The 115343-nt window shown below is 54.4% G+C and carries 102 protein-coding genes, 1 tRNA gene, 1 rRNA gene and 3 pseudogenes (1 of these 107 running past the window's edge); 49 read left to right on the plus strand and 58 right to left on the minus strand.

Annotated elements, in window-relative coordinates:
• The 3 genes from rrf to L2731_RS14655 all read left to right on the plus strand — a co-directional run.
• Window positions 1–113: ribosomal RNA gene (rrf, locus tag L2731_RS14645) — 5S ribosomal RNA — on the plus strand; the annotation flags it as partial.
• 23 nt (window positions 114–136) lie between these two features.
• A tRNA-Asp gene (locus tag L2731_RS14650) sits at window positions 137–213 on the plus strand.
• A gap of 262 nt (window positions 214–475) precedes the next feature.
• Window positions 476–2974 (plus strand): putative bifunctional diguanylate cyclase/phosphodiesterase, encoded by a 2499-nt coding sequence (locus tag L2731_RS14655; protein ID WP_249253916.1) that lies wholly within the window; start codon window positions 476–478, stop codon window positions 2972–2974.
• Here the strand turns inward: L2731_RS14655 and L2731_RS14660 are convergent.
• Window positions 2963–3952, minus strand: a complete 990-nt coding sequence (locus tag L2731_RS14660; protein ID WP_249253918.1) for an alpha/beta fold hydrolase — start codon at window positions 3950–3952, stop codon at window positions 2963–2965. The genes L2731_RS14655 and L2731_RS14660 overlap by 12 nt on opposite strands.
• A gap of 125 nt (window positions 3953–4077) precedes the next feature.
• Window positions 4078–5865, minus strand: coding sequence for a DUF885 domain-containing protein (locus L2731_RS14665; protein ID WP_249253920.1), 1788 nt, complete (start codon window positions 5863–5865; stop codon window positions 4078–4080).
• A 234-nt stretch (window positions 5866–6099) separates the two neighbouring features.
• Between L2731_RS14665 and add the strand changes: the two genes are divergently transcribed.
• Window positions 6100–7095, plus strand: coding sequence for an adenosine deaminase (gene add, locus L2731_RS14670; protein ID WP_249253922.1), 996 nt, complete (start codon window positions 6100–6102; stop codon window positions 7093–7095).
• A gap of 95 nt (window positions 7096–7190) precedes the next feature.
• On the opposite strand, the gene hemN is transcribed toward add, so the two are convergent.
• The 5 genes from hemN to L2731_RS14695 all read right to left on the minus strand — a co-directional run bounded on the left by hemN (window position 7191) and on the right by L2731_RS14695 (window position 11975).
• Complete coding sequence (hemN, locus tag L2731_RS14675; RefSeq protein WP_275659201.1) at window positions 7191–8567, minus strand: oxygen-independent coproporphyrinogen III oxidase; 1377 nt, start codon at window positions 8565–8567, stop codon at window positions 7191–7193.
• A 172-nt stretch (window positions 8568–8739) separates the two neighbouring features.
• Window positions 8740–9207, minus strand: coding sequence for a DUF2489 domain-containing protein (locus L2731_RS14680; RefSeq protein ID WP_249253924.1), 468 nt, complete (start codon window positions 9205–9207; stop codon window positions 8740–8742).
• A 124-nt stretch (window positions 9208–9331) separates the two neighbouring features.
• Window positions 9332–9865, minus strand: coding sequence for a Der GTPase-activating protein YihI (gene yihI / locus L2731_RS14685; protein ID WP_239853769.1), 534 nt, complete (start codon window positions 9863–9865; stop codon window positions 9332–9334).
• 47 nt (window positions 9866–9912) lie between these two features.
• A complete protein-coding gene (locus L2731_RS14690) occupies window positions 9913–10581 on the minus strand; it encodes a class I SAM-dependent methyltransferase (protein WP_041508741.1) in 669 nt (222 codons plus the stop codon).
• Window positions 10582–11354: 773 nt separating this feature from the next.
• Window positions 11355–11975 (minus strand): c-type cytochrome, encoded by a 621-nt coding sequence (locus L2731_RS14695; RefSeq protein ID WP_041508742.1) that lies wholly within the window; start codon window positions 11973–11975, stop codon window positions 11355–11357.
• Window positions 11976–12144: 169 nt separating this feature from the next.
• Here L2731_RS14695 and yihA point away from each other — a divergent pair, with 169 nt between their 5' ends.
• The gene (gene yihA / locus L2731_RS14700; protein ID WP_249253926.1) at window positions 12145–12801 is read left to right on the plus strand and encodes a ribosome biogenesis GTP-binding protein YihA/YsxC; all 657 of its coding nucleotides are present in this window, start codon (window positions 12145–12147) and stop codon (window positions 12799–12801) included.
• Between the two features lie 752 nt (window positions 12802–13553).
• Here the strand turns inward: yihA and polA are convergent.
• Window positions 13554–16304, minus strand: a complete 2751-nt coding sequence (gene polA, locus L2731_RS14705; protein WP_239853763.1) for a DNA polymerase I — start codon at window positions 16302–16304, stop codon at window positions 13554–13556.
• A gap of 388 nt (window positions 16305–16692) precedes the next feature.
• Between polA and elbB the strand changes: the two genes are divergently transcribed.
• Window positions 16693–17346, plus strand: a complete 654-nt coding sequence (gene elbB / locus L2731_RS14710) for an isoprenoid biosynthesis glyoxalase ElbB (RefSeq protein WP_239853761.1) — start codon at window positions 16693–16695, stop codon at window positions 17344–17346.
• Window positions 17347–17405: 59 nt separating this feature from the next.
• Here elbB and glpG read toward each other — a convergent pair whose 3' ends face one another.
• From glpG to L2731_RS14735, 5 genes are all read right to left on the minus strand, one after another.
• The gene (glpG, locus tag L2731_RS14715; RefSeq protein WP_239853759.1) at window positions 17406–18242 is read right to left on the minus strand and encodes a rhomboid family intramembrane serine protease GlpG; all 837 of its coding nucleotides are present in this window, start codon (window positions 18240–18242) and stop codon (window positions 17406–17408) included.
• 15 nt (window positions 18243–18257) lie between these two features.
• Complete coding sequence (gene glpE, locus L2731_RS14720; protein WP_239853757.1) at window positions 18258–18563, minus strand: thiosulfate sulfurtransferase GlpE; 306 nt, start codon at window positions 18561–18563, stop codon at window positions 18258–18260.
• 88 nt (window positions 18564–18651) lie between these two features.
• Entirely contained in the window at window positions 18652–19677 is a 1026-nt protein-coding gene (gene tdh, locus L2731_RS14725) for an L-threonine 3-dehydrogenase (RefSeq protein ID WP_249253928.1), read from the minus strand.
• A 10-nt stretch (window positions 19678–19687) separates the two neighbouring features.
• Window positions 19688–20881, minus strand: coding sequence for a glycine C-acetyltransferase (locus L2731_RS14730; RefSeq protein ID WP_239853752.1), 1194 nt, complete (start codon window positions 20879–20881; stop codon window positions 19688–19690).
• A 403-nt stretch (window positions 20882–21284) separates the two neighbouring features.
• Window positions 21285–21938 (minus strand): TetR/AcrR family transcriptional regulator, encoded by a 654-nt coding sequence (locus L2731_RS14735; protein WP_239853750.1) that lies wholly within the window; start codon window positions 21936–21938, stop codon window positions 21285–21287.
• A 286-nt stretch (window positions 21939–22224) separates the two neighbouring features.
• Between L2731_RS14735 and waaA the strand changes: the two genes are divergently transcribed.
• On the plus strand, window positions 22225–23490 hold the full coding sequence (gene waaA / locus L2731_RS14740; RefSeq protein ID WP_249253930.1) for a lipid IV(A) 3-deoxy-D-manno-octulosonic acid transferase: 1266 nt from the start codon (window positions 22225–22227) through the stop codon (window positions 23488–23490).
• Between the two features lie 20 nt (window positions 23491–23510).
• Here waaA and L2731_RS14745 read toward each other — a convergent pair whose 3' ends face one another.
• The 4 genes and pseudogenes from L2731_RS14745 to L2731_RS14760 all read right to left on the minus strand — a co-directional run.
• Window positions 23511–24236, minus strand: coding sequence for a 3-deoxy-D-manno-octulosonic acid kinase (locus tag L2731_RS14745; protein WP_249253932.1), 726 nt, complete (start codon window positions 24234–24236; stop codon window positions 23511–23513).
• 65 nt (window positions 24237–24301) lie between these two features.
• On the minus strand, window positions 24302–24568 hold the full coding sequence (locus L2731_RS14750; RefSeq protein ID WP_249253934.1) for a sugar nucleotide-binding protein: 267 nt from the start codon (window positions 24566–24568) through the stop codon (window positions 24302–24304).
• Window positions 24569–24581: 13 nt separating this feature from the next.
• A pseudogene (locus L2731_RS14755) lies at window positions 24582–24734 on the minus strand (dTDP-glucose 4,6-dehydratase); the annotation flags it as partial.
• Window positions 24735–24784: 50 nt separating this feature from the next.
• Window positions 24785–24895 (minus strand): annotated as a pseudogene (locus L2731_RS14760) (dTDP-4-dehydrorhamnose 3,5-epimerase family protein); the annotation flags it as partial.
• A 141-nt stretch (window positions 24896–25036) separates the two neighbouring features.
• Between L2731_RS14760 and L2731_RS14765 the strand changes: the two are divergent.
• The 3 genes from L2731_RS14765 to L2731_RS14775 all read left to right on the plus strand — a co-directional run bounded on the left by L2731_RS14765 (window position 25037) and on the right by L2731_RS14775 (window position 28410).
• Window positions 25037–26116, plus strand: coding sequence for a glycosyltransferase family 9 protein (locus tag L2731_RS14765; RefSeq protein WP_249253937.1), 1080 nt, complete (start codon window positions 25037–25039; stop codon window positions 26114–26116).
• A gap of 118 nt (window positions 26117–26234) precedes the next feature.
• Window positions 26235–27311, plus strand: a complete 1077-nt coding sequence (locus L2731_RS14770; protein ID WP_249253940.1) for a glycosyltransferase family 9 protein — start codon at window positions 26235–26237, stop codon at window positions 27309–27311.
• On the plus strand, window positions 27301–28410 hold the full coding sequence (locus L2731_RS14775) for a glycosyltransferase (protein WP_249253942.1): 1110 nt from the start codon (window positions 27301–27303) through the stop codon (window positions 28408–28410). The genes L2731_RS14770 and L2731_RS14775 overlap by 11 nt, the downstream gene beginning before the upstream one ends.
• Here the strand turns inward: L2731_RS14775 and L2731_RS14780 are convergent.
• From L2731_RS14780 to L2731_RS14790, 3 genes are all read right to left on the minus strand, one after another.
• Window positions 28407–29198 (minus strand): glycosyltransferase family 2 protein, encoded by a 792-nt coding sequence (locus L2731_RS14780; RefSeq protein WP_249253944.1) that lies wholly within the window; start codon window positions 29196–29198, stop codon window positions 28407–28409. The two genes, L2731_RS14775 and L2731_RS14780, sit on opposite strands and share 4 nt — an antisense overlap.
• Window positions 29199–29405: 207 nt before the next feature.
• Window positions 29406–30254: a glycosyltransferase gene (locus L2731_RS14785; RefSeq protein ID WP_249253946.1), complete on the minus strand. Its 849-nt coding sequence runs from the start codon at window positions 30252–30254 to the stop codon at window positions 29406–29408.
• 16 nt (window positions 30255–30270) lie between these two features.
• Complete coding sequence (locus L2731_RS14790) at window positions 30271–31398, minus strand: glycosyltransferase family 9 protein (protein ID WP_249253948.1); 1128 nt, start codon at window positions 31396–31398, stop codon at window positions 30271–30273.
• A 314-nt stretch (window positions 31399–31712) separates the two neighbouring features.
• Between L2731_RS14790 and L2731_RS14795 the strand changes: the two genes are divergently transcribed.
• Window positions 31713–32783, plus strand: coding sequence for a CDP-glycerol glycerophosphotransferase family protein (locus L2731_RS14795; protein ID WP_249253950.1), 1071 nt, complete (start codon window positions 31713–31715; stop codon window positions 32781–32783).
• Window positions 32780–33172, plus strand: a complete 393-nt coding sequence (locus L2731_RS14800; RefSeq protein ID WP_239853731.1) for an FAD synthase family protein — start codon at window positions 32780–32782, stop codon at window positions 33170–33172. Before L2731_RS14795 ends, L2731_RS14800 begins: the two co-directional genes overlap by 4 nt.
• A gap of 138 nt (window positions 33173–33310) precedes the next feature.
• Here the strand turns inward: L2731_RS14800 and L2731_RS14805 are convergent, their stop codons facing one another.
• Window positions 33311–34336, minus strand: coding sequence for a glycosyltransferase family 9 protein (locus L2731_RS14805; RefSeq protein WP_249253953.1), 1026 nt, complete (start codon window positions 34334–34336; stop codon window positions 33311–33313).
• Window positions 34337–34600: 264 nt separating this feature from the next.
• Between L2731_RS14805 and coaD the strand changes: the two genes are divergently transcribed.
• Together coaD and L2731_RS14815 are read left to right on the plus strand one after the other, a co-directional pair.
• Complete coding sequence (coaD, locus tag L2731_RS14810) at window positions 34601–35077, plus strand: pantetheine-phosphate adenylyltransferase (RefSeq protein WP_011867486.1); 477 nt, start codon at window positions 34601–34603, stop codon at window positions 35075–35077.
• 10 nt (window positions 35078–35087) lie between these two features.
• Window positions 35088–36593, plus strand: coding sequence for a capsule assembly Wzi family protein (locus tag L2731_RS14815; RefSeq protein WP_249253955.1), 1506 nt, complete (start codon window positions 35088–35090; stop codon window positions 36591–36593).
• A 124-nt stretch (window positions 36594–36717) separates the two neighbouring features.
• On the opposite strand, the gene mutM is transcribed toward L2731_RS14815, so the two are convergent.
• The 8 genes from mutM to L2731_RS14855 form a co-directional block, all read right to left on the minus strand.
• The gene (gene mutM / locus L2731_RS14820) at window positions 36718–37533 is read right to left on the minus strand and encodes a bifunctional DNA-formamidopyrimidine glycosylase/DNA-(apurinic or apyrimidinic site) lyase (RefSeq protein WP_249253957.1); all 816 of its coding nucleotides are present in this window, start codon (window positions 37531–37533) and stop codon (window positions 36718–36720) included.
• A gap of 23 nt (window positions 37534–37556) precedes the next feature.
• Window positions 37557–38009 (minus strand): hypothetical protein, encoded by a 453-nt coding sequence (locus L2731_RS14825; protein WP_239853718.1) that lies wholly within the window; start codon window positions 38007–38009, stop codon window positions 37557–37559.
• Between the two features lie 63 nt (window positions 38010–38072).
• A complete protein-coding gene (gene moaA / locus L2731_RS14830) occupies window positions 38073–39059 on the minus strand; it encodes a GTP 3',8-cyclase MoaA (protein WP_249253960.1) in 987 nt (328 codons plus the stop codon).
• A gap of 61 nt (window positions 39060–39120) precedes the next feature.
• Window positions 39121–40920, minus strand: a complete 1800-nt coding sequence (locus tag L2731_RS14835) for a bifunctional molybdopterin-guanine dinucleotide biosynthesis adaptor protein MobB/molybdopterin molybdotransferase MoeA (protein ID WP_249253962.1) — start codon at window positions 40918–40920, stop codon at window positions 39121–39123.
• Window positions 40921–40934: 14 nt separating this feature from the next.
• Window positions 40935–41525, minus strand: a complete 591-nt coding sequence (gene mobA / locus L2731_RS14840; RefSeq protein WP_249253964.1) for a molybdenum cofactor guanylyltransferase MobA — start codon at window positions 41523–41525, stop codon at window positions 40935–40937.
• Window positions 41509–42225 carry an ATP-binding cassette domain-containing protein gene (locus L2731_RS14845; RefSeq protein WP_239853714.1) on the minus strand — a complete coding sequence of 239 codons (717 nt, stop codon included), beginning with the start codon at window positions 42223–42225 and terminating at the stop codon, window positions 41509–41511. Before L2731_RS14845 ends, mobA begins: the two co-directional genes overlap by 17 nt.
• Window positions 42226–42227: 2 nt before the next feature.
• Window positions 42228–42935, minus strand: a complete 708-nt coding sequence (locus tag L2731_RS14850; RefSeq protein ID WP_011867478.1) for an ABC transporter permease — start codon at window positions 42933–42935, stop codon at window positions 42228–42230.
• Window positions 42932–43744, minus strand: a complete 813-nt coding sequence (locus L2731_RS14855; protein ID WP_249253966.1) for an ABC transporter substrate-binding protein — start codon at window positions 43742–43744, stop codon at window positions 42932–42934. The genes L2731_RS14850 and L2731_RS14855 overlap by 4 nt, the downstream gene beginning before the upstream one ends.
• 231 nt (window positions 43745–43975) lie before the next feature.
• Here L2731_RS14855 and L2731_RS14860 point away from each other — a divergent pair, with 231 nt between their 5' ends.
• Window positions 43976–45406 (plus strand): sigma-54-dependent transcriptional regulator, encoded by a 1431-nt coding sequence (locus L2731_RS14860; protein ID WP_239853707.1) that lies wholly within the window; start codon window positions 43976–43978, stop codon window positions 45404–45406.
• 2 nt (window positions 45407–45408) lie between these two features.
• A complete protein-coding gene (locus tag L2731_RS14865) occupies window positions 45409–47550 on the plus strand; it encodes a sensor histidine kinase (RefSeq protein ID WP_249253968.1) in 2142 nt (713 codons plus the stop codon).
• 274 nt (window positions 47551–47824) lie between these two features.
• Here L2731_RS14865 and L2731_RS14870 read toward each other — a convergent pair whose 3' ends face one another.
• Both L2731_RS14870 and L2731_RS14875 read right to left on the minus strand, forming a co-directional pair.
• The gene (locus tag L2731_RS14870) at window positions 47825–48286 is read right to left on the minus strand and encodes a GNAT family N-acetyltransferase (RefSeq protein WP_249253970.1); all 462 of its coding nucleotides are present in this window, start codon (window positions 48284–48286) and stop codon (window positions 47825–47827) included.
• A gap of 79 nt (window positions 48287–48365) precedes the next feature.
• Window positions 48366–49034, minus strand: a complete 669-nt coding sequence (locus L2731_RS14875) for a 7-cyano-7-deazaguanine/7-aminomethyl-7-deazaguanine transporter (protein WP_249253972.1) — start codon at window positions 49032–49034, stop codon at window positions 48366–48368.
• Window positions 49035–49270: 236 nt separating this feature from the next.
• Here L2731_RS14875 and L2731_RS14880 point away from each other — a divergent pair, with 236 nt between their 5' ends.
• A complete protein-coding gene (locus L2731_RS14880) occupies window positions 49271–50026 on the plus strand; it encodes a substrate-binding periplasmic protein (protein ID WP_249253974.1) in 756 nt (251 codons plus the stop codon).
• A gap of 47 nt (window positions 50027–50073) precedes the next feature.
• On the opposite strand, the gene L2731_RS14885 is transcribed toward L2731_RS14880, so the two are convergent.
• On the minus strand, window positions 50074–51432 hold the full coding sequence (locus L2731_RS14885) for an isochorismate synthase (RefSeq protein WP_249253976.1): 1359 nt from the start codon (window positions 51430–51432) through the stop codon (window positions 50074–50076).
• Between the two features lie 389 nt (window positions 51433–51821).
• Here L2731_RS14885 and L2731_RS14890 point away from each other — a divergent pair, with 389 nt between their 5' ends.
• From L2731_RS14890 to L2731_RS14930, 9 genes are all read left to right on the plus strand, one after another.
• Window positions 51822–53969, plus strand: coding sequence for a TonB-dependent receptor plug domain-containing protein (locus L2731_RS14890; protein ID WP_249253978.1), 2148 nt, complete (start codon window positions 51822–51824; stop codon window positions 53967–53969).
• 9 nt (window positions 53970–53978) lie between these two features.
• A complete protein-coding gene (locus tag L2731_RS14895) occupies window positions 53979–55343 on the plus strand; it encodes an ATP-binding cassette domain-containing protein (protein ID WP_249253980.1) in 1365 nt (454 codons plus the stop codon).
• On the plus strand, window positions 55333–56004 hold the full coding sequence (locus tag L2731_RS14900; protein WP_249253983.1) for an energy-coupling factor transporter transmembrane component T: 672 nt from the start codon (window positions 55333–55335) through the stop codon (window positions 56002–56004). The genes L2731_RS14895 and L2731_RS14900 overlap by 11 nt, the downstream gene beginning before the upstream one ends.
• A 14-nt stretch (window positions 56005–56018) precedes the next feature.
• Window positions 56019–56558, plus strand: coding sequence for a core component of ECF transporter (locus tag L2731_RS14905; protein ID WP_249254124.1), 540 nt, complete (start codon window positions 56019–56021; stop codon window positions 56556–56558).
• Between the two features lie 20 nt (window positions 56559–56578).
• Entirely contained in the window at window positions 56579–57316 is a 738-nt protein-coding gene (locus L2731_RS14910) for a DNA-binding protein (protein ID WP_249254126.1), read from the plus strand.
• A gap of 32 nt (window positions 57317–57348) precedes the next feature.
• A complete protein-coding gene (locus L2731_RS14915; RefSeq protein ID WP_249253986.1) occupies window positions 57349–57555 on the plus strand; it encodes a hypothetical protein in 207 nt (68 codons plus the stop codon).
• Between the two features lie 240 nt (window positions 57556–57795).
• Window positions 57796–58968 carry an HD-GYP domain-containing protein gene (locus tag L2731_RS14920; RefSeq protein ID WP_249253988.1) on the plus strand — a complete coding sequence of 391 codons (1173 nt, stop codon included), beginning with the start codon at window positions 57796–57798 and terminating at the stop codon, window positions 58966–58968.
• 129 nt (window positions 58969–59097) lie between these two features.
• Window positions 59098–59829, plus strand: coding sequence for a DJ-1/PfpI family protein (locus L2731_RS14925; RefSeq protein WP_249253990.1), 732 nt, complete (start codon window positions 59098–59100; stop codon window positions 59827–59829).
• A gap of 130 nt (window positions 59830–59959) precedes the next feature.
• Window positions 59960–60151, plus strand: coding sequence for a hypothetical protein (locus tag L2731_RS14930; protein ID WP_220072587.1), 192 nt, complete (start codon window positions 59960–59962; stop codon window positions 60149–60151).
• Here L2731_RS14930 and L2731_RS14935 read toward each other — a convergent pair.
• From L2731_RS14935 to rimK, 5 genes are all read right to left on the minus strand, one after another.
• A complete protein-coding gene (locus tag L2731_RS14935; RefSeq protein WP_415837038.1) occupies window positions 60092–61039 on the minus strand; it encodes a YeiH family protein in 948 nt (315 codons plus the stop codon). The genes L2731_RS14930 and L2731_RS14935 overlap by 60 nt on opposite strands.
• Before the next feature lie 172 nt (window positions 61040–61211).
• Window positions 61212–62582 carry a magnesium transporter gene (locus L2731_RS14940; protein ID WP_249253994.1) on the minus strand — a complete coding sequence of 457 codons (1371 nt, stop codon included), beginning with the start codon at window positions 62580–62582 and terminating at the stop codon, window positions 61212–61214.
• Between the two features lie 129 nt (window positions 62583–62711).
• Window positions 62712–63137, minus strand: coding sequence for an ATP-dependent zinc protease family protein (locus L2731_RS14945; RefSeq protein WP_249253997.1), 426 nt, complete (start codon window positions 63135–63137; stop codon window positions 62712–62714).
• Window positions 63138–63178: 41 nt separating this feature from the next.
• The gene (locus L2731_RS14950; protein WP_249253999.1) at window positions 63179–64201 is read right to left on the minus strand and encodes a succinylglutamate desuccinylase/aspartoacylase family protein; all 1023 of its coding nucleotides are present in this window, start codon (window positions 64199–64201) and stop codon (window positions 63179–63181) included.
• The gene (rimK, locus tag L2731_RS14955) at window positions 64202–65107 is read right to left on the minus strand and encodes a 30S ribosomal protein S6--L-glutamate ligase (RefSeq protein WP_239853660.1); all 906 of its coding nucleotides are present in this window, start codon (window positions 65105–65107) and stop codon (window positions 64202–64204) included. It lies immediately after the preceding gene.
• A 757-nt stretch (window positions 65108–65864) separates the two neighbouring features.
• Here rimK and L2731_RS14960 point away from each other — a divergent pair.
• Complete coding sequence (locus tag L2731_RS14960) at window positions 65865–66824, plus strand: DUF7822 domain-containing protein (protein WP_239879282.1); 960 nt, start codon at window positions 65865–65867, stop codon at window positions 66822–66824.
• Window positions 66825–66853: 29 nt separating this feature from the next.
• Here the strand turns inward: L2731_RS14960 and L2731_RS14965 are convergent.
• The 4 genes and pseudogenes from L2731_RS14965 to L2731_RS14980 all read right to left on the minus strand — a co-directional run.
• Window positions 66854–67201 (minus strand): annotated as a pseudogene (locus L2731_RS14965) (transposase); the annotation flags it as partial.
• 214 nt (window positions 67202–67415) lie between these two features.
• Window positions 67416–68771 carry a glutathione-disulfide reductase gene (gene gorA, locus L2731_RS14970; RefSeq protein WP_239853658.1) on the minus strand — a complete coding sequence of 452 codons (1356 nt, stop codon included), beginning with the start codon at window positions 68769–68771 and terminating at the stop codon, window positions 67416–67418.
• 131 nt (window positions 68772–68902) lie between these two features.
• Window positions 68903–69466 carry a hypothetical protein gene (locus tag L2731_RS14975; RefSeq protein WP_249254002.1) on the minus strand — a complete coding sequence of 188 codons (564 nt, stop codon included), beginning with the start codon at window positions 69464–69466 and terminating at the stop codon, window positions 68903–68905.
• A gap of 160 nt (window positions 69467–69626) precedes the next feature.
• Entirely contained in the window at window positions 69627–70403 is a 777-nt protein-coding gene (locus L2731_RS14980; RefSeq protein WP_249254004.1) for a YjbH domain-containing protein, read from the minus strand.
• A gap of 331 nt (window positions 70404–70734) precedes the next feature.
• On the opposite strand from L2731_RS14980, the gene prlC reads away from it, so the two are divergent.
• On the plus strand, window positions 70735–72774 hold the full coding sequence (gene prlC, locus L2731_RS14985; protein ID WP_249254006.1) for an oligopeptidase A: 2040 nt from the start codon (window positions 70735–70737) through the stop codon (window positions 72772–72774).
• A 105-nt stretch (window positions 72775–72879) separates the two neighbouring features.
• On the opposite strand, the gene L2731_RS14990 is transcribed toward prlC, so the two are convergent.
• Window positions 72880–73383, minus strand: a complete 504-nt coding sequence (locus L2731_RS14990; protein ID WP_249254008.1) for a lactoylglutathione lyase family protein — start codon at window positions 73381–73383, stop codon at window positions 72880–72882.
• A 92-nt stretch (window positions 73384–73475) separates the two neighbouring features.
• Here L2731_RS14990 and L2731_RS14995 point away from each other — a divergent pair, with 92 nt between their 5' ends.
• Entirely contained in the window at window positions 73476–74348 is an 873-nt protein-coding gene (locus tag L2731_RS14995) for a LysR family transcriptional regulator (RefSeq protein WP_249254128.1), read from the plus strand.
• Between the two features lie 68 nt (window positions 74349–74416).
• Here the strand turns inward: L2731_RS14995 and L2731_RS15000 are convergent, their stop codons facing one another.
• Window positions 74417–76030 (minus strand): AbgT family transporter, encoded by a 1614-nt coding sequence (locus L2731_RS15000; RefSeq protein ID WP_249254010.1) that lies wholly within the window; start codon window positions 76028–76030, stop codon window positions 74417–74419.
• 883 nt (window positions 76031–76913) lie between these two features.
• On the opposite strand from L2731_RS15000, the gene L2731_RS15005 reads away from it, so the two are divergent.
• From L2731_RS15005 to L2731_RS15020, 4 genes are read left to right on the plus strand one after another with little or no spacing between them, the layout of a single operon-like run.
• Window positions 76914–77483 (plus strand): LemA family protein, encoded by a 570-nt coding sequence (locus L2731_RS15005; protein ID WP_041508793.1) that lies wholly within the window; start codon window positions 76914–76916, stop codon window positions 77481–77483.
• A gap of 16 nt (window positions 77484–77499) precedes the next feature.
• Window positions 77500–78510 carry a DUF3137 domain-containing protein gene (locus L2731_RS15010; RefSeq protein WP_041508794.1) on the plus strand — a complete coding sequence of 337 codons (1011 nt, stop codon included), beginning with the start codon at window positions 77500–77502 and terminating at the stop codon, window positions 78508–78510.
• On the plus strand, window positions 78510–79238 hold the full coding sequence (locus L2731_RS15015; protein ID WP_249254012.1) for a lytic transglycosylase domain-containing protein: 729 nt from the start codon (window positions 78510–78512) through the stop codon (window positions 79236–79238). Before L2731_RS15010 ends, L2731_RS15015 begins: the two co-directional genes overlap by 1 nt.
• 5 nt (window positions 79239–79243) lie before the next feature.
• Window positions 79244–79606 carry a nuclear transport factor 2 family protein gene (locus L2731_RS15020; RefSeq protein WP_160796868.1) on the plus strand — a complete coding sequence of 121 codons (363 nt, stop codon included), beginning with the start codon at window positions 79244–79246 and terminating at the stop codon, window positions 79604–79606.
• 24 nt (window positions 79607–79630) lie between these two features.
• Here L2731_RS15020 and L2731_RS15025 read toward each other — a convergent pair whose 3' ends face one another.
• Complete coding sequence (locus L2731_RS15025; RefSeq protein ID WP_249254014.1) at window positions 79631–80470, minus strand: 23S rRNA (adenine(2030)-N(6))-methyltransferase RlmJ; 840 nt, start codon at window positions 80468–80470, stop codon at window positions 79631–79633.
• 162 nt (window positions 80471–80632) lie between these two features.
• Here L2731_RS15025 and L2731_RS15030 point away from each other — a divergent pair, with 162 nt between their 5' ends.
• The 8 genes from L2731_RS15030 (at window position 80633) to L2731_RS15070 (ending at window position 88415) form a co-directional block, all read left to right on the plus strand.
• On the plus strand, window positions 80633–81412 hold the full coding sequence (locus L2731_RS15030) for a class I SAM-dependent methyltransferase (RefSeq protein ID WP_415837039.1): 780 nt from the start codon (window positions 80633–80635) through the stop codon (window positions 81410–81412).
• Window positions 81413–81463: 51 nt separating this feature from the next.
• Window positions 81464–81850: a hypothetical protein gene (locus L2731_RS15035; protein WP_249254016.1), complete on the plus strand. Its 387-nt coding sequence runs from the start codon at window positions 81464–81466 to the stop codon at window positions 81848–81850.
• Between the two features lie 646 nt (window positions 81851–82496).
• Window positions 82497–82991: a hypothetical protein gene (locus tag L2731_RS15045; protein WP_249254019.1), complete on the plus strand. Its 495-nt coding sequence runs from the start codon at window positions 82497–82499 to the stop codon at window positions 82989–82991.
• 777 nt (window positions 82992–83768) lie between these two features.
• Entirely contained in the window at window positions 83769–84953 is a 1185-nt protein-coding gene (locus tag L2731_RS15050; RefSeq protein ID WP_249254021.1) for a helix-turn-helix domain-containing protein, read from the plus strand.
• Between the two features lie 98 nt (window positions 84954–85051).
• Window positions 85052–86746, plus strand: a complete 1695-nt coding sequence (locus L2731_RS15055) for a M28 family peptidase (RefSeq protein WP_249254023.1) — start codon at window positions 85052–85054, stop codon at window positions 86744–86746.
• 271 nt (window positions 86747–87017) lie between these two features.
• Window positions 87018–87233 carry a DUF7661 family protein gene (locus tag L2731_RS15060; RefSeq protein WP_249254025.1) on the plus strand — a complete coding sequence of 72 codons (216 nt, stop codon included), beginning with the start codon at window positions 87018–87020 and terminating at the stop codon, window positions 87231–87233.
• A gap of 32 nt (window positions 87234–87265) precedes the next feature.
• A complete protein-coding gene (locus tag L2731_RS15065; protein ID WP_249254027.1) occupies window positions 87266–87811 on the plus strand; it encodes a DUF2937 family protein in 546 nt (181 codons plus the stop codon).
• 130 nt (window positions 87812–87941) lie between these two features.
• A complete protein-coding gene (locus tag L2731_RS15070; protein WP_249254029.1) occupies window positions 87942–88415 on the plus strand; it encodes a peroxiredoxin in 474 nt (157 codons plus the stop codon).
• Between the two features lie 75 nt (window positions 88416–88490).
• Here L2731_RS15070 and L2731_RS15075 read toward each other — a convergent pair whose 3' ends face one another.
• The 4 genes from L2731_RS15075 to ompR all read right to left on the minus strand — a co-directional run bounded on the left by L2731_RS15075 (window position 88491) and on the right by ompR (window position 93598).
• Complete coding sequence (locus L2731_RS15075; protein WP_249254031.1) at window positions 88491–89336, minus strand: hypothetical protein; 846 nt, start codon at window positions 89334–89336, stop codon at window positions 88491–88493.
• A gap of 104 nt (window positions 89337–89440) precedes the next feature.
• The gene (locus L2731_RS15080; RefSeq protein ID WP_249254033.1) at window positions 89441–91402 is read right to left on the minus strand and encodes a methyl-accepting chemotaxis protein; all 1962 of its coding nucleotides are present in this window, start codon (window positions 91400–91402) and stop codon (window positions 89441–89443) included.
• 132 nt (window positions 91403–91534) lie between these two features.
• On the minus strand, window positions 91535–92845 hold the full coding sequence (gene envZ, locus L2731_RS15085) for a two-component system sensor histidine kinase EnvZ (RefSeq protein ID WP_239853609.1): 1311 nt from the start codon (window positions 92843–92845) through the stop codon (window positions 91535–91537).
• Between the two features lie 27 nt (window positions 92846–92872).
• Entirely contained in the window at window positions 92873–93598 is a 726-nt protein-coding gene (ompR, locus tag L2731_RS15090; protein ID WP_011867431.1) for an osmolarity response regulator transcription factor OmpR, read from the minus strand.
• Between the two features lie 405 nt (window positions 93599–94003).
• On the opposite strand from ompR, the gene greB reads away from it, so the two are divergent.
• The 4 genes from greB (at window position 94004) to L2731_RS15110 (ending at window position 101279) form a co-directional block, all read left to right on the plus strand.
• Window positions 94004–94486, plus strand: a complete 483-nt coding sequence (gene greB, locus L2731_RS15095; protein WP_220072568.1) for a transcription elongation factor GreB — start codon at window positions 94004–94006, stop codon at window positions 94484–94486.
• A 233-nt stretch (window positions 94487–94719) separates the two neighbouring features.
• Window positions 94720–96513: a thiamine pyrophosphate-binding protein gene (locus L2731_RS15100; protein WP_249254035.1), complete on the plus strand. Its 1794-nt coding sequence runs from the start codon at window positions 94720–94722 to the stop codon at window positions 96511–96513.
• Between the two features lie 126 nt (window positions 96514–96639).
• Window positions 96640–99000 carry a Tex family protein gene (locus L2731_RS15105; RefSeq protein ID WP_249254037.1) on the plus strand — a complete coding sequence of 787 codons (2361 nt, stop codon included), beginning with the start codon at window positions 96640–96642 and terminating at the stop codon, window positions 98998–99000.
• 290 nt (window positions 99001–99290) lie between these two features.
• On the plus strand, window positions 99291–101279 hold the full coding sequence (locus tag L2731_RS15110) for an LTA synthase family protein (protein ID WP_249254039.1): 1989 nt from the start codon (window positions 99291–99293) through the stop codon (window positions 101277–101279).
• On the opposite strand, the gene L2731_RS15115 is transcribed toward L2731_RS15110, so the two are convergent.
• Window positions 101272–101766 carry a hypothetical protein gene (locus tag L2731_RS15115; protein WP_249254041.1) on the minus strand — a complete coding sequence of 165 codons (495 nt, stop codon included), beginning with the start codon at window positions 101764–101766 and terminating at the stop codon, window positions 101272–101274. The two genes, L2731_RS15110 and L2731_RS15115, sit on opposite strands and share 8 nt — an antisense overlap.
• Window positions 101767–101824: 58 nt before the next feature.
• Entirely contained in the window at window positions 101825–102604 is a 780-nt protein-coding gene (gene bioH / locus L2731_RS15120) for a pimeloyl-ACP methyl ester esterase BioH (RefSeq protein ID WP_346429481.1), read from the minus strand.
• A 33-nt stretch (window positions 102605–102637) separates the two neighbouring features.
• Between bioH and L2731_RS15125 the strand changes: the two genes are divergently transcribed.
• On the plus strand, window positions 102638–103399 hold the full coding sequence (locus L2731_RS15125) for a ComF family protein (RefSeq protein ID WP_249254043.1): 762 nt from the start codon (window positions 102638–102640) through the stop codon (window positions 103397–103399).
• On the opposite strand, the gene L2731_RS15130 is transcribed toward L2731_RS15125, so the two are convergent.
• The 8 genes from L2731_RS15130 to hslR form a co-directional block, all read right to left on the minus strand.
• A complete protein-coding gene (locus tag L2731_RS15130) occupies window positions 103393–103875 on the minus strand; it encodes an MgtC/SapB family protein (protein WP_239882479.1) in 483 nt (160 codons plus the stop codon). The two genes, L2731_RS15125 and L2731_RS15130, sit on opposite strands and share 7 nt — an antisense overlap.
• Window positions 103876–104009: 134 nt before the next feature.
• Entirely contained in the window at window positions 104010–104198 is a 189-nt protein-coding gene (locus L2731_RS15135) for a helix-turn-helix transcriptional regulator (RefSeq protein ID WP_249254045.1), read from the minus strand.
• Window positions 104195–104620 (minus strand): hypothetical protein, encoded by a 426-nt coding sequence (locus L2731_RS15140; RefSeq protein WP_249254047.1) that lies wholly within the window; start codon window positions 104618–104620, stop codon window positions 104195–104197. Before L2731_RS15140 ends, L2731_RS15135 begins: the two co-directional genes overlap by 4 nt.
• Window positions 104621–104818: 198 nt before the next feature.
• Complete coding sequence (locus L2731_RS15145; protein WP_345773716.1) at window positions 104819–106045, minus strand: dicarboxylate/amino acid:cation symporter; 1227 nt, start codon at window positions 106043–106045, stop codon at window positions 104819–104821.
• 410 nt (window positions 106046–106455) lie between these two features.
• Window positions 106456–108258, minus strand: a complete 1803-nt coding sequence (locus tag L2731_RS15150) for a hypothetical protein (RefSeq protein ID WP_249254050.1) — start codon at window positions 108256–108258, stop codon at window positions 106456–106458.
• 371 nt (window positions 108259–108629) lie between these two features.
• Window positions 108630–110171, minus strand: a complete 1542-nt coding sequence (locus L2731_RS15155; RefSeq protein WP_249254052.1) for a phosphoenolpyruvate carboxykinase — start codon at window positions 110169–110171, stop codon at window positions 108630–108632.
• Between the two features lie 190 nt (window positions 110172–110361).
• Window positions 110362–111222 (minus strand): Hsp33 family molecular chaperone HslO, encoded by an 861-nt coding sequence (gene hslO, locus L2731_RS15160; protein ID WP_249254054.1) that lies wholly within the window; start codon window positions 111220–111222, stop codon window positions 110362–110364.
• A 13-nt stretch (window positions 111223–111235) separates the two neighbouring features.
• Window positions 111236–111628: a ribosome-associated heat shock protein Hsp15 gene (hslR, locus tag L2731_RS15165; RefSeq protein WP_011867415.1), complete on the minus strand. Its 393-nt coding sequence runs from the start codon at window positions 111626–111628 to the stop codon at window positions 111236–111238.
• 262 nt (window positions 111629–111890) lie between these two features.
• Between hslR and gspC the strand changes: the two genes are divergently transcribed.
• The 3 genes in view from gspC to gspE are tightly spaced (at most 22 nt apart) and all read left to right on the plus strand, a layout consistent with a single transcriptional unit that may run on beyond the window.
• Entirely contained in the window at window positions 111891–112808 is a 918-nt protein-coding gene (gene gspC / locus L2731_RS15170; protein WP_041508812.1) for a type II secretion system protein GspC, read from the plus strand.
• A gap of 22 nt (window positions 112809–112830) precedes the next feature.
• Window positions 112831–114945, plus strand: a complete 2115-nt coding sequence (gene gspD / locus L2731_RS15175) for a type II secretion system secretin GspD (RefSeq protein ID WP_249254056.1) — start codon at window positions 112831–112833, stop codon at window positions 114943–114945.
• Window positions 114938–115343: the start of a type II secretion system ATPase GspE gene (gspE, locus tag L2731_RS15180; RefSeq protein WP_239853579.1), read on the plus strand. 1163 nt of this gene lie beyond the right edge of the window; only the first 406 of its 1569 coding nucleotides appear in the window; its start codon is at window positions 114938–114940; its stop codon lies off the right edge, out of view. The genes gspD and gspE overlap by 8 nt, the downstream gene beginning before the upstream one ends.

A 115343-nucleotide genomic window follows, 5' to 3' on the forward strand; every position in this document is an offset into this window, starting at 1 on the left:
GGAAACCATAGCATTGTGGCCCCACCTGATCCCATCCCGAACTCAGAAGTGAAACGCAATCGCGCCGATGGTAGTGTGGGGTCTCCCCATGTGAGAGTAGGTCATTTCCAGGCGCCTAATTTGGGCCTAGCCCAAAGGAGCGGTAGTTCAGTTGGTTAGAATACCGGCCTGTCACGCCGGGGGTCGCGGGTTCGAGTCCCGTCCGCTCCGCCAACATTAAGACGAAAGCCCTAGCAGCAATGCTAGGGCTTTTTTCGTTTTGGCCGTTCTCAATTTGGATGTAGGCATTCGAGATACTCCCTCCTCAGCATGGCCCTGCACTCGTCGTCCTAGCTAATCTCTATATGCTTATAGCTAAATGCAATAATGTTTAGCCACTAAGTAACTTAAATGTGGCATAATCGGCACAAACACACGCAGTAGATCCTGTATTGATAAGATGTGTTACGTCTGACGACCCTTTTCTTTAGGTGTAGTGACTTTGCTGAAATTTGTCTCGCGTCCCTCGCTCATGCTCTTCGCACCTCTGGTGTGTGTCTTGTTGTTCGCGTTTTTCATAACCAGTAGTTATTTTGTCGAGCGACAGCAGCGTCGAGACCATGTATCCACCTCCCAGGTCGAGTCTCTGTCTCAAGAGCTGATGCGGATGAATCATCTGGTGGCGATGGCCGCTAAGGCGCAAGACTTCACCCGGGTAGAAGAGGAGCTTGCCTTGCTTGGCAGCGACATTCGGCTATCTGTGTATACGCTTATCGATGGCAAAGGAGACATACGCTTTGCTAATCATGGTGTATGGCGTGACAGCTCGGCACAGTTGGTGATCGATGGTTATGATAGTCAGGAGCATCGAGACAGGGTCGCCGAGGGTAAGTCTAGGATTTACTTCAATGACAAGCGTCAGTCGATACAGGCCTACTATCCCATTACACCTCTACTCTCATCCCTGTCGGTGGAACGTCCCGAGCTTATTTATCTCGAATATGACATGGCGCCCATGCTGGCCGCCAGCGATGAAACCGTATTTGTCGGCCTGATGAGAACGGGGGCAATCGCCCTGGCGACCACCTTTGTCTTGCTCGGCCTGTTTTACTACTTTGTTTTGTCGCCGATTCGTCATCTGAGCCGCCAGGCGGCGGCTTTGGGTCAGTCAGAGCCTGAGCCGAGGAATAAGAAGATTGAGTCCCCCTTCATCGAGCTGCATAGCTTAGAGCAGAATCTCCAGCGCTTTAAGGATAGATTCCAACAAGGGGCGAAACAGCTTAAGGATAGCGAGCAGAGATGGCTGTTTGCCGTAGAGGTCTCTCGCTATGGCATCTGGGACTGGAACCTGGAGGATGACAGTGTATTTCTCTCGGATCGTTGGAAAGATATGTTGGGCTATGGGCCCGAAGACTTGATGCCCGAGTTAGAAACCTGGGAGAGCCGGTTACATCCTGAGGACAAGGAAGGAATACTCAAGAGCCTCAACGCCTACCTCAATGGCGAAACCGAGGAGTTTGAGAGCGTTCATCGACTCCGTCATCAGCAGGGCCATTATATCTGGGTGCTGGATCGCGGCATGACAGTTGCGTGGAATGAGAAGGGTAAGCCGCTACGCATGATAGGCACACTATCCGATGTGACCGAGGATATTCGCAATCAGAAGGCGGCGATGCATCAGGCCAAGCATGACCCGCTCACGGATCTGGCTAATCGTCGCGCTTTGATGGATGGACTCTATCAGCAGCAGGATGAGTCGGGAAGCTGTGCCGCCTTGTTTATGCTGGATCTGGATAACTTCAAGGTGGTTAACGATGCTCTGGGGCATCATGGTGGTGACAGGCTGCTGATTCAGATAGCGGCTAGGCTATCTAGTTATTTCTCTTCTAATTCACTTATCGCACGTGTGGCGGCCGACGAGTTTGTGATTTTGGTGAAGAAGCTGCCTGAAGATCTTCTCAGTGCTCGACGTCGTGCTCAGGCGTTGGCAAGCCAGATGCGTCAGCTCATCGCTCGCAGCTTTCATATCAGCGGTCATACTTTTAATCTCTCCGCGAGCGTCGGAATTGCCATCATAGATCCGAGTGAGGCCACCCCACCGGAACAGCAACTAAAACGGGTTAACATGGCCTTGGCTCAGGCGAAGGAGAGTGGCCGCGATGCCTGTGTGGTCTACAGCAGTGAGATGGATAAGCGTGCGGCGCAAAATCTGATGATCCGAACCGAGCTGGTGCATGCCGCCTCTCGCCATCAGTTGTCTCTCTTCTACCAGCCCCTGTTAAATGCCAAGGGCGAGATCGCCTCGGTCGAGGCCTTGCTGCGTTGGCATCATCCACAGCATGGGGCGATCTCTCCGGCTGACTTTATTCCGGTTGCCGAGGGTAGCGCCCTGATTATCGAGTTGGGTGAGTGGGTGTTGCTGGAGGCTTGTCGCTTTATTCGTGAGTTGAAGGCACAGAATATCTGCCCGCCCATGGTGTCAATCAACGTCAGCGCCCGTCAGTTCCATCAGGATGAGTTTGCGCCTAAGTTATTGGCCACGCTGCAGGAGCAAGGGATCAGTCCTGCCCATATTGAACTGGAACTGACCGAGCATGTGTTATTGACCGATCTTCAACAGGTGCGTCAAACCATGACTCTACTAAGGGAGGCAGGGATCAGTATCGCGGTGGATGATTTCGGTACCGGTTATAGCTCGCTGAGCTATCTGCAGGAGCTGCCGCTAAATCGCCTTAAATTAGATGCCAGCTTTATCAGAGACATGGGCAATGGTGAGGCGTCCGCCTCGATCGTTAAGGCCATGATCGATATGTCTCATAGCCTGAATCTGGAGTTTGTTGCCGAGGGAGTCGAGATCCAGTCTCAGTTCGAGCAGCTTAAGGTCTATCGCTGTGACCTATATCAAGGCTATCTTTTCCACCGGCCTATGCCGGGAGAAGAGCTGAGCCGCCTGCTGGTTAGGCTGGATGAATCACCCGTGATATCAAGCGTGTAGGCTGAGAAAGTCTGCCAGTTGATTCAGCGCCTGGTTTCGGGCGCTATCCCTTTCCATAAAGATCTCATGACGGGCATGGGTGACCTTGAAGAGGTGGCAATGCTCCCCCTTGGCGGCATCTTGGGCGCGATTATCGACGATGGAGTCTTCTTCCGCCTGCAAGATCAATATCGGCGTCTGTGCGTGTTTTGCGGCCTGGACGGCTTGCTCACAGGCATCGAGAGACTCGGTTAACCAGCGATTGGTTGGCGAGCCTAGCTTCAGCTGCGGGTAGGTCTCATATAGCTTACGATAGTCTTGATAGCGAGTAGCGCTATGGGTAAGGTCGTTCTCCTCAAAGGGGGCGGCAATATAATCTTTTCCACCTAAGACATAGTTGGGCTTATTGCTCGAGCCATTGTCCAGGTGTCCTGCCAACCAACGCACGAAGGGCTTAGGCATAGGCAGGCAGATGCCGTACATGGGAGCCGAGAGTACGGCCGCATCGAATACTTCTGGCGCCTGTTGCAGATACAGTGTGGCTATGGTCCCGCCCATGGAATGCGCCACTAGATATAGTCGGTCATGTTGCTTGGGGGTGACAATCGTATCGATGAAGTGACTAAAGTCACTCACATAGTCGGCAAACTTCTCTACGTGCCCCTGATGCGGATTATCGGTCAGCCTAGTTGAAAGTCCCTGGCCTCTGTGGTCCAAGGCATAGACGCTATATCCTAACTGATAGAGGTCGAAGATCAGTTCTTGGTATTTTAGATAGGCCTCGACGCGACCACTGCTGATCACGATCGCCCGGGTCGAGTTTGGGTGTGTGGCCATACAGTAGGCCAGCTTGAGCCCATCGCTACTTGTCAGATAGCCTTGCTCCACGCCCTGCCAGAAAGTATCTAGCTGCTGTCGATTGTCTTCTAATTCGCTGGAAAAAACCGGCAGTGTTGTGGCGATGGTGCCACTGTTTGTAGGGACTGGGGCTGCGGACATGGGCAATCTGAATTAGGAACAAGATGCCTGAGTGTAGCACGATATGTTATCGCGATTAATGGCTTAAGAGGGGCTAAGTGTCTCTGGCGCCACTATCGTGTGACTAGGACGCCAGAGGAGGAGCACTACTTAGCGGCAGCCTGTGCGGCGATGAAGTCGTCTATCTGCTGTTCGAGTAGCGCCATGGGCACTGAGCCATTGGCTAAGACGGCGTCGTGGAAGGCACGGATATCGAACTTCTCACCCAGTGCTTGCTCTGCTTTGGCGCGCAAACGCTTGATGGTGAGTTCGCCTATCTTGTAAGACAGGGCTTGACCCGGCCAGGAGATATATCTGTCTATCTCAGTGGTGACATTGTGTAGCGACAGTGCTGTGTTACTGGCCATATAGTCGATGGCCTGCTGCCTAGTCCAACCCTTGGCGTGCATGCCGGTGTCGACCACCAGACGGGCGGCGCGCCACATCTCATAGGTCAGGCGGCCGAAGTTGCTGTAGGGATCTTGATAGAAACCACCTTCCAGCCCGAGATATTCTGAGTAGAGTCCCCAGCCTTCTCCGAATGCCGAGATGTAGCTGTAACGACGGAAGTTAGGCAAGGAGGTCAGCTCTGTGTTGAGGGATATCTGCAGGTGGTGACCCGGCACGGCCTCGTGTAGGGTCAGGGCCTCCAACTCATATAGAGGACGTTTGTCCAGGGCATAGGTGTTTACCCAGTAATAGCCGGGTTGGTCGTCGCCACTGGCGCCGGAGTAACGGCCCGTGGTGTATTTAGGGGCGATCTCAGCGGGCACTTCCTGGATGCCATAGGGCGTGCGTGGCAGTTTGCCGAAGAATTTCGGTAGCATGGCATCGGCCTTCTTGGCGATAAAGGCGGCCTCTTTCAGGAGCTGCTCTGGAGTCTTGGCGTAGAACTGAGGATCTGTGCGCAGGAAGTGTAAGAAATCGGCGAAGCTGCCCTGGTAGCCTAACTTATCTATGATCGCCTGCATCTCGGCGCGAATGCGTTTGACCTCTTTGAGCCCGAGTTGATGCACCTCGTCGGCCGTCATCGGCAGCGTGGTGTAGTGGCGCACGCGATTCTCATAGAAGGCCTCACCGTCGGGGAGATCGTAGGCGGCAATACTTTGGCGTGCACCTGGGATATATTCTTGGGTCATGAAGTCATAGAAGGCCTGGTAGCTAGGCAATACATTCTGCTCAATCAGGGCCTTGCCTCGCGCCGTTAACTCGTTTTTCTGAGCCTCGGTGAATTGCTTTGGGAAGTGTGTGAAGGGCTTGAAGTAACCGCTCTGCTCAACCGGCACTATGAAGGCGCTGATACTCTCCTCGAAGCCGTTTAAGACTACCTTGGCGGGCGTGATGCCCTTAGCGAGTCCCTGCTTTAGCCAATAGGTTTGCTGGGCAAAATAGTGAGGCAGCGCCTCGAGCTTGCTCAGGTAGTGCTGATAATCGGCTTGGTTGTTGAAGTTACCCTTGGCGATGGAGGCGATATAGGCGTGAAAGCCACTCTCGGCGGTGATGGGTAAGTAATGGTCGTGAAATCGGTACTGGTCGACGCTGTTTTGTAGCTGATAGGCGAGTATCTGGGCGTTTATGCGATTGGCCTTGTCGAGCGATGCCATGTCTAATGCTTTGAGGCGAGCCAATAGGGCACTTTCGGCCTGATTGTGACTAGCCAGTGCCTCCGGGGAGAGATCGTCCAGTTTACCCGCCGCCGTTTCGTCGCCCTGTGAGTAGGCCATTTCTGGACTAGACTCTAATCTAAGTTGCCAGGCATCGTCTATGATGCGCTGCAATTGCAGATGACTCTGGCTGACAGTGGTTTGCGGTGTCGTGCCGACATCCGCCGTGGGTGCCATTTGGCAGGCCGTGAGGCTGAGTATGAGTAGGCAAGGGGCTAAGGGTTTATGCATGGGTGATCCTGTTGTCATTATTATGGGCCTAGGTATAAGCTCAACGATTATGCAATATTCAATTTGGTGGGTCACCCATGACACAAGATAAATTGTCAGCAGGTATTGCAACGGACTTTGGTCGAAAGCTGAACATAAGTCATGCATATCGTTAAAAAATGCGTGTTATAGTTGCAACAACTTCAGACCAGATAAAAAACAATATTGGCTGAGGGGTTCAAATAGGGGTTAAATATGATTGATACATCCATTCCGTTGGTGGATCTGCATCGTCATCTTGATGGTAACGTCAGGGTGGAAACGATTTGGGACCTGGGCCACCAACACAATATTGCTTTACCTGCCGATACTTTGGAAGGTTTAGCGCCTTTCGTTCAAATTCAGGGGAAAGAATCCAGCCTGGTCGCTTTTTTGAAGAAGCTAGACTGGATGGTTGCCGTACTGGCAGATCTTGATGCGGTAAAACGTGTAGCTTACGAGAATGTTGCCGATGCGGCGATCTCTGGCCTGGATTACGCCGAACTGAGATTCAGTCCTTACTATATGGCGATGAACCATAAGCTGCCGATCGAGGGGGTTGTCGAAGCCGTCATCGATGGTGTTAAGGCGGGCCTCAAGGATCATCAGGTGAAGATCAACCTGATCGGCATCATGTCGCGCTCCTTCGGTCAGGACGCCTGCATGCAGGAGCTAGACGCCTTACTGGCACACAAGCAGCACCTGGTGGCGATGGACTTGGCGGGGGATGAGCTAGGCTTCCCAGGCGCCCTGTTTAACGAGCACTTTAAGAAGGTGCGTGACGCCGGACTGGCGATTACGGCGCATGCCGGTGAGGCGGCTGGTGCCGAGAGCATGTGGCAGGCTATTCAGGAGCTCGGTGCGACCCGTATCGGCCATGGGGTCAATGCCATCCACGATCCTAAGCTGATGGAGTATCTGGCTGCCAATAAGATAGGCATAGAGTCTTGTCCAACCAGTAACCTGCATACGTCTACAGTGACCAGTTATCAGGAGCATCCGCTGCGTACCTTCATGGAGGCCGGGGTGTTGATCGGCCTCAACACAGATGATCCTGGCGTGAGCGCCATCGACATCAAGCATGAGTACGACACTGTGAAGCAGGAGATGGGCTTTAGCGACGCCGAGTTGGCGCAGCTGCAACGCAACGGCGTGGAGATGGCCTTTATCTCCGACAGCGAGCGCAAGGCGCTCTATGCCGCCAAGGCTTAAAGCGCTAACTTAAAGCACTAACTTAAAGTGCTATGGCTTAAATTATTAGCCACAAAAAAGCCGATGATAATTCATCGGCCTTTTTATCTTTGGGTTTAGATAACCCTTGAAAACTGCTGCTGACGGGCCTTGTCACGATAATAAACGTCGAAACAGATACAGATATTACGGATCAGCAGACGGCCTGTTTCGCCCACGGTGATCTTTCTGTCTTTCACTTCGACCAGCTTGTCGTCGATGAAGGTTTGTAGCAGTTTGAGATCTTCGGCGAAGTATTCTTCAAACTTGATGCCTAGCTGCTTATCTATCTTGGCCATATCCAGGTCGAAGTGACAGATCAGCTGTTTGATCACGACACGGCGGATCTCGTCGTCACGATTGAGCTTACAGCCTTTCCACAGGGCGTGACCCTTCTCGTCCACCGACTCGTAGTAAGGGCGGATATCTTTCTGGTTCTGGGCGTAGCAGTCGCCAATCTGGCTAATAGAGGAAACACCTAGGCCCAGCAGGTCACACTCTTCCTGGGTGGTGTAACCCTGGAAGTTACGGTGCAGGCGTCCTTCGTTCTGCAAGATGGCGAGTTCGTCATCTGGCTTGGCGAAGTGATCCATGCCTATGTACTGATAGCCAGCGCCCGTCAGCGTCTCGATGGTCTGGTGTAGCATCTCCAGCTTCTGTTGTGGCGTCGGCAGGTGCTCGTCTTTAATCTTACGCTGGGCGGCGAAACGTGCCGGCAGGTGAGCGTAGTTAAACACAGAGAGTCTGTCGGGAGACAGATCCAGTACGCGTTGCATGGTTTCGGCGAAGCTTTCTGGCGTCTGGTGTGGCAGGCCGTAGATCAGGTCGATGTTGGTCGACACGAAGCCCATCTCTTTCGCCTTGGCGATCAGGTCGAAGATAAACTGCTCGTCCTGTTCGCGGTTAACGGCAATCTGCACCTCTTTGTTGAAGTCCTGCACGCCAACCGAGATACGGTTGAAGCCGGCTTCTTTAAGGGTGTCTAGCATAGAGAGTTCGATCTCGCGTGGATCGACCTCGATAGAGTATTCGCCCTCGTCTGCAATATTAAAGTGCTCTCTTAGCAGCGCCGACAGCCTGAGGATCTGCTCCGGGCTGAGGAAGGTTGGCGTGCCGCCACCCCAGTGGATCTGGGTTACCTGGTAATGCTTAAACAGTGGTGCACGTTTGACGATCTCTGCCGCGAGATATTCGATATATTGGTCGGCCTTGTGCTGGTGACGGGTGATCACCTTGTTGCAGCCGCAGTAGTAGCAGAGCTTGGCGCAGAAAGGAATGTGTAGATACAGCGATAGTTTATTGCTCTTACTGTTGGCAATAGAGGTGAGCAGGTCTTCTTCGGTGAAGGAGGCGTCAAATTCTAGTGCGGTCGGGTAAGAGGTATAACGAGGACCGCTGTAATTATATTTTTCGATCATTGACTGATCCCAACTAATTTGGGTGGGCTGCTTCAAGGCGTGTCCTCCGAGGGTGGTAAATTAGCAACTAGCGAAGTATGCAATGTTATTGAGTGAATAACATTGATCCAGGTTGCAAATTAGCACTGCAATTTATGTTAGCTGTCGAATATCCTTGTTTTCGGCTTAAATGTCTTGGTCTTAAGCCGTTTTTGTGCACCGACTCACGTCAGTGGCTGAGGTGGGCATAGGCTTTGGCCAGCAGGGCCACCTCGGCCATGATCTCGGCTTGCAGCGCCGATTCTGACTTCATTCTCTCTAAGTCTAGCTTCATACGCTGCTGCTTGGCCAACGCCTTGCGCTGCTCCATGATGGGGTGGGACTCGATGATCTCATAATGCTTAAAGAGCGCCGGATAATGGTGCTTTACCTGTTCGACGTGGCCGAGGATATTAAAGAGTTTACCGATACGCATCACGCCCTCTGAGAGTTCGCAGCGCTCCTCGAGCATGGCGGCGGCGATATAGTGGATGTTGCCCAGCAGCTCCAGCTCTTTGGCATCTTTGGCCGCTTGTTGGGCCTCGCGCTGGGCTTTTTGTTGGGCGGTTTGCTGTTTTAGCTTGAGTAGCAGGCTGGCGGCGTAGGCGGCCAGGCCTAAGATGATGATGGCGCCTAGGATGAGGAGTGTCGTGGTCATAATCAGTCCGAGGTTTTGGGTTGCTAGTTGTTTGCTTTCGCTAGGTGATAGTGGCTAGGTATTGTTTACCTGGCGTAGATAGCGAAATGGCATCGAATCGATGCCATTTGGGTTAGCCGCGGGGCTAGTCTTTATCCTGGTAATCTTTGAGCAGATCGGCGCCAGATTCAAACTTCTCCAGGAGATCGTCGTCTGAGCCGACCGTGGTCTTCATGACATGCTCGAGATCGTCCTCTTCCGTGATGCCCAGGCGATCCATCAGGCGCTCTATCTCTGTCAGCTGCTTCTCTAACCAAGCCTGGTCCGCCTCGTTGAGATCGCGACCTTCTTCGAGCATATCCAGCAGCTTGTTGAGTCTAGGATCTTCCTCTAGCTTCAGCAGCTTCTGCTCATCGCTCATCTTAGGCGCCTTGGGCTGCTTGGCTACAGGCGTCTGAGTCGGTAACTCCAGCGCGATAGGCTTCTTGCTGCCGTGGCGAGGATCTTTCGCCTGGGCCGTGCCCGATTGCTTCTGTTGGATCTGTTTTTCGTTATGACGACTGCCCGCTTTATTGCCCGACTTCTGCTTCTTGCCCGTGAGGGCACGGTCTTCTTTCTTGGTTCTAGGCGGACGTTTTGGCGCATTCTCATTGATCTTGCGCGTTTTCTTACGTGTCATAGCGTTAATCTCAACTACAAAAAATCGTGAACCTACCTAACTCTGAGTCAGATAAGTGAACTTGGGTCGCGTGTTATACCAGATCCTGTTGGTTTTTGCACCAAAATGAGATCTTTCGAGGCGAATAATAGCCTAAAGTCAGCCTGGGCTGCCAAATATTGGAAGGTGGCCTCCTGATAAAAACTGACATGGGTCAGATTGTTCTTATGATGCCACTTGGGAAAGCCCTGAAGTTCGGTGAGCAGCTGGGTGCTGATTGCCATCCAGCCACCGGGTTTGAGCAGAGAACAGAGCAGCTGCCACTCTTTACCTGGAAAGCGAAAGTGTTCGAAGACACGATAGCAACAGATGAAGTCGTACTTGAGCCTCAGCAGGGTATGATCCGGAGCGAAGTGTGGATCATATTGGTTGAGCTGGTGACCTCGGGCCATGATGGCGTCTATGGCCGGTTGGCCTAGCAGTCGCCCGAAGTTGAGTCCAAGTAGTGGTCCCTGAACCTGCTGCTCACACTGAGTGATCAGGCTCGATAAGAATTGTTGCAGAGGTTTGTCTTTACTATTGGCCGAGCGGTAGCGTTTTACCTCGGCGCTAGGGGGCAGATGAGAGCTGGCATCGGCAAACAGCAGCATGCAGCGTTTACAGCGATAGATAGCTCGTTTTCTATCTTGATAGAAGGGGGCGGTAGCTTCGCTGGTGCACAGGGGGCATCTTCGCATGGCTCGGGCATGACTCTCAAAGGCTGGGTTAATTGCAGTTGCCTGTTTAATTTACTGTAGGCCAGGTGGAAACAGAAGCGTATTTTTTGTTGGGTATAAAAAAAGGCGACAGTATCACTGTCGCCTTCCAAAAAGTACCAAAGGTACTCAATTCTGATTCCAAGTTTCCTTACTTGCTATGCGACTCTCCCAGTCGGATTCCATCTTATTTTTTAATCTGCTTTCCATGCATAGTTATTTTCGTTTTCGGTCTTCCAGACGCTTTTTTTCTTTCCCTGTCGCCTTCCTGACCACAGCTTCCGTAGATGGTCTTCTTGACACATCACAATCCATATCGTCATCTTTGACGCCTAATAAACCATCCCTGTTAGGTTTACGTTAAAGTTCAGCAGTAAGCAGTTTAACTGTTTCCTGAACCGTAAGGAGAATGCTAATTAGCGCATTGGCCTTCCTAACCAATATCCTTACTAAGTTATTACGACCCGACTTCAGATGCGAAGTACTACTCTTATTATTTTTAGTGAGTGGTCAAAAAATTATTATTATTTTTACTTAACTTTATTCTTATATCTTAAATGTAATCACATACCGAAATCTGTTTATTGTTATTAGATAGATTTTATACAAACAGTTGGGTTTACCTCGGTACGGGCACAATTAAAACGAAATCTGTGATCTATGTCAAGCATCAATTTTCGGCAGTTTACGTAAACGTAAACTTAAGGTGGTAAAAAAGGGTGGTATTGACCACCCTTTCACTTTCTAGCGATTAATTACTTAATGCTTGAAATATATTTAGATAGTGCTTCGATATCTTCGCTGGTCAGCTTCTTGGCAACGTCTTGCATCATGCCGTTTAAGTCGTTGTTACGACTTGTATCATGAAACTTATTCAGCTGGATCTTGATATAGTTAGCGTGTTGACCCGCGATGGCTGGGAAGCCAGCTGCTTCTGAGCCTTGACCACTTGGACCGTGACAGGCGATACATGCGGTCACGCCACGTACGGCGTCGCCACCCTTGTAAAGCTGTTCGCCTAGCTCAGGCACATCTTTCACTTCGCTCATTGCAAGTTTTTGTGAAGAGAAGTAAGCCGCTAAATCTTCGATATCCTGATCTGACAATGCTGCCGCCATTGGGCTCATCATTGGATCGTTACGGCCTTCTTTGCCACCTGTGTGCGCCGCTTGGCGCAGCTCGGTTAGCTGCTTCTTCAGATAAGTTTCTTGTTGACCCGCAAGCTTGGGGTACATGTCGATCATGCTGTTACCATCAACACCGTGACAGGCAGAACAAATGATTGCTTTAGTTTTTCCCGCTTCAGCATCACCTGCTGCTAGAGCCGGAGTTGATAGAGTGGCTAACATTGATAGCGCAATAGCGAACTTTTTCATGGCGTTCCAACTTTTAAGTTAAATTTTTTGTCCTGAGCTTACGAGAGTGACCTGCAAGCGTGATAAAATATGATTTATGTGATCGGGGTAATATTTTACACGAAATTGTGCAAATGTAAGCAAGTCTTCGATATTTAAACTGAAGAAATAACAAATTTTGGGGTGGGTAGTGACTGATTCTCGTATCGATTTTCGACAGGCCAAGTTTTTGATCAGTGCGCCGGATATTGCGCATCTGGATGAGCACTTGCCCGGTGATGTAGGCGTCGAAATCGCCTTTGCCGGTCGTTCTAATGCCGGAAAGTCGAGCGCATTAAACCAATTAACCGAACAGAAGAACCTGGCAAGAACCAGTAAGACACCTGGGCGTACCCAGTTGATCAACGTCTTCGCGCTCGATGAGCACAGACGCCTGGTGGACTTGCCCGGTTATGGTTTCGCGCAGGTGCCCTTGGCCATGAAGAAGAAATGGCAGCAGGCACTGGGGCAATATCTGCAAGAGCGTGCCTGCTTGAGTGGCCTAGTTGTATTGATGGATATTCGCCATCCACTCAAAGATCTCGACATGCAGATGATAGAGTGGGCGGTCGATTGCGATATCCCTGTGCTGGCCTTGCTGACCAAGTGTGACAAGCTGGCGCAGAGCGCCCGCATGAAGACGGTCAACGAGGTGCGTAAGACCTTGGCGGACTTCGGCGACGGTGTGAAGGTGGAGCCATTTTCTTCTCTGAAGGGAACCGGCAAGCCTAAGGTGCTCAGTATTCTCAACGAATGGTGTCATCCAGACTGGCTGGTGGAGGCCTTGGCCGACGCCGAGCAAGAGTAGCTAAGGTTAAGTGATGTGTGAATAGAGAGCGCCTCCAGATTGGGGGCGCTTTTTTTATGCCTGGTATTTAGCTGATAGGAGAGCGGGCAAAAAAAATGCCGAGGGCTACGCCATCGGCAAAAATACATTAGCTCTTTTGGGGAGAAGCTAAATTTCAACAAGACTCAAGTTCTGTTGGACATCGACCAACAGTTCTCAGTGGCCATAGGATAGCCCGAATCTCACCTCAATTAAAGTATTTGCTCTAAAATAAATTTCAGGCGAAAAAAAGCCCCAGCAAGTAACTTGCTGGGGCGCCATAATTTGGCATCTCACTTAACGTGAAATAAAAAAGGTCTGAAAGATAGAACATCTTAACCTCTGTACCCTACGCAGAGAATAATACTTCATTGGTCGTATTATGGGAAACTGTTTTTTGTAAAAAACGACAATAATGTGAGCAATATCTAAAAAAGTGCTCAATAAAGACACAGGTTTTTGATCTGAAATTTACAAAAAATACCCTTAAAAGAGCCATTTAGTTTAAAAGCCCACTTAAGTGAAAAAATATTACTATTTTTGACGATTTTTACGGCTCCAAGGGGGGAAAGAGGGGAAATCCCATGGAAAACAGGCCTGGCAGCATAAAAAATGCCCCGGCAGGGCCGGGGCATCTTCTTCTCTAGGTACTGTTTCCTTGAGCTAATGTTTCCTTGAAACATGGCCTCGTTAGAACATTGTTCCTGTCGAGGCTCGTTCGCTAAGCATCCAGTCTAGTGGGCCTGCTCCCAGTTGTCGCCAATGCCTGCCTCGGCCAGCAGCTCGACATCCAGTGACGCGGCCTGTGCCATCAATTCGCACACCTTGATTTTGAGTGAGTCAGCCTTGTTGGCGTCAACTTCAAACACGAGTTCATCGTGCACCTGCATGATCATGGTGATCTCTCCCTGTGTCTCTGACTCAATCCACTGGGCTATGTTGATCATGGCCTTCTTGATGATATCGGCAGCCGTGCCCTGCATGGGGGCGTTGATCGCGGCGCGCTCGGCGGCCTGACGACGCATGGCGTTTCTATCTTTGATAGCCGGCAGGTAGAGTCTACGACCATAGAGGGTCGATACATAACCCTGCTCGGCGGCGGCCGCGCGGGTATCTTCCATATACTTGAGCACGCCCGGATAGCGCTTGAAGTAGATGTCGATATATTGCTGGGCCTCGTGGCGTGGAATATCGAGCTGGCGCGCGAGGCCGAAGGCCGACATGCCATAGATGAGACCGAAGTTGACCGCCTTGGCGCGGCGGCGTTGCTCGCTGGTGACCTCGCTAAAATCGACGTCGAACACCTCGGCGGCGGTGGCCCTGTGAATATCCTTGCCTTGGGCAAAGGCGCTCAGCAGTCCCTTGTCCTGTGACAGATGCGCCATGATCCTCAGTTCTATCTGCGAATAGTCGGCCGCGAGGATCTTGCGGCCCTCGGGTGCCACGAAGGCGTGGCGAATACGGCGACCCTCTTCGGTACGAATGGGGATATTCTGCAGGTTAGGTTCACTTGATGACAGGCGACCCGTGGCGGCAATCGCCTGATGATAGCTGGTGTGTACCCGGCCAGTCTTGCCATCGACCATGAGCGGCAACTTGTCGGTATAGGTGCTCTTGAGTTTCGACAGGCTCCTGTGTTCCAGGATGATCTTGGGTAGTGGATAATCCAGTGCCAACTCGACCAGTACCTCTTCCGCGGTGGACGGCGCGCCTTTAGGGGTCTTCTTCAATACCGGATAGCCAAGCTTCTCGAAGAAGAGCGCCTGCAGCTGTTTGGTCGAACCCAGGTTAAAGGGCTCGCCGGCGATCTCATAGGCCTTCTGTTCCAACTCGTCTATCTTGCGAGCCAGTTCTTCGCTCTGCTGACCCAGCAACATGCTGTCGATCAACACCCCTTGACGCTCAATCTGAGACAGTATGGTGACCAGAGGTAGCTCAATGTCGGTAAAGACGCTGGCAAGCTCGCTGGCTTTTTCCAGTCTCGGCCAGAGGTGTTGGTGTAACCTGAGTGTGATATCGGCGTCTTCGGCCGCGTAAGGCGCCGCCGTCTCCAGCGGGATCTGGTTGAAGGTCAGCTGCTTCACGCCCTTGCCGGCGATCTCTTCGAAGCTGATATTCTTGTGGCCCAGGTATTTCAGTGCCAGGTCGTCCATGTTGTGCTTAGAGGCGACCGAATTAAAGACATAGGATTCGAGCATGGTATCGAAGGCCACCCCCTTGAGGGTGATGCCGACATTGGCCAGTATGCTCATGTCATATTTAAGGTTTTGCCCCACCTTGAGAAGCTTGGCGTCTTCCAGGAGTGGCTTGAGTTTGGCGAGTACCTGCTCGCTGTCGAGCTGCTCTGGTGCACCGGCATAATCGTGGGCAAGCGGTAGGTAGGCGGCCTTGCCTGGTTCGATGGCAAAAGATAGGCCGACTAGCTTGGCCTCCATGTAGTTGAGGCTGGTGGTTTCCGTATCCAAGGCAAACAGCGGCGCGGCAGCCAGGGCCTTGAGCCACTCATCGAAGGCTTCCCAAGTCAGAATGGTATCGTACTGGGCATCGATCGCCTGGGGCGCAGGCGCTTCTTCGGCTTCTTCTTGACTGTCGCTGCCAGACTTATTGTCTAATACCTCGGCCAGCCAGCGTTTAAATTCCATCTCGCCGTAGCATTTGATTAGCTCGTCGCGATCCGCGTCTTGAATATTGAGCTGATGCCAGTCTTGCTCTAACTCGACGTCACACTTGATAGTTGCCAGATCATAGGAGAGTTTAAGCATGTCGCCATGTTCGGCGAGTTTGGCCGGCATCGTCTTGGAGCCTCTAAAGCCGAGCTCCGGCATCTTGTCTGGGTTGGCAAGGATTGCATCGACGCCGCCCACGCCTTGTAGCATCGCCAGCGCCGTCTTCTCACCGACACCGGGTAGGCCGGGAATGTTATCCGCCTTATCGCCTTGCAGGGCCAGGAGATCGATGATCAGCTCTGGGCCGACACCAAATTTCTCGCTCACTTCATCAGGGCCGAGGATGGTGTTGGTCATGGTGTTGATCAGGGTGATCTTGTCATCGACCAGCTGTGCCATATCTTTATCGCCGGTACTGATCAGCACGGCACGACCTTCCTGACTGGCCTGCCTGGCGATGGTGCCTATGACATCGTCGGCTTCGACGCCGGGAATACAGACCAAAGGAAGCCCCAGGGCGCGAATGATGCGGTGTAGCGGCTCAATTTGCGTCCTGAGATCGTCTGGCATCGGCGGTCTGTGGGCCTTATATTCGGCATACATCTCATTGCGGAAGGTTTTCCCCTTGGCATCGAACACCACCGCCATCTGCGTCGGCTTATATTGGTTGAGCAGGCTGCGTAGCATGTTGATCACGCCATAAACGGCACCCGTGGCCTCACCCTTGGAGTTGGTTAGATGGGGGGGCGCATAGTAGGCGCGGTAAAGATAGGAAGAACCATCCACAAGAATGAGTGGGTTTTCAGCGATATTAGGCATAATTTTATCTATTTTTTCGGTATGCGATGATGGCGCTAGCATGCCATATTAGGGCGATTTCGGCCACGGCAAATTACTCAGCAGCCTGTGGATAAGTCTGTGAGCTAAAAAAGTTTCAGCGAGTAGGTATCACGACGACGAACATAAGCTGGTGATGTAACTTGTTGATTTATTTTTGTATTATATTTTTGTGTGAACTAGGTATTACTTCCGAGTAAAAATTCCTAATTTGTGGATTTATTATTTTGTCATCCATATTAACGCTCTGACTTGGCGAAATTGTTCGGCCTTGTTAGAGTCGATGAACTAACTTAGCATGAAAAATAATCAGATCAACCCTTTTGTTATTTAGTTGTTAAAACCATTCGGTCTATTAAAGGAGTTTTTAATGAAAAAATTTGCTGTTTTATTAAGCGGCGCGGGAGTGTTCGATGGTAGCGAACTTCATGAGGCGGTATTGACTCTGCTGTCGCTGACCCAGGCCGGAGTGAGTTACCAATGTTTTGCACCTAACATAGAGCAGATGCATGTGGTGAATCATCTCACCGGTGAGGTGGCTGTGGGTGAGCATCGCAACGTGCTGGTGGAATCGGCGCGCATCGCCCGTGGCGACATTAAGGCAACTGACGAGCTAGATATTCAGGCATTCGATGGCCTGGTGATCCCGGGTGGTTTTGGCGCCGCGAAGAACCTGTGTAACTTTGCCGTGGTCGGTAGCGAGTGCGAGGTGGCGCCCAGCGTACAGACTTTCATCGGTGAATTTGTCGAGGCGAACAAGCCCGTCGGCTTCATCTGTATCTCGCCTGTGATGATCCCTAAGCTCTATGGCGAGAAGGCCAAAGGCACCATAGGCCATGACAGCGAGACTGCCCATGCATTTAATCTGATGGGCGGTGAGCATGTGGACGCCAATGTCGAACAGATAGTTGTCGATGAGGGTCGCAAACTGGTGAGTACCCCGGCCTATATGTTGGCCGAGAATATTGCCCAGGCCCATATCGGCATAGATAAGCTAGTGAAGAAGGTGATTGAGCTGGCGTGATCTGAGTTAATTAAATTAGGGCCCGCATGTTGCTGGGCCCTTTTGAGCTCAGCTTTGCATCAAGCTCGTCGGCGACTGTCGATAAAGCCTTGGGCTAAGCCTACCATCAAGCCGCCGATATGGGCGCCGTTAGCGATGGAGAGGCCAAACATATCGGTAAAGCCGAATACCAGCCAGATCAACATAAAGCCTATATAGGCAGGAGGCAGGCCGATTCCTTTCTCGGGACGCTTGACTCCCATTATCCAGGTGTAGCCCACCACAGCATAGACCACGCCCGAGAGACCGCCGAAGTTGGGACCACCTATGGCATACTGCAGCACATTCGGCAGTGTGCCGGCGATCAACAACAGGGTCGCCAGCGGCGTGACACCCAGCTTGTTCTCTATCTTACCCCCCAGATACCACCACCAGAGCAGGTTGAAGATGATGTGCATGGCGGAGAAGTGCATCAGGCTCGGCGTAAATACTCGCCATATCTGAGTGGTATCACTATCTGGCACGGCGCCGAAGAAAGAGAGCGCCTCGAAGATTGGGTTGGCAAAGCCGAAGATAAAGCCGAAATAGATTAGCGTGCAGCTCAGCATGACGCTCAGGGTCAAGGGGCCAGCCCCGGACAGGAACTGAGTCACCAGCTGCAGACCAGGCGCGCCGTAGTCTAGCTTGGTGCCCGTGCTGCCATTCTCCCAAGATGCCTGAAGGTACTTGTCGTCATAGGGATTGCGAACAAAGTGCTCATATTCCTGGCGCGCCTTGGCATAGTCTTGTTCTCGGGTGACATAGAGAGTGACCCCAAGCTCGGCATGTTGCAGCCGGCAATCTATGCCCTGGCCCTTGAGGTAATCGATCAGCGCCTGGGCGGCGCGCTCATTGGGGAGACGACCAAGTTCCAACATATTCACCTCGGGTGATTAATGGGCTTCGCGCCAGGCCTGAAAGCCGCCGTCCAGGCTATAGACATCATCGAAACCCTGCTCATGCAGGTATTGTGCGGCGTTCTGGCTGCTGATGCCGTGGTAGCAGACCACGACTAGTGGGCTATCCATATCGGCCTCGGCGATATAGCGTGCCAGGTTTTCGTTGTTGAGGTTGGTGGAGCCGGGGATCTGCCCCGCCTCGAAGCTGGCGCCGTCGCGGATATCGACCACCTGTAATTCGGCATTGTCTTCCAGCATATGGATGAGTTGATTGACACTCAGGTGTTGAAAAGCAGACATAGTCAACCTGTAAAGCAAAAGAGGGATAGGATAAGTGTGCAACATGGGGCCGTGAGAGTACAGCCCCGGTTTCGGGTGGTTCGGGGGATTAGTCCCAGCTGAGGATCACCTTGCCCGACTGGCCCGAGCGCATAGCGTCAAAACCTGCTTGGAAATCATCGACTTTGTAGTGATGTGTGATGATAGGGGAGATATCCAGGCCAGATTGGATCAGGCTGGCCATCTTGTACCAGGTCTCAAACATCTCACGGCCGTAGATCCCTTTGATGATGAGGCCCTTGAAGATCACCTTGCTCCAGTCGATAGCCATGTCACCGCCGGGAATACCCAGCATGGCGATCTTGCCGCCGTGGTTCATGGTATCCAGCATAGAGTGGAAGGCGGCCGGTACGCCGGACATCTCCAGACCCACATCGAAGCCTTCGGTCATGCCCAGTTCCTGCATCACATCTTCCAGCTTCTCCTTGGCCACGTTGACGGCGCGGGTGGCGCCCATCTTCTTGGCCAGTTCGAGGCGGTATTCGTTCACATCTGTGATCACCACATGGCGTGCGCCAACATGACGACAGACGGCTGCTGCCATGATGCCGATAGGGCCTGCGCCCGTGATCAGTACATCTTCGCCCACGAGATCGAACGACAGCGCCGTGTGTACCGCGTTGCCGAAAGGATCGAAGATTGAGGCCAGATCGTCAGAGATATCGTCGGGGATCTTAAAGGCGTTGAATGCTGGGATCACCAGATACTCGGCAAATGCGCCTTCGCGGTTAACGCCTACACCCGAGGTGTTGCGGCACAGGTGAGTACGGCCCGCGCGGCAGTTACGGCAGTGACCACAGGTGATGTGCCCTTCGCCCGATACGCGATCGCCAATCTGGAAGCCACGGACTTCCTGGCCAATCTCGACCACTTCGCCCACGTATTCGTGGCCGACCACCATAGGGAAGGGGATCGTGTTTTGCGACCATTCGTCCCAGTTGTAGATATGTACGTCTGTGCCACAGATGGCGGTCTTACGAATTTTGATCAGCAGATCGTTGTGGCCAACTTCAGGTTTTGGCGCATCAACCATCCAGATGCCTTCTTCAGGCTTGAGTTTGCTTAGGGCTTTCATCGATAGACTCCTAGATAATTCCCATCTCTTTAGCGATGCGGGTGAAGGCATCGATGGCGCGATCTAGCTGCTCGCGGGTGTGAGCGGCAGACATCTGGGTACGAATACGGGCTTGGCCCTTAGGTACCACAGGGAAGGAGAAGCCGATCACATAGATGTTCTCTTCCAGCAGACGGTTAGCAAAGTCGCTGGCCAGCTTGGCATCGCCAATCATCACAGGGATGATGGCGTGGTCGGCGCCGCCCAGGGTAAAGCCTGCTTCTGTCATCTTCTCGCGGAAGTAACGGCTGTTTTGCCATACGGCTTCGCGCAGCGCCTGGCCAGACTTGAGCATCTCCAGCACATGAATCGAGGCGGTGACGATTGAAGGTGCCAGCGAGTTAGAGAAGAGGTAAGGACGCGAGCGTTGACGTAGCCAGTCGACGACCTCTTTCTTGGCAGAGGTAAATCCACCCGATGCGCCGCCCAGGGCCTTGCCCAGGGTGCCCGTGATGATGTCGACTCTGTCCATCACGTCGCAATACTCGTGGGTACCGCGGCCGTTTTGACCGATGAAACCTACGGCGTGAGAGTCGTCCACCATGACCAGGGCGCCATATTTATCAGCCAGATCGCAGACACCTTTAAGGTTGGCGATGACGCCGTCCATCGAGAATACGCCGTCGGTGGCGATCAGAATGTGGCGCGCACCGGCCGCCTTTGCCGCTTGCAGCTGTGCTTCCAGATCGGCCATGTCGTTGTTGGCATAGCGGAAACGCTTGGCCTTACACAGACGCACACCGTCGATGATAGAGGCGTGGTTCAGGGCATCTGAGACGATGGCGTCTTCGGCGCCGAGCAGGGTCTCGAACAGGCCGGCGTTCGCATCGAAGCAAGAAGAGTAAAGGATAGTATCTTCCATGCCGAGGAATTCGCTTAGGCTGGCTTCGAGTTGCTTATGAATATCTTGGGTACCACAGATGAAGCGCACAGACGCCATGCCGAAGCCGTGATCGCTCAGGCCTTGCTGGGCGGCGGCGATCAGTTCGGGATGATTGGCTAGGCCGAGGTAGTTGTTGGCGCAGAAGTTCATCACTTCGTGGCCGTTGACTTGGATTTCTGTCTTCTGAGGAGAGGCAATAACGCGCTCGCTCTTGTATAAGCCTTCCGCTTTCACTTCAGCCAGCTGCTGATTGATTTGATCGTAGAATGAGGTCGTTGCCACCTGTAGTCTCCTTCTTTCTGTCTCGTTTTATTTTTGTATGCTTTGCTCGAGTCTGCACGCTTGGCAGATAAACTCGAGGAAAGGCGATAAGTTAGGAACCATGTTTAACGCATAAGTCAGGCTTGTCATAGCCAGGTATCGCCCCGTCGATGAATGATTAAGTCTAGTTCAGTTTCGACCATCTATTGTTGCCGACAAGCCTGTCGGAAAAGGGGGCGCCTGGGATATGGATCGCGCTAGGCTGGCCGAATTCTAACCTTAAACCCGGCCGGCGCCACATTTTTTTTTTGCGCTATTAACTAAGTTAGTGCATGTGCAACTTTCGCATAACAAAAAATAATGCGAAATGTCACAACTGGCGGTATCCGATGGCTGTAGAGGCTGGCGCGCAGCCAATGCTCGCCTAGTCTTCCTCTTGTTCCGCCTTAGCTAGGGCCTGGTAGTGTTGCTCCAGTCTGATGAAGGTGGGTCTGGCGGACTCGCTGGCGTAGGCCTTGAAGATCATCAATACCCTTAGCAGGCCCTCGTAGAGCGAGGTCTTAGTGATCTGGGTGGCTTCCGAGTGGGTGAGCTGGTTGCTGATCCAGAAACAGGCCACCATACGGATGGTGTCGGCCAACGGGGTGATCTCGGCATCTTCCAACACCACTACGCCATCTTGTTTCAACTGGCTAAGAATGCTGGTGGCCTTCTTGAGTACCTGTTCATGGGTGACCGTATATCGTTTGTTGAGCTCTTCGTCGCGGCTGAGGATGATCACCAGGTTGGCGTACATGAAACGGAACTGCCACAGGGTGTAGAAGAGGGCATCGAAGTAGCCGATCAAGAGGTCGACATCTACCTTCTTGCCTTCATAGGGCTGAAAGCCTGTCTCCAGGTGCTGCTCATAGAGGCTGAAGATGGAGCGAATAATGTCTTCTTTATTGCGGAAATGGTAGTAGAGGTTACCCGGGCTGATCCCCAGATGCGCGGCAATATGGTTGGTGGTGATGCTGCGCTCACCATGTTCGTTAAACAGGGCCAGGGCGGCATGGACGATTTTATCGCGGGTTTTCATCTTGATCCTAAGTCAGGTCGGTTATCTACCAGCGCACTCAAGTGAATAGGTGGACTGGATAATTGGCTACATTCGAGTAAAGGCTCCAGTTGCAACTTATCAGCCAGCGGGTAAAAGTCAATCTATGGCTACTCAGACCAGTTAAGATTAACATCCTGTTTTTCACTCCTTTTATCAAGTTGGCTGACATTGTATCGGGTCACTGGCGTTTGCCGCCCGTCGGCGTCAGGCATATGTTACTATTAAGCCCTATGAGTAAATTGCCCCTGTCTAAGTGCCGAGCCCTATGAATCGTACTCTCTATTCAATCTTGCTGTATCTGTTAAGCCCCCTGCTAATTCTTTATTTGGTGATTCGGGCAGTTAAGAGCCCGGATTACCGTGGTCGCTGGGGCGAACGTTTCGGTTTGGCCAAGCTTTCGAAGGCAGATCTACTGATTCATTCGGTCTCTATGGGGGAAACCCTGGCGGCGATTCCGCTCATTAAGCAGATACAGGTCGCCTACCCAGATCTTAACCTCACTATCACCACGACCAGCCCGACTGGTTCGGCCGAGGTGCTCAAGGCCTTCGGCGAGTCGGTGCAGCACTGTTACCTGCCCTTCGATCTGCCTCTGTGTGTGGCGCGCTTTCTGGGCCAGTTGCAACCCAAACAAATTATCATCATGGAGACTGAGCTGTGGCCTAATCTTATCCATCAGGCCAAGCGCCGGGGGATCAAGCTGATGTTGGCTAATGCTCGCCTGTCGGAGAAGTCGGCGAATCAGTATCGGGGTAGGCCCAAGCTGTCGCAACCCATGCTCCGTTCTCTGAACCTGATCGCCGCCCAGTCGCCCCAGGCGGCGCAGCGATTCATCGACTTGGGGGTCGATGCCGAGCGGGTAAAGGTCACAGGCAGTCTTAAGTTCGACCTCACCATAGCGCCAGACTTGCTCGAGCAGGCCAAGGGGCTACGTCAGCAGTGGCAGCGTATGGAGACCCCCGTCTGGGTAGCTGGCAGTGTGCACCCGGGCGAGTTCGACATCATGCTCGCCGCGCACAAGAGTCTGCTGATGCGGTTTCCTCACGCTCTAATGGTCTTGGTGCCCCGGCATCCGGAGCAGTTTGATGCGGCGGCAAGCCGGGTCAAGGCGGCGGGGCTGGTGCTGGCGCGACGTAGTCGTCAAGAGGTGGTAGATGAGCAGACTCAGGTGCTGCTCGGAGATACCATGGGCGAGTTGTTGAGCTTCTATGGCGCGGCGGATCAGGCCTTCGTCGGTGGTACCCTGATCGAGAATGGTGGCCATAATCCGCTGGAGCCGGCGGCCATAGGCCTGCCCGTCTATGTGGGGCCTCACCATTGGGATTTTGCCGAGATCACAGGGCTGCTCAAGGAGGCGGGCTCATTGACGCTGGTGCAGAATGGCGATGAGCTGGCTCAGGCCTTGGTGCATAAGTTTGATGATAAGGCGGCCTATCTGGGTGCCAGAGAGGCCGGGCTCGAGGTGGTCGAGGCCAACAAGGGGGCACTGACGGCGCAGTTCGCCCTAGCTAGTGAGTTGATTAAGGCTTAGTCGCTAATCGGTCGGCCTAGCTAGGTCTGGGCGTAACCCGCTAGCAGCTGCTGCCAGTTTTCCTGGGTAAAGTGTAGTTCGGGTGCCTTGCCCTTCTCCTTGTTGAAGGAGCGCAGCAGGCGGTCGAGGTTGGCCTGTTGCCACTTGCTGTCAGGTTTCTTGAGGGCGCCGCGATCGAAGTCGATCAGGGTAAAGCTGTCATCGGCGAGCAGTATGTTCTTGGCATTGAGATCCGCGTGGTAGACGCCGCGGTGATGAAACTTGGCGATACAGGCACCGAGTGCCTGCCAAAGCTCCGCGGACATAGGTGACCGCTTTAGCCTAGCCACCAGATCCCGCGCGTCCGGTATCCGCTTGATGATGATGTCGCCACGGTAATAGGGGCCGCTACGCTGGATCTGCGCCGCCACCGGCTCAGGTACGGCAAACCCTTCCTCAAACAGCTGCTCCAGCAGGGTGAATTCCGCGATTGCCCGGCAGCGCTTTAGCCCAGTATAGAGATAGGCGTCGCGGCTGAATTTCTCCATCATGCCACCACGATAATAGTGTCTGAGTACCCATTCATCTTCCGGCGCCAGGCTCAGTGGATGAGGGTTGACAAACCAGGTGGTGTAACGCCCCGTCGATGAGCCCGTGATGGCGCCTAACTCTTGCCAGTAATCGAAGGTAAACCAATCAGGGGTGATCGCCTTGAGCGAAGGCTGGTTAAAGACGATACAACCGGCATCGGTAGGTTTTATTTGCATAGATTTACTGGCTCAACGGGCTTGGGTGGTCGCTATGGGGAATTGTACCCGATATTGGCGCCCTGTCAGCCCTCTTTCACCAGTTGTTGCAGTACCTGGCTAAGATTCACCTGCCAAGGCTTGGCGGGCAGAATGGTTTGTGATTGGCTGCAATCCAACGCGCTGTAGGGAGGGCGAGGTGCTGGTGCGCCATAGTCTTGGGTGCTGGTGGGGCTAACCTTAGTCGCTTGATCTATTAGGCCCTGGTAGTCCACCCAGTAGTCGTTAGGCTGAGTCGCCTTGAGCGCCTGGGCAACCTGCCCCTGGCGACCGATCACCAATATCTTTCTCATCGTGCCTGGCCCATTAAGACTGCCTCACCACCCGATGACACCACTCCAGATGCATTAGATACCAGTCCAGCGTCTTCTCGAGGCCTTTGACGAAGCTTTCACTTGGCTGCCAGCCCAATTTATTGCTGAGCTTACTGGCATCGATGGCGTAACGGGTATCGTGCCCTGCAGTGAATGGCTCTGATTTTCCTGCACGAAATCGAGATCCACCAGATGCTCCTTAAACCACCGCTCGCGAAAGGTTTCGAAAAAACAGCCGCTCTCATCGCCGAACACCCGAGGTTCGAGCAGCTTAACGTCTGGAATGTTGGTATCGTGGATCTTCATAGTGTCATCCGGCCGGTCAACAGGGCCACAGGTTTTAAAGAAAGTTGGTCCCTATGACGGCCTAATCATGGAACCTAGGGACATTCTACATTAAACTCGTTGCGGATCCTTACTCCCTTACTATTTCTCAGCGGCCCGAATATGAGCTTGAATTTGCAGACTGCCCACTCTTTGTGTCTCTTACGTTTATCCGCCATCGGCGACGTGTGTCATGCGGTGGCCATGGTGCAGGCGATTCAGCGCCAGTATCCCGATCTTAAGATCACCTGGGTGATCGGTAAGGTGGAATATCAGTTGCTTAAGCATCTGCCGGGTATCGAGTTTGTGATCTTCGATAAGTCTCAGGGCTGGCGCAGTTACTTTAACCTCCGCAAGGCGCTTAAGGGACGTAGATTCGATGTGCTGCTACACATGCAGGTGGCGCTGAGGGCAACCATCGCATCCTTGGCCATCTCGGCCAAGGTGCGCTTGGGGTTCGATCGTGCCAGGGCCAAGGAGGGGCAGTGGCTGGTGACCAATCATAGGGTCGAGCCGCTGGCGACTCCCCATGTGCTCGAGGGCTTCATGGGCTTTGCCAAGGCCGTGGGTGTCACGGATCTTGCGCCTAAGTGGAATATTCCTGTGCCCGTCACCGATACTGAATTTGCGCGCGAGCTTATCCCCGATGGAGACAAAACATTGATTATCTGCGCCGCTGCCAGTAAGGCCGAGCGCAACTGGCTGCCCGAGCGTTATGCCAAGGTGGCCGACCATGCGTTGGAGAAAGGCTATCGTGTGCTGCTCTGCGGCGGCCCGGTCTCTATGGAGCGTGAGCTTGCCGAAGCCATTGTTACACATGGCGATGGCCGTATCGAAAATCAGGTGGGTAAGACCTCATTGACACAACTCTTGGCGCTGCTGAAACAGGCGAGCATAGTCCTGGCGCCAGACACTGGGCCGGCTCATATGGCGGTGAGTCAGGGGACGCCCGTGATAGGCCTCTACGCCCACTCCAATCCTGGGCGTACCGGGCCCTACACCTGTTTAGAGAGTGTGGTCAGTGTCTATGATGAGGCAATTACCCAGCAACATTCGGGCGAGGTGCCTTGGGGCAAACGTGCCAAGGGGGCGCATCTGATGGAGATGATCCAGGTGGCACCCGTGATTGCCCAATTTGATCGTTTGGCTAAGGCAAGCCAAGGTGCTCAAGCGACAGAGCCCTCTCAACACGGCAGCCATTAGCCACGAGTTGGCGAATAATGGTAGACTTTAGGTTTGATTGGCTCATCTGGCACCCATCAGTAGAGCCATGCAATGAAGGAAGATGGGGTTTTCCCATTTATTTTTAGGGATATCGTCGATGTCAGTGGCGCCAAAGTTTCTGTTTGTACCTGTCTCCTGTGAAGAGGGGATAGGTGAATATATGCGTTCCACCATAGTGGCCGATGAGATCATGCAACGTTGGCCCGGGGCACAGGTTGAATTTGTGCTCAATAGTCGTGCACCCTATGCCAAGCATTGCCCCTATCCGACACACCTGGTTAATGACACGCCCACCAAGCGGGTGAAAGAGGTGAACCAGCTGGTATCGCAGCTCAAGCCTGACTTAGTGATCTTCGATGCCGCAGGCCGTAAGGCCCAGCTTAAACACGCCAGTCGCAGCGGAGCCAAGGTGGTCTTCGTTAGCCAGCATAAACGCAAGCGGGCCCGTGGCATGAAGCTCGAAAGAGCCTTAGTGACCGACAGCCATTGGGTGGTGCAACCCGAGTTTGTGATTGGTGATATCAGTCGTTTCGAGCGCTTCAAGTTAAACCTGATTAAATGTCCCGAGCCCATCTTTACCGGTTCGATCTTCGCGCGTCCCGATGTCGTCCTGCAGCATGCCTTGTGGGAGCAGTATGGTTTAAAGCCTAAAGGTTATCTTCTCTATAGCGCCGGCTCCGGTGGGCATTATATCGGCTCGACCCTGGCGGCCGAGCGTTTCGCCCAGGTGGCACAGGCCTGTTATCGAGAGACAGGGATCCCCTGTGTCATGGTGTTTGGCCCCAACTATCCCAAGGCTCTGCCTCGGCTAGAGGGCGTCGTGGCCATAGAGCGACTCTCTAGCCTGGAGTTTATCAATTTGCTCGATGGCGCCGCGGGTGCGGTGCTTAGTGGCGGCGACACACTGCTGCAGGCGATTGCCCTCAAGGTGCCGACGCTGGCGGTGGCCGTCTCTAAGGATCAACCCAAGCGGATCGACAGCTGCGTGAAGCGAGGCCTTGCCCTCAGCTGTGATATCGAGCTGGATGCCATGTGTGCTCAGGTGCAGCGGCTGCTCGAGCCCCAGACTGCCGGACAGTTAAGGGCCAATATGGGCAGTGAGGCCGAGGCTAAGGGGCTGGATATCTGCATGGCGGAGATCGCTAGACTCCTGGGGCTGAGCTGTGAGCGGTAAACGTATAGCCCTCGTCATCGATAGTCTGGCGGGGGGCGGTGCAGAGAAGATTGTCCTGACCCTGGCGACCGAGATGAAACGCCTGGGTCACGAACCGCATCTCTTGGTCATCAGCCCGAATTACGACTATGTGGTACCGGAGGGCATACCTCTGCATGTCTGTTTCGATGAACGGGACAGGCACATTATCGCCTGGTGGCGATTGGGGCGCTCGGCTGCTAGGGTGAGGCAGTGGATAGAGGGGATAGAGCAGGCCCATGGTCGCTTCGATCTGATCCTCTCTAATCTGGACAAGAGCAACCTCCTGCTGACTCGAGCCGGCGTCGCGCCCCTCTATATCGTGGTGCATAACTCAATCGAAGAGGAGTTGAAGCGCGAGCGTAAGCTCGGGCCGCTGGCCTATCTCACTATGCTTAGGGCCAAGAAGGCACTCGATGGTCAGGCGTTGATCACCGTTTCCAAAGGGATAGTGAGGGAGATTCGTCAGACCGGGCGAATTGCGCCCCGTAGCATGCGCACCATCTACAACCCTTTCGATGTGGATGCGATAAGGGCAAAAGCGGAAGAGGTGAATCCGGATATCCCCGAGGGGGATTACCTTATCCATGTTGGCCGGGTCGCGCGCCAGAAACGCCACGACATACTGTTTCAGGCGCTTGCCAAGATGCAAAAACCTCTGCCTTTGGTGTTGCTCTGCAATAACCCTAAGAAGGCGATGAAACTGGCCAAGAAACATGGCGTGGCCGATCGCATCATCTGTCCCGGCTTTCAGGCCAATCCCTTTCCTTGGATTAGGCGCGCTAAGCTGCTGGTTTTATCTTCTGATTATGAGGGGTTTGGAAATGTCCTCGCGGAGGGACTCATGTGTGGTACGCCAGTGGTGAGCACTCGATGCCCCCATGGACCCGATGAGATATTGACGGGTGAGTTGGCCGATTATCTTGCGCCGCGGCGGGACAGTGAGGCCTTGAGCCGAAAGATAGATAAGGCCCTATGCCATTATCCGTCTCTTCATCAGTGCGAGATCTTCGATGAGGTCGCTATCGAGCGAATTGTTGCCGATTATCTCAGCCTCTGCGAGCCGCCTTCTCCAGCTTAGCCGCCGAGTTCGTTAATGCCTTGGGCGCAGCGAATCGATCTGTCCTTCAAGGTCGCGTTAAACAACAGGTTATTGTATGCCAGTTGGTGGCGGCAGCTTTCTTCGTGATGAAGATGAAAGGCGACCGCATAGAACTTCACCCGCTTGCGCCACTTGCCGTTGTGATACATACGCAGGGCAAACTCCTTGTCTTCAGGTCCCCATCCCTCGAATGCCTGATTAAAGCCGTTGATCGCCAGGGCATCTTGTCGCCAGAAGCCGAGATTACAGCCGTGTATGCCTTCTATCGAATCGGGGGCGCCCCAGCCAGTTTTCTCGCTTAGCCAACGGCTGCGCAGTGCCAGCTCTCTTCCCCTCGCTATACCCGGCGAGAAGACGCTCGGACGCACATTAGCTGCCAATATCTCTCGGCTTAAGTCTGGCCCCATCTTGACTCGCTTTCCCGTCACCAGGCAGTCGGGTTCGGCGATGGCCAAGTGATCGGCGATAAATTCAGGGTGCAGAACGAGATCGCCATCGATCATTATGATGTAGTCGAAGCTGGTAAGCCCGATGGCGCGATTGCGGCTGGCGGAGAGGCGAAAGCCCCTATCCTCATGCCAGCTGTGGATCAGGGGAACGGGAAAATTGGCTTTGAGTGTGTCGATAAGATCGCGAGTCGCCTGGCCAGAGCCATCGTCGGCGATGATCACCTCGTCGGGGAGGCGGGATTGTTTCTCGACGCTGGCGAGGACGGCATTTAGGGCTGCTGGCCAGTTATAGGTGGTGATAATTAAGCTAATGGACATAAAAATGAGTTAAGTGACAAACTTAAACTCTGTATACCCCATAGCGTGTAACTATACGAATTTATTAGTTTTTATGTTTTCTTTGCGTTGTGGCTGTAATTTTATTGTGGGGAGTGTTGCGCTTTTTTGTCGAGTTTGTGCGCAAATTATGAGCTGAGCGTAAATATAGGGGCGGTATCAACAGCCCCTATATTGTTGTGTGGGTTATCAGTATTTTTGAGCGGGGTGTAGCAGACCAAATATCCAGCTAAGCAGAGGGATAGGGAGCTTGGTTTTTCGTTGCTGCTTGAGCATGTACCAGTGCCAGGCCTGTTGTTTATATTCTAATATTTCTGACGTTGACAGACTCTCTTTATACATGTCGCAGTAGTCGGCAATATACTTGAGTTCTCTCATGGGGATTTTCCCGCGGTAGCCTCTGCCTGCATAATGAATAAAGCTTGCTTCCTGATAATTCTCATTACCTAATAGCGGCATGCGGTTAAAGCGTTTATCTACGCAAACACTTCTTATTTTGTCTCTACGAATCAGATAATTGATATAGGTTTGATCGTAAAATTTCACCTCGTTACAGATCTTCTGCATCTCTTCTGCGCTGGCGCTATCGAACAGACCTGTCTGCTTAGAGACCAATATCATGCCTGAATTAAAATAGATCATCTTGCCATCATCTTGGGGCCAGTCTACTTCGCCAAGCACTTGATTTATTTGGTCTGCCTGTTGTGATCTGTCTATATGCGCGCCCTCATTGAACATGTAAACGGCGTCGAGGTCAGGGCATTGTTCAAAGATATTTTCCGCCCAGGGAGAAATCAGCATGTCGGCGTCTAAATAGAGTACGCGATCATATTCTTTTAAGATTTCTTGCATATATAGCTTTTCAGACCATGCGGGGCTTGCATCAAATTTCTTGTTGTTCACATGGAGCTTGTAGTGAAGCTGATCTGAGATGATGAGATCGGCAGAAACCTTTTCTGCATATTGTTTAAAGCTCGAAATAGCAGCCCGGTACATGGGGTTGTCGCCAATGGCGAGAGTGAAGATAGCTTTTTTCATAATGGAACCTTGGCTGTTATGAAGTTAACTTAGCGCTGACATCTGGCATTTTGGCGAGTGTAGCCATCACCTCATCGACGCCGATATCGCTGACATATCCCTTGCCCATCGAGGCGTATAGCACTTTGGAACTCGCCGTTTCTGGCGGTGCCCAGTAGGGCTTCTTCTGTCGCATCATGGCGATAAGCGGTCGTTGACTGGCGGTGGCGAAATGCATGATGGCGGTTTCTACCGTGATCACCATATCGGCGGCGGCGATCATGGCCGGTAGTTCGAAGAAGTTGTCTTGCACGGTAAAGAGGGCGACCTGGCTGTTTACCAGCCTTGGCTCATTGGCGATCGCCTTAGCCAGGGCGTCATAGTTTTCCGGCGTGCTGTTGACGATGAAACGGCTATCAGGCGCCTGCTCGGTGAGGCGAGCGATCAGCTCAAACAGCTGTGACTGATGCCAGTCGCGCTTCTTGTTGGTCGACAGGTGATTGAGAAAATAGAGCTTGCCCTGAGGCTGGTCGGCAAACTGCTCATTTAGCCAGGTTTGCACCGTCTCGGCATACTCTGGGGCTATGGTCAGCGATGGCATGAAGGCCGACTTGTCCAGCGTCAGCCCGGTAATGCTGTGTAGCAGCTGATAGTAGCGATCGGTAATGTGGTGCTGCTCGCCGAGGGCCGCTACGTCTATCTTAAAGGTCTTATCGCTGTGACGGAAAAACCAGGGATCGAGCAGGCCAGCAAATTTGGACTTGGCCAGGCTGGTGACGATAAAACCCTTGGGGCTGATGCGTCTGGCCAGGGCTGAGAATTGCTCGCTCTTGCTGCCAGAGTGAGTGATCACTAAGTCGTAGCCGAGTGCCTTAGCCGCTTCGACCTGTTGGTCTTGCATCGCCTTGCTGTCACTGCAGCCATAGCTGCGGCTAAAGGCGGGCTCGGCGGCTATCCACTGCTGCATAATCTTGCTGCGCGAGAGACGCCAGCTGTCTTGGTTGTTGCGGTTGTCGTCGAGCCAGATGTCGACCTCTAGGTGCGGCTGTTGCTGCTTGAGTGCCGCCAGAAAGGTCTTGATATAGAGAAAATCGCCCAGTGCCAGCGGTGACATAAAGAGGAGGCGTTTTGCCTGTGCTAATCGCTCATTGGGAATAAGAGACATTGTGCCCTAGCCGATAAAATGAAAGTGGCTTAAGGATACATGGCTTTGAAGGCAGATAAAACCTTGGCCAAGGGCTATTTGCGAGAGGTAAAGCGCTGGTTTCGGATCAGTTTGTGACTCATCGCTTAGAACTCGGCGCTACTGGTCAGGCTTTCGCCTGGAGAGGTGACAAATTGGCTGTAGTATTAATGGAATGTGTTACAATCTGCGCCAGTATGCCCATTGATAGACTGAGGCTGGGTCGAGTGTTTGGTGGCAATTTGCTGTCCCTCGCGCCGGGTCATAGGTTTCTATAACCAGCGAGAAGATTGATTGTGATCTGTTTTGATGTTCTGCATCCATACTATTTGCCGCAGTATTTGCCCGTCATGAAGGAGTTGCAGGCTCGTGGGCAGCTGGTGCGTTTCGTGATCTATCGCAGTCAGGATCAACAGGCGGCGCTCGATGCCCTAGTGGCGCAAAATGCCCTGGAGGCGCATTGGGTCGACTCGCAAGAGGAGGCGCTTGCCTACTACCTGAAAGAGAAACCTAGCTGGGTGATCTTCGGTAATAGTTTCGATGCGGCGGCCAAGCTTAAGGGGATCTGTAAGACCGCCTTGATGCAACATGGCATAGGCCCTAAGGCATGCTATTACACTGTGTCCGAGTCGGATATGGATGTGCGTTTCGTCGAGGGGGAATACCGCCTCAAGCGCCTGCAGCAACTCTATCCTCACAAAACTTTTATCGATACCGGTTATGCCAAACTGGATCCTATCGTTCAGGGCAATGAGACTGGGCTGGATCTGGCGGCGTTAGGTTTAGACCCTGCCAAGCCGACCTTGCTCTATGCCCCAACCTTCTATCCCAGCAGCATTGAGAAGATGGCTAAAGATTGGCCAAGCGCCTTTAGCGAATACAACATATTGCTAAAGCCGCATTATTTTTCCTTGAGCAAGCCCAGCTATAAGAAGCAGAAGCGACTGCTGGAGCATTGGGGAGCCTTCGATAATGTCTATCTGGCTCCTGTGGAGCAGGCAAACCTTTTGCCTTTCATGGCCAGTGCCGATCTCTTGATCAGCGACGCCTCATCGGCGCTATTTGAGTTTGCCGCTCTGGATAAGCCTGTGGTCTGGTGCGACTTCTATCACCTGCGCTGGAGTTATCGCGGCATCCTAAGCTTCCGTTTCAAGAATCGCATGGATGAAGATCTTTACCGCTATGCCGGTGTGGCCGCCCACGCGGCGTCATACAGGGACCTAAAAGCCGCAGTCGATCAGCAGATCGCCGAGCCTGGATCATTTGCCGCCAAGCGGGCGCAGTACACCTTAGAGTTGGCCGGTCAGGTTGATGGCCACTGCAGTCAGCGCATCGTAGATTATCTTTTGTCCGAAGAGGCTTCATGAGAATTATTACTTTCGGGACCTTCGATATGTTTCATATCGGACATCTCAACATTATCGAGCGCGCCAGAGAATTAGGGCAACACCTGACGGTCGGCGTCTCATCGGATGCACTGAATTTCTCCAAGAAACAGCGCTACCCCATCTGTAACGAGCATGACAGAATGCGCATCGTCAAGGCGCTTGCCTGTGTCGATGAGGTATTTCTGGAGGAGTCCCTCGAGCTGAAGGCCGACTATATCAAGGCGCATAAGGCCGATATCCTGGTGATGGGGGATGATTGGCAAGGCAAGTTTGACCATCTCAAGCCTCTGTGTCAGGTCGTTTATCTGCCGCGTACCCCTGCGATATCGACGACTCAGCTGATTGAAGTTGTCAGGGAAATTAAATAGCCATATGGCTGATGAATAATAGAAGCCCTGGGGTGATTACCTGGGGCTTTTTTCATGGGGGAATGACTTCTGCCTTATGCGGGTCTTTGATGGCATTCCCTTCGGTTAGCTCAAACACTTTTTCTCTTCGCCGCTAGCTTAGCCGACAGCCTGCAGCTTCGCATACTGGGTATTAAGAAAGCTGGCGATCTCCTTAGCGGCCAGATCTAAATCGATGAGCGCCATGTTTCTACCTGTCTTTCGACCTATGGGTGGGGTAAAGGCCAAACGCTTATCACTCTGGGTCAGGGTTTGCCAGCGCACCTTGGGTGCCGAGCGCCTGCCCGCATAGAAGCCGACTGTGGGCACATTATGCAGCCTGGCGATATGTAAGGGGCCGGTGGAGCCCGCCATAAACATATCCGCTGCCACCAGAGATTTTGCGAAATCGGCAAGGTTGGTGAGCGGCCTAGCCATCACCACCTTAATCCCCATAGCACTCAGCTGAGCATAGATCTCCTTAGCTAGTTCAATCTCCTGGCCACTGTAGGTCAGCACGAACTTACAGTTTATGTTGGTCAGTCTATCTACCTGCGCCAGTAGGGCCGCAAAGTTCTCTGGGGAGATGCTGTTGGCCGAGCCGCCAGTGCCTGGGTGGGCGAAGATCAGTCGCTCCTCGCCCTGCTGGCCATAGTAGTCCTGCCACATGCTTCTCTCGTGTGAGAGATCCCAGTAGCGTGTCGGCAGCTTAGGTATTGGTATCTGGTGGTCTGCGAGGAAGTGTTCGACCATCATGCAGCTCTTGCGCCAGCCGCCTAGCCCCTTAGGCACAGCTATGCTGGCTCTGTGTCGATACAGATATTGATACCAGTTGAGCTTGGGAGCTAGTTTGTAGGGAATATTGAGCTTACGTAGCAGTCGGTAGGTCCGGATTTGCGAGCGAGATACGATGGCCGCGTCGTAATGGCGAGCGACAAAGGCTTTGGTGATCGCCTTGTCGTCACCGTTGTCTACGATGACATGGTCTACATATGGGCAGGCCTTTGCGAACTCTTTTAGAGCCGGATCGACAAACACCTCTATGCTGGCGTGGGGGAGTGCCTGCTTAAGCTGGTAGGGTGCGGGCCAGGTGTTAACGAAATCGCCAATTTTGTCATTTCGAATGACTAGTACGCTCTTAATCATATGAAAACTTATCTGATGGGGGATTGTTATTCGCTACGACAGAATGCTTAAAACAAGCGTGCGGAGAATGACGGTCAATCTTGTTTATCATAGCATCGGCGTGAGCCTCACTAGGTATCTTCCCATGGCATTTTTACACTAATGATACAAACTGTAGCTTCTAACGATTTTTTCACCAATAAACAATTCGATGCCGGTGGTTCAATCCCGGAGGGAAACTCGTTAAACTAGGCGCCATTACGACGCGAATTAGGTCTGCTAAACATGCACACGAAAGCCATTTATCCCGGAACATTCGATCCTGTCACTAACGGTCATACCGACCTCATCGAGCGTGCGGCGAAATTGTTTAAGCAGGTGGTGATCGGCATAGCCGCTAACCCCTCAAAACAGCCTAGGTTTAGTCTGGAGGAGCGGGTCAAGCTGGTGAAGCGGGTGACCGAGCATCTGGACAATGTCGAGGTGGTTGGCTTTAGTGGTCTGCTGGTGGACTTTGCTAAGGAGCAAAATGCCAGCGTCCTGGTGCGTGGCTTGCGGGCGGTGTCAGATTTCGAATATGAGTTTCAGCTTGCCAACATGAACAGGCGCCTGAGCGCCGATCTGGAAAGCGTATTCTTAACGCCGGCCGAAGAGAACTCGTTTATCTCTTCGACCCTGGTGAAAGAGGTGGCATTACACGGTGGTGATGTCAGTCAATTTGTGCATGAAGAAGTAGCCAAAGCGCTGCAAAAAAAGGATTAATTTGCCCGTCATGATGGAAAAAATCAAAGCTTATGTTGTAGGAGGGGTCGCGGCGCTAAGCCTGCTGATCGCCTCTTTAGCGAGTGCGGCTCCCTGGGTCGATGTGTCTGATATCTATCTCAGAGCCGATATTCAGGCGCTCGCCGACGCCGGTGTCATTACAGTGCCGGTAAATACTTACCCCCTGATGTGGTCTGGGATTGGGAGCGATCTGAGCAAGGTGGAACCCTCAGTGCTGTCGCCGGGTCTCGCCACCGCGTTTGCCCGGGTGAACTTCTACTATCGCAACGCCGTTGAGAATCGCGGCAACACCCGCATCAAGGCGGCCGGTGGCAGCGATCCGGCGCGCTTCCAGCATTTCGGTTCTGACTATCGCGAGAAGGCAGAGGTGCAGGCGTCCCACGAGTATTTGGGTGACAGATTTGCCTTCAAAGTCGCGGCCTCGGCCCACTATGATCCCATGGATGAGAAAGAAATTCGCCTGGATGACTCCTATTTTGCGGTCGCCCTGGGTAACTGGATGGTAACGGCCGGCGCCGTGGATCAATGGTGGGGACCGGGATTCGATACCGCGCTGCATCGCTCCAACAACGCCCGTCCGCTGCCTAGCCTGATGCTAAGCCGCAATAACGCCGCGGCGTTCGAGACGCCCTGGCTCTCCTGGATAGGCCCATGGACATTGACCACTGGCATCAGCTATCTGGAAGAAGAGCGTGCCGTTGCCAATCCGCTGCTGTGGAACTTTCGCGGTACCATTCGCCCCTTGAGACAGCTGGAGATGGGGATCTCATGGACCACCATGTTCTGTGGTGAGGACGAGGAGTGCGGCCTATCTACCCTGTTCGATGCCATCGCCGGTAATACCACCTGTGTGAATGGTGAGGCGAGCTGTGATCCTGCCTTGCAGTCTAAGATAGGCAACCAGATGGCGGGCTTCGATATTCGTTACGCCGATACCTGGTTCGATATTCCGGTAGGCCTCTATTTAGAGCGCACCTGTGAAGACTCGAGCGGCCCCATGCCGTGGGACCTGGCCGACTGCGCCAAGCTGTTCGGTGCCGATACCCGTTTCGAGTTCGACTCGCAGCAGTATAAACTCTTCTTCGAGTACTCAGATACTATGGTGGCCTGTGGTGAGAACCAGAATGCCTTTAACTGCTTCTACGAGCACAGTACCTATAAGAGTGGCTCGCGCTACTATGGCCGCTCGCTCGGCAGCACCTATGACAGCGACGCCAACGTGTATGTGTTGGGGCTTATCGGTCAGTTTGCCAATAGCCATGGTTTCACCTCTCTGCTGCGCTTCGCTCAGCTGAACAAGGATGGTAAAACCGTCAATAATGGTTGGGCACCTCAGCCGCGAAAGGAAGATCTGCTGATGCTAGAGCTTAGCTATCGCCTGCCGATCTGGAAGGGGATGATGAGCCTGGGCGGCACTGTGTCTCAGTCAGAATTTGAGGTGGAAGACAAGGATACCAATGCGACCCTGTTCGGCAGCTATGAGTATCGCTTCTAAATGTTTAGAATAGTTGTTTAGCTAAGGCTTTAGCTGAAAACGAGTAATTAAAAAGGCTGACATCTTGTCAGCCTTTTTGCTTTTCGCTGCAGGGATTTGCTCAGGCTGGTTATCCAGGCTGGGCTTAGCGTGGCTGACACAGACCGCAGAAGACGGTGGCCCTTTGGCTGAGTTTTATCTCGCTCAGCAGGTTGCCGCATTGGGTGCAGGTCTCGCCGCCACGGCCATAGACATGTAGCTTCTGGGCGAAATAACCAGGTTTTCCCTCGGCGTTGGTGAAATCTTTTAGAGTGGTTCCCCCCTGTTTGATCGCCTGAGTCAGTATCTGTTTCACCTCGGCAACCAGCACGGTTAGCCGCTCCATATCGATGCGGCCAGCCTCGGTCTGTGGATGTATGCCGGCGGCAAACAGGGCCTCGTTGGCGTAGATATTCCCCACGCCTACTACTACATGGTTGTCCATCAGGCACAGCTTGATCGCCTTCTTCTTGCCCTCCAGGGCCTTGGCCAGATAGTCGACATTGAAGCCCGATTGCAGAGGCTCTGGGCCTAGTTTGGCCAGCAAGGGGTGGGCGGCTTCTGGCAGCTCGCACCAGAGCCAGGCGCCGAAGCGTCTGGGATCGTTAAACCTGAGCACCTTGCCGCTGGCAAGTTCCAGATCGATATGGTCATGCTTCTCCACTGGCGTCGACTTGGGCAGAATTCGCAGGCTGCCGGACATGCCAAGGTGAACTATGGTGGTGCCGGCATCGGTATCCAGCAGCAGGTATTTGGCGCGGCGGCGTATGCCTCTGATGGTCTGTCCCACTATCTGCTGGGCTACCTCGGGTACGGGCCAGCGCAGCGATGCGTTGCGCACGGTTAATCCCGTGACCTCCTGATCCAGCAGGTGGGGGGAGATCCCTTGGCGGGTCACTTCGACTTCGGGGAGTTCGGGCATATAAATCTCTTCGTTTAACTTGTTTAGGGGTTATCGAGCTTGAGGATCGGCGCAAGCTGCGGGCGCAGACTCGGCGGAACCTGGTACCAATTACCGGCGGGAGAGCTGAGTAGCCCCTCACCGGGATAGAAGAGCCAGAGCTGCGGCGTCTCTATGTCGCGGATCTGCAGCACCAGTTCGTGGGCTTGTGTGCTTAGGTCTGTGGGCTTAGCGATAGGAGAGACCAGTATGCCTCCCCAGGCCTCAGCCCACTGGCGGCAGTTGAGCACCTGAGGGTCACACTGCCAGCCAAAGCCCTGCTCGGCCAGCCAGAGGTCATCATATTGCAGCTGAGCCAGCGGCGCCTGTTGATCGAACAGTGGCTGGGCGTCATCAGGGATCGTCTGGCGTTGACGATCTAAAAAGGTGAGTATCGCCACCATGGCGATGGAGGCGAAGATGATGATGTTATTCCATTTTCTTCTGGTCAGGGCCATCTCGAGTCAGCATCAATCAATGTAAGATGTGTACGAGTCTATCATCGAAAATGGCCCAGGGCATCAGCCGCCGGTGGCATTCATAAAGCGCAGGATCTGGGTGTCGCCCTCGGGGCCGAAGTGGTGCTCCTTGGGTTTGTGCTTAATCCCCTCGAGAATCGCCTGTTTCAGGCGCGCGATATCGCCCGGGTATTCTCTGACGATCGCCTTGAGATCTACCGAGTTTTCATTGCCCAGGCAGAGCAGCAGGCGTCCCTCAACCGTGACACGCACCCGGTTACACTCGTGGCAAAAGTTATTGCTGTGGGGCGAGATGAAGCCTACATGTATGCTGCTGCCGGGCATGGTGTAGTAGCGGGCCGGGCCGCCTGTACGCTTGTCGGAGACGCTGAGTGGATAGCGCTGGCCGATGATCGCCTTGACCTCGTCGCTGCTACAGTGGCGGCTCTTCTTGCGCTCGTCGATGATCCCAAGGGGCATCTCCTCGATGAAGGCGATATCCAGTTCGCGCTCGCGGCAAAACTCGATGAGATCCAATACCTCATCGTCATTCTGACCGCGCAGGATCACGGCATTGATCTTGATGCGCTTGAAGCCAGCGGCCTTGGCGGCATCGATCCCCTGGATCACCCGCTCCAGATTGCCGTTGCGGGTCAGCTGGGTAAACAGCTCGGGTTTTAGGGTATCTAAGCTGATGTTGAGGCGGCTCAGGCCCGCCTCATGCATCTTGCTGGCAAACTTACTCAGGCGCGAGCCATTGGTGGTCATGGACAGCTCTTTGAGGCCGGGAAGCTGGCCCAGCAGTTTGACCAACTGGTCGCAATCGGTGCGCACCAGGGGCTCGCCGCCGGTGAGGCGGATCTTCTTGACCCCCAGCTCGGTAAAGGCCTGACCTATCCAGGCCAGCTCCTCCAGGCTGAGCACCTGCTCTCTGTCGAGAAAGCAGGGATCTTCACTCATGCAGTAGACGCAGCGAAAATCGCATCTGTCGGTCACCGAGAGGCGGAGATATTCGACCGTACGGCCAAAGGTATCGACGATTAAACTCATACAGAATCACCTAGGGCGGCGGGTAAGGGCTGCTTGCCCGCCTGGCTGTTGCTATTGTCGTCTATAAGAGATCGGAAAAGGGTTGAATATAAACGGTATCGCCCACGTTGAGCTGCTCATCTTTCTCGGCGATCACGATAAGGCAGTTTCCCTTCACCATTGAGCTCAACATGCCTGAGCCCTGGGCCCCCGTGCTGGTGACATGTAGGCGGCCATCGCTGCCCAGATGATAGATGCCACGGGTGAACTCGGTACGGCCGCTGCGGCTGCGTAGCGCACAGTCGGCGATGGCGGGCACCAATGTCGGTGCCCATTCCAGTTCTCCCGCCAACTTGCGCAGCGCCGGCTGCACGAATTGCATGAAGGAGACCATCACGGCCACAGGGTTGCCCGGTAGGCCGAAGAAGAGGCTATCGCCTATCTGACCGAAGGCCAGGGGTCTGCCCGGACGCATGTTGATGCGCCAGAAGTTGATCTGTCCCACCTTGGCGAGCGCCAACTTGATGAAGTCGGCATCGCCTACCGAGACTCCACCCGAGCTTATTACCACATCGGCCTGCTGCGCCGCGCCTTGCAGGGCGTCAATGAGCGCTGCCTCGCTATCTTCGATGATACCGAGGTCGATCACCTCACAGCCCAGCTGTTTCACCATGGACTTGATGGTGAAGCGGTTGGAATCGTAGATGCAGTTGGGTTTCAATGGCTCGCCCGGCTGGCATACCTCGTCACCTGTTGAGAATACCGCGACCTTAGGGCGACGATATACGGGCAGCCTGCCGAAGCCGAGCGAGGCCAGCATGCCCTGATGGGCGGCCTTGAGTCTGTTTCCGGCCCCCAGCGCCGTGTGATCCTTGGCGATATCTTCACCGGCCTGGCGAACGTGTTGCCCCAGGCTGATCTTGCCCTGGAAGCTGACGGCGTCGCCGCGATCCTCTGCCATCTCTTTCATCTGCACAGTATCGGCACCCTCAGGCATGGGGGCGCCCGTCATGATGCGCACCGCCTCGCCGGGCTTGAGTGTGCCCTGATAGCTGTGACCGGCCATCACATCGCCCACCAAGGTGTAGCTGGCTAGCATGGGATCTGAATAGGCGAAGGCGAAACCGTCCATCGCCGAGTTGGTATGTTGGGGCACGTCCACCGGCGAGATGGCATCCTCGGCCAAAACCCTGTCTGTGCTGTCATCGATGGCCACCTCTTCGCTGGCAGAGACTGGCGTGACATAAGAAAGAATTTTATCTATCCCCTGTCTCACCGACAGCGTCTTGCTGGTATCGAGTTCGCAGCCGCACTCGGGCGCGAGGGGGAGCGATGGCGTGCAGGGTCGCCAGTTGTTGGCGTATTCGATAACGAAGTCGGCTATCTGGCCCACATCGTTGATATCTAAGCGTCTAAGGTCTGAAGGCAGCTCAGTCTCGTCGCAGCAGGCAATGGCCTGAATGTTGTCGTCATGGGTATGGATAAAAGGTTTGCCATGGGCGGCGCGGTGAAGCTCTATCTTGGGCAGGGCCAGCTTCTTGAAGCCCTCCACCAGGACGATATCTACTTTATCGGCTTCAATTTGCGCCAGCAGGTGGGGTAGTTCTGGCGCATCCTCTACCGGATCTTCCGTCATCAGCGCCCAACGCACGTGGGAGGCGACCAGCATCTGGCGGGCACCAGCCTTGCGCATCTCGTAGCTGTCCTTGCCGGGAATATCCACATCGAAGTTATGATGAGCGTGTTTGACAACGGCTAGACGCAGGCCCCGGTGATTGAGTTCGGGGATCAGCTTCTTTAGCAGTGTAGTCTTGCCTGTGCCACTGTAGGCGCAAAATCCGAGGACGGGGATCGGCAGTGGATTGTTAAACGGTACGCTCATGTACACCTCTATTTTTAGTGGGCAATTGCCTCGGAAAGTTGTTGTTTTTGTTCTGGCGTGTTGACGTTCACGAACGCATTGGGCTGATCGGAGAAGTCACACACCACGCAGTGGTGTTTGGCATACCAGAAATCGATCTTACGCTCGCCTGCATCTAAGAAGGCCTTCATTGATTCTCGCAGCGCCGGTTTCATCAGTAGCACCACAGGTTGTTCTCGCTTGCCGTCGCTGGCCACGGCCATCTCGGCCCCTTGGGTCTCTATGGCGGCGAGCATGCGCGGCACCAGATCCGTCGGCAGCAGCGGACAGTCACAGGGCACCACCATAAGGTAGTCGGCCTGGGTCTGCCCCAGTGCGGTGATCATGCCGGCCAGCGGCCCCAGATAACCCGAGTCTTCGTCGCTCAGTACCGGATAACCAAACTCAGCATAGCGGTCCTGATTGCGATTTGCGTTGATCAGGATCTGCTTAACCTGAGGTTTTATCCTGTCGATTGCGTGTTTTATCATCGGCTGATCGTTTAACTCGACCAGTCCCTTGTCGTTGCCGCCCATGCGTCTGGCCATGCCGCCGGCAAGGATCACGGCATCAATTTGCGGTGACATATCTCAGCTCCTGCTGTGATGGGGTGAAGGGGCGCTCATCAAGGCTTGATGGGCTGACCTGAATAGCCTGGTTTTGGATCTGCCAGGTCTGCTCGCACAGGCCTGTGAGCAAGCAGCTCTGATGGCTGGAAATCAGCATGCCTGTGCCTTGCTGTTTAAGATGGCTGACCATGGTGAGCACCAGTTGCTGGGACAGCTTGTCCATGTTGGAGGTGGGCTCGTCCAGCATCAGCAGGTGCGGGCGCATGATCCAGGCGCGGGCGATGGCCAGGCGTTGACGCTCGCCGCCGGAGAGGCTTGCGGCTCTCTGGTTGAGCAGGCCGCCAAGCTGGGCCATCTCGATAGCCGTCTGGGTACGCGAGGCGATCTCCTGTTCCGTCATGTCGCAAAGGGGCTGCACATAGTTGAGGTTGTAGGCCACGCTACCGTCAAACAGATAGGGGTGTTGGTGCAGATAGACCGCCTTGCCCAGCAAGGGATTGCGGCGCCACCAGGGGGTAGGCGCAAAGCCTTCTGTGTGGATCTCACCTAGGCTTGGTGCCTGTAGACCAGCTAGCATCTTCATCAGGGTCGTCTTGCCGCTGCCATTGTCACCCTGCAGGTGTATGGTCTGATGTTGGGCCAGACTGAGGCGATCGAAGCGGTATAACAGGCGGCTGCCGAAGCGCATCTCTATGTTGTTGGCGATGATCTTGACCATGATTAAAGGCTCCTCGGTTCGGCTCTGCCCCTGAGGGTCCCGAGCGTGAAGTTGAGCACTAAGGCCAGGATAAGCAGTACTAGTCCCAGGGCGATGGCCTGGGCGAAGTCGCCCTTGCTGGTTTCCAGGGCGATGGCGGTGGGGATATTTCGGGTGACACCGGCGATGTTGCCGCCCACCATCATGGAACAACCCACCTCGGTGAGGATGCGGCTAAAGGCCGCGACTATGGCCATCAATAGCGGTACCTTGAGTTCCCGGCACACCAGCCAGACGGAACGCAGCCAGGAGGCACCTAAGGTGCGTGAGGTTTCCCAGGCACGCTTGTCTACGCTGGTAAAGGCGGCCTGACTCATGGCGATTAACACGGGGGCGCAGATCATCATCTGTCCCAGTATCATGCCTTTCTGGGTAAATAGCCATTTTAGATCGCCCAGTGGGCCCATGCGGGTAAGCATCAGATAGACCAAGAGGCCGATCACCACTGTGGGGATAGATTGGGTCGTCTGTACCAGATTCGTTGCAAACCAGCGTCCGGGGAAGCGGGCGAAGGCCAGCACGAAGCCCAGTATCATAGAGGGAATAAGGGTGATCGCCAGCGCAGCCAGAGAGACAGAAAAGGAGACGCTGACGATAGACCAAACATCGGGATCTAATGAAAACAGCAGGCTCAACGCCTGCTGTATTAGGGCTAACCAGCCTTCACTCATTCGCTATATGTTGCCTTAAATAGTTGCTCACCCTGTACGGTGTAGCTGTTAATCATGCCTTGGGCTTCGTTGCCGATCAGCCAGTCACTCAGTGCCTTAGCACCTTTGTGGTTAAGATCTGGGTATTTCTCAGGGTTGATCAACATGATTTGATAGGGGTTCGCCAGTGTCTTACCGCCATCATAGTCAACCGCGAGATCTAACTTAGCCTTGTAGGCAACGAAAGTACCACGGTCAGACAATGTGTAGGCTTGAAGCTCGTTGGCCATCAGCAGTGTCTTACCCATGCCTTGGCCCACGGCGCGGTAGCCGTTAAATGTTGGCTCGACCTTGGCGCCTTTCCAGATGATCAACTCTTTCATGTTGGTACCTGAGTTGTCACCGCGAGAGACGAAGCCCACGCCAGAATCGGCTATTTTAGCAAAGGCCTCTTCGGCTGTCTTACTGCTACGGATCTTAGCTGGGTCATTTTTCGGGCCCAAGATCACAAAATCGTTTTCCATGATACCGCGTGGCATCATGCCATAGCCTTCATTAACGAATTTGGCTTCGGCAGCCGGGGCGTGAGTCATCACCACGTCCACGTCGCCCTGACGAGCAAGTTTAAGTGCTTTACCAGTACCTGTTGCAATTACCTGTACCTTGTAGCCAGACTCCTGCTCGAACTTAGGCAGTAGGTGCTTGAGTAGGCCAGAGTTTTCTGTGCTGGTAGTGGTGGCCAGTTTGATCACCTCTTCTGCCTGGGCAGAGGTTAATGTTAGGGCACTGGCGACGATCGCTAGGCTGATTATTGATTTTAGCTTTAGCATTTTTGCTCCTTGGCATCTGCTTGAGTGCGTGATTTTGCCGAGATCACGCGGATCATGTGTAAATAACGAGACTGTTTCAGCAAAAACAGTGCCAGATCCATTATCTGCAAAAAAAGCTCACAAGTTGCCAACAAAGTGTGAAGCAGATCGCAAGCTCGGTAAATTGTCTCCAGACATAATGTCCCAGAGCGCGATTCTACTGGTTCAGGGTGACCAATTGGCCGAGGTTTGATGCTAGAATCTGTTCAATATGAGTCAAAATGTCCAAAAGAAGACAATATGAGCCAGCCCAATAAAGAGATGAAGCCCCTACCTTCCGCCGTATCTGTGCTTATCGTCGACGATGAGCCGGGCATGCGCAGCTTTCTGAAGAAGGCGCTGTCGAAGAAGTTTGCCCTGGTGGAAACCGCCGGCAGCGTCGAAGATGCCGAGCAGCTCAGGAGCCGCTGTCACTTCGATCTGCTGATCGTCGATATTCGCCTGCCGGGCCGTTCCGGCATCGAGTGGGACGAGGCGCTGAGCGATCAGGAGCGGCGCTCAGACATCATCTTCATGACCGGCTATGCCGATATGGACGTGGCCATCAAGGCGCTGCGCGCCGGTGCCTCCGACTTCATCATGAAACCCTTCCACCTTGAACAGATGATGAAGGCGGTGGATCGTTGCATCGAGCGTCGCCTGCTTAAGCGCGAAAACCTCATGCTGCGCCGCGAGGTCTCCATCGGCCAATCCTCCACCATCATAGGCAGCAGCGATGCCATGATGGAGGTGAAACATGTGATCGAGAGAGTGGCGCCCACCAACGCAGTTATTCTGATCGAAGGCGAATCAGGCACGGGTAAGGAGCTGGTGGCCAGACAGCTGCATCTGCTCAGCGGTCGTCAGGGACCATTCGTGCCAGTCAACTGTGGCGCTATCGCCCCCGAACTGCTGGAGAGTGAGCTCTTCGGCCATGCCGCCGGCTCCTTCACCGGCGCTAAGGGTAACCGTGAAGGTTTGTTCAGCTTCGCCTCGGGCGGCACCATCTTCCTCGACGAGATCGGCGAGATGCCGCTCAAGATGCAGACGGCCCTGCTGAGGGTGCTGGAGCAACGCACCATACGCCCCGTGGGCAGCGAGAAAGAGATCAATATCGATGTCCGGGTGCTGGCGGCCACCAACCGCAAGCTGGCGGACGAGGTGGAGGCCGGTAACTTCAGACGCGATCTCTTCTATCGACTCAATGTGCTCGACATAGTGATCCCGCCGCTGCGGGAACGCCCGGAAGATGTGGTGGAGCTGACCCATCACTTCACCCGCCTGCTGGCCGCCGAGCTGGGGGTCAAGGAGGTGGTATGGAGCCACGAGGATATGCTCAAGCTGCAACAGCATGAGTGGCCGGGCAACATACGTGAGCTGCGCAACATGATAGAGCGCTGTATCCTCCTGGGTAAGCCGCCGGCGGAATATTGGAAGCAGCAGCCTAAGTCAGAGGTGGCGGGCGAGCTGGGTTATCCCCTTGACTGGTCGCTTAAAGAGGTGGAGAAACACCATGTGACCTCGGTAGTCGACCTGTATCAGGGCAATAAGTCTGCCGCCGCGCGCGATCTCGGAGTTTCCCGTAAGACACTGGATCGTAAATATAAAGAGTGGTTCGAACTCAATAACCTCGAGGAAGAATAACCGTGTCTTTTTTCTCGCGTCTCTTTGGTGTCAACTGGCAGCAATTGCAGGCCAAGGTGCGTTATCGCATCCTGATCCTAACCCTGCTGCCGATCTTGCTCACCCTGGTGAGCCTGGTGTTTATCACCATCTACTGGAACATCAGCTACACGGGTAAGCAACTCTTCATGAAGGTGAAGGCCGACCTGACGGTGGCCAGTAACACGCTCATCTCGGTGCAGGAGAAGCAGGAAAATCAGCTGGAGCTGGTGCGCGCCTCCTGGGAGTTTCAAAACGAATTTCGCGATCTCGATGGAGACACTAAGGTCGCCAGAGCCAAGCTGGCCGAGCTGCTCAAGCAGAAGCAGGCCGAGCTGGATCTGGACTTTCTGCGCCTGGTCAGCGTCGCCGAGGCGGCGCAGGACCCAGACCTTAGGGTGATGCTGCCCAAGATACAGGACAATCAGCCCTTCTCGGGTTTAATGGTGTTGCAGCCCCAGCGTCTGGCCCGTTTGGCGCCCAACCTGGAGCAGGAGGCGGTGATCACCCTGGTGGATACCCCAAGATCCCAGAAGCCGAGCAAGGATGTGGAAAAACGCGGCATGCTCAGTCGAAGCCTGCTGCCTATCCTGGGGCGCGATGGCAAGGTGGGCTGGTATCTGGACGGTGGCATCTTGCTTAATCGCGACATTCGCATCGTGGACCATATTCGCGATCTGGTGTACGACAAGGGCACGCTGCCGGAGCGTTCCATCGGCACGGTAACCATCTTCCTCGACAACACCCGTATCAGCACTAACGTACCGCTTAACTTCTTCCCCCAGGACAGCGAGAAGCGTGGCCGAGCGCTCGGTAGTCTGGTGTCGGAAGAGGTAAGGCAGAAGGTGTTAGTGCAGGGGCTGCTGTGGGTCGATCGCGCCTTCGTCTACAACGACTGGTTTATCTCGGCCTATGCCCCGCTTAAAGATATTCGCGGCGAGCGCATCGGCATGATCTACACGGGGTTTTCAGAGTCTCCCTTTATCCATAACTACCTGCTCAACATCATAGAGCTGGGCACTATCCTCATGTTGGTGCTGCTGGTCTCTGGTCTGTTGGTCTACCGTGGTGCCTATAGCCTTTTGCAGCCGATTGAGCGGATCCACCACGTGGTGAAGGCGGTGCAGTCGGGGCGCAACCTGCGCATAGGCTCCTTGGGGCTTGAGCGAGACAACGAGCTGGCTAATTTGGCCGAACAGTTCGACCGCATGCTGGATCTGTTGCAGCGGCGTAACTCGCAGATCCAGGCGGCGGCCGAGCAGCTGGAGGTTAAGGTCGAGGAGCGTACCCGCAGCCTGCAGGAGAAGACGGAGGAGCTGCAGCGTAACGTGGCCCTGCTGAACGAGACCCGTCAGCAACTGGTGACCAACGAGAAGCTAACCGCCCTGGGTGAGCTGACTGCGGGGATCGCCCATGAGATCAACAATCCGACGGCGGTGATCTTGGGCAACATGGAGCTGCTCAAGTCTGAACTCGGCGCCAAGGCCGAGGATGTCGAGGAAGAGATAGACATCGTCATCGAGCAGGTGGGCCGCATCAGCACCATTATTCGCAGCCTGCTGCAATACAGTCGTCCCGGCGAGTTCAACGCGCCACTGGAGATGCATCAGCTCACGCCTATCGTCGAGGAGATGACCATACTGGTACGCCACTCCATCAAGAAGCAGGAGGTGGTATTGATCCAGGATCTCAACGCCAGCTATCCAATCGAGGTGAATCGCCCTCAGCTATTGCAGGTGCTGATTAACCTGGTGGTTAACGCCGCCCACGCCATGGATGGACAGGGACGCATCTGGATCCGCACCTATGACTGGGTGCAGGGCGGTGAGCCCATAGGGGTCAAGATAGAGGTGGAAGATGAGGGTAAGGGGATCCCCGAGGAACAGCTGGGGCGCATCTTCGATCCTTTCTATACCACGCGTCAGGACGGTACGGGACTGGGACTCTCCCTGAGTTACGGCATCATCAAGCGGATCGGCGGCACCATAGAGGTCAGCTCAACGGTCGGTAAGGGGACGCTGTTTACCATAGGCCTGTATCACAAGGCGATAGACGATCAGTTCAATCCGCCCTATGAGGGACTGCACTTCTCGAGTGCTCTGGACAAGAAGGCGCGAGAGGCATAGGGATTCGTAAGGTTTAGTGATTGGTAAGGCTTAGGGATTCGTAAAGATTCCTTGGGCAGCTCGGTAAGCCTGGACTTCAGATAAAAAAAGAGCCGGAATAGTTATATTCCGGCCACAAAGAGTGTGTGTGAGCAATGTTGTGCTTGCGAACTCATCATTGTAAGCAGAGATGAAGTGCTTAAAACAGACTGAGTTTTGGAACGCACCTAAATAGTAATAATTATCATTTAGGTTTGCAAGCTTTTATCGTGTAAAGATTCACGATTAACATGCTTTAGCTCAGTAACTTGTTTAAAACCAACTTGTTATCATCGATATTTGCCGTGGAATTTTCCAAGCCGGCTATCTTGTAGCCCTGCTTTATCAGCAGTTGTAACATGCTGGCGAAGCGGTTGTAGGTCTTAACCGCCAGGGTGTTGAAGCCCTGCGCCTTGGCCCAGCGCTCCTGATCTTGCATCATCTCCTTGGCCAGCCCTAGCTGGCGAAACTCAGGCAGTATGGCACCTAGCCAGCTGTAAAACTCACCATTGGCCTCACCATAGCCAATCTTGTAGCCCGCCAGCTCGCCCTCGATGCGGATCAGCTGCACCAGAAAGGACTTGCCGCTCAGGCGTGATTGATAATCTGCCGCCTGATGACGCCCGTCGAATTCGGGCACCTGTTGGCTCAGGCCGATGAGGGTGTCGATGAGCTCATCGCTCAGTTGGGTGTGATGCTCAATACTTGTGGTGTACATCTTGGCTCTCCAAAGTTGGTGCTAGCATGGCGGCACTGGTGAAAATTTGAGTGCCGCGATGATAGTACAAATCAACTGGTCAGGCCAGTTCGGTCTGCGATTTTGTCTGGCCTTCTCGCAAAATTCGCTCCTGCAGTACCCTGAGCAAGACGCCGTAGGCAGGTAGGAAGAGCCCCAGGCTGACGATTAGCTTGAAACCATAGTCGACGCTGGCGATCTCCATCCAGTGCTCGGCCATGAAGGGGTCGCTCGAGGCGTAGAAGGCGACGCTGAAGAACACCAGGGTGTCGATGAGGTTGCCGATAACCGTCGAGGCGGCAGGCGCCACCCACCATGCCTTGGCCTGTCTTAGGCGGGCGAACACGGTAATGTCCATCAGCTGGCCGACCAGATAGGCGGCGAAACTGGCGAAGGCGATACGAAACACGAAGTTGTTGAATTGCGCTAAGGCGTCGCCACCCTGAAAACTGCCCTGATGGAAGAGCACGCCGATCAGATAGGAGATCAACAGCGCCGGTATCATGGCCCTGAGGATGATCTTACGCGCGGACTGTTGGCCGAAGATTCTCACCGTCAGATCTGTGGCCAGATAGACGAAGGGAAAGCTGAAGGCGCCCCAGGTGGTATGAAAACCAAATAGCTGAAAGGGCAGCTGAACCAAGTAGTTACTTGCGGTGATTATGGCGATATGAAAGCTGACAAGCAGCAGGAGCGCACGCTGAATCTGCGCCGGGGATAACATTAACATCTTGTGGCCTTTTTAGTGGGTTAACGCGGGGTGAGGGAACCCGCTTAGAAACTGGGTAAGGCTTGCGCCTCGGTTAGCCGTGTCCTGAGCCTAGCCCGGGAGACAGGGCGGCAAATTATAGTCATTAAGACCAAATGAGCAAGGATTTTGCGTCGTTTTCTCTGCCGAGCTCCCGCTTACAAGGCATAAAGAGACTACACTTGGTTGAATATCACCATGATTTCGAGGAGGGGTCGATGAGATCCTGGCGTTATCTTGTCGTCATCTTGTGCGCCTGCATGTTAGCGGGTACGCCACGGCATGCCGCATCCGAAGAGGTTGAGGAGATCACCGTGGTAACCGGCAACTGGCCCGGCTTTAGCACGCCAGACGGCAAAGGCTTTTACCTCGCGCTGATGCAAAGCGCCTTTCCTGCCCCCAAGTGGAAGCTCTCTGTCGATTTTGTGCCTTTCTCCCGCGCCCTCTACATGGTGCAGCATCACAAGGTCGACGTGGGGCTGGGCTTCTATCTCGACGAAGTCAAACCCGAATACTACTGTGACCTGCCGGTGGAGGTGGATCAGGTGGATGCCGCCCTGACGCCCGAGCTGGCGGCTATCTGGCAGGACATCAATAGCCTGAAAAAGAAGAAGGTGAAGGCGCTGCTGGAGTATCGCTACGATACCTTTATCAAGGTGCCCATGTATTACGAGGAGGGGAGCGATCTGTTGCAGATGCTCAACCATGTTAACAGCGGCAAGATAGACGCCGTGCTCGACTATAAACGTTCTTTGTTGGGGCTCGCCAGCCAGTTAAATCGGCCGCAGCAATATGTGATAAAAGAAAATGTACTCAATGCGGAGGTATTCTTCGTCTTTCCCCAGACGCAGAAAGGTAAGCGTTTGAAGGCGATCTTTAACCGTGCCATGGTGCGCATGCTCGCCAGCGGTGAGCTGGATCGTCTGTTTCAGGCCAACGTTGGTTATCGCGACCGGGTGCCGCTGGGTAAATAAGCCTGAGGCCAACTCGGCTAGCGTCTATCAGCCTAGTTAGGTATGAGCTAGACCTCGGTCAGGATCGACATTATGGTCTTGAGCTTATTCTCCAGCTCGTTCCACTCCGCCTCGGCCTCTGAACCCGAGACTATGCCTGCACCGGCAAACAGGTTGATGCGCCCGGGTTCAATCAGCGCGCTACGGATCGCCACCGCAAACTCGCTCTCATACTTGTTGAAATAGCCACAGGCGCCGGCATACCAGCCACGGGTATAGCCTTCGCGTTGGCGGATAAAGTTTATGGCCGAAGCCTTCGGCAGGCCGCCCACGGCCGGGGTGGGGTGCAGGGCCTGCAGGATCTGAAAATCGTTCACCCCAGGCTTGAGTTCGGCGCGAATGGCGCGGTGCAGATGCTGGATATGGCTCAGCTTAAACACCTTGGCCAGCTCATCGGCCCCCACATAGTTGCTCAGCGGCGTCAGGGCATCGACGATATGTTCACGCACCAGCTGGTTCTCGTGGCTGTTCTTGGTGTCGTCCAGCAGCTGTTGCGCAAGCAAGGCATCTTCGGCTTCGTTGAGCCCACGCGTGGTGGTGCCGGCCAGCGCCTCGGTAAACACCTCCCGCTGACGGCGTCGATACAGACGCTCAGGGGTGCAAGAGATAAAGGCGCTCTCTGGGCTGAATTGAAAGCCAAATTGAAAACTGTTCTGGTTGCGACCCTGCCAGCTTGCCAGCAGCATCCAGGGATCCACCTTCTCGTTCACCTCGAGCTGGGTCAGACGGGACAGCACTACCTTAGGCGTGTCCTGAATAAACCTGTCATGGGTGACCTGGTTGACCAGCTCGTGCCAGCGTAGCTTGTTGGGACGGTCGCTGCGGCTCAGCAGCTGGATCTTGTTTGGCGGTGCCAGCGGCTTGGGTGGTACCAGGGCGGCGAGGGCCTGCAGCGCCAGGTTACGCTCCTGCTCGATATCGCGAGATTCTACGTTGAGATTGACCAGCAGCTTGTATTCATCGCCGCTACGCCTGAGTTCGACCCTGGGCAGGATGAAATGGGCACGACCATATTCGGGCCAGCACTCGGTATGACGATCGAAGGCGACGCCGCCGTAGTAGCGTATTTCCTGATTGGTCGAGAGTGACCTCTGGGTCTGATAAGCCTGAGAAAGCTGGTTGTCGTCTACCGCATCTTCGAAGATAAAATCTTTACAGCATCCCAGGGCGGCCACCTCTTCCTGGGTGTCGCGGCCATGCCAATAGATCCTGGGGTAGCAAGGTTGGCTGGCGATCCAGGCGATCATCGGCATAACACAGGCCGTCACCGACAACTGAATGATCGGTTCACCCTGGGGGTGAATATCGAGTTTTTCGAGTTTGCGGGATAGGGATTGTATGGCCTGTGGCAGCGAGGAAACGCTCAAGAAATACTCCAACCTGGTAAAAAAGTGCGTGGGTTTGAAGGCGGGTAAGGACATCAAACACGGCGAATCTGAGACTTATCTGAATTGGTAATAAGAATCTTTACCACAAACTAATGTGCCGACTGTTAGCTGTCAAGTTACAGGCAGTTAAGCTGTGAGCTTGCCCAAGAAAAGAGAGATTTGTCATTTATTTGGGAAGCAATTCTATCCTGTGTATTTTTGTCTAATCAAGGTTTTACACTGGACAAAATGTCCCTTGTCTACTGCCACCATCACGGCATTTGTTCAAATTTGTCGATCTGGGTTTGTTTTTGGTTTTCGTTAGCTTGTTGCTACAGGTGTAAGCCGGAAGAATGACGGCCATAGGGAAATGACACAGCGAATTAAGCATGAAAAACAAACCAGTTAGTCTCAAATTATCACTCGTGGCAGCCGCCGTTGCCGCCAGCCCTCTGGTCATGGCCGAGGAAGTAAAACACGAACCCATCTTAGATGTGGCCGAAGTCATAGTGATCACAGGCGAGAAGCCGACGCCGCTACAGCAGACCACCAGCAGCTGGACCATAGGTGCCGATGAGATTCAGGCCATGGGTGCCCAGAGCCTGGACCAGATATTAAAGAATGCCCCCGGTGTCTATGTGCGTACCGGCGGTCAGGGGACACCTCGTGTCGATGTGCGTGGCTTCAAGGCCCGCCATGTCATCTATCTGATCAACGGTGTGCCGGCCAATGGCGCCGAAGATGGTCAGTTCGACCCTAGCGTGGTACCCGCCAGCCAGATCGCCTCGGTCACAGTTTCCATGGGGCCAACCTCTGTGCTCTACGGTCCAGGCGGCGCGGGCGGCGTGATCAACATTCGCACTAAGCAGGGCGCCGACGTGCCAGGTTTCTCCGGCCATCTCGAGGGCAGTGAAAATGATACCTTCAACGGCGACGTGACTGTTGCTGGCTCTGGCGAGCGTTGGCAGGGGCTGGTTTCGCTCTCTCGTCAGCAGACAGACGGCTGGCCCGTGTCTGGCGATCAGCCCGATACCGAGCTGCAGCAGGGCGATACCCGCTTCAACAGCGACAAGACCATCGATAACCTGTTTGCCCAGGGCAGCTACTGGCTGTCGGACAATACTCAGTTGATGGCAAACCTCAGCCTGCGCAGCGGCGATTGGGGCAAGCCCGCCGTCGATGGCACCACCAACGGCAAGACGAGATTTGAACGCGTCGATGACTACGACGCCCACACGGTGCAGCTGGGCTTGGCCCATAGATTCAACGAGCTGCTGACCTTGAGGGGCTTCATCTATCAGAATCAGTCGGACGTGCTTGAAAACCGTTATCTGGATGACAGCTTTGTCGGTGTGCAGCAAAGCTTGGATGGCCGCTCTGTGGTGAGCGGCGGCAATGTGCAGCTGATCGCCGACTTCGATGAGGGTCACCTGTTGACCGGCGCCCTAATCGCCGAGCATCAGAGCTGGGAGTCAGAGAGCAAGAAAATAGAGACTAGCGATGCTGGTAGCGGATCAGGCAGCGGGTCTGGTTCAGGATCTGGATCAGGTAGTGGTTCAGGAACCGGCGGCGGTTCGGGCTCTGGGACTGGCGGTGGTAGTGGCTCGGGCTCTGGTACCGATAGCGGCTCAGGCTCTGGTAGCGGTAGCGGCGGCGGAAACGGTTCGGGTGGCGGTAATGGCTCAGGCGGCGTCGAGTCATTCGACGATTCATCCTGGCTCTATACCCTGGCGGCGGAATATCAGTATCAGCAAGACAGCGTGGGTGCCAGCCTGGGCGGTGCACTGCACGAGCAGCAGCGTGTGCGCGAAGACGAGTCCGACTACTCGGCGCAGGCTTCCGCCTACTGGCAGGTCGCAGAGGCGACTCGCCTCAACCTAGGCGTGGCCCGCAAGGTACGTTTCCCTTCGATGCGTAACCTCTATTCGCTCTCGTCGGGCAATCAGGATCTCGAGTCTGAGACCTCTAAGCACCTGGAGCTGAGTCTGGCGCAGGGGCTGGGCAGCAACACAGATCTGAGCCTGGCGGCCTACTACACGGATGCGGAAAACTATATCGCCAAGGATGTCGATGGCATCTATCAGAACATGGGGCGTTATCAGTTCAAGGGGGTCGACTTCCTGGTGCGCGATCAGAGCATCGACAACCTGTCGCTGAGCTTCGGCTACAGCTTCCTCGACAGCGAAGACAAGGATGCTGCGCCAGGGCTGGATACCTTAGAGTACCGTCCGCGCCATCAATTCAGGCTACAGGCGGACTATGAGTTTAGCTTTGCCACCCGCATCAACCTGAATATCGAGCATATCATGGGGCAGGTGTATCACACCGAGGAGAAGGTTGCCGGCCAGAAACAGCAGGTGGAGAAGTCGCTGGATGATTACACACTGGTGGATCTCAAGTTGAGCCATCCTATTGCCGGTGACGCGTTATCTGTCTACCTCAGGGCCGCCAACCTGCTCGATGAGCGCTACTATCAGAGCGAAGGCTTGCCTCAGGCGGGTCGTCAGCTGTTCCTGGGCGTGAACTGGCAGCTATAGGCAAAGCTCATGGCCCTGGTGCGACTCAGTCAGATCCATTTTAACTTCCAGACAGCGGCGCAGCCGCTGTTTGAGGATCTCAATCTGACCATAGCTCCCGGTGAGTGTCATCTTATTCACGGCTATACCGGCTGTGGTAAGTCGACCCTGCTCAAGCTGCTGCTGGGGATCCTGGAGCGCCCCTGGGAGGGCGAGCGGGAGATAGCCGATGGGGCTACCCTGGGGGTGGTGATGCAGGACCCCAATGTGCAGCTGCTGCGCCAGACCCTGGGGGCCGAGGTGGCCTTCGCCCTGGAAAACCTAGGGGTCGCCAGTCATGAGATGTTGCTGCAGGTGCGTTCGGCGCTGCGGCGGGTCGGCCTCTACATCAGCCTGGACACGCCGATCTCCAGCCTCTCGCTGGGTCAGCGCTATCGTCTGATGATCGCCGCCCAGCTGGTGCTCGAGCCAGATCTGTTGTTGCTCGACGAGCCCTGGGCCCAGCTGGACGATCAGGGTGTGCAGGAGCTGGCGGCCGTACTAACCCAGCTCAGGCAGCAGGGGGTTGCCCTGTTGATCGTCGAGCACCATCAGGGTGTCTTCAAGGATCTAGTGACCCACAGATGGCAGTTAAGCCAGGGTCAGTTGCAGGCGTTATCGGCGCAAGAGGTGGATACGAGTCCCGAGCAGGTGTGTTGGCGCGAGTCGCCTTGCTGGCCTCAGGGAAGTGCCGTCATCGACAGCCATGGTTTTACCCTGGCATTTCGAGAGCGTCAGAAGCTGTTCGATGCCGAGTCCCTGCTGCTCTTTCCCGGTGAGATTGCGGCGCTGGTGGGCGACAATGGCTGCGGTAAGAGCACACTGCTCAAGAGTCTGGCGGGTATCCAGGCGGGCATAGATCCCTTAGGCATCAAGGTGTTTGGTCAGCGTCCCAAGTTGGGACGCTTCGGCGCCGATCTGGCCTTGCTGCACCAGAGACCGAGTCGGCAACTGTTTGAAAATACCGTGATCGAGGAGATGCAGTTTAGCCTCAAGCGTTACGGTCTGCCGCTGGATAGGGCCATCGCCCTGCTGGGACAACTCGGGCTGACCACCTTGGCGCGACACTCGCCCCATACGCTCTCTTACGGCCAGCAGCATCTGATCGCCTTGGCGTCGCTCGCCTGTCTCAGGCCCAAGCTGCTGCTGTTAGACGACCCCTTCGCCGGGCTCGATGCCCACTTCACCGACAAGATAGTGGCGCTGCTGATGGAGCTGAGCCGTCAGGGCACCGCCCTGGTGATCGCCAGCCACAGGCCGATTGCGGCGCTGCCGGTGGACCGCCTCTGGCGGGTGGCGGATGGGCGTCTCGAGACTCTCTCGGCCTCGCCACAGGCGTATTCACGTGTGGGCTAGACGCGGCGTACGTGCGCCTGGAGTGCGCCGTGCTAAACGCCACTTCGCGGTCAACGACACCCGCTGGTGCGCGCTCGCTATCTTGCTCGCACTGGGGCTCTCCAGTTGCGCCTTCCTCTTGCCCCTGTCATGGCTGCATTACCTGGGCCTGGCGAACTTGCTGTTGCTGATACAGGGTCGTTACCTGGGCGGTCGGCTCAGGGGGCTGCTGGTGATCTTCACCAGTCAGTTGGCGATCACTAGCCTGCTCTATCTGCTGCTGCACGGGCTCGAGCGTCTGCCCGAGGGGATTATCGCCGTCTGCCGCATCTTGATGGCCATGATCCCCGGCTGGTGGCTGTCGGTGGCCTGCTCGCCCCAGCGTATCGGCGAGGTACTCAGCTTCTGTCTGCCCCACAAGTGGGCCTTCGTGTTGACCGCCTGCTTCGGCATCTTGCCTTATCTGGGGCAGGAGACGCGGGAGATCTATCAGATGCAGGTAATGCGCGGCGCCAACATTCGCCTCAAGTCGTTGTGGCGACCCAAGCATTGGCGTGAGCTGATCTACTGCGTGCTCTATCCGCTGCTGATCCAGCTGTTAAAACTATCCAAGCAGATGGCCACCGCGGCCAGGCTGCGCCAGTTTGGTCGTCATCCCAAGCCGACCCACTGGCCCTACTAGTGAGAAATATCATGATGAATAACAAAGGATTCAACCTACACGACGCCCTTTTTATCGGCTTCTGTGCCACCCTGCTGGTGGCGCTGAAGGGGATGCTGAGGCTGAAGCTGGGGCTGTCGGGACATTCCATGTTCCTGATGAGCTTCTTCTACTTAATTTGCTATGGTGCCGTGGGTAAACGCGGTGCCATCAGCCTGTGTGGCCTGCTGGCGGGCATGATGGCTATGACCCTGGGCGTCGGCAAGGGCGGTCCCTTCCTGCTGGTGAAGTTTGGCCTGCCGGCCATCGCCATGGATATCTGTCTGCTGCTTCTGCCCAGCCTGCTGGCGCTCAAGTGGCGCTGCATCATACTGGCGCTGGTGGGCACCCTGGCTTGGGCCAGCAAGGGCCTGATCGAGGGGCTGCTGGCGGGGATGAGTACGCAAGTGGTGGCGCTGCAATTTGCTAAGAGCTTGTTGTTTGGCAGCTTCTTCGCCCTGTTGGCGGCCATGTTGGTGCCGCCCGTACTGGAGCGACTGCGCAGCCACGACCTGATTGATAGAGAGGAGATATAAGCATGGTGAGAGCATCTGGATTGAGATCTTGGTTGGTGTGTATCGACGATACCGACGATATTGGCACCAAGGGAACCGGGGAGATCGCCGAGGAGATAGCGCATCTGCTGAGCGACAACCACCTGAGTCGCTGCGCCTTCGTGACTAGGCATCAGCTATACGTGCATCCGGATATCCCCTATACCTCACATAACAGCGCCATGTGTTTTCAGGTGCGTACCACTAAGTCTCAGGATGAGATCTTAGCAATAGCCGTGGCCCATCTGCGTAGCGAGAGCGCCGCGGCCGCCGATCCCGGCATCGCCCTGCTGGATCTGCACAGCCCGTTTGAGCAGGCTCCCCTCATCGCCTTCGGCGAGCAGGCCAAGGAGGAGGTGAAAACCAAGGCGCAAGCCTACGCCCTGGCCGAGCAGCTTGGCATACATCTGAGCGAACATGGCGGTACGGGGCTGGGGGTGATTGGCGCCTTAGCCGGCCTGGGGCTGAGGTTGCAGGGCAACGATGGTCGCATCAAGGGGCAGTTTAAGATGCCCGGGCTAGAGGCGGGCGAGGTGTCGCTCTCCGTGGGCGAGGTGATCGAGCTGACCGGCGTCGACCGTGTGCTCAGCGATAGCGGCGAGCAGCTCTGCTTCAAGACCCCTCTCTACCTGTCGGGCAAGGTGAAGGCTGTCTATCGGGATCATCAGGTCTCCCTGCTGGTGTATCAGGATCAGGGCCGCTGGCGCAACGCCCTCAAGCAGCAGCTGAAACACTATTAATGGGCCACACAGTTAAGTCGATGAGGAGCAAGATGCAGCAAGCATTTGAACTACGCCAGGGGCGCTGGCAACTGACCCTAGCAGAGGAAGACTACGGCGCCTCGCGGCAACTGGCGGCCGGGTGCGACGGCTTCATCGCCGACGATGAAGATGAGCAGGTGGATGATATCGAGCGTTCCTGTGTCAATTGTGCCCGTCGTCGTTGGTTGATCGACGCCATCGAGTGTACCTTCTTGTAGCAGTATATTAGTCTTTGCTTTACAAAAACTTGCCTCATTTTCTAGGGCCGGCAAATGGGGATAAATCGGCATTCAGCCTGAAACTATCCTCGCCGGCCTCTGGCGTTCTGCCGCGCCCAGGCATACTATAATTTCCTCCTATCACAGTGTTTTCACAGGCAATCGCACCGAAGCTAAGGGATTTAGACTAGGCTAAAAAGGAGCGGATGCGAAAACCGGGTGATTTTTTGGGAAAGCGGTATGACCGAAAGTGTGAACGAAAAAGCGGATGTCATGAAGGTGCCGGTGCCAAACCTGGCGCTGGGTATGTATGTTGCGGCTATCGATCATCAGGGAAGAGTCAATGTCACCAATCCGGGACAGATTAAAGATCGACAAGCCATAGATAAGCTGGTGCGAAACGGTATCGAGTATGTCTGGGTCGACGTAGAAAGGTCGGCGCCAGAGTGTGGACTCAGGCCGAAACAAGAGCCAGAGAAGATAATACGTCTGACCCGGGATCAATCCCAGGAGAAGGCCAAACGCCTGATGAGCGAGGCGAAAGATCTGGTGAAGAAGGTCTTGTCCGAGACCTTCGAGGGTAAGGCGGTCAAGGTAGAGCCATTCGAGGCGCTGGCGGACAAGATGCTCGAATCTGTCATGCTCGATGCCGACGCCTTCAAGTGTATCTCGGCCCTGCGCTCTAAAGATGCCTACCTGCTGGAACACTCCATCAATGTGGCCTTCCTGCTGGTGACCTTTGGTCGCTACCTCAAGCTCAAGCGTAGCGTGCTCAAACAGTTGGCTGTGGGCGGTATCTTGCACGATATCGGCAAGGTGCGCGTCAATAATCGCATACTGCACAAGCCGGGGCGGCTGACGCCGGAAGAGTTTGAGCATATGAAGCTGCATCAGGTCTATGCCCAGGAGATCCTAGCCGAGACTGAGGATCTGTCGCAGATCAGCCGCGACGTCTGCCTGATGCACCACGAGAAGCTCGATGGCAAGGGCTATCCCAATGGCCTAAAGGGAGAGGAGATCTCCCTCCATGGTCGCATGAGCTGTATCGTGGATATCTTCGACGCCCTGACTGCGACCCGTTGCTACAAGGAGGCGATGAGCCCGGCCGCGGCCTTTAAGATCTTGCTCAGCCTGACCCCCTTCCACTTGGACGAGAGGCTGGTGTATGAGTTTATCCGTTGTGTCGGTGTCTATCCGGTTGGCTCCCTGGTGCAGCTCTCCGATGGCAGGGTGGGAATCGTCTGGGAGGCGAAAGACAGAGACGCCCTACACCCGGTGATCAAGACCTTCTATTCGGTGAAGCACAAGCATTACACCGAGGTGGCTATGGTGGATCTGCTTAAATCGGAGTTGCATATCGAGCGCGGCGTGTCGCCCAGCAGCCTGGATGTGGACCCTACGCCTTTCTACTGATCTGGATCAGGCATCAAGGTTTCACAGGATTTGCGCGCTTGCTAGCAGAAGTCCCATGTCGTGCTGTATGGCGCGCCGTGGGCGGATACACTGGCGCCAATCTATTACTGAAATTGGCTTAAGTCATCGATGAACAGAAGAGAATTTATCCTGGCGGGCGGCGCGCTTCTCGCCGCGGGTCTCTCCCCCAAGCTAATTGCCGCGAGTCCTACTCACAATTCTGTCAAAGACCAAGATCAAACCCAGGCACTTGATCAAACCCAAGCACCGCTCAAGGTGTTGGCTCTGGTGTTTGACGACTATGAAACCTTAGATCTGCATGGTCCCATCGAGATGCTGGGGCATCTGCCTAGCGTCGATATCACCCTGATCGGTCCTAAGTCTATCGTGCGCAGTTACCAGGGGCCGAGAGTGGTTGCCGATCGCCTGCTCGATGAGGTGGTCGCGTGCGATCTCCTGCTGGTCCCCGGTGGCATGGGCACGCGCAAGCTGGTGGACGACACCCGCCTGTTGGACTGGCTGAGGCGTCAGGCCAAGGTCTCCAATAAGGTATTTTCCGTCTGTACCGGCGCTGCGCTGCTGGCCAAGGCCGATCTGCTCGATGGCGTGAGCGCCACCACCAACAAGATGGCCTATGCCTGGGTGACAGGATTAAACGACAAGGTTATCTGGCAGCCCAGCGCCCGCTGGGTGGACGATGGCCGTTTCCTCACCTCATCCGGCGTGTCGGCGGGGATAGATGCAGCTCTCTTCTACATCGCCCAAACCTATGGCGAGGCTCAGGCGCGGAAGATAGAGACACTCACCGAATATCGATGGAACAGCGACGCCGATAAGGATCCCTACGCCGTCATAAGTTAGTCGATTTAGTGCTTAGCCGATTCAGCTATTTGTTAGTAAAAACGGATATTTGCTGAGATTTCGGCGGCAATAAATAATAGCCACTCACTCATTTCGCCAAACTCTTTCGTTAAACTTAAAGGAGGCAAAGATGAAGAAGTGGCTAGTGCTTTTATGTTGCGCCTTCCTGTTGGCGTCCTGGCTCACCACAGGACTAACCCGCTCCCTGGTGGAGCTGGCGGCCTTTATCACCATAGTGACCCTGGTGTGGCGCTACAGCGTCTCAGCTAAAGTTGACGATGTAGAGCAGAGAACCCGCGCCGATAATCAGCCAGAGCAGTAATCCCAGGGCCAGAGGCCGCATTCCTGCCTGGCGCATCTTGCCTATGGTGATCCCCGCGCCAATCATAAACAGGCAGAGCACCAACACACGTTTAGACAGGGCAAAGATGCCGTCATACAGCGCCTGTCCCTGGGGCACCAAGTGCGCCAGCAATATCGCCAGACAGTAGAAGAGAATAAAGAAAGGCACGGCGACCTTGCGCCGATTGCCGCCAAACGCCATGGCACTCACCAGCGCCACGGGCACTATCCACAGGGCCCGAGCCAGCTTGAGTGTGGTGGCGGTGCGCAGCGCCTCGTCACCATAGGCCGAGGCGGCGCCCACGACCGACGAGGTGTCGTGGATGGCGATGGCGCTCCATACCCCAAAATGATACTGACTCAGCTGCAACAGATGCCCGAGGGCCGGAAACAGAAATAGGGCTATGGAGTTGAGCACGAACACGGTCGCCAACGCTATGGCCGTATCCTGGCTGTCTGCCTTGATGGCCGGGGCCACGGCGGCGATGGCACTGCCGCCACAGATGGCGGTGCCCGAGGCGATCATATGGCTCAGCTTGGCATCGACTCTGAGCAGCCTGCCCAAGGCCGTTCCCAGCAGCAGGGTGAAGACGATAGAGCCTAAGATAAGCCCGATATTTTGGCCGCTGGCGCTGATGGCGGCGTCGAGGTGAATGCCGAAACCGAGGCCGATAATGGCGTAGGCCAGTAGCTTCTTGGTCAGGGCGCCGATATCCAGATTGCGGGGCACCAAACCCAGGCTGGCCAGGGTGAAGCCGATCACCAGGGCGATGGGGGAGGAGATCACAGGCGTCAGGCAGAGGGCGCCGGCGACAAAGAAGATCGCCTGAGCGGGGGGAAAGGGCCACTTTTGAAACAATGCTTTCATCGGTTCCATATCTTGTTTAACCAGATGGGCAGGTTTTATCCTGCCCACTGTTTTCGAATGCCGGGTGTTTTACCACAGATTCGAGCCTATTAACCTTACCTATGTCAGGTTTCGCCGCGCCGTCTTGTGCTACGCCACATGCCTCGACTCAAAATCAATGCCAAGTCTCGGGCTAGCTCAGCAGGAGCAGGCTGCCCAGGCCGAGGAAGATGAAGAAGCCTACCACGTCTGTGACTGTGGTGAGGATCACCGAGCCCGCCACCGCAGGGTCGATACGCATCTGCTTGAGCACAAAGGGAATAACCGTGCCCGATGAGGCCGCCGCCAGGCTGTTGAAGACGATCGCCACGAAGATGATGCCACCCAGCGCCAGGGAGGAGAACCACCAACTGACCACCACACCTATGAGGGCGCCCAGTAGCACACCGTTGAAGGCGGCGATCTTCAGCTCCTTGTCCAGCAGCAGGGTGAGGTTGCTGCGCTTCAAGTGGTTTAGCGCAATACCCCGCAGGGCCACCGCCAGTGTCTGGCTGCCAGCGATGCCGCCCATGCTGGCGACCACCGGCATCAGGATAGCCAGGGCCACCACCTGTTGCAGGGCGTCGCCAAACAGGCCGATAACCCAGGAGGCGAGAAAGGCGGTCAGCAGGTTGGTGGTCAGCCAGATGGCTCGCATGCGCGCCGCCACGCCAACCGGGGTGAAGAGGTCTTCCTCATCCTGTGGGGTTTCAGACACCAGCACCTCCAGGCTTCGCTCCTTGAGGCGGTGCATCAGGGTCGACAGGGCAATAGCGCCGATGATCTTGCCGCCTTTCTCCACCGGCACCCAGGCAAAGCCCGCCGCCGGATTAAACTGCTGTGCCGCCTGGGTGATATCCAGCTCGTCGCCTATGGCCTCGAGTTCGGTGAGACACTCAGACAAAGGCGTGGCGGGATCTTCGCGATAGAGCTGCTCAAGTGTGCAGCCGCCGTGAAACTGCCCCTCGGCATCGACGCCGTAGACGGCCACATATTCCCGCTGCTTCTGCTTGTTCAGGCGCTCCAGCACCCGACCGACCGTGGCGGTTGGGCGCGAGCGCAGAATATTGTTGTTTAGGTAACGGCCGACGGCCTCATCCTGGTAGCTCAGCGCCTGCTGCATCTGCTCCGTGGTGAGGGCTTCTTGCTGATCCAGATAGTCTTCGACTATGTCGCCGGGCAGAATCTCGGCGAAGGTGAGGATATCTATCTCTGAGATACGCCGTGCCAGCCCCTGAAGCTGCTCTGGGCTCAGCAGATCTAAGACGTGACGGGCGGTCTCATAGTGCAGCAGGTGCAATACCGCCCAGCCTCTGTCTATGGGGATCTTACGGCAGATAGGCGAACGATATTGGTCGCTGACCGATTCCAGCAGGTCGGCCAGATCGGCATCTGAATAGTCGCTGATAAAGCCCAGCGAGGGCAGTTCTTCGGCCTCGGGATGACTGACAATGTCGATGACGCGGGCGAGTAGGTCGTCTCTGGCCGCTTGATCTGTTGGTGGTATGGGGTCTGGCATTGTCATAGGGGATGTCCTTGGTTGAGCTTGGGGGACAGTGTAAGGGAAAGCCCTTAACTAAACCATTGAAAGCCTGCATTTTACATTGCCACTGGCTCCGCCTGTGCCTGCCTTAACAGGCACTGCAACAGACGGTTAGCCGTTGATGAGAAAACTCTCTGACGGGTCCACCAGAACGCGATCGCCCATCGCCTCTCTGCCTAGCAGCATCAGATAGGTCATGTCCTGGCGATTACTCAGGGTCAGCTCTATGGGCCACTCATGCTCTCCCAGCTTGAGTGTGGTCTCGATCACGCAGCGCTGCTCCACCTCGCCGTTGGATGACTTGATGCGGCGGGAGTCGTGCACAGGGGCCTTACAGTGGACGATCTGCTCTAAGTCATATACATCCGGATGCAGGTCGAAGGCGACATAGGGGCGTCTTCCCACCTTGATCCGTTTGAGGTTATCCACATGCAGGGCCGAGGTCTTGGCGCCCGTGTCGATGCGCACATGCAGATCCTTGATGCCCAGATCCGGCAGATCGCATGCCTCTAAGTTGCCTATGATGATCTTGTTCATCGCTCTTTGTCCCTCAATCTCGCTTAATGCCTCTTCATGCCTTAGATGGTCTGGGTGGTCAGCGGCATTATCTGATCGTTCATTATCTCAATATGTTCGGCCACCTCGTCGGCGGCGCTGCCAAAGTAGGCCACGTGGAACATGGCATCACCCTCCAGTACCAGGGGGATATTCTGCTTGCCGATGACGATGCCCGCGCGGTTGGATACCACGCTCTGGATCAGCTCGCCCAGTGGGCTGTTGATCTCCGCCAGCACCTCGCCCTTCTCCACATAGCTGCCTAGCTTAACAAATTCGCACACGAAGCCGCTGGCCGAGGCGCGAGTCCAGTCGCTGCGGTTGGCGATGAAGGGGGCTATCTTCTTGCGCTGCTGACGCTTACGTATCAGCCCAAGTGACGATAGCACATTGCGAATACCCCGCTCACCGGTCTGAATCGACAGCTCGTCGAATCTGAGCGCCTGGCCTGCCTCATACAGTAGCACCCGGGTGCCCTTGTTAACCGCCGACTCCCGCAGCGAGCCATCACGCACGTTGGCGTTAAGCAGCACTGGTACACCGAAGGCCTGGGCCAAGGCCAGAGTCTGCTCGTCATCCAGATTGGCGCGGATCTGCGGCAGGTTCGACCTATGAATCGCCCCGGTGTGCAGGTCGATACCATAGTCGCAGTGCTGCACTATGCTGTCTAAGAAGGTATGCGCCACCCGCCCCGCCAGTGAGCCCTTGGGCGAACCGGGAAAACAGCGGTTAAGGTCGCGCCTGTCGGGCATATAACGGCTCTGGTTCAGCACCCCATACACATTGACCATAGGCACCAGGATCAGTGTGCCCTTGAGCAGCTTAAGCTTGCTTTGGATCAGGCGACGGATGATCTCTATGCCATTGAGTTCATCGCCATGCACCGCGGCGCTGACAAACACCTTGGGGCCATCCTTCTTGGCCCGGATCACATGGACAGGAATCGAGACCTGAGTGTCAGTGTAGAGGCTGGCAACGGGCAGCTCGAGCTGGTGCTCGGTGCCGGGTTGGATATCGACCCCTGCTATGGTCAGTGCTGAATTCATTTAGCCTTTTCCGCGCGTTCTGTTGGCGTTGGGTTTCGCCTTCTTCTCAATAAATTCATAGATCAGCCCGGCCACGTCCTTGCCGGTCGCCTGTTCTATCCCTTCCAGGCCTGGCGAGGAGTTCACCTCCATCACCACAGGGCCGTTATTAGACTGCAAAATATCTACACCACACAGGTTGAGCCCCATCGCCTTGGCGGCGTTGAGGGCCGTAGCCCGCTCATCTTTCGACAAACGCACCAGCTGGGCCACGCCGCCGCGATGTAGGTTAGAGCGAAACTCGCCTTCGGCCGCCTGACGCTTCATGGCCGCCACTACCTTATCACCCACCACGAAGCAGCGAATATCGGCGCCGCCTGCCTCTTTGATGAACTCCTGCACCAATATGTTGGCCTTGAGACCCATGAAGGCCTCGATCACGCTCTCGGCCGCCTTATTGGTTTCGGCCAATACTACGCCTATGCCTTGTGTGCCTTCCAGCAGCTTGATCACCAGGGGGGCGCCGCCCACATTCTTGATCAAATCCTGGATCTTGTCGGGCTTGCTGGCAAATCCGGTGCGCGGCAGGCCAATGCCCTTGCGTGACAGCAGCTGCAGGGATCTCAGCTTATCGCGAGAGCGGCTGATGGCCACAGACTCGTTGACGCAGAAGGTACCCATCATCTCGAACTGGCGCACCACGGCCGTGCCGTAGAAGGTGATCGACGAGCCGATACGTGGGATCACCGCATCATACTTAGGCAACACCTTACCCATGTAACGCACGGTCGGGTTGCTGCTGGTGATATCCATGTAGCAGTGCAGCGTGTCTATGATATCCACCTCGTGGCCGCGTGCTTCGCCGGCTTCTTTCAGGCGCATGGTAGAGTATAAGTTCTCGTTACGAGACAAGATTGCAATACGCATGTCTACATTCCTTAGTGGTAAAACAAAAAATTAATGCTTTCAAATTCAAAATGATTGCTGGCCTCATGGCGAACAATCTAGGTCGACGGCGCTAGGTGTCGCGTTGGTAAAAGATCACCTAAGCGCGGCCTGCCGCCAGCGGAATAACTCAACTGGTTTAACTATAGCCATAATTGAGTAGTACCGCGGCGGAACGGTCTTTTTTCCTTGGATATCATTCGATTGCCAGAGGTCTTCCATCGCCTGTTTAGGGCGCGACCTTATTGATAAACCCCTGCGGAGAAAAGCTAATTTTTTTTGTCGTGACCACAAGGGATTTTGTTTCTGAACCCTAGGCTCGGCGGGAGTGTTATCTATGCTGGATTTGACTCGCTTTGCAGTGCCGTGCAAGTCACACTTTTGGCTTATGTTCGGTGATTGCTTGCTAGGAGTAGACTAAGGCTGGAGTGAAGGATGAGGCTGATAAATCTGCCTAGTACACTGTCAATTTGATAACCCGCTTTGCGTATTGTGATGCATATAAGGATTTGGATTATCGTGTTGCCTATTTAATGGGAAGCATTGCAGATCTCGCCCTTTTCTTAAAATAAGTGGGTCCCGCTTTGTCTTGGGTAGCTCACTTTTCCCTTGTTATGCTGTGTCATTATTGATATAAATTTCAGATGGTTAAAAAATTTTGCCGCGATCTGTATTAGGTGGTGGTGATTTACATAGGCGGCATTCTCGCTAATAAGCGTTATGTATTTAGGAGTATCATTTGTCAAATCGTTCTTATCTATTTTCATCTAATAGAAAACCTAGTGATAGTAACTCACTAGTATTAACTGGTTTGTCCGAATGGAACTCAGAAATCCCTCTTCTATATAAGATACTTTTTTCAGGAGGGAAAGCTGTGGAATGTAAATCTTTAATCTGGGATTTAGATGAACCTCTAGCACTATCTATCAGTTATGAAACCGCAATAAAAAATATTTGTTATTTTAATGAAATTGTTTCTTCTGTTTATGCATCAGATGTAATTAAGTCAGCAATTCAGTTTTTATTGAAAGATGAAAATAGAGGTCAATTTTTATTATTGGAACCCTATGAAATCTACCTTTTAAATGATGAAGTTGAGTTTGTACAGCAGCGAGACCTTTTAGCCGAACTCCATTTGTTGGACGTAAAAAAAACTGCGGAAGATTTCATTCAGAGCAATCACATAAAGAATAAAAAAAACTTTAAATCAATTTTTAATAAAAACTCGATAGATTGTAGTCAATTTGAAGACTCCCTTATTCTTTTGGGCTTTAACGAGTGGAGCAATCATTTATGCTACGCGCCTTATCCCCCTGAAGAAAAAGTCGATACACCAAGTTATGAATATTCTAAAATTGTTAAATTTGAACTCAGTAACCTCAATTCTTATGCTTGGTTTAAAAGTATTGAAATTAACAGAGATTCTAAAAAAGTTCATCTTGTAGAACATCGAAATAGAAGAGAGTTTATAGCTTTATTAGTTGATGAAAATCGAGATGTAAATGATAGGCTGAATTTTAGGTTTAATATAGAGCCTGAAAGAAAACATGATCTAATGCATGTTTTTAGTTTAATGAAAGGCGTTGGAAAAGAAGATGTATGGAGGCTAAGTTCTTCATCTTTAGAAAATAAAGATGGGGAGATTACCTTGCGGTCTGTAAGTGAAACAGAAGAGTATTCTTTTAAAGAAAATACATAACAAGCGACTGTGGTGTTTAGTCAATATATTTATCCGTTTTTTACGCACCACAGTTCCTCGCTTTTAAGTATGGTATTCAAGATCACGATGAGCTTTCGCATGCAGGCGATCAGTGCTACTTGCGGCATTTTGCCAGCCGCTTTGAGACGCTGGTAATAGCGCTTAAAAACACGATTACACGGTATGGCTGACATCATCGCCATAAACATGACTGTGCGTATTCTATGGAGACCACCACGGATCCTGCGTTTCCCCTTGTAAGAGCCATTTTCGCGGTTCATAGGAGCCACACCAACTAGGGCGGCAATTTCTTTTCGGTTTAGTTTTCCTAACTCTGGCATTTCACTGAGCAGAGTGTAGGAAAGCACTTGCCCCATTCAAGAGGGACAGCCAACGCGTGGCATTTTTATTATGCGTTGGTTTGTGTGATTACGATGTTATGCTGAAGCTTGGTAGCAGCGTTGGCTGCCCCTTAACGCGGCGTTAGCCGATATCTCCACAAGATGAGTACCAATTTTCATCGAGGTAGCATTAAAAAGGCCAGACAGTTGTCTGGCCTTTTGCTGTTCTCTCAATCAAGCAATAAGCGTATTAACGCATGGTAACGAACTCTTCGGCGCCTGTGGGGTGGATGGCGACGACGGCGTCGAAGTCGGCCTTGGTGGCACCCATCTTGATGGCGACGCCGAAGCCTTGCAGTATCTCATCCATGCCGTAGCCGATGCCGTGAATGCCCACGACCTTCTCCTCTTTACCGGCGCACACCAGCTTCATCTTGCAGGCCTGACGGTGAGCGGTAACTGCCGTGTACATAGAGGTGAAGCCTGAGTTATAAACCTTGACGTTCTCCTCGCCATATTGGGCGATCGCCTCTGGCTCGGTGAGGCCCATGGTACCGATTGCCGGGTGGCTGAACACCACGGTTGGCACTAGGCTGTAATCCATCTTGGCTTCTGTCATGCCGTTAAACAGACGCTCCGACAGCAGGCGACCGGCTTTTACCGCAACCGGGGTAAGCTCTATGCCGCCTTCTATGATGTCGCCGACGCAGTAGATGCCCTTGGCTGTGGTGTTTTGCTGTGCATCGACCACCACATAACCCTTGTCGTTGAGCTTAACGTCTGTATTTTCCAGGCCGATCTTGTCGGTGGATGGACGACGGCCGATGGCCCAGATTAGGGTGTCGACCTCATAGCTTTCGCCATTTTCCAGCTTAAGGGTCAGTGAGCCGTCGGCGTTCTTGGTCACAGACTCTGGAATGCTGTGGGTGTGCAGGCTAGGGCCGTCTGTGGCCATAGACTCCATCAGGGCTTCGCTCAGCATAGGGTCGAAGCTGCGCAGCGGCGCATGCTTACGCACAAACAGGTGAGTTTCGCTGCCCAAGGCATGGAGTACACCCGCCAGCTCGACGGCGATATAGCCTGCGCCGACAACGGCCACACGCTTAGGCTGCTCGTTGAGGGCGAAGAAGCCGTCTGAGTCGATACCATATTCGGCGCCCGGAATGTTTGGAATGGTGGGGGTGCCGCCGGTGGCGATCAGTATATGGTCGGCGCTGTAGTGCTCGCCGTTGACCTCTATGGTGTTGTTGTCGACGAAGCGGCCATAGCCGCGCACCAAGGTGACACCATTGCTGTCCAGGCCACGGTCGTAGGCGCCGTGGATACGCTCGATGTAGGCTTCGCGGCTCTCGACCAGCTTGCTCCAATCGAATTTGTTGACCGATACGTCGAAGCCATAGTCTTTGGCGTACAGGTGCATGGCCTCGGCGACTTGGGCGCCATACCACATGACTTTCTTAGGGACGCAGCCAACGTTAACGCAGGTGCCGCCCAGCGCCTTGGCTTCGATCAGCAGTACCTTGGCACCGCGCATGGCCGCACGGTTGGCCGAGGCGATCCCGCCGCTGCCGGCGCCTAAACAGATATAGTCAAAATGTTGAGCCATCTTTTTCTCCAAATTCGACGGATTGCATATGGGGGTCATTGTAGGGGTAAAGCGACAAGCAAACCAGAGGTGTGTGCGCCCTTTAGCAATAGACCCGCGTCAGGGCGTATGACTTTCAAATGAGTTTGCGTTTAGCGCCGATATTGGCATCTGTGGTGATCGCTCTGGCTTGGCCCTTCGGCGCCGCACTTCATGCAGACCCATTCGCTCTGGCGGGCGCGTAGCTCCTTATCCTGGTAGCCGTACTGGTGTTTCTGTTGCCGCTTGAGGCTGTTTTCAAGATGCGACATGCGTTTGTCCAGCCAGCGGCAGCTGGGATCGTCCGCCACATGTTGGCGACTTGCCAGTTGCTGCTTACGACTCAAGGGCTTGATGCGTTTGCTTTTCTGCTTGTTGGTAGAGCGTTTCTCGCGACGCTGCTTGGTATGTGTCGGGCTGGCACTATAGTTAAGGGCGCTGCTGGGATTTTTGGGGATGACGAGTGGATTGCCCTCGCTGTCCAGGGCACCGTCGGCGGGTAGGGTGATCACCTCGGGTTTTAGTTGTTTGTCTTTGGCGTGTGCAGCGCCGAGCGGCAAGAGTGACTGGGTGATGACGCTAAGCATGAAGAAGCTATGGATGAAGAAGCTCTGGATAAAGCGATTGATGGTAAAGCTGGGCGCGAAAAAGTATCGAGGGTGATAGCGGGCAGACATTCCGTGTCCTCCAAGTCAGGGCAGGCACTCCTTGCCTGTGTTAGATAAAGCTAGCTCATGGCGAGCCAGCTTTCAATGAAGGACACAGACTTGGCAGTCGGTTTCAGGCTAGACCCCTAGAACCTAGAACCTGGAACCTAGAGCCCTAGAACCGAGAGCCCTAGAAACTGAAGGTGAGGTGTAGGCCCGCGTAGGTGTTGTTGAGGCTGCCCTTGGCGTCAGGGTTTTCCTGCTTAATATCTTCCTGGGCCAGGGTGCGGCTCAGGTGGCCAGAGAGCACCAGGCGATTGGCCAGTTGATATTGGGCCTCTACACCAAACTGAAAATGGTTAGGGCCATCGTGTTCTTCGGTCACATATTGGAAATCGAATGTTTGGGTGACATAGGGAGTCAGGGTGAGCCTGTCTGACACCGGCCATTCGCTGTGCAGGCTGGCCTCGACAAAATAGCCGCCCGCCTCGGTGGAATAGGTATAGCTCAGCGAGGGGGTTAGCCATTCGATGGCCGTATATTCCATTGTGGCAAACAGCTCGTTGTCGCCACAGCGCTCGTCGCCGTAGGCCTCTATGCGCTGGTAGCCAATGGCGGCACTTAGCTTGTCGCTAAGCTCGAAGCCATACTCCAGCCCCATGTTCCACTCGATATAGTATTGGCTATCGCCACGTCCAACCGTGGTAAACAGGGTGAGATCATCAAACTGCACGGCCGCCGTTGCCCAGTAGATGCCGCCCTTGTCTAAGTTGTTGCGCCCCTCTGAGATATATTTCGAATCCCAGCCTAAATCGAGAATCACCGAGGTCTCAGGGCCTTCGCCATGGCTGATGATGTTATTGATGTGGGAGTCATCGATTGCACCAGTATTAGCCTCTTCGGCGGCGTTGACTGTGCCTGCCAGCATGAGACTGAGAATACAGGAATGAGTGAGCAATTTGTTCATGGGTGTAACACTGAATGTTATTGGGATCGAAATGGATGATAATCGGCTAATTATTAAACATAAATGATAATTGCTCGCATTTGCGATCGGCTTGGCAATATCTGTGATGTAAGTGACAAGTATATATCGCCTTGCTCTAGATCAAGGTTTTTCCTCTAGCTCGCTGCTAGGTGTTCACTGCTAGGTTTAACTCATAACTGTCAGGCGCTGTTGCTAATTGTCACTTTGGGCGCTCATGCCCAGGAGTCTATCTAGTTTACCCAAGATGCTTGAATAGTCGCCCAGTCGCCCATATGTAACCTCAATACCCTAAGATTGACGAGGACACCAGATGAGTAACCCTTTGCTAAGCGGCAGTGAATTACCGCTATTTTCGCAAATTAAACCCGAGCATATTCAGCCAGCCGTCGAGCAGGGGATTGCCAATTGTCGCCAGAAGATCGATGAGGTGCTTGCCAGCGGCGGCCCCTACACCTGGGACAATCTGATCGCCCCGCTAGAGCAGGTAGATGACGAACTGAGCCAAATTTGGTCACCCGTATCACACATGAACTCAGTGCTTAGCACAGAGGAGTGGCGCGCCGCTCACGATGCCTGCCTGCCACTCTTGTCTGAATATGGTACCTATGTGGGGCAGCATCAGGGCCTATATCAAGCTTATAAGGCGCTCAAGGAGTCCGATGAATTTGCCAAGTTGAGCCAGGCGCAGCAAACCAGCATCACTCACAGCCTGCGTGATTTCGAGCTGTCAGGTATCGGATTGAACGATGACGATAAACAAACTTATGGAAAATTGGTTAAACGTTTATCTGAGCTAACCAGTAGCTTCTCTAATCAGCTGTTAGATGCCACTCAGGCCTGGACTAAGCTGGTAACCGACGCCGAGGAGCTGGCCGGTTTGCCCGAGTCTGCCATTGCCGCGGCTAAGGCGATGGCCGAGGCCAAAGAGCAGCAAGGCTGGCTGTTCACCCTGGACTTCCCTTCTTATCTGCCCGTGATGACCTACAGCGACAATCGTCAGCTGCGCGAGGAGTGCTACCGCGCCTTCGTCACCCGCGCCTCGGATCAGGGCCCTAACGCCGGTGAGTTTGATAACGGCCCCTTAATGAATGAGATCTTAGATCTGCGCCATCAGCTGGCCAATCTGTTGGGATTCGACAGCTTCGCCCACAAGTCATTGGCGACCAAGATGGCCGAGACGCCGCAGCAGGTGCTGGATTTCCTCAACGAGCTGGCGGCCCGCTCTAAGCAGCAGGGTCAAAATGAGCTGGCCGAGTTGACCGCATTTGCCGAGAAAGAGTTTGGCGTGACCGAGCTGGCGCCTTGGGATCTCAGCTACTACGCTGAGAAACTCAAGCACCACAGATATGAGATCTCCCAGGAGCTGCTGCGCCCGTATTTCCCTGAAGATCGTGTGCTGTCGGGCCTCTTCTATACAGTGTCTCGTCTGTTTGACCTGACCATAGAGGAGCAGGAGCATTTCGACAGCTGGCATAAAGATGTGCGCTTCTTCCATATCAAAGACGCCGAGGGTGAGCACAGAGGCAGCTTCTACCTGGATCTCTATGCCCGCGAGGGTAAGCGCGGCGGTGCCTGGATGGACGATTGCCGGGTGCGCCGACAAACCGCCAAGGGCCTGCAGAAGCCGGTGGCTTACCTGACCTGTAACTTTAACGCCCCTGTCAGCGGCAAGCCTGCGCTGTTTACCCATGATGAGGTGACGACGCTATTCCACGAGTTTGGCCACGGCATACATCATATGCTGACCAAGATAGATGTGGCGGGTGTGTCGGGCATCAACGGCGTGCCTTGGGATGCGGTGGAATTGCCGAGCCAATTCATGGAAAACTGGTGCTTCGAGGAAGAGGCGCTGGCCGAGATCTCCGGACATTTCGAGACCCACGAACCGCTGCCGAAGGCGATGTTAGACAAGATGCTGGCGGCGAAGAACTTCCAGTCGGGCATGATGATGCTGCGTCAGCTGGAGTTTTCGCTGTTCGACTTCCGCCTGCATCTGGAATATGAACCGGCCGAGGGTGCCCACATTCAGGCCAAGCTGGATGAGGTGAGAGATCAGGTTGCCGTGGTCAAGGCCGCCGACTTTAATCGCTTCCAACACAGCTTTGCTCATATCTTTGCCGGTGGTTACGCCGCGGGTTACTACAGCTACAAGTGGGCCGAGGTGTTGTCGGCCGATGCCTTCTCTCGCTTCGAGGAAGAGGGGATCTTTAACGCCGAGACCGGACGCAGCTTCCTGGAAAACATCCTCGAGATGGGCGGCAGCCTGGAGCCGATGGAGTTATTTAAGCGTTTCAGAGGCCGTGAGCCACAGATCGACGCCCTGTTGAGACACTCGGGCATTCAAGGCTAATGCTGTTCTGATTAGTCTACATAGATGCAAAAAGGCCACTCCGCTAAAGGGTGGCCTTTTTTATGGGCTAGTTTTTATGAGCTAGCGCCTGTTGGTTCATCTTAGCTAGTAGGCGCCCGCGCTGTAGGTTAGCTCATAGCTGTGGCTGTAGATCTCTAGGATGTTGCCGAAGGGATCTTCCATGTAGATCATGCGGTAAGGCTTCTCGCCTGGGTAGTAGTAGCGAGGGGCCTTCATGCGCTTCTTACCACCTGCGGCGACAATCTTCTCTACCAGGCCTTCGAGATCCGGGTCTTGTACGCTGAAGTGGAATACGCCCGTCTTCCAATATTCGAAGTTATCCTCAGGGTTTTGCTGATTGGCAAACTGAAACAGCTCGACGCCTATCTTGTCGCCGGTGGCCAGGTGGGCGATACGGAACGATCCCCAGTTGGCACCGAAGACGTCGGTACACATCTCGCCGATTGGGCTGTCATCTTCCACAATTTCAGTGGGTTTCATGATGAGATACCAGCCTAACACCTCGGTGTAAAATTTGACGGCTGCCTCGAGATCCGGCACCGAAATACCTATGTGAGAAAAGGTTCTTGGGTAAGTTGTGTTGTTCATACTATGCTCCTGTTGGTGAGTTGGGTATAGATTACAAATCGCACAGAATTATGTAAAATTATCAAAATTTATAATTTTGAGTACAAATTGTGATGATTAATCCCGTCTGGTTGCGCAGCTTCTGCACCCTGGTGGAGCTGGGTCATTTCACCCGCACCGCCGAGCGCCTGCATATGACCCAATCCGGCGTCAGCCAGCATGTGCGTAAGCTGGAAGAGCAGCTAGATACCCAGCTGCTGCTGAGGGAAGGCAAGAAGTTTTCCCTGACTCACGCCGGCCGCCAGCTATACCAGCAGGGGCAGGCCATACTGCAATCCCTGGCTCGGCTGGAGCAGGGGATCAAGCAAGATCCGCCCTTCGCCGGAGAGGTACGCCTGATGTCCCCCGGCAGCGTCGGCCTCAAGCTCTATGGCGAGTTACTGGATTTACAAAGCGTGCACCCCGAGTTGTCGCTGGATTACCGCTTCGCCTCCAACGCCGGGGTTGAGAGCGCCATCACTGCCATGGAGGCGGATATCGGCCTGATGACCCGTCAGCCAGAGCTTACCGAGGTGCAGGCCGAGCCGATTGCCAAGGAGGCGTTACTCCTGGTGACGCCAGCTAGCCAAACGTCTCTCTCCTGGGAGGACCTGCTAAAGCTGGGCTTTATCGATCATCCCGATGGCGCCCACCACGCCAAGTTACTGCTGGGGGCTAACTACCCCGAGTTTGAGCACATTGATCAGCTGCCTAAGCGGGGCTTCTCTAATCAGATTGGCTTGATCTTAGAGCCAGTGAGCCGTGGCCTGGGCTTTAGCGTCTTGCCCGCCTATGCGGTGGAGGCCTTTGCCCGTCAGGATAAGATAACCGCCCATCGACTGCCCGTGGCGGTTAGTGAGACCATCTTTCTTTGCCGCCGACGTCAGGCCGTGCTGCCGAGACGGGTCGGTTCGCTGAGCGAGGCCATTAAGGCCTGCCTGGCTTAGAGAGGCAAGGTCTGTTCTGGTTGAGTAAGCGAGCGAGGCCGGCGGAACCACCGGCCTCGCAACTTTTCTTACGGCGTGTAGTAGGTTGCCGCACCCGGACCGACCGGCAGCCCGAGGGCGAACACCCAGATGAAGAAGAAGCAGGTCCAACCGATAAAGAAGACGATTGAGTAAGGCAACATGGTGGCGACCAGCGTACCTATGCCCAAGTGTTTCTTATACTGGGAGGCCACCGCCAGGATCAGGCCGAAATAGCTCATCATTGGGGTGATTAGGTTGGTGACCGAGTCGCCGATTCGGTAGGCCGCCTGAATCGTCTCTGGCGCATAGCCAACCAACATCAGCATGGGCACGAAGATAGGCGCCGTTACCGCCCACTGCGCCGAGGCGCTGCCCAGCATCAGGTTGATGAAACCACACATCATGATAAACAGCAGGAACACCAGCGGCCCCGTGAGGCCGATGGCGTTGAGGGCGTCGGCCCCGGTGACCGCCAGCACGGCACCCAGGTTAGTCCACTTGAAGAAGGCGACAAACTGCGAGGCAAAGAACACCAGCACGATATACATGCCCATGGTACTCATGCTGTGGGACATGGCGTCGATCACGTCTTTATCCCGCTTCATGGTGCCCACCACCTTGCCGTAGACCAGGCCGGGAATGGCGAAACAGATGAAGATGAAGGCGACTATCCCCTTGAGGAAGGGCGATCCCGCGACCAGCCCAGTCTCTGGATGACGCAGCGGCGCGTTCTCCGGCACCACAGAGAGCGCCAATATGCCGCCCAATACCAGGATGGAGAGACCAGCCATCTTGAGGCCCTTGATCTCCAGCGGCGTGACGCCATCCATCTTCTGGTTGTGCAGATCTATACTGGCCTCGCTGGGATCATACTTACCCAGTTTGGGCTCGACGATCTTCTCCGTGACCAGGGCGCCGAGAATGGTGATGACGAAGGTTGAAGCAAACATGAAGTACCAGTTGACCTCTGGACCCACTAAATAGTCGGGGTCGATCATCTGCGCCGCCGCTTCGGTGATGCCCGACAGCAGAGGGTCTACCGTGCCCAGCAGCAGGTTGGCGCTGTAGCCGCCAGAGACACCGGCGAAGGCCGCCGCCAGACCCGCCAGGGGATGACGCCCGAGGGAGTGGAAGATCAGTGCCGCCATGGGGATCAGCACAACATAACCCAGCTCGGCGGCGGTGTTGGAGACGATACCGGCGAAGACTATGGTGAGGGTCACCAGACGCTTAGAGGCGCCCATCACCAGGGTGCGCATCGCCGCCGACAGCAGGCCGGAGCGATCGGCGATGCCAACCCCCAAGAGGGCCACCAATACAGTGCCTAAGGGAGTAAAGCCGGTGAAGTTGGTCACTAGGTTGGAGACTATCATCCTCAGGCCTTCGGCATTCATCAGGCTGACCACATGGATCAGGCCATCTTCGCCGCGTCCCGCCGCACCGACCGGACGGGGATCGTTTACCGTCAGCTCGAAATAGCCGGCGATGCCGCTGATCACTATGATTGCGGCGCAAAACAGGGCGAAGAGGGTGATGGGATGGGGCAGGAGGTTCCCCAGGTGTTCGACCAGGTTGAGAAAGCGGACGAAGAGGCCGTTCTTGTTCGTCGATGGTGTCGGGGGCTGACTGGCCGCAAGACCCTCTTCTTGTTTGGAGCTCATGGTATTTCCTTCATCTTGGGCATCTGGGTGCCCTTATATTTCTGACCGCCAGCAGGCGGAGTGTTAGCACTTTATGATGAAGGAATTGCTTTAACTGAAGCTTAATTTGCGCTAATCGGTCAATCAAGTGACTTGGGGGCTGGGGAGGATGGGGAGTTTGGTATAGGCAAAAGAAAAGCCCGGCTTAGTCTAAGCGGGCCAATAAAAGGATGATGATTAAAACCAAGCCCTGGGGGGAAGATTGGGTTGCCTCTTGGTTGATTAAGATAATAGCCCAGGCTGGCTGTACGAATACTGAACAGGAAACATGTTGAGATAACCTTGGTATTGATTGGGGAATCATTGATGGAGTCGGCGCAAGGTGTAGTCGAGTTGGGTGGCTCGAATTAAGGAAGTGCGAGGGAGGTTGCACTGTCAGTTAAGCTTTCTCATTGCTCAAACTCTGTGCAAGTAGCAGCCATGACCTGAGCGCTGGATAGACAGTCTCTATGAAATATGCAGCAAATCGGCTGATTTTTGCCCTAAAGCCTCACTGACTGTCGGTAAAGCGTGTCATTTTGACCATTAGCTAGGGGATGATTTTGAAACACCAGTATTAGGTCAATCTGTATAGTATTGTCTTACATGGCTATTTGTATTGATTTTGTTACTTGTTGTGCTTTTTGCCTTGAGCCGGGTTAAAAGTCGTGAAGCTAGGTGAAAAGGATACTTTTACGGCAAAATTGGCGTGATAAATATCATTTTCGGTGAAAAAAGATGAATATAGCAGCAGTGAGATGTCGAAAGCGGCGTCGATAAATTGCTGGAAATCATCGCGAAAATCGGTGAAGCTGGTGCGTTAACCAACGAGATATAAGAATAACTATAGGGAAGGAACTCAAAGATGGAAGGTTTGTTATTAGGCCTTGGCCTAGTCGTTATTATCACCTACCTCTGGTATGTCAGCCTGATCAAGAAGCGTAACGTGGTTCGTGAAGCCTTGTCGGGTATCGATGTGCAGCTGAAGAAGCGCGCCAATCTGGTGCCCAATATTCTTAAGATTGCACAGAAATTTATGGATCACGAGAAGTCGCTGCTTACCGAGATCACCGCGCTGCGTGCTCAGGTAACTGCGGGCTATGATCTGAACGATGCCGATGCCATCAAGGAGCATCTGGGATTGGCCGGGCAGCTCAACAGCAAGATGGGCCAGCTGATGGTAAGCGTCGAGAACTACCCCGAGCTTAAGTCTGACAAGACCATGGTGCAGGCGATGACCACCTACAGCGAGGTCGAGGAGCATATCTCGGCGGCGAGACGTTTCTACAACTCGGCAGTGTCTGAACTCAATACCGCGGTGGAGATCTTCCCCGGTTCCATTATCGCCTCCATGGCCAAGGTTAAGGTGATGCCTTTCTACGAAGCCGATGAAGCGTCGAAGACGCCGATCGATGCATCCGACTACCTGAAGTAACCCGAATCATAGCTCAATGAACCCAGTAAGCTTTATTCTCGGGGCGCCGATTAAGGCGGAGCGTCAACCGCAACGTCTGTTTGCAGACCCCGATGAGCTGGGTCAGTTTAAGGCTTACTATGAAGAACATATCGAGCCTCTGACCCGTAAATTTGAAAACCATAGGATCGCCAGCCTCAAGGCGCTGCGGGGCCGCCTCTATACCAGTCTGGCAATCCTCCTCGGCGTGGCCGTGCTGATCCTGCTCTTTAGCCTGTCCGGTTATCTCGAGGTCCCCTGGGTCTTCTTTATCGTCTTATGCCTCCCCTTTGGCTGGTGGAGTTATCGCCCCCTGAAGCGTTATAAAAGCGATGTGAAGCGCGAGGTGTTCCCCAAGATCTTCCGCTACTTCGGCCATGACTTTATCTTCAGTACCAGCCACAGCATGAGCCTGACTCAGCTTAAGCGCTCTAAGCTGCTGCCTGGCTATGACAATGCTAAGTTTGATGACTATGTGCAGGGCACCTATAAAGGGGTCGAGATTGCCATCAACGAGCTGTGTTTAACCAAGCAGGTCAAGCGTGAGAAGAGTACCGAGACGGAAACCGTGTTTCGCGGCGTCATGGTGCAGCTCAGCAGCCATAAGGCATTTAAGGGGCATACCGTGGTGGTGAAGAATCGCGGTGGCCTGGTGAATTTTCTCTCCAGCAGCTTTAAGCGCCTGAGCCGGGTTAAGCTCGAAGATCCCAGGTTTGAGAAGCAGTTTGACGTGTTTTCAAGCGATCAGATCGAGGCGCGATACCTGCTTACGGTCGGTTTCATGGAGCGTCTACAGTCACTGGCCAACCTGTTTTCCGGTAAGATCCAGTGCGCCTTCTACGAAGACAAGTTATTGATCATGTTGCAGAGTGGCGATAACCGCTTCGAGATGGGCTCCATCTTTAATGGCGCTACCTTCGAGTACGAGTTTAGTCAAATTAACCGCGAGATGAAGCAGCTGTTTGCTATGATTGAAGTACTCAAACTCGACCAAGACATTGGATTTTAATGCCTGCTGCCGCGCCCCGTACTCTACATTTTCCCCTAAAGCTGGTCTGCCTTGGGCTCGGCCTGCTGTTATGCCAGCAGTTTGCAGTGGCGCAGTCGGAAAAGCCGCGCTACAAGGCGAGTTACTCTAAGCATGGCATCTTAAACAGGGGCGAAGCCACACGCTCTAGCGAGACGGGCGATAGCAAGATCAAGGTATATCAATATACTCAGGCTAACGGAGTGGTGGCCTTTGCCGACCATGCCCCGGGCGACAGGGATTTCAGGGTGCTGTCGTATGAGTGCTATGCCTGTAAACCCGACTCGACTCTCGACTGGCAGAAGATGCCGCTGTTTAGCGCCGAATATGATGAGCTGATCTCAAGAGCGGCTAAGGCTCATCATCTAGACCCCGCGCTGATCCGCGCCGTGATCCATGCCGAATCCGCCTTTAATGTGTTTGCCCTGTCCCGTAGCGGTGCCATGGGGCTGATGCAGCTAATGCCAGATACCGCCAAGGCGATGGGGGTGAAGAACCCCTACCGCCCCGAGCAGAATATCGACGGCGGCGCCCGCTACTTAGCCAAGATGCTGGCAAGGTTCGATGGCAATATCGATCTGGCCTGCGCCGCCTATAATGCCGGCCCTACCACAGTGACTCAGTACAAGGGGATCCCGCCCTATCCGGAGACCCAGGCCTATGTGAAACGGGTCAAGATACTGATGAAGCGTTATCAGAAGCTGGGGTGATTAAGATGCAGCAGACCATTATCGAATTGGAACTCGCGCTGCTCAGCCCAGAGGTGCGCTGCGATGCCAATGTGCTCGATGAGCTGATCCATGCCGACTTTTTGGAGGTGGGTGCCACGGGAATCAGCTTCGGCAAGCCTGAGGTGTTGGCGCGCCTGCCCAAGGAGAAGCCACCGGTATTCAGGGTGAGCGATATGCAGTATCGCTTGCTGAGCGAAGATCTGGTCCAGCTCAACTACCGCGCCTGTTTTAAGCCGGTAAACGAGGTAGATAAGCGTTATTCGCTGCGCACCTCGCTGTGGAAATGCAGTAATGGCCGATGGCAGATGATCTACCATCAGGGCACGCCCTGCGCGCCCTTCTTCTAAGCACTAAAAGTATTCGTTACGGCGCTATTCGCCCACTTCCCAAGTGACCTGCACATGGCCGCCGCCCTGATTCAGTAGCGGATCCAGATATGCCAGCGTCGTCTCGGCTATCTCATCGAGCTGCCAGGGGGGATTGATCACCCACAGGCCTGCCGCCGTCATGCCAAATTCCTCGCTGTCGGGTCTAATCGCCTGTTCGATACGTAGCTGGCGCTTGATGCCGCTCTGCTTCAGCAGGTCAAACATGGCCTCGGTCTGCTCGCGTTTCACCACGGGATACCAGATCATATAGACGCCGGTGGCAAACTTCTTGTGCGCCTTGATCACGGCCTTGGCGACCTCCTGGTAGTCGCTCTTTATCTCGTAGCTGGGGTCGATAAGGATGACGCCGCGGCGTTCCAGTGGCGGCACGGCGGCAAGTAGCCCCTTCAGGCCATCGCCCTTGATCACCTTGATCTGCTTGTCACCGCCCAGTTGCTCATCCAACAGCTGATGGTCGGCGCCGTGCAGCTCATGCAGCACCATGCGATCATTATCTCTTAGGTTCATGTCGACAAAAGCGGGGGAGCCCGGGTAGAGCTCCAGCTCGTCTGAGCCATTGAAGTGTTTGATATCGCTTATGTATTGGCAAAGTGCCTCGGGCAGTTCCTGCTTGTCCCACAGCTTGGCGACCCCCTCTAAATATTCACCCGTCTTCTGGGCAAACTCATCGGATAGCGCATAACCACCGGCGCCCGCATGGGTATCGATATACACCATGGGCTTATTCTTCTTATGCATCAACTTGAGGGTTTGCAGCAAGATACTGTGCTTGAGCACATCGGCATAGTTTCCGGCGTGGTAGCCGTGACGATAACTTAACATGAAGATTCCAGATGGTGAGGGCGCTAGCCTGATAGGGCGATTATAGGGGGGATGCCTGCCCAGGTACAGCAGCAGGCAGTAAGCCTCGCTAACAAAGACCATATTCAGCGCGGCGCAGTTTTGGCATAATGAGGGCGTTATTTCTTAACTTATTGAGCCAAAGTGACTGCATCATCGACCAAGCCCGCATCTGTGGGGATCTTTTTTAATCGCCAATACCCGACCCTGGAAGCCGTGTGTGATCGCTGGGGGCTAGTGTTCGACAAGGACGCTCAGTTCGAGCTGGTGTTCGAAGATAACTGTCTCATCTTAAACAAGCGCGACGAGCCCAAGCTCAAGGGCATATTGGTGGATTTTGTCACCGGCGCCGTGGCTCACAGGCGTAAGTTCGGTGGCGGTCGAGGCCAGGCGATAGCCAAGGCGGTGGGCCTTAAGCAGGGCGTGACCCCGAGCGTCGTCGATGGCACCGCAGGCCTTGGGCGGGACGCCTTCGTGCTCGCCAGCCTGGGCTGCAAGGTTACCATGGTTGAACGCAATCCCGTGGTGGCCGCCTTGCTGGAAGATGGTCTGCGCCGCGCCTATGAAGATGCCGATATCGGCCCCTGGATGCGTGAGCGCATGCATCTGGTGCATGGTTCCAGCCTGACGGCGTTGGCCGAACTGGGTGAGCAGGTGGATGTGGTCTATCTGGACCCTATGTATCCCCACAGAGAAAAGTCGGCCCTGGTGAAGAAAGAAATGCGGGTGTTCCAATCGCTGGTGGGCGCCGACCTCGACGCCGACGGCCTGCTGGCTCCGGCCATGGCCCTCGCCAGTAAGCGCGTGGTGGTCAAGCGCCCCGACTATGCCGACGACCTCGACGGCGTTAAACCCAGCACCCGCATCGAGACCAAGAAGAACCGCTTCGATGTCTACGTTAAGGCCGCGATGAAGAGCGAGTAGTGTCTAGAAAGTTGATGGCGATTCATACTCCTCGAAACTAAGGTGATTAGTGTGAGTTTAGTGGATTTTATTAAACGCTACTTGTCTAGTAGTTATAATAGAAAGGTTAAGAGTTGGAACAAGAAGGGGGCAATGTTTTTTGTGAAGTTTGACTTTGTCATTACTCTCACGCAAATATTTTTACCACTGGCTTTGATAACGGCTGTGTATATATTAGGGGATTGGCGTTGGGTGGTATTTACAGCACCGTTTTTGGGCGGGGTGATGGAGTATATTTTATCTCTTAAATATCAGATTTATAGAGATATTGAACTCTATGGCACTAATGATGGATTTGATACTTATTGGCTTGTGATTTTTCTGGCGTTTATGGGAGTAATGACCGCTGGGGGGATATTGATATTCCTCAAAGAAATAGGATATTTCACAGTCTACTGAGTCTAAAGTGAACAAGCGTTACAGAACAGAAAAATAGGCAGCTTTGCTCGCCAGCAAGCCCCATATACTTGGTAATGCTATTCGGTTAAGCATAGTGGGTAATGCGAGCACAATAACCCAAAGGCATAGCGTTCTGCTTTAAAGATTAACTAGAGCTAGTAGATGAAACCGGACGGGTCATCCGAGAAGATAAGCGAGGTGCTATCTCAAAAAGTGCAGAGAATATCTTGCAACGAATTAATGTTGTCGCAGAAACCTGGCTTATATTAACGACTGATTTTGGCAAGCCCTTTAGAGGGCCTGTTGGCTCAGTGCAAGAGCTTGATGACTATTATACCCACCTAGAAAAACGACGAAGGCACTTTGCAAGCAGTTGTCAGCATCTGTAACTTAGCTAGTATTTAGTCGTCTCCCACTTTTGCACTCGGCCTGTTACTTAGGTCAATTTGTGATGCCTTAAATTCTGCCTTTTTGTCTTATTTCTATCAAATCCACCCTATCTGACGCTCCGCTCGCAGCCATCTCAATGAGCGTTCTCATTTATGGGGCCTTCCTGGGGCTGTATAGGAGTAATCTGGAAATAATGGTGCTATGTTATTGATTAACTTTGGGTGGCTTGCTTTTTTGTGGGCAAAGAGTCTTAAAGATGAACAAGTATTGGTTGTTATTGGTATTAGCTTTCGGTATCGAGAGTGTCGGTTTTTGTTCCGTGGCAGAAGAGACTCACGAGAGTGCAGATGAGATTGTGCTAGATTTTCTGGCTGATCTTGCACAGATTCAGGTCGAGGAAGGCGAGATTATTGCAAGTAAAATAAATAGTATTTATAGAAGTTCACATTGGGTTGATGTTTCCCTAGGAGATATGCGCAATGTGGACACCTCTTTTGTCAACGCGCCATTTTTAAGCTTAGTAAGGCTGAATGACGGGAAGGTTTTACAATCCAAGGTTGTTGATAAATATGCATGTGTATTTGTCGCAAATAAGGGTGTCATTGGTGGTTTTTCTTTAGTCTATGAAGATGGATGGAAGTTTATGGCTCCATCTGTTTATTGGGAAGACCAGAAGCTTCCGAAAGAGTGTTCAGCATTGAAGTTTGAACTGGGTGTAACTGCTACGGAATTTATTACTTTAAAGGAATGAGCGTGGCTTAATAGCTTTCTTGGGATTTGAGTGGGCCTCTTTCTATAGATATTTCTATGATTATTGGAAGTGAAGCCGTTTATTTAAAGCTAAGTTTAATTGTGTATAAGCCCCAATAATCTTCGGGCTTTTTCTTGCTTGTAATTTGGTTTGTGAAAATCGATGAAGTGTTCAGTGCTTGCCTGAGGGGCAATGTTGATCTGTGTCGCCAGTTAGGGCGACAGGTACTATCGATCGCAGCTAGTTCTTGCCACTCACTATGCAGCGTTGTCAGTGGATTTTAAAATATCCGGGTGTTGTAAAAGTACATGTCATAACCATGGTCTGAAAAAGGCTGCTCTTATTTGTCAGCTTATGGTTATATTTTATGTCAGGTTATGATTGCATCTTTTGGCTAAGTGATTGAAAACTGGAGGCAGCCTATGTCAGCTTATGCTTCTAGCGACAAATTAACTTCCAGCAGTCACCGCGATAAAGCTTGAAATGACCTTTCCTTCGGGCCTGAGGCTTTTATGGGTTCTGACCTGGGGTTAGTCATACTGACTTTTTGTTCTTTAAAAACAGCATTAAACAACCCGACTTGTGTCGTTTTTTTCGTTTGAAAATGAGACACCCTGTTTTCTTTTAGGTGCGAATCAAGTTAGTGTAGACGGCTATCCGGTTCATTGTTTTCAATTGTTTGCCGACTCTTCGGCTGCGTCGCTTTGAGATCTGAAAACCGGAATACCTGCCCAAGGCTTGATTTTGGGATTTCATAACAAGTAACACGAAGAACCTATGCCGATTTTAATCCAATACCTTTTTGCCATCGGTTCCTTTCAAGGCGTTTTAATGGCGTGCCTGTTAATTGTCGGCGGGCAGAACAGTCAAGGCAATCGCATATTGGGAAGCTGGTGTCTGTTTCTTGCGTTGCGCTTCTTAAGCGCGTTCATTCCCATGAATGGAGAATTGAATGCGTTTTCCGACCTTATCGGCTGGAGTTATTTTTTACCGGCGGGTTACGGCGCCCTGCTGTTTTTGTACTGCCGCCATGCGCTGATGGAACAAAGGTTTCGCTACCTAGACTTGTGGCATTTTACACCTCTGCTTATTTGCTGGGGACTTAATTTGGATATCTTGCTGGCACCGGCGGAAAGCAAATTAGCCATGGTGCAGTCCGGAGGGCCCGAGTCGTGGCGCTTTGAGCTAAGTAACTTGATTTTATTCTTTCAGGCGTTTATTTATCTCGGGTTCACTATCGGGCTGCTGCATCGGTGTCGGATTAAAGCGGCGCAAACCCTGTCGGACTTCAACCCAGCTATTTTTACCTGGCTGTGGAAATTGTTGGTTCTGAATGGCGTCATCTGGCTTTTCAAAGCCCTGGGAAGTCTCAGCACCGATTTTTCGCGACTCTCAACCTTAGGCGATCTCTTGATCGTGATTTTGATCTACAGCATTGCCCTGGCCCAGTGGCGTAACCCCAGATTGTTCACAATAGCCAAACTGGCGGAAACGCCGAATATCGATGACGTTTCGACATTGCAGACCCATTCGGGTGACGGGAATATTCAGGGGCAACAGACGACCGACAAACAGAGCGGGGTGCTTACCGAGGGCATTCGCTGTAACCTTTCGAATGTCGTCAAACAGCATATGGCCGAACACCGTCCCTACCTAGATAACCAGCTGACGTTGACGCGTCTGGCAGAGGCCGTTGGATTGACGCCCCATCATTTGTCTGAGGTGTTGAATCAACAGGAAAGTAAAAACTTTTATCAGTTCGTCAATCAGTACCGCATCCATTATTTTTGCGAGAAATTGCGGGCGGACAGTTCTGCTAAACTGCTCGACCTCGCTTTGGAATCCGGTTTTTCATCGAAGAGCACATTTAATGCCGTTTTCAAACAGTTCACCGGGAAAACGCCCAGTCAATATCGCGAGCAGTTGAGCCGGGCCGTACAAATCGAGTCCGGCTCGGCCTAGTTGTACGTCCGAATCGGCCGATTCAGGCGCATTCTCCTTTCTCAGTGCGTAAATTCACAGACGTTTATATGTTGAATGTACTGTGAAAGGACCTATTGATGAATGTTGAAACAACCCTCAAGGCGCTCTTTGTCGGCGGGCTGATGCTGATATCTGCCTGTACCTCTGCCGCCCGACCGGCTGCGGATGCAGCGGTTCAATCCGCTTCGCGCCCGACGGAGGAACGGGTAAAAAGCAGGCTTCGTGCCGATGTCGAATTTCTTGCCAGTGACCTGTTGGAAGGGCGCGAAACCGGCAGGCGCGGCCATGCCATTGCGGCGCATTATGTCGCGAGTCGGTTGGCCCAGTATGGCGTGACCCCCATGGGCGACAATCACACCTGGTATCAAGCGGTTCCTATGCTGAAAAGCACGCTAGATCCGGTTTCGGCGCACATGACATTACACGGCCGAGTGAGTACCGAACCGCTCAAGCTTGAGTATTCTAAGGAATTTATCGTACTGCCGGGGGCTGGAGCCGCATCGGGACGGGTGAGGGCCCAGGTGACCTTTGCCGGTTACGGTATCGTATCGAAGGCACTCAAGCAGAATGATTATGCGGGGCTCGATGTCGCCGGAAAAATCGTGTTGATATTGGCCGGAAGGCCAGCCTCATACTCAAGCGAGGCGGGGGCATTTGTGGCAAAGCCGGATGAAAAAATTCGCCATGCCGCAGAGCGGGGTGCTGTTGGTGTTATCTTCATGGGCCCCCCGACCGGAGAACGGCAGGGCTTTTATCGGCACATGGCCGAGTTTGCGAGCGCTCCCAGGCTGCAATGGCAGCAAAAAAATGGCATCGCCTTCGGTTCATCCCCCGGTCTGCATGTCGTTGCCGCAGTCACCGCTGAGGCGGCCAAAACACTATTCACCGAGGCAGGATTGAGTTTGAACGGCCTATATGCCGACCTTAAGCAAGGCAAGTCTCCCGTGGGCTTCGACTTGAATCTTGATGTGTCGTTGGCGCATAGCACCGGCGTGGAGCGCATCAGCAGCCCGAACGTTGTGGGCGTGATCGAAGGGAGCGATCCTGTGCTGAAACACCAGTATGTCGTATATTCAGCTCATCTGGATCATATCGGCATGAGTGCCAATTCAGCCGAAGACCATATCAACAACGGGGCTGTTGACAATGCCACCGGCGTCGCCATCATGCTGGAAACCGCTCGTCGCTTCAGCCTGGGAGAAAAGCCGAAGCGCTCCGTGTTGTTTGTTGCCGTGACCGGAGAAGAAAAAAACCTTCTCGGTTCGGACTACTTTGCGCACAATCCAAGGGTTCCCTCGAACGCCATAGTGGCGAACATTAATCTCGATATGCCGATTTTGCTATATCCGTTTGCCGATATCATCGCATTCGGTGCGCAGCATTCGTCGATGGGGGACTTTGTAAAAGCGGCCGCCGAGAAAACGGGGCTCAAGATCAGTCCCGATCCGGTTCCCGAACTCGCGCTGTTTGTACAAACCGATCACTTTTCTTTTGTAAAACAAGGTATTCCGTCTGTCTATCTGATGCCGGGTTTTACTGCTGCCGATCCCGCACTCAACGGTGGGCAAATCGCTCAATCTTTCTATCGCACCCATTACCATCGGCCGTCGGACGATACCTCATTGCCTATCGACTATGACGCCGCGGCGATGTTCTCAGAGGTTAATTTTGCCCTCGGCAAGGAAATCGTCGACGCTGCAGCCCGTCCTAAGTGGTACCCGGGGGATTTTTTCGGTGAGGAGTTCCGCTTGGAAGTGGCCGAGCTGCCATAGCTTGGGTTTTGGATATCTCGAAGCGCAGTCTGTCTGCGCTTTCGATGAGCCTCCCGGCCCGCTGTCGGCCGCCTGAGCAGTCGTTGTCAGTTGCAGCGTTCAGTGTTTGCCTGCAGGCGGGGCAACCGGGGACAGCGCCGCTAAATCCAAATGCTTGTGCACCATTGTCAATTCGTTGATTTCTTTGTGAATGACCTTTAATGAGGCGGCTATTGTTATGCCCGGCGGCGAGTGTTAGCTTGCTTATTTAGTGGTGTTTTGGGAGAAAGCAATGATAAGGATTAATGTGTTCGGCAGATCTATGTCGGTTAGGCGTATTAGTGGTGAGTGGCAGCTGTTTAATGAGTCGCAAACCGGGATGCGTGCTCGCGTCTATGATGTGGTGATCCCGCCCGAGCTGACAGAGGATGAGCTACCTGGTTTTCTGGATGATATCTATCATGAGCATGCCAGCGAGCAGTATCCTAGCGTGGTGATAGAGAGCTAATGTCTGTTAATTGAAAGGCAAAGGTCGGATTGATGCTAAGACGCTTGATGGATTATTTGAGACTCTTGTTGTTTGTCTGCGGCGTGCTGTTAGGCGTGCAGGTGCCGAGCTTTGTGGATCAGTATGGCAAGGCGCTTGCGGCGCATACCCAGGAAGCCAAACAGAGTCTGGCCGAGTTTCAGCGTGATGCCGACCGTTTCTTCGGCGGCGATCTCGACAGGCTCATCGCTCACTATAAGCAGAATCCCGATGCCGTATTCAACGCCGGCGGTGAGAGCATCGAGGCGATTTACCAAAGATATCGGCTGCTATCTGAGGCGCTAACGGAATTTAATCGGTCAGCCTATGGCGGATTCGACAGGCTTGTGCTTGCGCCCCTGCCTGAGATCCGAGACCAGGTGTGGCAGCACTTCAGCCACAGCATACTGGTGGATGGCCGCGCTATCGCCTTCGGTCTGGTGTTCGGCCTGCTGTTTGCCATGTTTTGCGAGTTGACGCTACACGGCTGCGGCCATTGTTGTCGCGGCGCCTATCGTCGCCTCAATTCTAAAGCTGAGCCGCAGCCAGAGAACAGATAAGAGAAACCCTAACATTCGTCAGTGTTTGTCTCGCCAAATAACGGCTATGCTTCAGGTATCTGCTTAGGTGAGTGACATGATAAGGCCAATTTGGCTGCCTAAGTTTACTGTTAACCATAAGGATTTTTCCATGATAGTCCAAGGACAAACATTACCCGCCGCTACCTTAGGTCAGCTCACCGAGAACGGCATGGTCAACCATGATGTGAACGAACTGTTTGCCAACAAGAAGGTGGTGCTGTTTGCCGTACCCGGCGCCTTTACCCCAACCTGCTCCGAGGCGCATCTGCCCGGCTATGTGGTGCTGGCGGATCAGTTTAAGGCCAAAGGGGTCGATATTATTGCCTGTGTATCGGTCAACGATGCCTTCGTGATGAAGGCCTGGGGCGAGGCGCAAAATGCCAGCGAGCTGATGATGTTGGCCGATGGTGATGCCAGCTTTACCAAGGCATTGGGGCTGGAGATGGACACCGCAGGCTTTGGCGGTATTCGCTCTCAGCGTTACGCCATGGTGATCGACAATGGCGTGGTGAGCCTGCTGAATGTCGAGGCGCCCAAGAGCTTCGAGGTCAGCAAGGCCGAGGTGGTACTGGCGGCGTTATAGTCCGCTGCAAATAGAAAAGGGAGCCCTAGGCTCCCTTTTTTGTGGCTAGTTGTGAAAAGGCACTAAAACAAGCCCTTAGAAATAGTGCACATATTCCACGGCGACACGATAGAGGGTATCTTCGAAGCCCAGTAGATCCACCTCATAGTCGCGGCTGATATATTGGGTGGTGAAGTGCAGCAGGTTATTCTGATTGGCCAGCGGCATGATCACCTCCAGGGTGAGTCTGTCCATGGTGTAGAACTTGTCGGCGTCATAGCTCCACTGGCCGTCGAAGCGGCTCCACTTGGCGCCGAGCTGCACACCTGTGTGGGCGAAGGTGTATTTGTTGCTCCATTCGAAGAAATAGCCAAATCCGGCACGGTTAAGGTCTTCCTCACCACGCCCCATCTCTTCTCGCGGCCAGTCGTCGTCTTTCTCTTCTTCGCTGTAGCCCAATCCGAGTGTCAGGCCGAGATCATAGTGGTTGACGTCGCTGAAGCGGCGATTGAGCGACAGGCCCGCGACTGCCAGCTGTTCAAACTCTTCTAGTTGCTGGCTGTTGTAATGCCCCTCGTAGCGGCCGTGAAAACTGAGCAGATAGTCTTGTTGTGCGCCCAGGGTGGCGAAGGGACGCTGGTAGTTAAAGCGCAGATCCATGGAGTTACGGAATCTGTCTTCATCGTACTTTTCGGAGTCGCGTTCATAGTAGTAGGTTCCGCGCACCCTAAAGTAGTTGGTATCCAGCTGGTAGACATTGTTATAGCGCAGGTCGTCCCAGATAAACGACAGGCCTCCGCCGCGGGACATAGAGCTGAACTCTGAGTCAGGGTAAGACTCCAGGCCAGCAATGAGTGACATGGCGTAGGGTGAGTTGTCTGAGTCTGCGAATGCGGAAAAGCTCATTAGCCCAGCTAAGCCGAGTGCGAGTGTTGTCTTCATGAGGCGCCTCTGTGGTTCATCATCCGTTATGATGCGGCGCACCTTAGCACAAGATGACTAATTTTTCTGCTAGCCAGATTCCAGTTTGCTCTCGTATCGCTATGTTAGGCGGCGCTCTCGAGAGATGCTTGTGCGTCGATGCCGAGGCTGGCTTCGATGTCGGCAACCCCTTGAGCGACCTCATCGGCGATCACCTCGCTCTGACTGGCGGCGGCCATGGCGTGTTGTTTCAGCGACTCCATCGCCTGGGACAGGCTGTCCAGGTGGCTGGTCTGCTCGCCGCTGAAGCGGACACCCTGCTTGGCGGTCTGGGTCATCTCCTCGGATTGCTGCTGTACCGTCTGGGTGACCTGCCAGAGAGTCTGCGCGCCCTGTGCCTGCTTCTGACTGGTGTTGGCGATGCCCTCGACACTTAGGGTCAGCTGCTGGTTGGCCTCTGTGAGCTGACTCAATATGGTAACCACCTGTTGCAAGGATTCCTGGGTACGTTGGGACAGGCTGCGCACCTCGTCGGCGACCACGGCGAAGCCGCGTCCCTGCTCGCCGGCGCGGGCGGCCTCGATGGCGGCGTTGAGTGCTAGCAGGTTGGTCTGCTCGGCGATGTTGCCTATCACATCCAGTATGGTGGAGACGTCGTTGACCGAGGTGGTCAGGCTGCCCAGGGAGAGGTGGCAATGGTCAACGGCCTGCTGGGTCTCGTCTGCGGCGCTCATGAAGGCCTGCACCTCCTGCTGGCTGGCGAGCATCTGGCTATGGGTCTGCTGGGCATGTTGTTCGACTTGGCTGGAGAGTTCACTCACCTCGCGCGCGATGGCGCGTACCTGCTCGGTTTGATTCTTCGCCGTGTCGACTATGCCGAGCGTGGTCTCCGTGCCTTGGGTCAGTTCCGTGATGCGGTGTACCAGTTGTGACAGCGAGGTGGAGATCTGGCCTATCTTGACCCGTTGGGCGGCATCTTCCGCCTCGAAGCGGTCCAGTAGCTGATTGAAGTGACCGGCGATCTGCCCCGTCTCGCAGCGCCGCGCTATGGTCAGACGCTCACGGTTGTTGGACTCGCTAAGGCGCATAAACGCCTGGTTCAGATGCCTGAGGGGCTTCACGACCCTGCGTTGCTGTAACAATAGGTAGATGAGGGCGAACAGCGCCAGCACAGACACCACACCATAGAGCAATGTCTGCAGCTGTTGCTTGAGGTGCTGGTTTTGCGCCTGCTGTGCCAGGCCTAACTTAAGCAGTTCATCTTCGATGCGGACGATGGCCGCCATCATGGCTTCCTGGGCTGCCTGATTGGCCGTCAGCATCTGGTGGGTGTTGCTCACCTCTTTACCGTAACGCTGGCTCAGGGAGAGCAGCTCGCTGTAGTCACTCTCGCCTATCTCTATCTGTTCGGGCTCATCGTCGCCCAGGGCGAATTCGTCGGCATCTAGGGTCTCATAAAGACCCAGTAGTGGCAGCTTGGCCAGCTGATCGTGCCAATCGGTCAACGCCTGGATCTGACTCGCCAGCAGGGACTTGAGGCGCTGATCCTTGCCGATCAGATAGTCCTGAGTCAGCTGCGAAAGCCGATACACCAAAGGCGGTAGGCTTTGGGTCAGCAGTAGGTATTGCTTGGCCAGCTTTGGGTGCTCCGGCAGGCCCTTGTCGGCATACTCGGCCAGATGCTGGTTGTAGGCGAGCATTTCGCTCTCGGCGTGGGCCAGTAGCTGGCGGGGATTGCCGGCCAGCTTGCCTGCGGCGCGGTATTGGGTATCCAAGTCTTTGATAAAGTTTGAGATAGACCCTTGTAGTCGGTTGGCTTCCTCGTGAGAGAGCTGCTCTAAGCTGGCGGCTATGGTCTCTAGCTGTTGTTTGGCGCTGCTCAACTGCTGACTGTTGCCCGTGCTCAGGTAGCTCTCCAGCTGGCGGCGTACTTCGACCAGAAACTGCTGCTGCAGGTCGGAGAGCATCTGATTCTTCTGCTCTATCTGGGCACGTTCCTGGTTGCTCCACACGACGACGCCTGCCAGCAACGCGGCCAGCAGTAACAGGGTGGCAGAAGCCCAGAGGGAGAGGGTGGAAATTTTCATGATCAAGCGCCAATGACAGTTTGCGCCAGAATATGACGTATATATTGCAAATTGATGACATTCGCACTTAAGGATGAAGTCTCTATCCGGCGTAAAACTATCGGTTGGGATTGTCGTGAAGGGGTTTGCCGTTTATTCCAGCGGCAGCCACACCTGGGCGCTCAGGCCACCCTCTGGGCGATTGGTCAGTATCACCTGTCCCTGATGGCGATCGACGATACGCTTGATGATGGCCAGTCCCAGGCCGGAGCCGACACTGCCGCGGGCGCTGTCGCCCTGGGTAAAGGGCTGAAATAGCTTGGGGATCTGATCGCTGGGAATACCCGGGCCGTTGTCTTCGACGCTAAAGCCGATCCGGCGGCCATTGAAGCTGGAGCTGAGCCTTACCCAGCCGTTACCGTAACGAAAGGCGTTTTCCACCAGGTTGCTGATGACACGCTTGATTGCCACCGCCTGCATGGGGATTTCGGGACACTCGCTCAGCTCGAGCACTATCTCGCCGTCGCGGTTGGCCTCGGCCTGGGCGATGTCCTTTAGCAGCTCGTTGAGCTGAACCTGTTCGCGATTGGCCTCCTGATCCTGGCGGATATAGGCGATAAACTGGTTGATGATGGCATCCATGTCTTCGATGTCATGCACTATGCCCTCTTTGAGGTACTCATCTTCCTCGACCATCATCTCGGAGGCGAGACGGATGCGCGTCAGCGGGGTGCGCAGGTCGTGGGAGATCCCCGCCATCAGCAGGGCCCTGTCCTGTTCGAGTTGCTGCATGCTGCGGGACATCTGGTTGAAGGCGTTGGTCACCTCGATGATCTCGGTGGAGCCACTCGGCGGCAGCGGCGCGGGATAGTCGCCTCGGGAGACCGAGATAGCCGCCTTCTGCAGGCGTTTAAGCGGCTTGTTCTGCTTGCGGGCAAACCACCAACCGCCGGCGACACTCAGGGCGCCGATCACCATGAGATAGAGGGTGAGGGGCGAGAGGCCAAACTCGTTGAAGCCGGTCAGGGGCACCTTGATCCACACAGATGGCGCCTGGGGCGGGCGGATCCAGATCTCGAACTCTGTTCCTTGAGCGATGCGCACCTCGGCCTTGCCGCCCAGATGCTCCGACATCTGCGCAGACAGTAGGCTGTAGTAGGCGGCGCGATCGACGCCTTCCTCGCGGGCCTGCTTGAGGTTGTAGATCTGCATGCTGTCGTCACGCACCTTGGCATTGAGGGCATCGACCATGGAGAGGTGTTCGCGGCCGATATCGATACCGTCGACGAACAGCAGGTTGACCTGACGGGCGATCAGCTGGTTGATCTGCTGGTAGGTGGGCTGAATAAAGTAGACAGCCACCGAAAGATAGGAGACCAGCTGATTGACCAGCAGCAGGGAGCCTATCAGGAGTACGGTCTGACTGAAGGCGCTACGGGGCAGAAAGCGTTTAAACCAGCTCATTGTTGGGGTTGAGGACTATGGCCTGGGCTAACGCCGCGCGGCCCCGTCGGGTACGAACACATAACCCAGTCCCCAGACGGTTTGAATATATCTTGGGTTGGCGGCATCTTTCTCGATCAGGCGACGCAGGCGTGATACCTGCACGTCGATAGAGCGCTCCAGCGCCGAATAGTCGCGGCCACGGGCCAGATTCATCAGCTTGTCCCGTGACAAGGGCTCTCTTGGGTGACTCACGAGCACCTTAAGTACGGCAAATTCGCCGCTGGTGAGGGAGATCGCCTCTTCGCCGTGGTACATCTCGCGGGTCGCCAGGTTGAGGGTAAACTCACCGAAGGTGATCTCCTCTTCCTGCTGGGTCGGCGCGCCGGGTACCTCTGGCGCCTGACGGCGCATGACCGCCTTGATGCGAGCCAGGAGTTCTCTGGGATTGAAAGGCTTGGGCAGGTAATCGTCGGCGCCCAGTTCCAGGCCTATGATGCGGTCCACCTCGTCCCCCTTGGCGGTCAGCATCACGATGGGAATGGTATTGCCATTTTGGCGCAGGCGACGACAGATAGAGAGGCCATCTTCGCCCGGCAACATAAGATCCAGCACCAGCAGGTGAAAGTTTTCTCGCTCCAGTAGCCTGTCCATCTGCTCGGCATTGGCGGCGCTTCTGACCTGGTATCCCTGCTCCATCAAGTAACGCTCTAGCAGGGCTCTTAGGCGCATATCATCATCGACAACGAGAATTTTAGAGGTTTCTTGTCCCATGTTCTCTATCCCTTATTTCAGTGCGATCGACTCAAGGTTTACCGCTCAACTGGCTGAATTTCAATATTAATCTTATGTGCCTGCTTAATATAGCCGCTTTGCTATTTAAAAGCCTAGCGAGATTTCATCCTGAATTGAGGCGATAATTTATCTAGGTAGAAATGAAACACTTGTAACATGCTGATAGTCTTTGAAATTATATGTTTTAAACTGGCTATCGGGAAATTGTAACCAAATTGAAACTGTCTAGTGCCAGCCGGCAGAGTGACTCCCAGGTTGGTGGCCTCGCCAAGGTCGAGCCACTGGACTATTGTTTTTCAAGGGTTGCACTGGGTATTATCAGCGGAAAATCATTCGATGCGCTGGCCTGTGCCAGGCATCTTGTTGAGTCGTGACGAGAGAAAGATGAAAGCCATGTTGATCACCCGTGAAGGGTGGCAAGCGCTCGACCGAGAGCTTAAGTATTTATGGAAAGAGTATCGCCCCGAGATCACCAAGAAGGTGCAGGAGGCGGCGGCCCAGGGTGACCGAAGCGAGAATGCCGACTACACCTATAACAAGCGTCTGTTGCGTCAGATAGACAGCCGGGTGCGCTACCTGGTGAAGCGGGTGGAGGATCTGCAGATCGTCGACTACTCGCCACAGCAGGAGGGCAAGGTGTTCTTCGGCGCCTGGGTGGAGCTGGAAAACGAGGAAGGCGAGATTGTGCGTTATCGCATCGTCGGCAAGGACGAGCTGGATACTAAGCTGGGCTACATCACCATAGACTCGCCCATGGCGAGGGCGCTGATCGGCAAGCAGGTGGACGATGAAGTGGTGGTCAACACCCCCGCCGGTAAGAAGGAGTGGTACGTCAACAAGATCCAATATAAGGCGTTCGAGGACTAAGCCTGCCTTCGTGATTTCAGCCTGGGTGTAAGCCTGGGCTAACGCTTTTTATCCTATCTAATAGACTGATATTAAAGTTGATATTTAGCCGTTAATCACAATGTAACGATATCTTGTCACTCTCTGCGTCCCGCGGTGTCGGCACTGGCTCGATGGCTTGATGATCTCGATCAAGGCGCGGCGACACCTCACTCTCTAGGCTACAGACACTTTTTGACAACCGAGAAGCTAACGTGTCTGTATCGATCGAATCTAATTTTGGCGTCGACTATGCCGCCCATCTCCCGCTGCTTGGCGATAGCATCGCCGAACTGCTCGTCTTCTTCGGCGTGAAACGTGTTTATGGTGTTGGTGGTGACTTTGTCGCCAACTTGATCAATACCCTGGATAAGCAGGTGGCGGTATTGCCCTCAAGCAATGAGATGCACGCAGGTTTTAGTGCCTGCGCCCAGGCCGAGCTAAACCCTCTCGGGGTCTGCATGACCACCTATACCGTGGGCAGCCTGCCTTGCACGTCGGCGGCGGCCTTGGCGCGCACCGAAGGTTTGCCCGTGGTGTTTATCTCGGGGGCGCCTGGCGAGGCGGAGATAAACAGTCAGGCGTTGCATCACAGCGTGCATCCGCACACGGCCTGGCATACGGATCTCGATGCGGCGCTCAATGCCTTTAAGGCGCTGGGTGTGCGCGCCGAACGCCTGCAGGGCCAGCGCCATAGCGGCCAACCCAATGTGGCCGCCGAACAGTTTCTGCAGCTGCTTACCCATGCCTATGTCAATCGTCAGCCCGTGTATATCGAGGTGCCCAGGGATCTCATCTATCAGCCGACCCAGGCGCTGAGTCTGCCGAGTTGCCCGAGTCAGCTTAGGCCTCAGGCACTTAACTTAAGCGGCGCCGAGCTGATCGCCAGCCAGATCCGCACCCAGCTGGAGCAGGCCAAGGCGCCGCTGGTGTTTCTCGGCGAGAAGCTCAGGCTCAATGAGCCGCTGCTTGAGAAGATTTTGGCCTTCTGTGAGCAAAATGGTCTGCCCTATGCCACCACCTGGTTTGGCAAGGGAATGCTGGATGAATCGAGACCGCTCTGTTTAGGCAGCTATAACGGCGTCTTCAGCCGTCTGCCTCATCAGGCCTATATCGAGTCTGAGGCCGATTATGTGCTCGAACTAGGCACTGCCATCTTCCCATCCGATACCAACAACGCCTTTAGCAGCCAGACCCATGCCATAGACAATCATGGCAATAAGACCATGCTCAAGGGGACGGCGCAGTGGGAAGCCGATATTGAGGCGGTGATAGCGCTGCTCGCCACGCAGCCGTTAACCCTTAATGCTAGCGTGAACCTGGCTGTCGAGACTGCGCAACAACTGGCTCCCGAGGCAGAGCTTGGCTATCACCATCTTTCGGCCTGCATCAACGCCGCGCAGCAGCGCGTCGAGCGTCCCTTCATCTTCCTGCCCGAGGTGGGTAATTCGCTGTTTGCCAGCTTCGAGTTGACCACCCTAGGCAGCGATATCGGCCGCAGCTATCTGGCTAATCCTTGGTATGCGGCTATGGGCACCAGCCTGCCCTATGCCAGAGCCGTGGTAGATCAGCTCGCCGAGCGCCAAAGCTCGCAGCCTGTGGTGGTGATCACCGGTGATGGCGGCTTTAACTTCCAGGCGAATGAGCTGATCAACCTGCAGAAGCAGGGAGCCAACCTGATTATCGTCTACATGCGTAACAACATCTTCCACCTGGGTAAGGCGGGTGATGCGCCCATCTACGCCTGCAACCATGAGGGGTTCGATCCTAAGCTATTGATTCAAGCCTATGGTGGCAGCGGTCACCTGTGCCGGCAAAGCGGTGAGTTTGTCGATACCCTGTGTGGCTGCATCGCCAGCGGTGGCCTGCATCTCATCGAGGTGCCAGCATCTGTTGAGGCATCGGCCCAGAGCGACACCACTCAGAAGCTCAATTGTTACATAGGTTATCGCAACGGTAACCCTGAGGCGACGCAGCGCTGGCAGGAGCTGTGCGAAAAACGCGGCTAAACTGAGAGACGTGTCGCCTAATTTACCCGCCCTTATCAGGAGTTGCGACAGATAGGGCGTACAACTTGGCCTTGGGCTGTGTTATCTTTGGCGGCACTTAACTCCTATTTGGGCACGACGTAATCTATGCAAAATATTGCACAAATCATCGCTCAGGAACTTAATGTTCGTGAGCAGCAAGTGACGGCAACTATCACTCTATTGGATGACGGCGCGACGGTTCCCTTCGTGGCGCGTTATCGTAAAGAGGTCACAGGTGGTTTAGACGATACCCAACTGCGCACCCTCTATAGCCGTCTGGGCTATCTGCGCGAACTCAACGATCGCCGTCAGGTGGTCCTCTCCAGCATTCAGGCCCAGGGCAAGCTGACCGCCGAGCTGCAGGCCGCCATAGATCAGGCCGACAGCAAGACGCGCCTGGAAGATCTCTATCTGCCCTATAAGCCTAAGCGTCGTACCAAGGGGCAGATCGCCATCGAGGCCGGTATCGAGCCCCTGGTGGATAGTTTGCTGAGTGATCGTCAGGCAGATATCGAGGCCCTGGCGAGCGAGTACCTCAATGCCGAGGCGGGGTTCGATGAGGTGAAGGCGGTGCTCGATGGTGCGCGTTTCATCCTGATGGAACGATTTGCCGAAGATGCCGAGCTGCTGCAGAAGGTGCGCCAACACCTGACCCTGAGCGCCGTGCTCGAGAGCCGTGTGGTGAAGGGCAAGGAGAAAGAGGGCGCCAAGTTCAGAGACTATTTCGAGCACAGCGAGAAGCTGATGAATGTGCCTTCGCATCGTGCCCTGGCCATGCTTCGTGGTCGCAACGAGGGCGTGTTGAGCCTGAGCATGAATGCCGACCCAGACAGCGAGGCCAAACAAGGCAGTTACTGCGAGGTGATCATTGCCGATAACTTTAACCTCAAGCTGAGTGATTCCGCCGTGGATCAGTGGCTTAAGCTGGTGGTCACCTCTACCTGGCGAATCAAGATCGCGCTGCAGATGGAGACAGAGTTTATCGCCAAGCTGCGCGAGCGTGCCGAGACAGAGGCGATCAACGTCTTCGCCCGCAACCTGGGCGATCTGCTGATGGCGGCGCCTGCCGGTGCCAAGGCGACGCTGGGGCTGGACCCAGGGCTGAGAACCGGCGTCAAGGTGGCCATAGTTAACAACACGGGCAAGCTGATGGCCCACACCACCATCTTCCCCCATGCACCGCAAAACCAGTGGGACAAGTCGATCCGTACCCTGGCGAATTTAGTGAAGATGCATAAGGTGGAGCTGATCGCCATAGGCAACGGCACCGCCTCACGGGAAACCGACAAGCTGGCGGGCGAGCTGATTGCCGAGCTGAAGAGCGAGCTGCCGACACTCACCAAGATCATGGTGAGCGAGGCGGGCGCCTCCGTCTACTCCGCCTCTGAGCTGGCGGCGGAGGAGTTTCCCGAGCTGGACGTCTCCATTCGCGGCGCCGTCTCTATCGCCCGTCGCCTGCAGGATCCGCTGGCGGAGCTGGTGAAGATCGAGCCTAAGTCTATCGGCGTGGGTCAGTATCAGCATGACGTGAGTCAGAGTCAGCTGTCACAATCCCTCGAGGCTGTGGTGGAAGACTGTGTAAACGGCGTGGGTGTGGATCTCAACATGGCCTCCATGCCGCTGCTGACTCAGGTGGCTGGCCTGAACAAGACGCTGGCGCGCAATATCGTCGAGTATCGCGACCAAAATGGTCAGTTTACCTCGCGTAAACAGCTGCTTAAGGTGCCACGTCTCGGCCCTAAGGCGTTCGAGCAGGCCGCCGGTTTCCTGCGTATTCGTGAGGGCGACAACCCACTGGATGCCAGCGCAGTGCATCCAGAGACCTATGCCCTGGTCGAGCGAATCGCGACGGCGCAGCAGCAGGCGGTGGATGCCCTGATAGGCAACACAGATCTGCTCAAGCAGATCGATGCCAAGGCGTTCGTGACCGAGGAGTTTGGTCTGCCTACCATTGAAGATATTCTCAGTGAGCTGGATAAGCCGGGTCGTGATCCCCGCGGCGAGTTTAAGACTGCCGTGTTTAAGGAAGGGGTCGAGGAGATCAAAGATCTTAAGGTGGAGATGATCTTAGAGGGCGTGGTGACCAATGTGACCAACTTCGGCGCCTTCGTCGATATCGGCGTGCATCAGGATGGACTGGTGCATATCTCGTCGCTCACCGACAAGTTTGTCAGCGATCCCCATACCGTGGTGAAGGCGGGCGATGTGGTCAAGGTCAAGGTGATGGAGGTGGATGCCGAGCGCAAGCGTATCAGCCTGTCCATGCGTCTGGACGAGAAGCCGGGTGAGAAGGCGTCTCATCAGGGCGCCAAGGGGTCGGCAAAGGCTGGTCAGGGCAAGGGCCATCAGGGGAAAGGTCCTCAGGGTAAGGGCCAGGCCAAGGGGCAATACAAGCAGCCCAAGGCGCCTGCCAATGCCGCCATGGGTAACGCCTTCGCCGATGCCTTCGCTAAATTAAAAAAGTAGCGTAAAAGTAAAGAGAAAAAGCCAATTCCTCCCGGGGGAATTGGCTTTTTTTGTATCCATTTTTCATCTGCCGTCAGCTGTGGGGCCCAGTCTGTCGACAAAATTTTCACCCTGAGAGTGCTCTACTCCACGATGGCTAGGCTCGTCTCTTTTTTGTTGATCGTGAAGCGCGCTGAAACAAATATAGAACTAAAGTGTTACTTTTGTGTCAAACTACCGCGCGATGTAGGCAAGGTAACAAGTGCTTCGCGAGAAAGCATAAGACTAGATTGAAAATATGTGGAAAATTTATGACTAAAGTTAAGTCAACATGGGGGCCGTTTGGCGCCATTATCTGTTTTGGGTTGATAGCCTTAGCTATCACCACACTGAGCCGTATCGGCTTAGGGATTTGGCAGGCCGATAGGGTCGCCGCCGTCGATGGCTGGCCACACCTGCTGCTGCAGGGGCTGAGGGTCGACTTTGCCACCCTGTGTTGGCTATGGGGTATTGCTGCCCTGGGGACCACTATCTTTGGTGGCGATCATCTGGTAGGCCGTGGTTGGAAGTCGGTACTCAGAGTCTGGCTGACCCTGGGCCTCTGGTTGATGATTTTCCTCGAGCTATCGACTCCCTCGTTTATCGATGAATATGGCCTGAGACCCAACCGTCTCTATATCGAATACCTCATCTATCCCAAAGAGGTGCTCTCCATGCTGTGGACCAGCCGTAAGGGAGAGATCTTCCTCGGGCTGATTGTTAGTACCCTGAGCCTTTGGAGCGGCTGGCGGCTGAGTGGGCGCTTACTGAAAGAGGTGGTCTATCCGCGTTGGGTATGGCGCCCGGCGATTGCCCTGTTGGTGATAGTCGTGACCCTGTTGGGTGCACGCTCCAGTCTGGGACACAGACCACTTAACCCTTCTATGGTGGCCTTTGCCGACGATCCGCTGGTGAACTCTCTGGTGGTGAACTCCTCCTATTCGCTGGTATTTGCTATCGATCAGATGTCGGCGGAAGCCAATGCCTCTAAGGTGTATGGCAAGCTGGAGAAGAGCCAGATCATAGACAACATTCGTAAAGACAGCGGTCGTCCGTTGAGCGCCTTCACCTCCGATTCTCTGCCGAGCGTGACCTACAACCAGGCCAGCTACCAGGGTAAGCCCAAGAACCTGGTGATCATACTGCAGGAGAGCCTGGGGGCGAGATTTACCGGTTACCTCGGTGGTCTGCCACTGACGCCTAATATCGATGCCCTGGCGAAAGAGGGCTGGGCCTTCAATCGTCTCTACGCCACGGGTACCCGTTCGGTGCGCGGTATCGAGGCGGTCACTACCGGCTTCACGCCGACCCCTGCACGTTCTGTGGTTAAGCTGGGTAAGAGTCAGACCGACTTCTTCACTGTCGCGGATCTGCTCAAGATGAACGGCTATGAGACTCAGTTTATCTATGGGGGTGAGAGCCATTTTGATAACATGCGCAGCTTCTTCCTGGGCAACGGCTTTAGCGATATCGTGGATCAGAATGACTATAAAGATCCTGCGTTTGTCGGCTCCTGGGGGGTGTCGGACGAAGATCTGCTCAAGCGGGCCAATAGCGAGTTTGAGCAGTTCCATAAAGAGGGTAAGCCTTTCTTTAGTTTAGTGTTCAGCTCATCTAACCATGAGCCGTTCGAGTTTCCCGATGGCCGCATCGAGCTCTACGATCAACCCAAGCAGACCCGTAACAACACGGCCAAGTATGCCGATTATGCCGTGGGTGAGTTCTTTAAGCTCGCCAAGCAGTCCAGTTACTGGAATGACACTCTGTTTGTGGTGGTGGCCGACCATGAGAGCCGCGTAGGCGGTGCCTCTCTGGTACCCGTGGAGCAGTTTAGGATCCCGGCGATTATCTTGGGCGATGGTATTGAGCCTAAGCTGGATCAGAGAGTGGCCAGCCAGATCGATCTGGCGCCGACTCTGTTGTCCTTGATGGGCGTATCCGGTAGCTATCCTATGCTGGGACGGGATCTGACCAAGATGGATGACAACTGGCCCGGTCGCGCCCTGATGCAGTACGACAAGAACATGGCCTATCTGCGTGGTGACGATGTGGTGATCCTGCAGCCGGAGCGTGAACCGGCCGGCTATGGCTATGACTTTGCCAGTAATACCCTGACCCATAAGTCTCAGAGCGACGAGATGAAGCAGACAGCCCTGTCGTGGGCGCTATGGGGCAGCATGGCTTACCAACAACAGTTGTATCAGACGCCGCAGCAAAACACGGCATTGAGCAAGTCTTCGAGCGAAGGCGTGATCAGATAAAGGTGGATAACTCGGGCTCTCCCTTAGGGAGGGCCTGAGTCTGATAGAAGCTGGCGATGTGGGCCGACACGCTCTGATAGAAGCTGGTGGCCTGATTTTCGAATTGAGGCTTAGGTTTTTGGGGCTCTCTTGGCATCTCAGCCTGTACGCTGCGAATGTCCCGGCGCGCTAGCGCAGGTTTCATCATCAGCGGTCGAATGATGGCCGCTGCCCCTTGTTTGGTCTGTTGCTGCTGTTGCTGCCCTTCCTGCTGATGCTGGCCTTGCCCTTGCTGCTTGGCCTGCACCTTCTCATTGAGCTTCGCCTGAACATTGGCCTGATCCGCCGCGCGCTCGTTCTGAGGATTGAAGGGGCGCTCTTCGTTGCTCTTGGCGAGCTGCGGCGCCGGTATGATCGGTGGGCGTTGCTGACTCTCTACCCGCGCGCTATCGGTCGCGGTGTTGGTCGTCGCGATTGGCACTTGCGGATAGTTGGTCACCACTAACATAGAAATCCCTCTGAATTTTGCTTAAATAATAACCACAAAGTGATATAAATTAAAGTGATTATTTATTAAACGTCTTCAGCCAGGCCTCGACGCCATCGATAAAGGCTTCTCTATGGGAGAAGAAGGGGGCGTGGGAGGCCTTAGGCAGCACAAGATCTTGATAGCGTGATTCGCAAACCGGCATCAGTGGCTGCACCCGGCGTGATACCAGGCCATCTAATCTTCCCCACACCCTAAGCCAAGGCGCCTGAATCTCGCTGAGCTGCGCCCTGAGGTCCACCTCTTTAAGCATCTGAAGTCCGGCGCGCAGCGCACCCGCATCCGGTAGCGGCTTGGCCATCACCAGATCCCTGAGCTGCTTGATATCTTGCTTGGCGGTCTCGCTGCCCATGGCCTGGATGGCGAGGAAGCGCTCTATCATCTTGCCAAGATCTTTTTCCAGCTGATCGCCAAACTGCCCAAGAATCTGCGGCGGAATACCGGGCCAGCCGTCATCTTCTCGTGCCATGAAACAGGGGGAAGAGGCTATGGTCAGCAGGGCCTCGATTCGTTCTGGATAGCGCAGCGCGGCGCGGGTGGCGACTAGCCCGCCCAGAGACCAACCGGCCCAGATGGCCCGCTCTGGTACCTGAGCCATGATGTGATCGACCCAGGCATCTAGCTCGCCCTCTATGGCCGGGCTATCGCCGAAGCCGGGCAGGTCGATGCACAGGAGTTGATGATCGTGGAAAGCGTGATGTAAGGGGGTAAACACAGCGCTATTGACCCCCCAGCCATGCAGCATGACGATGGGGCGGCCTTGGCCTATAGTTTCAATATGCAAGGATTGCTGACTCACTAAGATGCCTCTACAGATCGGAAAGTTAGTTAAATGGATAGAACTCGTCTGAATTTATCACGCTGGCAGCTCCGGCTTAGTCGATTACGGCGGCTGCTGGCGGCTAGTCTACCCAATCGCTGTATGATCTGCCATCAAAGGGTGCTCTTGCCACAGCGGGGAATCTGTCTCACCTGTCTCGATGCTGGGCTCTACTCGTCGCCTAGCTGTTTGGGCTGTGGTCGCACCATGAGTCTGCAGAGCGCTTATTGCGGCACCTGCATGACGACGCGACCTCTCAAGGTGGTGGCGCCTGCCAGCTACCATCAGGGGCTGGGGGAGACGGTGGCGGCGATCAAGTATCAGGGACAACTGGCCGGCTTAAATCCCTTAGTGCAGGCCCTGGTGCGACGGATTCATAAGCTGGTGGCCGTGGAGGCTATCTCTCTGCCTCAGGTGCTACTGCCTGTGCCCCTGCATCCGAGGCGTCTGCGCCAGCGCGGCTTTAATCAGGCCTATCTGATCGCCTGTGAGTTAGGTCAGGCGCTGTCGATCCCTGTACAGCCCGATGCCTTGATGCGACTGTGTGATACACCGCCTCAGGCTGGGCTGACGGGCAAGCAGCGACGGCGTAATCTCGCGGGCGCCTTTAGCCTGAGCGACGGGTTCGAATATCAGCGCGTGGCCCTAGTTGATGATGTGGTGACAACCGGCACCACGGCCATGGAGATCGCCAAGCTGCTCGAGGGGCGCTACATTCAGGTGCAGGTGTGGTGCCTGGCCAGAGCCGAGGCACCTCACCTGATCGATCAATAGCCGTTGCGGCGCCAGTTACGGTACTTGGTATGGACGCCGCGGGTAAATAGCGAGGAGTATTCCTCCAGCAGATCGACGCCATAAAGGATGGCCACAACCAGCAGGGAGAGCTTGATCCCCACAAAGGGATCGACCACGGCGATACAGACACCAATGGCGGCCAGTGCCCAGATGGCGGCGGCCGAGGTTACACCGACGACCACTCCCTCTTTGGCCAGCATGACGCCCGCCCCCAGAAAACCTATGCCCGTCACCACCTGGCCTATGATGCGCGACGGATCCGATACCGAGGTAGCGACCGCCATGGAGGCGGTGATGAAGATATAGGTGCCCAGCACGATCAGCGATGAGGTACGTATGCCGACGGGTTTGCCCCTGAGTTGGCGTTCCAGGCCTATGATGAGGCCGCAGAGAATGGCGCAGCCGAGTTCGCGCCAACGAAAGGGATCGATAGCTACCCAAGCATCAAAGTTCATGGTGTGTTCCTAGTTAACAATGTCTGGTGCAGAGGGCTTACGGGCGGGATGACGTCTTGGGCTTTTCTGCGGGTCAATTTTCGGCGAGTGTCGATCTAAAAGGCCCCTGAGTCAATAGGGGCCGAGAGATATTGCTAGTCCTCGAAGATGGACTCGATGGGGAGCTGAAACAGCCTGGCGATCTTAAAGGCCAACGGCAGGCTGGGATCATACTTGCCCTTCTCTATGGCATTGATGGTTTGGCGCGACACATCCAGCAGGCCTGCCAGATCGGCTTGGGTCCAGTTACGTTCGGCGCGCAGGGGTTTTAGACGGTTCTTCATCTGTAGCTCAGTCTCCCGAAGATGATCCCCAGCATATAGGTGAGCGCTAGGAGCACCACCAGATAGGCGGCCTTGAGATCCGGTAGCAGATCCGCCATGTCCAGAATCGAGTAGAGGGAGAAGCCTATGATGCTGACGCCGACGGCTAAGGCCAGGGCATCGAGCTGTATTTTACGCTCCATCTCGTCGAGTTGGCGCAGGAAGCGTTTGAAGGCCAGCAGCATCCAGATGCCGATGGCACCATGGAGGATGAAGCAGCTTGCCAGCACCCATGTCGATGTCAGATAGCCTTGATGGGCCAGGAAGGATGTTCCTCCCAGGCTGAGCGCCCATAAGAGGGCGAGCAGATTCACCCGGTTGGCATTCTGAATATCCCTTAACGGTAGCCCTCTGGAGCAGATGGCGTCGATGATCTGTTTCATATGCGGTTCCTCTCGCTCGTGTTAAATGTCAAATACCCTTTACATAACAAGCTAGGTTAAAAAAGACTCAAGGTCAAGTGTGCTTTACATAAAGTTTGGTTTGTTTAACTTTTAAGGTGGCGAATTGGCATTGGATGGACAGATGAGGGAGATGGCCGTTCGAGGCCACCTCCTTGTTATTTCACTCGTATTAGCTCATTACTTAGCTTGAGTGTATTTATCTAAGATCACCGCACAGGCGGCATCGCCCGTGATGTTGAGCGAGGTGCGGATCATGTCAAAGACCCTATCCAGGGCAAACAGCAGCGGCAGGCCGTCGATGGGGATGCCCGCGGCCAGCAGTACGGCAACCACTAGGAAGGAGGGGCCGGGCACGCCTGCCTGACCTATGGCGCCCAGGGTCGAGGTGAAGATGATCGCCAGATAGGCGCCCAGGCTGAGATCTATGCCATACATCTGGGCGAAGAAAATCGCCACCAGGCCGTAGTAGATGGCGTTACCGCTCATGTTGATGGTTGCGCCTAGCGGCAGCACGAAGGAGGCGGTGGGTTTTGAGACCCCCAGCTCCTCCTCACAGGTTTCCATGTTCACCGGTAGGGTCGCCATGGAGGAGGCGGTAGACAGCGCCATCACCTGAGGCTTCTTCATCACGCTGATAAACTTCTTGGCGCTGACATTGGAGAACAGCTGTACCAGTAGCGGGAAGAAGAGGAAGCCAAACAGCAAGATACCGAAGACAAACACGGCAAACAGCTTGAATACCACTTCCAAGGCATCGAAGCCGAAGGTACCGACGGAGTCCGCCATCAGGCCGAACACGCCGATGGGGGCGATCACCATGACGCAGTTGATCATCCACACGAAGGCATCGACTATGGTATTGAGCGCCGCCAGAATCGGCTTGCTGCCATCTCCCTTCACCTTAGTGAGGGCGATACCGAAGAAGATGCTAAAGACCAGTATTTGCAGAATATTGCCGCCGGTGAGGGACTCGAACACATTGGTGGGGATCATGCCGATGAAGGTATCCATCACGCCGGGCAGGGCACCATGCTCTTCGGTGACCTTCATCAGGCCGCTGGCGCTGTGGGCGGTGAAATCGACGCCGTTACCGGGCTGGAACAGGTTGCCTAGCAGTAGCGCCAGGGCAACCGCCACCCCTGAGGTGATGATGAAGAAGCCGAAGGTGCCTATGCCTATCTTACCCGCCGAGGGGCTGTCGCCCAGGCTGGCGGCGCCCGAGATGATGGACACCAGCACCAGAGGGATAACCAACATCTTGATCAGATGGATGAAAATGGTGCCTAGCGGCGCAAATACGCTGGCCTGTTCGCCCATGATAAAACCGACGGCGGCGCCGATAATCATGGCGATCACCACCTGCACCCCGATATTGCCTAAAAGCCTACTTGTCTTGGTTTTCACCTTTGCCTCGCCCTGTCGTCTGTATTGTACCAATCGTAATAAATGACTGATTATCCTAGCTTGTTAAAACGCTCGATGATTGCATTAGTATTTTTAACTGTAGAATAACTACTTATCTAAAAATCTTGCTTTGTTCGCAAGCGTTTTCCCTGCGCTATCTCTGCTCACTTATTTACTGTGATTAGTGTTAACTTGAAATGAGTATAGTCTTGCAGGCGCGCAGCGTAGCACGGGGGAGGGCAAGAGTCTGTGAATTCAGGCGTGCCTTGAGGATAAAGCCCAAGCATGGCGCGTGATAGCCGAGCTTTTGCGCAAAAATGAAGTGCTATGGCGAGGGGGAAAAGAAGAGGATGGCATTTGCCATCCTCTCTGTTGGGGTTTGCTATTGAATAAGCCTTAGTTCATCGGGCTTAAGGCTGTTGTCCCTTGACGATCGCCTCCAGGTGTTGCTGGAAGCGCTGGTTGAAGTTGTCTTCATTGCCATCGAAGCTGACGTTGAGGTAGTCCCCGAACTTGCTCATATAGTCGGTGGCCTCATAGATGCTGACCTCGATTAGCTTGTCGCCCTGGATAAGATAGTCATCGGCCGACACCATGTCGGCATAGGCTGCCGGCAGGTCAATCTGCTTGACGCGCAGCACAGGTTCATCGCTTGGGCCGGTGATCAGCGACCATTGATGGGTTTCGACCTGACCTGTAATGTTGACCTTGATGGTCTTGTTTTCTTCGTCGATGACAGTGTCATCTGGGTAGAAGGCAGGCCAGAAGAGGCGAGCGATATCCGCCGTGGTCAGCTGTTCAGCATCCTGATGACTCGGCATGGGCCAGGTGATGAACTCATCCTGTACCCGGCACATCACATCCGCTGCCTGCTTGATGTGGTAGCGATATACCTGACTCGGCCAGCTAAGCTCGCCCAGCTTCAGCGCGGGTGGGGTGGTGCTAAGGACAGCCTGCCACTCATCGCCACTGCCCGAATATTTAGTAAACTCGACGGTGAGGGGCACAAAGGTGCTGCTGTACACAGTGTGAAGAGTGTTGTCTATGTAGCGAATCTCAGGCGCCTGATAGGCTTTATCGTCATGCCCGACCCAAAGTTCGAGTTCCTGATTCCAACACGCCTCTGGCGTCTCAGTGCCTTCTCCTTCACGATAATCGAATACTCGACCATTGACCTTGCCCTCGATGATTGAACCTATGAAGGTGAGATCGGGCGTGCCATAGGTGAGGGTAAAGGCGCTGTGCAGTTTGGCGGGCGCCAGGGTGAAGTCGCTGTGCAGCTGGTCGTCCTCAAAGAAATGGTTCTTGATCACCTGCCAATCGGCGTATGACATGATCTTCTCATCGATTGGCGTCTCGATATAGCCTGCGGCGAGCAGGGCATTGTTTACCAGGAAACGTATCGCCATGGGGTCGTTATTCAAGTAGTCCTGGGTGTTCATGCCGCTCGCTTCTACCAGGTTCCTTAGCTGGTCGCGGGTCATCGACATGATGTCATCGACGGCCAGCACATCGCTGAGCTGATCGCCGATCAAGGCTTCCAGATGACGATGCAGTCGGTAGGTGTCGATAAATTCAGGGGCGAGGGATTGCTCGGCGCTCAGCTTATAGGGATTGCCTTGGCGCTCGTAAATCGTCAGCACCATGGCGGCGAGCAGGGCACGCTGAGAGGCGATCTCCAGGGAGGTGGTGCCGGCGGCGCGCATGCGGGCGACACGTTGAAATTCCAGGTTGGTCAGGGCATTGATCTCACCTCCGTGCTCCTGCAGAGCGACCAGTCTGCCTTCTCCCTCCATGGAGATGACGGTCTGGGTGTTATCGGATTGCGCATGGGTATTTAGGGCATCGGTTCGAAATGCTGCCTTGAGAAGGGCCGGTTTGGTGGCGGTTTCTGCGGCCTGCTGCCAGTTGGCGATCAGATCATAGACGGGCATCTCGACGTTGCTGGTCCAGTCGATCTGATACTTTCCTTCTGCATCTGCTATGCCACTGGGCTCATTGGTTTCACAGCTGGCATTCTGGTTGAAATCCACACAGACCTCGGCGCCGGCTACCGCGCCCTGATACACCACTGTGCCGATGATTTGATGATCGAAACTAGCGGGTGGCAGGGTGCCGCCATCTGTGGGATTGTCTGAATCGTTATTAGAGTCACCGCAGGCACTGAGCAGACAGGTGCCGAGCAGCAGAGAGCTAAGATGAGTTAAACGCATATTTGTGTCCTTACAAATATTAACAATGAAAGGAACCGGGCGGTGAAATACCAATCACAGTAAGTATTTGATCAGAAATAGCGCAGGAAAAACGCTTGAGAACAAAGCAAGATTTTTAGATAAGTAGTTATTCTACAATTAAAAATATTAATGCAGTTATCGAGCGTTTTAACAAGCTAGAATGATCAACTATTTATTACGATTGGTATAACTTAGCAAGGTCCAATACGGCTGAAAGGACATTATCTATAGCTTTGATTAAATTACCATTACCCGATCGGATAGGTTAGAAGTGCAAGACTTGCAGGGTATTTAGACAATAAAAAATGGCCCCTGGGGGCCATTTTTAGCTAAGAGGTTAGCACCAGGGCTTAAGCCTTAGGGCCTGCCTGCTTGATGGCGTCAGAGACGTCGTACTTAGTGAAGTTGGCGGCAAACTCTTCTGCCAGCTGCTGGGCGTACTTGTCGTATTCAGCCTTATCTGCCCAGGTGTTGACCGGGTTAAGCAGCTTGGCATCGACACCAGACACGGCCACAGGCACGTCTAGGTTTAGCTTATCGATATGAACGGTTTCCACATCCTTCAGCTCGCCGCTGACGATGGCATCGACGATGGCGCGGGTCGTTGGAATGTCGAAACGCTTACCTACGCCGTGTGGGCCGCCGGTCCAACCTGTGTTGACCAGGTAGACCTGGCTACCGAATGACTCGATGCGCTTCATCAGTAGCTCGGCATATACGCCAGCCGGACGCGGGAAGAATGGCGCGCCGAAACAGGTCGAGAAGGTCGACTGAATCGCAGAGGTAGAGCCCATCTCGGTCGAGCCTACCTTGGCGGTATAGCCAGAGAGGAAGTGGTAGGCCGCCTGTTCCTTGCTCAGCTTAGACACTGGAGGCAGTACGCCTGATACGTCACAGGTCAGGAAGACCACGGCATTTGGCTCAGCGCCGCGGTTCTCTTCCTTACGCTGAGCGATGTGCTCCAGCGGGTAGGCCGCGCGGCTGTTCTCGGTCAGCTCTGTGTTGCTGTAGTCAGGAACGCGTTGCTCATCCAGAGTCACGTTTTCAAGTACGGTACCGAAACGAATAGCGTCCCAGATCACCGGCTCGTTCTTCTGGCTCAGATCGATACACTTGGCGTAGCAGCCACCTTCGATATTGAATACGCCGCCTGGTGCCCAGCCATGTTCGTCGTCGCCGATGAGGAAACGCTTAGGATCTGCTGATAGGGTAGTCTTGCCCGTGCCTGACAGGCCGAAGAATAGGGTAGTATCGCCTTCGCTGCCGACGTTGGCCGAGCAGTGCATTGGCAGTACGCCTTTGGCAGGCAGTAGGAAGTTCTGCACTGAGAACATAGACTTCTTCATCTCGCCGGCGTACTTAAGGCCTGCCAGCAGTACCTTGCGATCGGCGAAGTTGATGATGACGGTGGCGTCAGAGTTGGTGCCGTCACGGGCAGGATCACACTCGAAACCCGGGGCGTTCATGATCTGCCAAACGGGCTTGTTGGCGACGTTAAACTGCTCAGGCACGATAAACAGGTTACGGGCGAAAAGCTGATGCCAGGCGGTCTCGGTTTTTACTTCAATAGGTTGGTAGTGCTCAGGGTCGGCACCCACTTCCAGCTCAGAAACAAAAGTCTCCTTGTCGGCCAGGTAGGTCGCAACGCGATCCCATAGGGCGTTAAAGGCATCCATGGCGAACGGCTTGTTGACCGCACCCCAATCGATTTCATTTTCGCTACTTGCTTCTTTCACGATAAAGCGGTCGTTGGGTGAGCGTCCGGTACGCTCGCCAGTTTTTGCCACTAATGCACCATTCGCCGTTAGCTCTCCTTCGCCGCGTGCGAGTGCAAACTCAACTAGTTGTGCCGTAGAGGGATTTCTATGAGTCTGCTTAGATCCATCCGCCATCTGTAAGGTCTCCATCATTCGAGTAGGGTTGGCCGGTCTGTGCCAGCTTGTTTTTGTTTTATCTGCATGATTTGCAGAGGCCCGATTGTAACTTAAGCGGAATTGAATGTGTGAGGAAGATCGCGAAAATCGTGAAAAAAAGAGGATGCGCACAGGCATCCTCTTTCAAAGGTGAATATAAGCCGATGATTTACTGCTGAGTATCGGCCTTAGGCGCGTTTTTAAATAGGGCTTCAACATCGATGGAGTCGAAGCTGTAGCTGGAGTTACAGTACTCACAGCCCATCTCGATCTTGCCTTGTTCTGCCAGGATGGCGTCCAACTCTTCCTTCGCCACGGTTTTCAGTGCCTGACCGCTGCGCTCACGGGAGCAGGTACAGGAGAAGGTGACCTCGATAGGATCGAACAGGCGAACCTCTTCCTGGTGATACAGACGGTGCAATACTTCTGTTGCCTCGAGATCAAATAGCTCCTCGGCCTTGATGGTGCTGGTCAGCTGTTCGAGATGTTCGAACTCTTGGTTGTGCTCGTTCTCGCCCGGTAAGACCTGGAGCAACATGCCGGCGGCTTGCTTGCCGTTGGCAAACAGGCGGATGGCGGTCGGCAGCTGCTCTGACTGCAGGAAGTATTGCTCCAGACACTCGGCCAGGGTTTCCTTCTCCAGCGCCACTACGCCTTGATAACGCTCGCCGTTGCTCGGAGTCAGGGTGATCACCATGTGTCCCTGGCCCATGAGCTGTTGTAGGCTGGCGTCTTTGGCGACCTCGCCTTCCCTGCGTGCGACGCCGCGCAGCTGCTGTAGGTTGTTGCCATTGATCACCGCTAGTGACACCGGGCCGTTGCCCTGCACCTGTACGCTGATATCCCCATCAAATTTCAGTGTGGCGGTGAGTAAAGAGGTGGCCGCCATCAGCTCGCCCAGCAAACGGGCAATCGCCTCTGGGTAGGTGTGAGCCGATAAGATCTCTTGATAGCTCTTCTCTAGCTGTACGATTTGTCCGCGCACATCGGCGTTGTCGAATAGGTAACGGTTTAAGATATCTTTACTCATTTGTGTCTCACAGTTAGCTTTCTTTAAAGCGTATTAGTTGGCGACGCTGTTTCTTGTCTGGCTTGGTATCCGGCGCGGGATTGTTAAGCACATTCAAGCGTCTTGCCTCGGCATAGGTCTCGCGTTTGGCTATGCTTTCTGGCGTCTCTTCATATAAGGTTTGGGCGACCACCGCCTTTTGGCGCTGCTCGGATAATTTTTTTATGACGATCTCTTTTTCGTCATATCCTTGTCGTAATCTAATCACGGCGTCGACTTCGGCCAGCTTGCTCGACTTAGTGCGCTGGCCATTGTAGTGCACCTTACCGCCGTTGATCATCTCTTTGGCGATTGCTCGCGTCTTATAGAAGCGGGCGGCCCATAGCCACTTGTCGAGCCGAACGCCAAGCTCTTTCTCTGAGGTCATGGTGATCAGGTCTCCTTAGGTGTATAAAGATGTGCAAGCTCACAGGCTTAAAAAATAGTCCATACTTGTTGTTAGCCAACAGATGAGATAGCGACAGACCTCACACCCTTTTTAGGCGCGTAAAGTTAGCATAAATCGCCTCTATAGGCCAATAAAGAGACTGTTATGGGCTTGTTGCGATTAGCTGTGTAGGTTAGCATGAGCCACAGCTAGGAAATTATCATAATCAGATTAGAGGCCTGCATAGAGGGTCCACAATAATATGGATTTATTAGACAAAGTAATATCTAAGGCCGCTGCCGTGCCGCAGAAGCCTCTGAGTTCGGCCGTATTCTGGCTCGGTTTGATTATCGCTATCTATCTTTTGGCGCAAATCACATGGAAGTTGGTGCCCGTCGCTGAAACCCCACAAAAATGGCAGGCGACCCCTGTCTCCAGCAGCCAGTCATCGTCCCAGGTGAATGTCTCTACGCTGCAAGCATTAGCCCTCTTCGGTAAGGCCGACCCCAACTCGGATAAGCCTAAGCCCGTGGTGGAAGAGAAGATCACCGACGCACCCAAGACCTCGCTGTCGATTCAGTTGACCGGCGTGGTGGCCTCGACTGCCGAGCAGAATGGGCTAGCGGTGATCGAGTCCCGTGGTAGCCAGAACACCTATAGCCTGGGCGACAAGATCCAGGGCACCTCGGCCTCGCTTAAAGAGGTGTACGCCGATCGCATCATCATCTCTAACACCGGTCGTTACGAGACGCTGATGCTCGATGGCCTCAAGTATGAGGCTCAGGGCGAAGCCAATAACTTGTTGCAAGAGGCACGTTCCTCTCGCGATGTCCGCACCATAGATAAGCGCAACAACAGCGCCGTTTCTAAAGAACTGGAAGAGTCGCGCGACGCCCTGCTGGAAGATCCCAGCAAGATCACCGATTACCTGGCGATTTCACCGGTTAACGCCGGCGGCGAGCTGCAGGGGTATCGCTTAAACCCAGGCAAGGACAGACAATTATTTGAACAGGCTGGCTTTAAGGCCAACGATTTAGCAAAATCAATGAACGGCTATGATCTGACTGATATGAGTCAAGCATTGGAAGTGATGGCGCAGTTGCCAGAATTGACCGAAATTTCTCTGATGGTCGAAAGAGAGGGTCAGCTGGTTGAGATCATGTTTAGTTTGCCGCAATAAAAAGGGTTAGAGGAAGTCATTAATGAACAACAAGAAAATACGCCGCAACCTTATCGCGAGCGTCGTGATGGGCGCCTCGCTGTTAGCGCCACAAGTGGCGTGGTCGGAACAATACGCGGCTAATTTCAAGGGCACTGACATTCAGGAATTTATCAACATCGTTGGTAAGAACCTGAACCGGACTATCATCGTCGACCCTACCGTACGCGGCAAAATCAACGTACGCAGTTACGATCTGCTCAACGATGAGCAGTACTATCAATTCTTCCTTAATGTGTTGCAGGTCTATGGCTACGCCGTGGTCGAGATGGACAACAACATCATCAAGGTGATCAAGGACAAAGACGCCAAGACCTCGGCGATCCGCGTTGCCGATGACACTACTCCAGGCCTGGGCGATGAGATGGTGACCCGAATCGTCGCCCTCTATAACACCGAGGCCAAACAACTTGCTCCCTTGCTGCGTCAGCTCAACGACAACGCGGGTGGCGGTAACGTGGTTAACTACGACCCGTCAAACGTATTGATGATCTCCGGTCGTGCGGCCGTGGTGAACAAGCTGGTGGAGATCGTCCGCCGCGTCGACAAGCAGGGTGATACCGAGGTGCAGGTGGTGCCGCTGGAATATGCCTCTGCCGGCGAGATGGTGCGCATCATAGATACCCTGTACCGCGCAAGCTCCAACCAGTCTCAGTTACCGGGTCAGGCGCCTAAGGTGGTGGCCGACGAGCGTACCAACGCGGTGATCGTCAGTGGTGACGAGAAGAGCCGTCAGCGCGTGGTGGCCCTGATTAAGAAATTGGATGCCGAGCAGGCGACCACAGGTAATACCAAGGTACGTTACCTGCGTTATGCCAAGGCAGAAGATCTGGTAGAAGTGCTGACCGGTTTCGCCGAGAAGTTGGCCAAAGATCAGGACGGTGGTCAGTCCCAGGGCGGTCGCAGCAAGCGCCGCAACGAAATTAACATCATGGCTCACCCAGACACCAACGCCCTGGTGCTCAGCGCCGAGCCGGATCAGATGCGCACGCTGGAGAGTGTCATCAACCAGCTGGATATTCGTCGCGCACAGGTACTGGTAGAAGCCATTATTGTCGAGGTCGCCGAGGGTGACGATGTCGGCTTTGGCGTGCAGTGGGCCACAGAGTCTGGTGGCGGCACCCAGTTTAATAACTTAGGTCCCACAATCGGCGAGATCGGTGCCGGTATCTGGGCTGCTCAGGAAGAAGATGGTACTAAGGTTTGTACCGAAAACGGTACTTGTACCGAGAATCCTTCCAAGAAAGGTGATATCACCATACTGGCGCAGGCGCTGGGCAAGGTGAATGGTATGGCGTGGGGCGTGGCCATGGGCGACTTTGGTGCCCTGATCCAGGCGGTTTCTAGCGATACCAAGTCAAACGTACTAGCAACGCCTTCTATCACCACCCTGGATAATCAGGAAGCCTCCTTCATCGTGGGTGACGAGGTACCTGTGCTGACAGGTAGCCAGAACTCCAGCAACGGCAACAGCAACCCCTTCCAGACGGTCGAGCGTAAGGAAGTGGGCGTGAAGCTGAAAGTCGTGCCACAGATCAACGAAGGCACCACGGTTAAGCTCACCATCGAACAGGAAGTCTCTGGTATCAATGGTAAGACGGGTGTGGACGTGACCTTTGCTACTCGCCGACTAACGACCACGGTAATGGCCGATTCGGGTCAGATCGTCGTGCTCGGTGGTCTGATCAACGAAGAGGTGCAGGAGAGCGTGCAGAAGGTACCTTTCCTCGGCGATATCCCTATCTTGGGTCACCTGTTCAAGTCATCATCGAGCGGTAAGAAGAAGAAAAACCTTATGGTCTTCATCAAGCCGACCATCATTCGTGATGGTGTGACCATGGAAGGCATAGCCGGTCGTAAATACAACTACTTCCGCGCCCTACAGCTAGAGCAGCAGGAGCGTGGCGTGAATCTGATGCCAAATACCAGCGTACCTATCCTGGAAGAGTGGAGTCAGGAGGAGTACCTGCCGCCTGAAGTGAATGAGGTGCTGCAACGTTACAAGGATCGCAAGGGACTCGATACCAAGATGCGTGAAACCGATCCTGCGCTGAAACAGATCAACGAAAACAAGCAGCAAGATAAGCAAAATGAGTGATATCCAAGCCGCACAAAACGAGGAACTGGCCCAGGTAACGAGTGAACTCGGGCTAGCCTCGGAGGCCGAATCCGATGAGGTATTTCACTCAAGCAGTCGTGACCGTCTGCCCTTCGCCTTCGCCCACAGATTCGAGTTGGTGCTGGATAAGGACGAGGCGGGACTCACCCTGTATCACACAGTCAACACGCCGATAGAGGCGATGCTGGAGGTGCGTCGTTACACTGGCCAGGAACTGGCATTGGCTCGGCTTGAGCCTGACGTGTTCGAGGCCAAGCTGACCCAGGTGTATCAGGCCAACTCTTCCGAGGCGCAGCAGCTGATGGAAGATATCGGCAACGAGATGGATCTGTTTACCCTGGCCGAGGAGCTGCCCCAGACAGAAGATCTGCTCGAGG

It is taken from the genome of Shewanella aquimarina (assembly GCF_023349185.1).
GTDB lineage: Bacteria > Pseudomonadota > Gammaproteobacteria > Enterobacterales > Shewanellaceae > Shewanella > Shewanella aquimarina.

Bases quoted from the DNA above. Each gene is read 5' to 3' on its own strand.
- L2731_RS14660 (WP_249253918.1), bottom strand. From the start codon at position 3,952: ATGTCCGCAGCCCCAGTCCCTACAAACAGTGGCACCATCGCCACAACA.
- L2731_RS14665 (WP_249253920.1), bottom strand. From the start codon at position 5,865: ATGCATAAACCCTTAGCCCCTTGCCTACTCATACTCAGCCTCACGGCC.
- add (WP_249253922.1), top strand. From the start codon at position 6,100: ATGATTGATACATCCATTCCGTTGGTGGATCTGCATCGTCATCTTGAT.
- L2731_RS14680 (WP_249253924.1), bottom strand. From the start codon at position 9,207: ATGACCACGACACTCCTCATCCTAGGCGCCATCATCATCTTAGGCCTG.
- yihI (WP_239853769.1), bottom strand. From the start codon at position 9,865: ATGACACGTAAGAAAACGCGCAAGATCAATGAGAATGCGCCAAAACGT.
- L2731_RS14690 (WP_041508741.1), bottom strand. From the start codon at position 10,581: ATGCGAAGATGCCCCCTGTGCACCAGCGAAGCTACCGCCCCCTTCTAT.
- L2731_RS14695 (WP_041508742.1), bottom strand. From the start codon at position 11,975: ATGAAAAAGTTCGCTATTGCGCTATCAATGTTAGCCACTCTATCAACT.
- polA (WP_239853763.1), bottom strand. From the start codon at position 16,304: ATGCCTAATATCGCTGAAAACCCACTCATTCTTGTGGATGGTTCTTCC.
- elbB (WP_239853761.1), top strand. From the start codon at position 16,693: ATGAAAAAATTTGCTGTTTTATTAAGCGGCGCGGGAGTGTTCGATGGT.
- glpG (WP_239853759.1), bottom strand. From the start codon at position 18,242: ATGTTGGAACTTGGTCGTCTCCCCAATGAGCGCGCCGCCCAGGCGCTG.
- glpE (WP_239853757.1), bottom strand. From the start codon at position 18,563: ATGTCTGCTTTTCAACACCTGAGTGTCAATCAACTCATCCATATGCTG.
- tdh (WP_249253928.1), bottom strand. From the start codon at position 19,677: ATGAAAGCCCTAAGCAAACTCAAGCCTGAAGAAGGCATCTGGATGGTT.
- L2731_RS14735 (WP_239853750.1), bottom strand. From the start codon at position 21,938: ATGAAAACCCGCGATAAAATCGTCCATGCCGCCCTGGCCCTGTTTAAC.
- waaA (WP_249253930.1), top strand. From the start codon at position 22,225: ATGAATCGTACTCTCTATTCAATCTTGCTGTATCTGTTAAGCCCCCTG.
- L2731_RS14745 (WP_249253932.1), bottom strand. From the start codon at position 24,236: ATGCAAATAAAACCTACCGATGCCGGTTGTATCGTCTTTAACCAGCCT.
- L2731_RS14750 (WP_249253934.1), bottom strand. From the start codon at position 24,568: ATGAGAAAGATATTGGTGATCGGTCGCCAGGGGCAGGTTGCCCAGGCG.
- L2731_RS14765 (WP_249253937.1), top strand. From the start codon at position 25,037: ATGAGCTTGAATTTGCAGACTGCCCACTCTTTGTGTCTCTTACGTTTA.
- L2731_RS14770 (WP_249253940.1), top strand. From the start codon at position 26,235: ATGTCAGTGGCGCCAAAGTTTCTGTTTGTACCTGTCTCCTGTGAAGAG.
- L2731_RS14780 (WP_249253944.1), bottom strand. From the start codon at position 29,198: ATGTCCATTAGCTTAATTATCACCACCTATAACTGGCCAGCAGCCCTA.
- L2731_RS14785 (WP_249253946.1), bottom strand. From the start codon at position 30,254: ATGAAAAAAGCTATCTTCACTCTCGCCATTGGCGACAACCCCATGTAC.
- L2731_RS14790 (WP_249253948.1), bottom strand. From the start codon at position 31,398: ATGTCTCTTATTCCCAATGAGCGATTAGCACAGGCAAAACGCCTCCTC.
- L2731_RS14800 (WP_239853731.1), top strand. From the start codon at position 32,780: ATGAGAATTATTACTTTCGGGACCTTCGATATGTTTCATATCGGACAT.
- L2731_RS14805 (WP_249253953.1), bottom strand. From the start codon at position 34,336: ATGATTAAGAGCGTACTAGTCATTCGAAATGACAAAATTGGCGATTTC.
- coaD (WP_011867486.1), top strand. From the start codon at position 34,601: ATGCACACGAAAGCCATTTATCCCGGAACATTCGATCCTGTCACTAAC.
- L2731_RS14815 (WP_249253955.1), top strand. From the start codon at position 35,088: ATGATGGAAAAAATCAAAGCTTATGTTGTAGGAGGGGTCGCGGCGCTA.
- mutM (WP_249253957.1), bottom strand. From the start codon at position 37,533: ATGCCCGAACTCCCCGAAGTCGAAGTGACCCGCCAAGGGATCTCCCCC.
- L2731_RS14825 (WP_239853718.1), bottom strand. From the start codon at position 38,009: ATGGCCCTGACCAGAAGAAAATGGAATAACATCATCATCTTCGCCTCC.
- moaA (WP_249253960.1), bottom strand. From the start codon at position 39,059: ATGAGTTTAATCGTCGATACCTTTGGCCGTACGGTCGAATATCTCCGC.
- L2731_RS14835 (WP_249253962.1), bottom strand. From the start codon at position 40,920: ATGAGCGTACCGTTTAACAATCCACTGCCGATCCCCGTCCTCGGATTT.
- mobA (WP_249253964.1), bottom strand. From the start codon at position 41,525: ATGTCACCGCAAATTGATGCCGTGATCCTTGCCGGCGGCATGGCCAGA.
- L2731_RS14845 (WP_239853714.1), bottom strand. From the start codon at position 42,225: ATGGTCAAGATCATCGCCAACAACATAGAGATGCGCTTCGGCAGCCGC.
- L2731_RS14850 (WP_011867478.1), bottom strand. From the start codon at position 42,935: ATGAGTGAAGGCTGGTTAGCCCTAATACAGCAGGCGTTGAGCCTGCTG.
- L2731_RS14855 (WP_249253966.1), bottom strand. From the start codon at position 43,744: ATGCTAAAGCTAAAATCAATAATCAGCCTAGCGATCGTCGCCAGTGCC.
- L2731_RS14860 (WP_239853707.1), top strand. From the start codon at position 43,976: ATGCTAGAATCTGTTCAATATGAGTCAAAATGTCCAAAAGAAGACAAT.
- L2731_RS14870 (WP_249253970.1), bottom strand. From the start codon at position 48,286: ATGTACACCACAAGTATTGAGCATCACACCCAACTGAGCGATGAGCTC.
- L2731_RS14875 (WP_249253972.1), bottom strand. From the start codon at position 49,034: ATGTTAATGTTATCCCCGGCGCAGATTCAGCGTGCGCTCCTGCTGCTT.
- L2731_RS14880 (WP_249253974.1), top strand. From the start codon at position 49,271: ATGAGATCCTGGCGTTATCTTGTCGTCATCTTGTGCGCCTGCATGTTA.
- L2731_RS14890 (WP_249253978.1), top strand. From the start codon at position 51,822: ATGAAAAACAAACCAGTTAGTCTCAAATTATCACTCGTGGCAGCCGCC.
- L2731_RS14895 (WP_249253980.1), top strand. From the start codon at position 53,979: ATGGCCCTGGTGCGACTCAGTCAGATCCATTTTAACTTCCAGACAGCG.
- L2731_RS14905 (WP_249254124.1), top strand. From the start codon at position 56,019: ATGAATAACAAAGGATTCAACCTACACGACGCCCTTTTTATCGGCTTC.
- L2731_RS14915 (WP_249253986.1), top strand. From the start codon at position 57,349: ATGCAGCAAGCATTTGAACTACGCCAGGGGCGCTGGCAACTGACCCTA.
- L2731_RS14920 (WP_249253988.1), top strand. From the start codon at position 57,796: ATGACCGAAAGTGTGAACGAAAAAGCGGATGTCATGAAGGTGCCGGTG.
- L2731_RS14925 (WP_249253990.1), top strand. From the start codon at position 59,098: ATGAACAGAAGAGAATTTATCCTGGCGGGCGGCGCGCTTCTCGCCGCG.
- L2731_RS14930 (WP_220072587.1), top strand. From the start codon at position 59,960: ATGAAGAAGTGGCTAGTGCTTTTATGTTGCGCCTTCCTGTTGGCGTCC.
- L2731_RS14935 (WP_415837038.1), bottom strand. From the start codon at position 61,039: ATGAAAGCATTGTTTCAAAAGTGGCCCTTTCCCCCCGCTCAGGCGATC.
- L2731_RS14940 (WP_249253994.1), bottom strand. From the start codon at position 62,582: ATGACAATGCCAGACCCCATACCACCAACAGATCAAGCGGCCAGAGAC.
- L2731_RS14945 (WP_249253997.1), bottom strand. From the start codon at position 63,137: ATGAACAAGATCATCATAGGCAACTTAGAGGCATGCGATCTGCCGGAT.
- L2731_RS14950 (WP_249253999.1), bottom strand. From the start codon at position 64,201: ATGAATTCAGCACTGACCATAGCAGGGGTCGATATCCAACCCGGCACC.
- rimK (WP_239853660.1), bottom strand. From the start codon at position 65,107: ATGCGTATTGCAATCTTGTCTCGTAACGAGAACTTATACTCTACCATG.
- gorA (WP_239853658.1), bottom strand. From the start codon at position 68,771: ATGGCTCAACATTTTGACTATATCTGTTTAGGCGCCGGCAGCGGCGGG.
- L2731_RS14975 (WP_249254002.1), bottom strand. From the start codon at position 69,466: ATGTCTGCCCGCTATCACCCTCGATACTTTTTCGCGCCCAGCTTTACC.
- L2731_RS14980 (WP_249254004.1), bottom strand. From the start codon at position 70,403: ATGAACAAATTGCTCACTCATTCCTGTATTCTCAGTCTCATGCTGGCA.
- prlC (WP_249254006.1), top strand. From the start codon at position 70,735: ATGAGTAACCCTTTGCTAAGCGGCAGTGAATTACCGCTATTTTCGCAA.
- L2731_RS14990 (WP_249254008.1), bottom strand. From the start codon at position 73,383: ATGAACAACACAACTTACCCAAGAACCTTTTCTCACATAGGTATTTCG.
- L2731_RS14995 (WP_249254128.1), top strand. From the start codon at position 73,476: ATGATTAATCCCGTCTGGTTGCGCAGCTTCTGCACCCTGGTGGAGCTG.
- L2731_RS15000 (WP_249254010.1), bottom strand. From the start codon at position 76,030: ATGAGCTCCAAACAAGAAGAGGGTCTTGCGGCCAGTCAGCCCCCGACA.
- L2731_RS15005 (WP_041508793.1), top strand. From the start codon at position 76,914: ATGGAAGGTTTGTTATTAGGCCTTGGCCTAGTCGTTATTATCACCTAC.
- L2731_RS15010 (WP_041508794.1), top strand. From the start codon at position 77,500: ATGAACCCAGTAAGCTTTATTCTCGGGGCGCCGATTAAGGCGGAGCGT.
- L2731_RS15015 (WP_249254012.1), top strand. From the start codon at position 78,510: ATGCCTGCTGCCGCGCCCCGTACTCTACATTTTCCCCTAAAGCTGGTC.
- L2731_RS15020 (WP_160796868.1), top strand. From the start codon at position 79,244: ATGCAGCAGACCATTATCGAATTGGAACTCGCGCTGCTCAGCCCAGAG.
- L2731_RS15025 (WP_249254014.1), bottom strand. From the start codon at position 80,470: ATGTTAAGTTATCGTCACGGCTACCACGCCGGAAACTATGCCGATGTG.
- L2731_RS15045 (WP_249254019.1), top strand. From the start codon at position 82,497: ATGAACAAGTATTGGTTGTTATTGGTATTAGCTTTCGGTATCGAGAGT.
- L2731_RS15050 (WP_249254021.1), top strand. From the start codon at position 83,769: ATGCCGATTTTAATCCAATACCTTTTTGCCATCGGTTCCTTTCAAGGC.
- L2731_RS15055 (WP_249254023.1), top strand. From the start codon at position 85,052: ATGAATGTTGAAACAACCCTCAAGGCGCTCTTTGTCGGCGGGCTGATG.
- L2731_RS15060 (WP_249254025.1), top strand. From the start codon at position 87,018: ATGATAAGGATTAATGTGTTCGGCAGATCTATGTCGGTTAGGCGTATT.
- L2731_RS15065 (WP_249254027.1), top strand. From the start codon at position 87,266: ATGCTAAGACGCTTGATGGATTATTTGAGACTCTTGTTGTTTGTCTGC.
- L2731_RS15070 (WP_249254029.1), top strand. From the start codon at position 87,942: ATGATAGTCCAAGGACAAACATTACCCGCCGCTACCTTAGGTCAGCTC.
- L2731_RS15075 (WP_249254031.1), bottom strand. From the start codon at position 89,336: ATGAAGACAACACTCGCACTCGGCTTAGCTGGGCTAATGAGCTTTTCC.
- L2731_RS15080 (WP_249254033.1), bottom strand. From the start codon at position 91,402: ATGAAAATTTCCACCCTCTCCCTCTGGGCTTCTGCCACCCTGTTACTG.
- envZ (WP_239853609.1), bottom strand. From the start codon at position 92,845: ATGAGCTGGTTTAAACGCTTTCTGCCCCGTAGCGCCTTCAGTCAGACC.
- ompR (WP_011867431.1), bottom strand. From the start codon at position 93,598: ATGGGACAAGAAACCTCTAAAATTCTCGTTGTCGATGATGATATGCGC.
- greB (WP_220072568.1), top strand. From the start codon at position 94,004: ATGAAAGCCATGTTGATCACCCGTGAAGGGTGGCAAGCGCTCGACCGA.
- L2731_RS15105 (WP_249254037.1), top strand. From the start codon at position 96,640: ATGCAAAATATTGCACAAATCATCGCTCAGGAACTTAATGTTCGTGAG.
- L2731_RS15110 (WP_249254039.1), top strand. From the start codon at position 99,291: ATGACTAAAGTTAAGTCAACATGGGGGCCGTTTGGCGCCATTATCTGT.
- L2731_RS15115 (WP_249254041.1), bottom strand. From the start codon at position 101,766: ATGTTAGTGGTGACCAACTATCCGCAAGTGCCAATCGCGACGACCAAC.
- L2731_RS15125 (WP_249254043.1), top strand. From the start codon at position 102,638: ATGGATAGAACTCGTCTGAATTTATCACGCTGGCAGCTCCGGCTTAGT.
- L2731_RS15130 (WP_239882479.1), bottom strand. From the start codon at position 103,875: ATGAACTTTGATGCTTGGGTAGCTATCGATCCCTTTCGTTGGCGCGAA.
- L2731_RS15135 (WP_249254045.1), bottom strand. From the start codon at position 104,198: ATGAAGAACCGTCTAAAACCCCTGCGCGCCGAACGTAACTGGACCCAA.
- L2731_RS15140 (WP_249254047.1), bottom strand. From the start codon at position 104,620: ATGAAACAGATCATCGACGCCATCTGCTCCAGAGGGCTACCGTTAAGG.
- L2731_RS15150 (WP_249254050.1), bottom strand. From the start codon at position 108,258: ATGCGTTTAACTCATCTTAGCTCTCTGCTGCTCGGCACCTGTCTGCTC.
- L2731_RS15155 (WP_249254052.1), bottom strand. From the start codon at position 110,171: ATGGCGGATGGATCTAAGCAGACTCATAGAAATCCCTCTACGGCACAA.
- hslO (WP_249254054.1), bottom strand. From the start codon at position 111,222: ATGAGTAAAGATATCTTAAACCGTTACCTATTCGACAACGCCGATGTG.
- hslR (WP_011867415.1), bottom strand. From the start codon at position 111,628: ATGACCTCAGAGAAAGAGCTTGGCGTTCGGCTCGACAAGTGGCTATGG.
- gspC (WP_041508812.1), top strand. From the start codon at position 111,891: ATGGATTTATTAGACAAAGTAATATCTAAGGCCGCTGCCGTGCCGCAG.
- gspD (WP_249254056.1), top strand. From the start codon at position 112,831: ATGAACAACAAGAAAATACGCCGCAACCTTATCGCGAGCGTCGTGATG.